Source organism: Sporosarcina quadrami, assembly GCF_014836615.1.
Classification (GTDB): Bacteria; Bacillota; Bacilli; order Bacillales_A; family Planococcaceae; genus Sporosarcina; species Sporosarcina quadrami.
Genome location: NZ_JACSQN010000004.1, coordinates 1 through 115,343 on the forward strand (window position 1 = coordinate 1; position 115,343 = coordinate 115,343).

Here is a 115,343-nt window from a genome sequence, read left to right on the forward strand (position 1 = left end):
TTATCGTGGTTGAAAACATTTTATCATAGGGGATGGAAAATGCCTTTTCCTATTTACACAATTATATGGACTCTATCCGGTTACGGGCGCGGAAGCAACGTTTACGGGCGCGGGCGATATGCCCATACCCGGCGATCTACCACCGACGCGATTGACAAACAGAAAACTGTCTCCTTATCGGATAATCCGACTTGGAGACAGTTGTTTTTTTATCGTCTTCTGCCGCAGCAGCCTCCGCCGCCCATTCCTAGACCCATTCCTGGACCCATTCCTGCAGGTCCCATTCCCATTCCTGGACCCATTCCCGGACCCATTCCAGCTGGCCCCATACCCATACCTGGTCCCATGCCCGGATAGATCGGTGCACCTGCCATATTTTGAGTTGTCTCTGTGTAGTAATGTCTTGGTGTTATAACAGGATGTTGGCGATTTACATTTACAATCGGATGTACGTAAGGTTGTTCGACCGGATAGAATGTATCATTGTACCGGCATTGTGTTGGACAAACGATTGGTCGCATTTGATTGTTTTGCATCATTTGATGGTTTTGTTGCATTTGGTTACCTTGCATCATTGGATTCTTATGTTGCATTTGGTTTCCTGGCATCATTTGATTGCCACCCCATTGTCCTGGTTGCATCATCATCTTCACTCACCCCCTCCCTCTATTAGATGTCATAAAGGGCGGGACAGTCGGGCGAGCGACCAGTGACAACAGAATATCATTGATAATCTTTCCGTGACGATAACTTAGTTAGTAGTGTCTTGTGATTTTCCTTTGATGGTGTCGTAAGCTAAAAGTGCACGTTTTCTTGCGGCGGCATGGTCAATCATTGGTGATGGATACGTTTGGCCGATTGCTATTCCTGCTTCCTCCAGAATATCGGTTGGTGCTTCTGACGGTTTATGAATGAAAGGCGCTGGCAAGGCCGCAAGTTCTGGTACCCATTTGCGGATATAGGCTCCACCCGGATCGAATTTTTCGCTTTGCAAATACGGATTGAATACCCTGAAATAGGGTGCAGAATCGATACCGCAACCTGCTACCCATTGCCAACCAGTTGCGTTATTTGCCATATCAAAATCGACAAGACTTCGCTTGAACCATTCGTATCCGTCCTGCCAAGGGATTAGAAGATGTTTGACAAGAAAAGAAGCCGCGACCATACGCACCCGATTATGAATGATTCCTGTTTCGCGTAATTGACGCATGCCTGCGTCGATTAGTGGAAAGCCTGTGCGACCTTCTTTCCATTTCAAAAAATCGTCATTCGTTCCTTGCCACGGAAATTCAAGGAACTGCTTTCGCAAAGGGAACTTCGCGATTGACGGGTGGTGGATTAATTGATGATAGGCAAATTCCCGCCAGACCAATTGCCGTAGAAATGCTTCGATTGATTGATGAATGGTCGGATCCTCTGTTACTTCGTTAATCCGTTTTGCAGCATGCCACAGGGACTTGACGCTTATATTGCCTGAAGCAAGATAAGGAGATAGCGTCGAAGTACCTTCTTTCACCATCAAATCCCGTTCTTTTTTATAATAATATAACCCATCATCCGAAAACTCATTCCATCTCTCGATTCCAGCCCGCTCACCAGCTATCCAATGCTTTTTCAAAGAGGGAGAGTGTTTAGGCAGATTCAAGTCGCTTGGAGTCAAAGAACGACTGTCATTACGGAATTGTTCCATCTCAACTGGCACTGGATAAGGCTGATTCACATATTCTTGCAAAGCCCTCTTCCAAAAAGATGTGAAAATCTTATACGGTTCTCCTTTGACATTCAAGATATCCGGGGGGAACAATAGATTCCCGTCAAAACGAGCGACTTCTACACCAACCGATTCAAGCTGTGCTGCAATCGTATTTTGGCGAATCACTTCTTCTAGCTCATATCGGTCATTGAAGTAAAAAGCATCTGCTTTCGTTTCTCTAATAACATCCATCAGGACTTCGAAGTCATCTCCGGATTTAATAAGCAGATCGATATGCTGCTCATGAAAGGTGGACTTTAATTCCTCAAGCGAATGATAGAGCCACCATGAAGTTGCTTCGTTGCCCCCGTACTCAGCACGATCTTGTTCAGACCAGATGAATAAAGGGATGACGATACCTTGCTGTGAAGCTTCCCATAATGCTGCATGATCGTGTATTCTTAAATCTTTTCTGAACCATACAATCGTACGCTTCATGATTCTGTCCCTCCAAGGATGTCAGGCATTTTCTTCGTATAGTTTGAGGACGCCATCCGTCATGTTATACACTTTGTCGCAATAACTGATGAGACGCGTATCATGTGTAACAACGATACTTGTCGTGTTCTTGCTTTTCGTTTCGCGTTGCAACAATTCCATCACCTCATAGGCACGGTCCGAATCGAGTGATGCTGTCGGTTCATCAGCGAGCAAGATTGATGGATTGCTATACAGTGATTTTGCTATCGCCACTCGTTGGCGTTCCCCGCCTGATAGATCAGAAGGATATTTGCCGCGCAATTCTCCAATACCAAGATCTTCGTACAGCTGTTCAATCTCGTCACCTGTCATATTGTTCTTTTTCACTTTATCGAGCAACTTCATTTGTTTTGCGACAGTGAGGAAAGGAATTAGGTTTGAAGCTTGAAGGATGAACCCGATTTCTTGCAACCGGATATGTGAACGTTGCTTTTCACTCATCTCGGTTACGTTTTGTCCATTTAAGATAACCTCGCCAGAAGTCGGAGATAATAATCCACCTACAATGGTCAAGAATGTACTTTTACCTGATCCCGAAGGACCGATGATGGCAATCAATTCCCCGCGCTTCGCTTCGAAATCCGTCTCTTTCAATGCTTCAACTTTCTTATGGCCACTGCCAAACGTCTTCGTCACTTGTTTTAATTCGAGTACAGTCGTCATCATTTACCCTCCAATCGCTTTCAATGGATCAATTCGTACAATCGTCAACACAGAGAACACTGCACCGATAATTGCGACTAAAATAAGTACTGAGCCGTAGATCAGCATCGTTGGTATATCAAACGAAACTGGAACTGCTGCAGGTAGGAACGCACCTGTTACAAGCGTCAATCCCAATCCGACAAGCACACCAATCGCTGCCAATATGAATGTTTGGGCGATAACCGATTTCGATAAATAGAGATTCGAAATCCCTTGTGCTTTCATAACACCAAACATGCTAATTTTTTGCACCGTCAAGACGTAGAGGAAAATGGCAACGATGATCGCGGAAATCGCGAATAAGAAATAAATCATGAATGTCAGTGTCAAGTTCTGCTCCGTATAGCCAGGCAAGTTCTCGATGAACGTTTCAATCTCGACGACTTCGAGTTTCTCGTCATTAATTAGGTCGTCAAGCATGTCGCCTTTAATGACGATCGCGTTAATACGGTCTGCATTCGTTTGTGCACCCTCTCCAAATTTCACGCGTTGTAACGTATCGAGATCCGTGTAAAGAACCGGTGAAGCGTTGAATCGCCCTTTATCAGTAAATCCTACAATCTTTAGCTTTTCTTCAGATGAAGATAATTGGAGCTCATCTCCAACGATGAACCCTGATTCTTTCAACGAGCTGTCCGCAATTACTTCATTGTCACCCGTAAATGCATCCCCTTCGGTCACTTCCGGCATGATGAATTCATCTTCCCGGATACCAAAAATGGAGACGTTCGCTTTTTCTTCCCCATTACCAGCTATCGCACTCAGTTGCCCAAGTATGGCGGTCTCATCTGCTTGTACATCATCCAGTTGTTCAATGGACATTGATGATTGATACAGACTTTTATCCGATTCTTCGGTAAGCACGATGCCTGACGCTTTCCATTTATCAACAGATTCACGATTTAAGTCTTTCAACCCAGTTGCAAGACCTGAAAGAAAGAATACGAGATACGCGACGAGCATGAGCACACCCGTTATAAGGACGAAACGCAATTTATTTTTTTGGATTTCATTCCATGCTAAAAACATTCACTCAACTCCTATACATTATAATTGGGTTGCGGTTTGGTGGAGATTATCAGCCGTCACTGCGACTTTCTTCGTGTCTTCTCCGATTTCCTTAATGACTTCGACGAGTCCATCTACATCATCTTCAATTGAATGTATATGGCGATCATTATCTTCAATCGCTTTTAAGATCTTTTGGAATTTCAGTTGTGATTCTTTAGAACCTAGCATGCCGAGCGACACACTTTCACGAACTTCGCCGATTGTTCCTACAGCTTGGTCAGTCAAACTTGTCGACGTGCGAACAAGTTCCGTAATCTGTTCGACGGATGCCTTCGACTGTTCCGCTAAATTGCGGACTTCCTGAGCAACGACCGCAAAACCTAAACCCGCTTCTCCTGCACGGGCCGCCTCGATAGAAGCATTCAATGCCAACAAATTCGTCTGTTCTGCAATCTGCTTAACCATAGAGATAATATCAATAATTTCATTGGATGATACTTTCAAGTTACCAATGAGGTCTTCCATCTTTTCAGTACTACCATTAATGAAATCCATTTGTTTCTCAAGCGCCAAAACTTTATCATTGCCTAGAACTGCAAATGATTTAATATTGCTGACACTCTCTACATTGGAATGGATACTTGAGCGGATACTTTCCGCATTCGTATTTACTTGTTCAACAGAAGTACTCGTTTCTTCTGTCAAAGAAGCCAAGTCTTCGCTAATAGCAGAAATCTTACTCTTCAATTCATATTTCACTTCGTCATTCTGCTTCGCACGTAACTCTTCGTTTTTCTTATAGTACTCTTCCAATACAATCTGCATTTCAAAGTTGATGAGTTTGGCAAGCGCAGCACCCACTCGTTCTTTCTGTTCCCATTCCCTCATATTTTCGGTTACTAACCGGAGGATAACGGATTGAATCTGTAAAAATGTCCCCATATACCATTTTGGTTCGACACCCATGCTGAAATGGATACTAGCAATCTTCACTTTCTTATTAATGGATGTCGCATCGATTCTGCCGGCAAACATTTCCACAATATACTCTGCCAATACGTTCTTTAAATACTCAACATTTGTTCTGCCCTCGATTATTTTTCGTAAGCTAGGGACAGCGAGAACATTGTCGTAAAACACTGTTACAATTTCATCAATTCTCTCTTTTACAATAGACTGGTATGTATGTAGCAGCGCTACATCTCCTATTGAAAAATCAATGAGTTTCATCTGTTTTTCAAGTTCAGGATAACTATGTAAATCAATGACTGCCTGAATGGAAGTCTTTTGCAATGTAGGCTGTTTAGTCGAAGCTTTTCTTCTCCAGTTAAAGTTCATACTTTTATCCCCCTAATTTAGTACTATATATACCTCATTATGAAGATATTCAAACCGTTTGTCAAATGATTGTATAACCATATCGGCATAATGGTTATACAAGATGAACTTCTTACTTTTTTAAAGACCTATGAAGCATCAATCCTAAGGCAATTCCATACACGATATGCGCGAATATCCAATGGGCTAACGCTATATAATCCGTGATTTCAGGGGTCTTTTCCGATAAGGTCGTCATAGGGAAATACGCGATAGCAATTAGAATGTTAACGACAACAGTAAAGCTCAACACTTTGCTCATTGATGTAATCTTTATCCTGAACATGATATAAAAGAGTAAAATGCTTAAGAAAACAGATACAAGTAAATGGAACAGCACTTCTACAGGTTCTACAAACTGTACAGTGTTGGCAATAGGTAAATAATCAACATTTAAAAGCAAAGTATAGACTTTTTCTCCTGTGACAGCTTCAACAATTTTTAAATGGATCGCCAAAATTAAACCTGCGTATAAACCCCATAGGCCTGTACTATACAACTTTTTCTCTATCATATTAATTGCTCCTTTCAAACAGATTGAATATGTAGCTAGTATAAGGATTAACAGTATAATAGGCTAGTAAGTTGTACAACGTTTTTTAGTAAACATTGTACATATATCCGAAATTCGCTATACTTTATAAACAGAGCACAAGCACGAGGAGGAATCGGTTTGACTTCATCCAACACAAATGGTCGATATTATATACAGCAAGTGTCGGATATGACCGGTCTTTCAAAACAGGTCATTCGCAAATGGGAGGAGCGTTACGCCCTCGTTCAACCAGAGCGGTTAGACAATGGCTATCGAATTTATAGTGAAAAGGATATTAATCAATTATTGCATGTCAAAATATTGTCCGAGCAAGGGATGCCAATTCGCCAAGCCGTTCGCATAGTGGATGAATCGGACGAAAACATCAAGCCATTGCAAAAAAAATCACCTATGACACAAGTAAAGCTTAATGAATTCGTTCTTCAATTGTTGGAAAAAGGCAGCCGTTGTGAGGAAATGGAACTGATGATTACACTCCAGCAAGCTTACCATCAAGTCGGCTTAGCCACATTCCTGAAAGATATCGTCATTCCGTTTTTACATGAAGTAGGAACTCGCTGGGAAAGGAAGCAGTGGGATGAATACCAGGAATCGGTGTCTAGTTTAATCGTACGAGACTTCCTTGTTCAAATCCGTCGTAATTATCAATACCGGGCAGACGCGCCACTCGTTTTAGCAGCGTGCTTGCCTCATGAATTGCATGAAGTGCCGTTACATATTCTACTGTTGCAATTCATGCTAAAAGGTTGGCGGACGTTTCTTATCGGAGCATATCCAGCACCAGGTTCCATTGAAGCACTTATTAGCAAGATGGAGCCTCAAGTGGTTGTTCTTTCTGCAACGACTACATTGCCATTTGAAAAAGACCCCACAATGCTTTCATCATTAGATGCGTTCGCGAGCATGCACCCTGAAATAACGTTTTACTTAGGTGGTAAAGGTGCCATGAGTCATGCTTCTACAGAAACATTGAAAAGTATTCACTTAACAGATGATATCCATGAAATTATGAACAGTAATAGCATATCTACGCAATAATGAACAAGGCTGTCCCCGATTACTGGTGGACAGCCTTATCAATTGTGTCATTTTTCATGATAATCAAGCCTTTGGTAATTGTTGTTCACTACAATCGGTCGATTCTCTCCATTTCACAATACGATCCTCCATCGGATAATGAACAGGTGCGCCTTCGTCAATCATATCAAGCGAGGCCATGAAATCCTTATCCTTTCTGCGATTCATTTCGACCGGGTCAATGAGTGGACGTTCCATTCAAATCACTCTCCTTTTATTGATACCCATGACAATTGCAACGGGAACCGGAGTTACTCGGCCTTTTCTGCAAAACAGAGTGAAGGCATAGTGAAGCTGGACTTCTATACTATCAATAGTATACTAATTTTTCTGTTTTTTAAAAGCAAAGCACTTTACGTTTTGTTTTATCTGAACAGGTTATACTAGATATAAAGCCATTGATAGGAGGTCCCATTATGAAACGCATTGTTTTATTTGATGGAGAGTGCAATTTCTGTAACTCCAGCGTCCAATTCATTATTAAGCGCGATCCTGCCGCTCACTTCATGTTTACTTCTCTACAAAGCGAGGCTGGACAAAAATATGCGAAGCAATATCATATACCAGATGACGTCGATAGTATTGTTTTGATTGAAAAAGGAAAAGCCTACACAAAATCATCTGCAGCACTACATATCGCAAAGAAACTGGACGGTCTGTGGCACCTTCTCTTTCTATTCATACTCGTTCCAAAGCCAATACGTGACGGCGCCTATGATTATTTCGCCCGTAACCGTTATCGCTGGTTCGGAAAGACGGAAGGCGCTTGTATGTTGCCTACTCCTGAAGAGCGAAAAAGATTTTTATGATATCGCTTTTGTGCTCCCGGAAATCGGGATGCGCTTTTTCTTTTGTTCGCAAACTTCTTCAAATCTTAGAAGCTTGATTGAGCCATTCATTCTCTTCAGCTGTGAATGTCCGTGACCGTGTGAGAAAACGCTTACCCTCTACACCTTCAAGAGAAAACATCCCTCCTCTGCCGTCTACAACGTCGATGATCAGCTGAGTATGCTTCCAGTAATCATATTGGTTTTTATGCATATAAAATGGAACGTCCCCGATATGGCCGAGCAGAACATCCTGATCGCCGATGATCAGGTCTCCGTCAGGGTAGCACATCGGGGAAGAGCCGTCACAGCAGCCTCCTGATTGATGAAACATCAGAGGACCGTGCTTTCCTTTCAGCAATTCAATCAATTCTAGTGCGGCTTCTGTAGCAAGAACGCGTTCAAGCATAGACAAAACTCCTTTCAGTTGTTGTTCATACGAAAATAATCCCGCCACTATATGAGCAGCGGCGGGATTGTTTGGGTTTTATTAAAAGAAACCAAGCTTCTCTTCAGCATAACTTACAAGCATGTTCTTCGTCTGTTGGTAATGATTTAGCATTTGCAGGTGGTTTTCGCGGCCTATTCCTGAAGCTTTATAGCCGCCGAAAGCAGCATGCGCCGGATACGCATGATAACAGTTCGTCCAGACACGTCCTGCTTCGATGCCGCGTCCGAAACGGTACGCCGTATTCATATCTCGTGTCCAAACGCCTGAACCGAGTCCGTATAAAGTATCATTCGCAATTTCCAGTGCTTCTTCCTTTGTCTTAAATGTCGTAACGGAAACGACAGGTCCGAAAATCTCTTCCTGGAAGATGCGCATCTTATTATGCCCTTTAAACACTGTCGGCTGGATATAATACCCTCCTGCAAGATCTCCCTCAAGCTTATTCTGCTCTCCACCCGTCAGACATTCAGCACCTTCCTGTTTGCCGATATCTAAATAGGAAAGAATCTTTTCCATCTGTTCCGTTGATGCTTGCGCGCCCATCATCACTGTCGGGTCAAGCGGGTTGCCGATTTTAATCGCCTTGACACGTTCAAGCGCACGCTCCATGAATTTGTCGTAAATGGATTCCTGAATTAATGCGCGTGATGGGCATGTACATACTTCACCTTGGTTCAGTGCGAACATGACAAATCCTTCGATTGCTTTATCGAGGAATGCATCATCTTCTGCCATGACGTCTTCAAAGAAGATGTTCGGCGACTTGCCACCAAGCTCCAGAGTCGCTGGAATCAAGTTCTGTGACGCATATTGCATAATGAGACGCCCTGTCGTCGTTTCTCCTGTGAATGCAATTTTTCCGATACGCGGATTAGAGGCAAGCGGCTTCCCTGCTTCAAGACCGAAACCGTTCACAACGTTCAACACGCCCGCCGGCAATAAATCCTCAATCAATTCCACTAGTACCATGATGGAAGCCGGCGTCTGTTCAGCCGGTTTCAAGATGACACAGTTTCCTGCAGCAAGCGCCGGTGCCAACTTCCAGACAGCCATTAACAACGGGAAATTCCACGGTATAATTTGACCGACTACCCCAATTGGCTCATGGAAATGATAAGCCACTGTATCATTATCAATTTGACTTACGCCACCTTCTTGCGCACGAATTGCCGATGCAAAATAACGGAAGTGGTCAATCGCAAGTGGTAAATCGGCATTCAACGTTTCACGAACTGCCTTGCCGTTTTCCCACGTTTCCGCAACCGCAAGCATCTCAAGATTCTGCTCCATTCGGTCTGCAATTTTCAGCAATATGTTCGCACGCTCCGTCACCGAAGTCTTTCCCCAAGCATCTTTCGCCGCATGCGCTGCATCTAACGCAAGCTCGATGTCTTCCGCTGTTGACCGTGCAACTTGCGTGAATACTTTACCCGTCACAGGTGTCGGATTGTCAAAGTATTGGCCATTTGTCGGCGCCGTCCACTTTCCTCCGATGAAATTATCGTAGCGTTCCTTAAAGTTCACCTTCGCCCCTTCTGTGTTCGGAAATGCATAAACATGATTCTCCACTGCTTGTACCATCATCCATTCCTCCTTGTTCTTTATAGATTGCTATAGATAAGTGCAAAATGCACACAAAGCCAACATATGTTGTGCGTGTTAACTCTATTCCAGATGTATGCGCTTTCATTTTATTCTCAATAAAAACTTCCGATTCGCTAACGGAAGACTGTAAATTCATTCTATCCGACTATATCGACAATTGCAAGAGTAGTAGAGGGGAGCAAATTACGACAAAATTTGCGGTAAGGAAGAGGTCCAGAACCTAGTATCACCGACTCTCAGGCACTTATCACCGACTCTGACGCTTTTACCACCCGCTCGTCATAAATTCGGATATTTCATGTGAATTAAGCATCGTCCTAGTCATCGAAATTTTCTTATCACCGCTTATTCACATTCTATCACCGCTTAACCCTGTTCTATCACCGCTCAACCGCACTCTATCACAACTCACCCATTTTCTAGGCGACTAAAACTCAAATGTTTATCATTCATTCATACCTCCGTAATAATTTGTTCATAATCTCCCAGTACACTAAACATACCAACTACACGAGAGGGGTTTTATTCATGGCAAACTTAGCAACACGGATCGTATCCATGGTCGGCGCAGGAGCACTCGGTTCGGCGTTAACATTAGGCGTTGTGACAAATACGGATTTATTGCAACCAACAGCTGCACCACAGGAGACTCCTACAAACGTCACTTCCCAAAACATTGTACAGACGTCAGCTACAAAGCAACCACAAACACTTTCAGACATGGTCGCACACGCGTCAAAAGCTATCGTAGGTGTGTCCAATTTAAAAGACACCGGCAATCGATTTGCAGGTAATTCTTCATTGCAGGAGTACGGGACAGGTTCTGGTGTCATCTATAAAATTGATGGTGATCATGCGTATATCGTGACAAATAACCACGTCATCGAAGGCTCACAAAAAGTCGAAGTGACACTTCATGACGGGGAAAAAGCGGAAGCGGAACTCATTGGTAGCGATGCGCTCACGGACTTGGCGGTGTTGAAAGTCTCAAGCAAAGGCATCGATACAGCACTCGAATTCGGAGATTCAGACAAATTACGCGCCGGGGATTCAGTCGTAGCTATCGGAAATCCGCTTAGTCTCGATTTCTCCGGAACGGTTACACAAGGCATCATTAGTGCGCCGTCGCGTTCCATCGATGTGCAAACGACAGCGGGCAACTGGCAGATGAACGTTATCCAGACCGACGCAGCTATAAACCCCGGTAACAGTGGCGGAGCACTCATAAACTTGGACGGCGAACTGATCGGAATTAACAGTTTGAAGATTAAAGAAAGTGGCGTGGAAGGACTTGGGTTTGCGATTCCGAGCAATGATGTCGTTCCATTAGTCGATCAGATTACTGAAAAAGGCAAAATTGAACGACCTTACATTGGTATTGGACTCGCGGATCTAGCGGACGTACCTTATATGTACGTCCAACACTTGCCGCAAGAAGTAAAAGGCGGCGTCATCGTCACTAGTATTGATCCATTATCTGCCGCAGCCAAAGCCGGTTTGAAAGAACAGGACGTCATTACAGCCATTAACGATACTGAAATAAAGGACTCCATGGAACTTCGCCAATTCCTTTATTCCAAACTGAAAATCGGCGATAAGGCAAAATTCACAGTGTATACAGGGTCAGAAAAACGGTCTGTTGAATTGACACTAACAAGTAATTCTCCAGCGAAATAAATCATAAGAGCCCCTCTACCTCATCTAAGCGGTGGAGGGGTTTTAAATGGTATAATCGATAGACAAACGACCTCGAAAAGGAGGGCACACCAATGAAAATCCTAGTAATTGAAGATAACGAAAGTGTTGCATCCATGATTGATATGTTTTTTGAAAAAGAGCAGATTCAAGGCGAATTCGCGAAAGACGGAATCACCGGATATGAACGCGCCCTGTCCGAGCAATGGGATTGCCTCATCATCGATTGGATGTTGCCAGGGATGGATGGTGTCACGATTTGCCGAAAACTTCGGAAGGCTGATGTTGCCGTGCCCATTATTATGTTAACAGCGAAGGACAGCGAGTCCGATCAGGTGCTTGGACTAGAAATGGGGGCAGATGATTATGTTACGAAGCCGTTCAGTCCGCTTGCTTTGATGGCACGGATTCGCGCAGTGACTCGCAGATATGCGAATCATAAAGATGAAGAACAAGATGAAAATTTATTAAAAACAGCTCATTTCACATTGAACACGAGTACGCGGGAAGTCTTGCTTGACGGTAATTCCGTGCCTAACCTGACACCAAAGGAATTCGATTTACTTCATTTTTTCATTCAACATCCAAAACAAGTTTTCTCACGTGAACAGTTATTGGACCGCGTATGGGGTTTTGACTTCTATGGGGATGACCGAACAGTTGATGTGCACATTAAACGGTTGCGGTCGAAAGTATCGACAGACAATCAACCGTTTTTTCATACGGTTTGGGGTGTCGGTTACCGTTTCGATGAGTCGGTGGTGACTTAACATGAAGATCAAGTATTTCTACCAACAGCTCGCCAGTCATCTGAGCGTCATTATTATCGCCTTCCTCATCCTCAGTCTCGTGTTCTCCCATTTCGTCGAGCAGTTCGTCTATGACAATAAAACCGAGGAACTCGCTTCGTACGGGCAGTCAATTCTGCAAGATATCGGCCAAATACGTGGAGATTCACGACAGACACTGCAATCGTATGGACATGTGCTCAAAGGACAGGATATCCAGTATAGCTTGTTCGATGAGAAGTCTAAAATCATTTATTCAACTGGATTGAAAACGCCTTTAATCGAACTTAATCAGGACGAATGGAAAGCATTGCAAAGTGGAAAAACGATTACCGTTAAACAGGAATTCAAGCGTTTCGAACAGGCGGTGACATTTGTATTGCTGCCTTATTTCCATCACAATCAGTTCGTGGGCGGGGTTTTATTAACATCCCCTATAAAAGGATCGCGTGACATCATCTCACAAATGAACAGTTATATACTGTACACAACTTTCATCGCACTTGCAATCGCACTTGTTTTGAGCGGGCTACTGTCCACCTTCCACGGCAGGCGTATCAAGCATCTACGCGCCGCAACCGCAAATGTCGCGCAAGGTGATTATTCCGTGCGCATCCCGACAGCTAAGATTGATGAAATCGGAGATCTTGCAGGTGATTTTAACGCCATGGTCGAAAAGCTTGAAGCATCCATGAATGAAATCGAAAGTCTAGAAAACAGACGACGACAGTTCATGGCAGATGTATCGCATGAACTTAGGACGCCGCTCACAACAATTCGTGGCATCATTGAAGGACTGCGCAACGACATGATTTCAGAATCAGAAAAAGAACGCGGATTGCAATTAGCAAGCAGTGAAGCAATGCGACTCATGCGACTTGTGAATGAAAACTTGGACTACGAAAAGATCCGTTCCAATCAAGTGACGCTTGTTAAACAAGACATCCAACTGAAGGAATTGCTCGAAATCATCCAAGAGCAACTGGAAGATGCAGCAGCAGAAAAAGGGAATCACATTATCGTGGAAGTGGATGAAGGCGTTATTGTTCACGCTGATTATGATAGGCTCACACAAGTGTTAATTAACATTACGAAAAACAGTATTCAATTCACGAAAGGCGGGATAATTCAGTTGCGCGGATACATACAAAACGATGCGACAACCATTGAGATTGAAGACACAGGAATCGGTATGGATTCCGAGGAAGTCGAGCATATTTGGAACAGATTTTACAAAGCGGTCGACTCGCGTACGACAAATCCGTACGGAGAATTCGGTCTTGGCTTATCCATAGTCAAACAGCTTGTCACGTTGCATGGCGGAAAGATTCACGTTGAAAGTTTGAAAGGGCAAGGAACGAAATTCCGAATCGAATTGCCGATTGAATAGTAAAAAGGAAGCCGTCATGCATTCGTCCTGACGGCTTCCTTCTATTCATTTACCTGCGTCAATATGACGCCATCTTCACTCACTTCTCGGGTAAACAATACATCATCCTTCGCGTACAGTTTCGTGTATGTCGCTTCCCGCTCCGGTTGAACCATATTGATTGCAAAACCGTTGCTATACACATGGCCATATACATAACAGACGACCTGATCATCTTTCATGAAAACAAGCTGGTTCATACCTTCGCTCGTCGTCTCCTGAATGGCATCCCATTTATAGCCGACTGTCTCGTACACTACATCTTTTGACACATAAGGCGTAAATGAATAGACGTAATCCCATTCGAACGGTGTAATGTCGGATAGCTTCACAGGCTCCGTTTCTTTCAAATTCAGAATTTCCTCTTTCAACAATTCTCGATTATCGTCCGCTATATTTTTATGCAACAGTTGATAGATTACTAATCCTGCAATTACGACGAGTAAGCAGACCGTTAATATCTTTTTCATAGCTCCGTCTCCCCTTTTGTAATAGGACGATACCGCAGAAGGGGAGGTTCACTGTTTTCAGTCCACACAGATTGAATTGATATGATAACGAAGTGTCTTCTTCACACGCTCAGGCTGTAAGCGTTCTGAATCAAAAAGAGCGTGCATCGCAATCCCGTCAATTATTGCATAGAGCCGCTCAGCTTCCATATCTAGATCCAGTCCCTCTTTTAGTAAACCGCTGGCATTCAAATAGGCAATCAATTTATGAGCCCCTACAAAAATACCGTCATCAGGTACATCCAATTCATGTTTTCGGTGTTTTACATGCGCCATAAACGCGAACCACACTTCCATTTCAGCGAGTGATTCTTCATTTATCGGTACAATTTCCAATATGACCGCCATGATCATGTCTTTCGGCAACATATTTTGTTGAGCAACCGCTTCAATCCGCTCCGTCGCCCTTTCCCTAACAAGCGTCATCGCATAGACTAGCAAATCATCTTGGTTTTTAAAATAATGACGTAGCGCCCCTAACGATAGCCCCGCCTCTTCCGCAATATTCCGCACTGTCGCCCCTTCCATCCCTTTATCCAAAATGACCCGCCACATAGCTTCTGCAATCTGTTTCATACGCTCATCATGATTTACGATTTTCGGCATACTATTATTGTAGAATAAATTCACAAGTTTAACAATACACTTGTATTAAATAAACAGAATATGCTATTATTTAATTTAACAATACAACTGTGCTAAATAAAAGGAGTGCTCGTTTTGAATTTCATTGCTTGGACAATTGTTGCTTGTGAAATCGGTTTCTGGGTTGTCATACTTGCCGGCCTCGTTACTCGCTATGTATTTAACCGAAAACGACTCGGCTTATTTCTTCTTGCCCTCACACCTGCAGTAGACCTACTTCTTTTAATCGTAACTTCTGCGGACCTTTATAACGGAGCAACCGCAACGCAAGTGCATGCCATCGCCGCCATATACCTCGGTGTTTCCGTGGCATTCGGGAAAAGCATGATCCGGTGGGCGGATGAACGATTTGTTTTCTATGTAAAAAAGCAAGGACCGAAACCAGTTCGCAGAACAGGTTGGGATCATGCCAAGCATTCGTTGAAAGGATCGCTTCAACATGTGCTCGCATTCATTATCGGTGGCGCCTTCCTTGCCACAATGATTTACCTAATTGACGATCCCACAAAAACAGAGGCGCTATGGGGCATGCTGAAACTATGGACACTCGCGCTCGGCATTGATTTCGTCATATCGATTTCGTATTTCATTTGGCCTAGACCAGCAAAAGCATAATCATGGAATAGAAGTCGCCCGATTTTCATAAAAACGCATAAGTCGCTTCAAAAAGTCTCCGTAGGGTACTATACAGATGCTTGGAATTGGATGCCTTCCATTGTATTCCCGTTCATCTTCCCATTTGCCACATTAATTGTCGGGCTCATTTTAATGAATTGTTATTTCCCGTTTAGAAAACGGATATCAACGTAAAGAGCCGACCTACAACGGATCGGCTTTTCTTGTACTGAAATACCTGCTCAGCTTATCTTCAAAAACTCCTTATACCACTTAGCCGCTTCACTTGCTTCCGTCTGGGATAACTGATGGCCATTGCTTTCCCAATACACTTCCGTTCTTGCGCCTGCCTTCGTTAACATATGCAGCAAATCCAATGTTTCCTTCGACGGTATTAAGGGATCATTTTTGCCTGCGCCTATAAAAATCGGCACACTACTCAAATCAGGCAGCTCAACGCCGCGGATTGGTACCATCGGGTGGAACAAGATGGCTCCCTTTAATGTATTTACATGATGAAACAGCAAGCTCCCCGCAATATTCGCGCCGTTTGAATAACCTACAGCTACGATTTCCGAACGGCTAAATCCGTATTTATCGGAAGCTTCGTCTAAAAACGCATGCAGTTCATTTGTTCTGAACACTAGATCCTCTTCGTCAAATACGTTTTGCGCTAACCTCTTAAAAAAACGCGGCATGCCGTTCTCCAGCACATTTCCGCGAACACCGAGTACTGAGGCTTCCGGATCGATGAACTCTGCAAGTGGCAGTAAATCCTCTTCGTTCCCACCTGTACCATGCAACAGTAGAAGTGTCCTTGAATTCGTCCCTTGCTTGAATATATGTTTCATAATATGCCCCCTAACTATAATCTCGAATTAAAAGCAATAATAACAAAGCAAACTCCCTTTATCAAAAAGGAAGTTTGCATGGATGTTTGGCATTCATTCAAAGTTCGAACAGCGCCAATAATGATAGGCGATCGCATCGGACATGAAGGCAAGCCCTTTACTCTCGGCTTGCAAAACCCGTTGCCACTCTGTTCCCCGACCTTTCATTAAGTAAATTTCGTGATTCGGCGATGGATCGAAATAGCCGCACATATCGAATGTGCCATGCTTCTTGAAAACGGCAGTTACCTCATAGTCAATCATAGGCGCTGTCGTTAATGGATTTCCGACGGAATGCTCCAGTACAAAGCCGGATTCTTCTTTTTTGTGGTCGGTGCGTTCCAATGTGATACCGTCTGCAGAAGCTTTCCCTTCTTCGCGGAAGTTCTTCTTATAGTCATACGCCACGGATTTTCCCACCTCTTTTGTAAACGTCAGAGGCTCGCCAATCTCATCGTAAGCAAGTTCTACGTCAACACGCGTACGGAAGCTTTCGCCATTCGGGTCAAAACTTCTACCATCGCCCTTGAAAAAATGATTAGGTGATAAGATATTCGGATTTCTTAAATACTGTTGTTCCAAAAACGTTGTATATCTGAATTTCCAACGATCTACCGATTTGATTTCTTTCTCTCTTTCATTGACAGGAAGAAGCAATTCACTTGGCTTGCCAATCCACTTCATCGTCGTGAACGTCTCTACGGACGCTTCTTCTTGAGAGGATCCTGGATTTACAGCGCCAAAAACATTTGACAAAACCGACTTCACTTTCGTCAACGGTTCTTCCGACTTTTCCAATGGACGCTTGGATTGTATTGTATAATGATACGTCTCGTTCATGTTTATCTCACGGTCGATGTAGCGGTTTGACGTCACACGACCACGATATTCGCCATTTCGAAAAATACTATATTCCTCAACGTCCTTAATCTCTTCCCACGACAAAGCTATCTGCGTCTTCGCCACAATCGTTGTCATCACAAGTGATTCAAGCGGATTCTCCATATTCTTCTTTTGTGCAAACGCAGATGTCTGTAAAGCGATAACATCAGCGACCTGATTGTTCTCCACCCGCTCAATCATATAATGATAGAGCTTGCCATGCATGAAGTCTCTGTCCTTAAATTCCGGTACAGACCCTTCGTACATATGCTCACCGTCTTTGTACACATTGTAAAAACCCCCAACGTCATTCCATGTGAATGAAATTAAGTCGGACTCATGCTTCACTGACTGGATTTCAAATAACATCATGTCTGCCTCCTCATTTCTATAGAATGGGGCATTTTCAACGTCCCTAAACATTGTCGACCCGTTACTATTCCATGCCCCACTTAGTAATTGCTGAAACTATTTTGGAAGACATTCGGCCTAGCTTTATTGGACAGACACAGAAAACACTCCAGCTTTAATTGACTGGAGTGTTTTCTCACGAAGAGACGATTTCACCTATGCCAAAAGTCCTTATTTGGTGATATATTTTCTTATTCGATCGATATACACAATTATTCGATCGATATATCTAGCTATTCAATCGATATATACAATTATTCAATCGATATCTGTCGCAATTATGATAAATGCGAGCTCATCAGCCGCAAGCGGATGTGATTTCTTACATCAGCTCTCTCATTTTCCGACTCAACGCATTGAATTCCTGATCTAATTTTGAATAGGAAGGATCACCAGATTTCAGCATGCTTAGCTTCCCTAGCACCGCTTGTAATTCCGTCTCAATGCGCAAACGTTCTTCAGCAATGCTTGAAGATGATTGTGCAGTAGCTGCTTTCCGTCCTTCCCACTCGTTCAATGTCAACGGCAATTTCCGTATGTTTTCATTCTCAAATACGAGCAGGCCCGTTGCCATACGTTCCGTGAAATAGCGGTCATGTGATGCGAACAATAATGTTCCCGGGAAAGTCGCAAGTGTTTTCTCCATTTCTTCCCTTGACGGCAAATCGAGATGATTTGTCGGCTCATCCAGCAACAACACATCCGTTCCTTCGAGGATGAATTGCATTAATTTCACTTTCACACGTTCCCCTTGGCTTAGTTCCCCGAGCCGCAGTTGCCAATGCTTTTCTTCAAAACCGAGATTCGTCAATTGGATGCGAATCATCCCTTGGTCTTCAAACGTTGCTGTATGGAAATAATCAGATAGTGTCACGTCATCCGGCAAATCGAGCACCGTCTGGCTCATATACCCAATCGTCATGCCATTTGTCAGCCATAGCTCGCCGTTATACTTTTCCTCACCCATCAGCATCTTAAACAGCGTCGATTTTCCACTCCCATTCGGTCCGATAAGCGCAATTCGCTCACCCGCCTGGACAGTAAAGGATACGTTTTTGAACAGTTCATTCCCATTGAAAGCCTTTCGGACGTCCTTAAGTTCCAACACACGATGTCCTTTCTTCCGCTTTCCTTTCACATCGAACTCGACACCGATTTCTTCCTCTGGCTTGTCAATCCGGTCTTTCGCAAGCTCCGCCTCTAAACGAGTTCGCTTTGAACGGATTTGAATATCTTTTTTCTTCGCCTTCATTCGCCAATATTCTTTTGCTCCTCCTTTTTTCGTTGAGTTTGCATGCGCTTTTGCAGACCACTCACCAAGTTGCGCCATCTGTCCTTCAATCCTTGCAATGTTCCGCTGTTGCTGTTCGTAATGTGCGACTTGGATTTCACGATCCATACTCTTTTTATTACGATAAACCGAGTAGTTGCCGGCATATACCGTCAACTTTCCATGTTCAATTTCAAACACGAAATCCGCAGTCTTGTCGATAAAATGCCGATCATGCGACACAATCATATACGTTGCTTTTCCTTCATTAATGACATTAATCAATTCTTCCAGACTTTCACGATCCAAATGATTTGTCGGTTCATCCAATAAAACCAAATCACTGCCTTCGGATAGTGCAGCTGCAAGTCGCATCTTCATTCGCTCGCCGCCACTCGCAAAAGTATATTCAGCTTGCTTAGGAACATGCCATTTTGAGCGATACATTGCCGTATCAGTGCCGTTCCAATCGACATTCCCTAGCACTCTTTGTTCTTGTTTAAAATACGTGATGGACGGTTTCTTTCCTATCCAATCTACGGAACCGGATACGGGCATAATTTCCTCTGCGAGTAATGAAAGCAATGTCGACTTCCCCGCTCCATTCGCCCCGACAACGGCGATACACGAACCTTCTGGTAGTTCCGCTGATAGTTTATTCAAAATGACTGTATCCCCTATCGAATACGTCAAGTGCTTAATAGTGCCTAGTAACATATAATTTCCTCCCCTTAATGGGGGCACAAAAAAATCCCCCCGTCGTAACGGAAGGACCAATCCATCGCTATCCAATTATCCCTTGAAATAAATGCGCTTCACTGACTTTGAGTGAAGTAGGCACATCTGAAAAAGACCTGTGGAGGCCTATAAACCGTTCATAAGGGAATGGACTCTTTAAAAATGGACAGACTAATCCTGTTTTCCGTTCGAATCAAATCATTACATTCTCGGAATTACAAGATTAGTTATTCATCGTCCACCCGTCAGTCCTTTCCCTCTTAAATTAATACTAGTGTATAGTTATTGTTCTAAAATTGCAAATAAAAATTACATTGATGTTTTTCTACACGTGCTAAAAGTCCCGTTTTGGTGATAAATTCTCTTATTCGATCGATATACACAATTATCCGATCGATATATCTACCTATTCAATCGATATACACAACTATTCAATCGATATCCGTTATTTGTCGAGTGACAGTTCCTCTTCGCGCCATATGCGCTCGACTTGTGCACCCGAATCGGTGACGTTTACACGATAAACATCCGGATTCGTCAATGCTTGCCATTCCGAAAAACCGATATGCTCGTCATAGCACCTTAACAATAACGTCATTAAGTTTCCATGCGTCACAAGTACAGTCGTCGAGCCGGCAGGCAATTCTTCAACAACATTGCAGACGCGTTCCATCGCTTCATGAGACGATTCGCCGCCTTCGTATTTCAAATGGACATCTAAAAATGAATCCTCAAGTTTCAACAACCAATCCTCAAAATCATACGAACTCAACGTACGCTCCGCCAATCTGCTATCCTCTTCAAAATATTGTCCTTTACGATCCGCGAGCGGTTCTGCTGACATGCGCGCCCGTACGAACGGACTTGTAATGATCCGATCCACTTCAATCCCGTCAAAGAACTCGGCTAATTTTTCAGCTTGTATAATCCCTTTTGCTGTCAAATCCGCATGCGGAGATTGTCCTTCCGCTTCACAATGTCGAACGATATACACCACTTTTTCCATCGCCGAACACCTCCTGTTATTCTTAATTTCCCTCGCAGGAATAAAAGAAACATTTCACTTAAGAAAACTATAAAAAACCGGTTCTCCAAGGAAAATCCCCATAGAGAACCGATTATTCATTGGACATGATGTTCAAGAAAATTGCGCAACTTCACACGATATGCATCGCCTGCCAATGCGTAGGCTTCTCCGTGATTCGCATTCGGAACGAGGAATATCTCTTTATCGCCCGGCGTTGCGTTGTATAGCTCCTCCGCATTGCCCACAGGAACAAACGTATCAGTCATGCCATGGATATAAAAAATCGGGATTTTCGCTTTCCGCACTTGATTCAACGCGCTAGCTTCTTTGAATGAATAACCGGCACGCACTTTGGTCAGCGCACTCGTACTATCCAACAGAGGAAAGGCAGGTAAATGAAACATCCGATTCATCTGGTACGTAAATAGTTGATAGACCGATTGGTACGGGCTGTCCGCAATAATCGCTTTCACTTGCGCAGGCAAACTTTCTTCACCACTCGCCATCAAAACTGTCGCCGCCCCCATCGATAAGCCATGGTAAGCAATTTCCGACTGTGGCCCAAGTTTTTGTATAAGCTTATTCGTCCAGTCAATCAGATCCAGCCGATCAGGCCAGCCGAAACCGTAATAATCGCCTTCACTCTTTCCGTGTCCGCGCGCATTTGGCATAAATATATTGTAGTTCAATTCGTCATGATAATATTGTCCAAACAGCCCCATTTGCTTGGCATGGCCTAAATAACCATGTGTCAAAATGACAAGCTTATCCGTTGGCTTGGCAGCAGGTAAGTAATAACCGGATAATTTTATTCCGTCCCGTGACATGATGCTGAGCGACTCGAATTCCTGGTCAGCAACCCATTGTTTCCAATGACCATTCGTGTACAGTTCCAATGTCTTCTCCGAAACTTCCAAGTCTGCGTTCCCTTGCAAAAACTCTTTCGGACCGCGCTTTACTGCAAGTTCATAGAAAAAGAAACTTCCTGCCACCTGGATCACTAGAAAAATAGTTGAAAAAAGCACCAACAACTTCTTCCAATGAATCTTGATAATACTCATTCCCCTTTTACTATCTGTCTTAGGTACACATAGTACCTACTCTGAGTATACGGGAAATCTTAATTGAATAGTATAGATTTTTTAGGGAAAAATGTATTAAATTTGATAGATTTCACTTAACATTTCACAACACAAACCGACGTGCAGAAACCTTATATTTTATTCAAATAAAAATCCGGCACCTACTTCAAATAGGCAACCGGAGTGTTTACTTATTCCATATCATTTTGTTGCTTTTTCACTTCGTCATGCGCCTCTGCTTTAATGTCTTCAACTTGTTGTTCCGCACGCTTCGCAGCATCATTAGCTACTTTTGCATCTTCATTTCCGCTAAGTTTCTGATTGTCGTCTTTACCGCCGGCATAACTTTTTGTCATACGGACCACTCCTTTTCTTTTACTGTTATTATTCCCGCCTGCCACTATTCCAAACAGGTACTTCATTTATGACGAAGTTGTTTAGCTAGTTGAGACGTTCGGGTACGTCATAAATAAGGAAGGTGAATCGAATGGAAATTTACACAGTCGGGCATTCCACCCATACGAAAGAAGAGTTTTTGAAATTGCTGCATGACGCCGATATTGAACTTCTTGCGGACGTGCGCGCGTTCCCTGGAAGTCGTAAGTTCCCGCATTTTCATGAAGACCGCATGAAGGAATGGCTACCTGAGGATGGCATTCAGTACAAGCATTTCAAAAAGCTAGGCGGCAGGCGCAATAAATCCAAAGTCGTCGACGATGAAGTGAATGACGCATGGAATAACCGGTCATTTCATAATTATGCCGACTATACGTTGCAGCCTGAATTTCAAGAAGGGCTTGAGGAGTTAAAGAAGTTGGCTTTATCCAAAAAAGTTGCAATTTGCTGTTCTGAACGTCATCCTGCGAGATGCCATCGGTTATTAATTAGCAATTGGTTGTCGTTGAATGGATGGACAGTTCGGCACATTATCGATGGGCCAAAAGAGGAGACAATCATCGAGAAGCACGAACCCGGAAAATGGGGTGCGCCACCACACTTGAATGAAGATGGAACGGTTGTCTATCACGACTCAGAAGAATGAAAAAAGCCGCACACGGTTGCAGGGGGAATTGAAAGCGAGTGCGGCTCTTACTGATTATGGACGGTTTTTATCGGTTTTATTCCACGAGAATGTTTTTCTTTGTCCTATACAGGCAGGGAAAACTTAACGTATAGTAAGAACAGGTGATGATATGAAAACAAAAGTATACATGGAGAAAGAAAATCTCATAGCAGGTATGACACTCAAGGACAGTGCGGCACCAGAAGAAAATAATATGGCGTTGCACGCATGTATCGATCCACAAGCGATTCTTGAAAATCGTGGGAATTTAGCTGCGTATTTGAGATGTGAATTGACAGATTTTGTGTGCGCCAACCAAACGCATAGCGCGAACTTCCATAAAGTGACACGATCCGATAAAGGCCGGGGTTCGCTCGAAAATGAAACAGCTATTCCGAGCGTCGATGCGCTGTACACCGATGAGCCTGGTATTTTGTTAGGTAGCTTTACGGCTGACTGCGTTCCGGTCATTTTTTATAATGAAGTGAATGGCATCATTGGTGTCATCCATTCGGGCTGGCAAGGCACCGTTAAGGAGATTACACCAAGAGTATTCGAACATTTAGCGCAAATTGAACAGAGCAATCCTACTGACTGGCATGTCCAAATTGGTATGGCACTTAGCCAGGAAAAGTTCGAAGTGGACGAAGATGTCTATGTACAATTCCAAGCGCTCGGTTACGCGGATGATTTTATGTATTTCCATGAAGCGACGGACAAATATCATATCAACAATCAGCTCACGGTCAAAAGACAATGTGAACGTGCCGGTATTCCAGCAAATCAGATTAGCATTGATTCGACATGCACATTTTTAAGCACAGAAGGTTTTTCGTACAGGCAAGATCGACAAGCCGGTCGTCATCTTAGCTTTATCATGAAGCGCTGAAATTAGTAAAAGGACTCCTCGGTGAGTCCTTTTTCGTGATGGATGACAAGCATTTATCCTCTTTTATACTCAATTCCATCATCATTGAATTTCTTCTCTAGCACCTTCCGATAAGGCTTCAAATAACGATCATTCGCCACTGTCATGACGTTACCGTCCGTAAAATGGAAATCAAATTTAGCAAATCCGCCTTCTTTCGGTAATTCACGGAAGACAACTTTCTCGACCTCTTCCCATTTATACTCGGATGGCTCCGATAGTAATGAGTGCTTGAACGCAACTGAGTCTGAAGCTATCCGAACGTATCGTTGTGATGCGTCCACAAAACAGAAAAGGACGACGAGCCCGATGACAACACCGATTATCTTTGCTTTCGCGTTCACTTTTAGAGCATAGAATAGGAAAAACATAATCGTTAAAAGTCCAAAACCAACACTATATAAAATGTATGCATCTTTCGGTACTTGCACGAGTAAAGTGCTGGTCGTTTCATGTAAAGTCTTTGCCAATGTCGATGGAATGATTGCGACCAGAAGAGGAAATAATCCGATAGACCCCATTCCAAACGACAAAAACGTATGACTTGCATCCAGTTGGTGCAACCCCTTTTTCATCTGCATTTCCCATACCTCCCTGCTTTTTCCTCTTTATACGGATTTAGCAGGGTGGAAGTTTCATATAATTCGAATAAAATATCAATTCTTTTTTAATTCTTTAAATAAAAGCATTTCAGCGTGCATTTACAGACCTCCTAATTGACCGTTCTCCTCATTTTCGCGCTCCGACGGGCATTTACAGGTCTCCTTATTAACTGTTCTCCTCGTTTTCACGCTTCAACGGGCATTTACAGACCTCCTAATTGACCGTTCTCTTCGTTTTCGCGCTCCGACTGGCATTTACAGACCTCCTTATTGACCGTTCTCCGCGTTTTCGCGCTCCGACGGGCATTTACAGACCTCCTAATTGACCGTTCTTCGCGTTTTCACGCTCCAACGGGCATTTACAGACTCCTTATTTGACCGCACGCCGCATTTCTACAAGCCTACGCTCAAAAAAACAGCACACTTCTGCCAAACTGGCAGATGTATGCTGAACTGATGACATATTTAATTTTTAATAACCCATGTGCCTGCAATGTAATCATGCAAGCCTCGCTTCTCAGGCGTTATGCCGACCATGATATAGCCAATGTAAAAGATCCCTGACAGCATGTAGCTCAGAAAACGTCCGAACGATCTGCCTGCTGAGATTCTGTTTCCTTCTGCATCGACTACTCGCAAATTGAGAAGTCTCTTTCCAACGGTCCCTTGCATTCTGGAACTTGTTGTCAGCGTGTAATATAGTGCAACAAGAACAATATTAGTAAGAATGAGTACGATAAGCACGCCAACAATTACACCTTCTGAATCCGTTACGAGCAGCATCATCTGAAGCACAAAGTTGATAATGAATAATGGAATGAACAACACGATACTATCGATGATATTCGCAAGAACACGAATCCAAAAACCTGCATAAAGCATATAACTTCCTCCTTCCCCTCTATAAATCTATGCGTTTCACAGACTTCTATATGTTGATGAAACACCAACGTCTTCCATCATATCGCAACAGATTCACTTTGTAAAAAGGAGACATCCACGTACCCCTATCCTCTCTTATACTCAATCCCATCATCCTCAAACTTCTGCTCAATCTTTTTTCGCCATGCTTTCATTTCCTCGTTATTCGAAAGCGTCATACGATTACCATCCTGGAAATGAAAATCGAATTTTGACGTACCCTCTTTAATAGGAACTTCGCGGAAGACGACTTTGTCGATATCATCCCACGTATATTCATACGTTTCCGACCAGATAGATTTCTTGAACGCAAGCGTATCCCAACCCAATCGTGCGAACCTTTGAGACGCATCCACAAAGCAAAAAACAGCCAACAAAACAATGACTGCACTAATCAGTTTAGCTTTTTTACTCACCCTTAAGAAACTCAACAAGAAAAATGTGACGGTAAGTAGCAACAAGCCGATTCCATACGTCACATAGGCTGATTGTGGTATTTGCAGCAATATAGTGGATGGCGTCTCATGCAACGTCTTCGCCACCATCATTGGCGTCACAATCAGAAGTATAGGAAACAATGCGAATGATCCCATTCCCATGGCTAAAAATGTATGACTCGAATCTAACTGGTGTAACCCTTGCTTCATTGCCATTCTCTTGCCTCCCACACACAGGTATCCTAATAAAACCAACAATCCGCGGAACTACTTTCATAATTAAGAATTTGATAAACCATTAAATGCAGGAGTTATCCCTTTCCGATATGCCACGCCGTTTTCATCCATTTTCCGTTGAATGATATTTCTCCAACCTTGCACAATGACGCTATCTGCAACAGTTGCAACGTTACCATCTCTAAAACGAAATTCGTAATTTGAGTAGCTGCGATCCTTATCTGTATGATGATAGACAACTTCCTCGAGATCTTTCCAGTCGTATACGTGTTTTTGCGACCAGAGTGAATCTCTCACAATAATCGAATCCAATCCCACCCTTGAATACCGTTGCGTACCGTCAGCAATGCATAAAATGGACACTACTAATATCGCACAACCAACAAGCTTCCCTTTAGTACTCCCTCTGAATAAAAATTGCGATATACATGCACAAGCAAATAGCAAATAACCTATTGTATATAGGACATATGCTATTTTTGGTAACTGCACAAACAGTGTGAAAGGGACTTCATGTAATGTCATCGTAGTCATCGGGACGAGTAAAAATAACCAAATGGGAGAAAGGAACAGTAACATCATTCCCCATCCTAATGACGTGTGATACCATTCAAGTTTATGTAACCCTTTTTGCATCTGCATTTCCTTACCTCCTCGAGCTCTATTATTAATATGATAGATTAAGATTTCATTATAGTCAATTAATTTTAAACAATAGAAAAAAAGACCTTACCAGTAGGCAAAGTCCATTATCTTTCACGTTCCACAATACGTATTATAAGGAATTTCAGGATCGGCAGGTGCTATAAAGGATTTCTGCTCAAGCGTATAGGCATATGGGTCTTTTAATACGTCCAGCAACTTTTCCATCACCGTCATATCCCCTTTGACAGCAGCATCCAACGCCTCTTCCACTCGGTGATTACGCGGGATGATGTTCGGGTTGTTTTTTTTCATGAATGCTAGAACGTCATCCATGGACTTGCCTTGTCTCGTAAGCCGCGCATCCCAACGTGATTTCCATTCCATGAATTCCGGTGTGTTGCTCATCGGTAACTCGTCCAACTGACCGAGCGTCAATGCACGGAATGTATTCGTATAATCCGATTCGTTCACTTTCATCAGCTGCAATAAATCTTTCACAAGTTTTACATCTAACTCCTCTGCATCAAAGAGACCGAGTTTCCCACGCATACCGGCCAACCAATGATCATGGAACAGCTTGCCGAATTTAGCGAGCGACTGTTGCGCAATGTCTACAGCTTTTTCTTTATCATCGTTAAATAATGGCAACAGTGTTTCAGCAAATCGCGCAAGATTCCATTCGGCGATGCCGGGTTGATTGCCGTAGGCGTAGCGGGCTTGACGGTCTATTGAACTGAAAACGGTGGCGGGATCGTACGTATCCATGAACGCGCACGGCCCGTAATCGATTGTTTCACCGCTGATTGCCATATTATCCGTATTCATGACGCCGTGGATGAAACCGTTCAACTGCCACTTCGCGATTAAATACGCCTGGCGCTCCATGACACTTTCGAGCAACGCTACGTATTTATCAGTAACGAGCGCAAGATCCGGGTAATGCCGCTCAATCGTATAATCCGCAAGCGTGCACAAATCTTCTACGACTTGCCGTGCCGCCGCGTATTGGAATGTACCAACTCGGATATGACTCGATGCGACTCTCGTCAGCACTGCCCCTTCAAGTGTCTCTTCACGAAACACAGGCGAGCCTGTCGTGACGACAGCTAAACTGCGTGTCGTCGGAATGCCAAGACCGTGCATCGCTTCACTCATGATGAACTCTCGCAACATCGGCCCAAGCCCTGCGCGTCCATCGCCACCACGTGAAAAGGGTGTGGGTCCGGACCCTTTCAACTGGATGTCAACACGTCTGCCGTCGGGCGTCAGGTGTTCACCGAGCAGTATCGCGCGGCCGTCCCCAAGCATCGTGAAGTTGCCGAACTGATGACCCGTATAGGCCTGGGCAATCGGTTCAGCCCCTTCCGGCATGCGGTTGCCCGCGAGCATTTCAAGTCCTTCAACATTTTCAAGCGCTTGCACATCGAGTCCAAGTGATTGTGCAAGCTCATGATTGAATGCAATCAGTTCCGGTTCAGGTGCTTCTTCCGGCAAGGCGTTCGCAAAGAACACTTCCGGTAAACGTACATAGCTGTTGTCGAATTGCCATCCAAATTGATCCTTCATCATCGTAACCGCTCCTTTATACACGCTATTGCAACCAAGTGTACACTACATGCACGATGTATTCACGTCTCACAATCCCTTCGCGTATTCCCCACCAATTCTACATTGATGAGCCGTTCAAGGCGCGGCCTGTTGAACCGTTGAATGATAATGAGTGGGATATTGAAAAGGACTGCATATCCGACATTAATCCATGCCGCCCAAATTGGGTTCCAAAGGAAAAATAGCACACTCGGCACGATGGTCAGCCAATGGACGAATTCTGCCCGGCGAGATTCTAGCAGGAATAAACTCAGGGATGTCCGATCCCGTCCATGCAGCATCCTTTTGTCGTATCCGCTGCGGATGAACAGCGTTCCATCTGGGATGTAACCTTTCCACTTCTTCACTTTGAACAGTCGTTGCCATATACGGCCTTCCTGCTCCCAATCAAACTGTCTGAACAGCCAATCATTGCGGACGAACCAATACACCGGAATGCGCTGGATGACAATGGAAATAACCAGATGCAATAATAGCCACACCACCGCATCCAGTAAGGCTATCCATAATAGAGGCAATTCAACAAACGGCATGCCGGCACCTCCAATCTTTCCTAGGAATTCCATATAGCCTAGGCAACTGACTTTCTAAGTTCCTAAAATATGATCACACCTCAATATCCCGACCCCGCCACGTCACGCGTTTACGCCGTTTGGACAAATAAATGGAATATAAAAAGACGAGTATGAAGAAGATGAACAATAGCGGAAAGAGCGGAATCGTCCACATCGCAAAATCACCTGTTTTCCGCACTGAACGCGCTACGCCGAACATATAGGCAGCATATACAACTACGGCAACCGCAAGTTGGATCCATGATTCAGTCATCACTGGAAACAGGAACAATAGCGGACTCAACGTGCCACCGACAATCCACAAATTTATAAGCAGCATGACGAATGGATGCGTAGAGACCGATCCTGATGCCATACTTTTCGAGTAGCCCTGTACCAATTGTTTGAACCCTTCCGGATACATGCGCAACCATGCCGTTCCGCGACCGCTAATACATCTGACGGGCAAGGCTTTAGCCTGGAATTCATGGCCGAGCGCCAGGTCGTCCATGACAGCACCTCTTACAGCAGCATGTCCACCGACTTTCATATATTCGTCCTTCGCGCATAGCATGCACGGACCGAATGATCCTGCACTTTTGAGCAAATCCCCTTTAATCGTAAAAACATTCATCCCCGCCATCACAACAACAGGAAATATGGAGGCCATTTGTTCATACCAATGCTCAGGCCTGTGATCGGGCTGCAGCGACAAGATTCCCGTTCCTCCGGCCGCTTCGAAATTTGTGATGTACGAAACTAAACTGTCCCGGTCTTCAAACACTGTATCGGCATCCATGAATAACAACAAATCCCCAGTCGCCGCTACTGCACCGGTCCAACAAGCTGACGACTTGCCGATCCAGCCTTTATTAAACTGTTCATTGGGTAATACGCGCGCACCATATGAATAGGCGATTTCCGCTGTTCGATCGGTAGAATCATCGTCTACGACAATCGTTTCCACCTCGATATCCTTCTGCATGACAATCGATTCAAGCAACGGTGCAAGCCGCTTTTCTTCGTTACGCGCTGGAATGATGATCGTTATAGAAGAACGGACAGCATCCGTCCTCCGAACTTCGCTGTCTAAGACGGGCACTCTCCATAGGACAATAATTCCGCATGCCAATCCAATGATCGTAAGGACTATACCTATTGCAAACAGGATGAACATGGATGACACCCCTTCTGATTTCAGTCCTGATTATTTCCTTTTCAATAACCCGTCCCGTTTCAAAATTGCTTTGCAAACCTGTTGACCGCTTAACGTCACCATGGGCATGCCTCCGCCCGGATTCACAGTTCCTCCGACGAAATACAGATTATCAAATCGGTCGCTATGCTTTTTATGCTTAAAGCCTTTGTTTTTCTTCTTATCGGATAACGTCCCGTAAATGGACCCACGATGTGAGCCATACGTCCGCTCGATATCATGGGGCGTCCACACATCTCTTGTGACGATATTGGCACGCAAATCGGTTAATCCCATCCGTTCAAGCTTATCAAGAACACGCTCTTCCAGCTGCGCATAATCCGCTGCGGTAAATGGCTGATCTTGGATATGCGGGATATGAGGAAGGATCTTCAGGTTCTCATGTCCAGCAGGTGCTTGGGATGGATCGGTTTTGTTCGCATTGACTAGATAGATTGTCGGGTCATCAGGCAATGTATGCTGTTGGAATACTTTGTCCATCTGTGCTTTCAAATCTTCCGAGAAGAAGAAGTTATGGTGATTAAGTTGCGGATACAGCTTCTTCACCCCCACGTGCAGAACAAGTCCCGAACTTGACGGTTCGAATTTCTTTTCGAGCTTGTCAATTTCCGATTGATCGGTATCGACCATTTTATCGTAGAACGGAATGACTTCCATATTGGAAATGTAATAATCAGCCCTCACAACAGAACCGTCCGATAGCTCAACGCCCGTCAATTGCCCCTTACGGCTTAGCGCTCTCGTCACTTCTACACCCGTATGCAAAGAGACGCCGGACTCTTTCGCAAGTGTATGCAGTGCATCCGCAAGCCGGTGCATCCCACCCGGCACATACCAGCAACCTTGTGCGTGTTGCATATAGATCATCATATTAAGGACGGCAGGCGCATCATATGGCGATGAACCGACGTACTTAATAAAATAGGAGAGCATCGTGCGCAAATGTGGATTGCTGATTCGTTTGCTGATCGCTTCAAACATCGTCGAATTCAAATCGAAACCTTTAAGGGACGCAAAGACGCCATGATGCTTGATCACTTGTGATGTCGTATCGAGACCCTCTTTGAAATAGCCTTCATCAGTCATTTCATATAGCTCTTGTGCGTAGCGCAAAAAAGCGGCATATTCTTTCATATCCCGTTTGGACAGATGGGGGTTCTCCGTTGCCATCTTGTCGAGATCGCCATACAAATCAAGCACTGCACCGTCAGGAAAAAAGGAACGCCATTCCCGGTCCAGCCGAACAATCTGCACATAATCCTGCATCCGTTTGCCACTTCCCGCAAAAAGCCGTTCGAATATATGGGGCATCGTCAAAATAGACGGCCCTAAGTCGAACCCGAAGCCATCCTGTTCTAGGCGATTTAACTTACCGCCGAGATGTCCATTCTTTTCATACAATGAAACTGCATAACCTCGTTGCGCCAGCGAGATCGCAGCAGAAAGTCCACCCAATCCGCCGCCGATAACAATAGTCGTTCTCTTATTCCGTGACATGCTTGCACCTCTTTCCGTCATTCAAGGACTCTATCAAAATGAAGCTTCTGCGGCGATTTTCACCATTTCCAGCTTCGATACATAATTCTTTTTACGGAAGCAGTCGTAATTATTTTTACGCACACTGTTCAAAATACCCCGGTATACACGAGCTGAAGCAATGACAGCAAATTTACTGTCTTCATCGAAGCCAGCACTGCTGTCTATAAAATCGGCATATAACTCTTCTGCACGCATAGCGAGTGACTCCCACAAGGCGATGAAATTATCTGAAATGATGCCTTTTGACAGCTCGTGTTTTGTATAGCGGAAAGCCGCCATCTCCTGGGTTGGTAGATAAATCCTGTCCTTCTCCAAATGGTCTTCTCCGATATCACGGAGAATATTCGTAATCTGCATCGCGATGCCCAAGTTCACGGCACTTTGCGTTAAATCCCTATTCGTGCCCGAAGCAATGATCGGCAACAGCATCTTGCCGACCGAACCCGCGACATACGCACTGTATTCCTCGAGATCGGTAAGTGTATCCGGTGAGGTGAAATGGATGTCCATGCGCTGTCCTTTCAACTGATCAAAGAACGGTTGGATATCCATTTCAAAACGATTGAACACATCACGCAGCGCGCGCCATAACGGCAGGTCCTTTTCCTGTCGCTGTTGAAAACGATTTAACTCATCCGTCAAATGATCGAGCGCAACGAGTTGGGAAGCGGATGTCGGATTTTCATCCACACTGTTATCCGCTTGGCGGCAAAATGCATAAATGGCATAGACCGCGTTCGCTTTTTCTTGCGGTAATGTAGAAAAAGCGTAATAGAAACTCTTGGAATAGTGTTTAATGATGCCTTCACAATACTTATAATCTTCGACGAGAGAGGGATTTCCATGGATTTGCATAAACGGGCTCCTTTCATCTTGTGTGGAATAGAATTCCTTTATCATCATGAAGCAGTTCTTCTGTCGCGATGCGTGCGGACAGCAAAACAATCGGAACGCCTGCACCCGGATGTGTGCTGCTGCCTGTGAAATACAAGTTTTCGCAATGTGTTGCCTTGCTTTGCGGACGCATATGATTACTTTGACTTAATGTAGGCTGAAGACCGAATGTAGCGCCATTGTAAGCATTGAAACGTTCTTCGAAATCTTTGGGCGTCATGAATGTCTCGCTGACGATTTCATTCTCCACATTTTCAAAGCCTTTGATCTCTTTAAGGGCGTCGAGCACATAACCTCTGTAATGAGCGATCGTCTCGTCATCCCACTCGTACTGAGAACATGACTTATCCGATACCGGCACAAGTATGTACAGGCCATCTTTTGCTTCCGGTGCCAATGAAGGATCCAGTTTCGACCCCATATAGACGTAGAAAGATGCATTCTCAAGTTTCTCTCCGGCAAATATGCCATCCAGGTTTTCACGCAGATGCTCATTGAAGATGAAGTTGTGTGCAGTTGGTATTTCGTCGTATTTCCGGTCCATCCCAAGATACATCAAGAAGCATGAACATGAGTATTTCATCTTGTCGATTTTTTTATCTGTATACTTCCCTTTCGCCGACGGCTCTTTCACAAGGTTTTTCATCGCATATGGGAAGTCGGCATTACACATGACAAAGTCGGATGCTTTGAATTCCCCTTCGATACGGATCCCTTTTGCCTGCCCGTTTTCAATGACAATTTCGTCTACAGGCGAGTTGTAATGTACTGTACCACCAAGTTCCAGGAACAGCCGTTCAAGCGATTTTGCCATTGTATACATGCCGCCCTTGATGAACCACACGCCATAGATGAATTCGATCATCGGAATCATCGAATACAGCGAAGGACCACTGTACGGGGACACACCTATGTAGAGCGTTTGGAAACTGATCATCTGCTTCAAGCGTTCATTTTTAATATATTTGCTCAGGAACTTGTCTGCATTGTCAAACGTTTTCAATTTCAGACCCTGGCGCAGCATCGACGGATTATAGAAATCGGATGCTTTGCGGAATGGCCTTTGTAGAAAATGTTCTTTTGCAACTAGGAATCGCTTATAGATCTCCTGTAAATAGTCCAGGAAGCCTTGTGCGTCCTCTTCACTGATATCCTCGAACACTTCTATGAGCTTCGTCATTTCGGATGAGATTTCATAATGATCTTCCGGCTTATTGCCAAAGAATACGCTATACATCGGATCTAAGCGTTCCATCGGGATATAGTCATCGGGATCACGGCCGCATAATTGGAAGATTTCCCGATATAACTCCGGCATCATGACGATTGTCGGTCCGAGATCGAATGTATACCCATCTTTTTCAATACGATTCATCTTGCCGCCCGCCAATGGTTCCTTTTCATAAAGCTCCACTTCATAACCCGCATGTTGCAGACGAATGGCGCTTGCAAGACCTGCGACACCCGCTCCGATCACCGTCACTTTTTTCTTCATCATTTTACCGCCCCTAATCTCTATCATTATACAAAACATTGTACAAGTTTACTTTTATTTTGTAATTACCCGTATTAAGAAGAAATAACCTTATACAATGGTTATACATGATTTTTATTTTTCTGACAAGCCTTAAAGCGAAAATAACGTGAAATAAATATGAAAAGCACCCCTATTTTTACATTGGGGTGCCCGTAATCCTGAATTCAGTTGTCGATGCAGTTTCATTCAAATAGGTCGATAGCTTGTCCAACATATGTATAGGGGCTTCTGAATCCGCCCCCGGATTTGTTCCGTCATCATGCAACAGGATAATCGAGCCGTCCGCGGGTACATTTTGAAGCCCTTCAAGCAATCCGCTCTCACAATGAGTTACTTTCCAGTCTTTGAACACATGAGACCATAAAACGATTTCATACGGTTTGGACAGATGCAACGAAGCCGCGTTAAGGAAACCCCATGGCGGACGGTAGACAGTCGGGCTTTTGCCGGTCACATCCCGGATGGCACGATCCGTATCTTCAATCTGCTGTTTCAGACGTGCGGGAGTCAGGAGCCAGCTGGATGTATGTTGGTCATGATGTATGCCGATCTGATGGCCTTCCTCATACATACGCTTCACAATATCTGGATTGGCACGCACTTTTTCACCCACAACAAAAAAGGTTGCAGGAATCTCATATTTTTTCAGGAGGTCAAGCAATTGTAGAGTGTATACAGGATGCGGACCGTCGTCGAACGTCAGGGCTATCCCACTTCCTGAAGGCAACTTCTTCGTAATCCGATGACCTAATGTACGGATTATCGCCGTAGCACCCATTCCATATGCCAAGGGAAGAACTGCAACAACTGCTGCAATTTGAAATGCCTTTCGTTTTCTCATTAAATCACCTTCCCTTTCCGTCATTAATCCGTTCACTTTCTGTTAGTGTATCGGAATCTATGAAATAGCGGTACTATTTATAGTTATTTTCTATATGTTTTTCCATTTACGTTTATTCGCTAGCAACAAAGGAATAGTTGATAATAAGGATGAATATCGTAGAACAGGAAAGGAGAGATACAATTGAACAATTCCCGTAAACTCTATATCAATATTCTGATGGTTGTTACCTATTTACTGATGATCACGATGAACGCGCTCGCGAATCTGTTGCCGCTCAATGGTCAGAACACGGGTGAAATATCCGACAAATACGCTAATCTATTTGCTCCTGCAGGCTTCACATTCTCCATCTGGAGCGTAATCTATGTACTGCTAGCCTTACATATCCTCTATCAGCTCGGGCTATTTCGCAACAATAATTCGAATACACACCTGCTCACACAAATCAGCATTTACTTCTCCTTGTCATCCGTACTTAACACACTTTGGATTATCGCATGGCATTACGACCAACTGCTCCTATCCGTCTTCATCATGATTGGGATGCTACTAACGTTAATTCACATTAACAAATTGACTGCCGCCTCAACATTATCGCTGAAAGAAAACTTCTTCATCAAACTCCCTTTCAGCATCTACTTCGGCTGGATCACAGTCGCAACGATCGCTAATATTACCGCCTTACTCGTATCGATCGGCTGGAACGGTTTCGGACTCTCAGAAGCAACGTGGACAATAATCATCCTCATCATCGGTACAGTAATCGGCGTACTGACAATGCTTCGACTCAATAATGCAGCGTACGGTCTAGCAATACTTTGGGCTTATTTCGGCATCTATTCCAAACACACTTCCGTTAGCGGCTTCAACTACGAATACCCAGCCATCATTCAAACAGTTATTATCTGCATGGCTGTCATTGCTAGTACAATGATTTTTGTATTGCTGCGCAAATCGCGGAAATAGAAAGCCTAGGTATTAACAGCAGTCCGCGTACTCGTCACAGAAATTTTGTCAATACTCAGTCCCAGGCCCTATAACATATCATCCTAACGACGAATTGGCATCGTCGTTTTTTCCTGTATGATGATAGTAATAGAGGAAATCCAAACCAATACAGAGGAGAATGACAGATGAAAAAATTTTTATGGGCAGGGCTAATCGGAGGGTTGATCGTTATCCTTGGCATCTATGGATACGAGCGTTATATTGTATCAATGACAGGGAACGAAGCGATCGTCAAGAAGGACAATGCCAAGTCACTTGCCGTGAAAGCGCGTTTTGGAGCAGGTGATTTGACTATACGTGGCGGCGCGGACGAGTGGATGGAGGCAGATTTTGATTACAAACACAAAAAGAACGCCCCTAAAGTGACGAGTAGTGTCAAAAAAGGAACGAACTTCATCACTGTCGAGCAGAAACCGCAAATCCTAAGCTTTAATAGAAGCAAACTTGAAAGCAAGTGGGATATGCGGCTAAACAACGACATTCCGATAGATCTCGATGTCGACATGGGTGTTTCCGATGCGACACTGGATTTAAAAGGGCTTCAGCTGAACAAACTGAAGATTGACAGCGGTGTCAGTGATTCAACGATTGACCTTAGTGGTGACTGGAAGAACAGTTTTTCAGCCAACATCAATTTGGGCGTTGGCAACATGACCATCCTTCTGCCGAAACAGACTGGTGTCAAATTGAAAGTCTCCACAGGTATCGGTCAAGTAGATATGAAAGATTTTACGTCCATTGATAAAGGCATCTATACAAATGAAGCCTATGAAAATTCAGATGTTAAAATCGAGATAATAGCGGATCTTGGAATCGGAAACCTAACAGTAAAACTTGTGGATTAAAGAGTTTCACTAGAATTTTCGATTTGGAATCACCTAGACAGTAAGCCACTAACTTCACGAATCATATAAGTTGCCCGTTAATCCATCAACTGATTAGCGGACTTTTTTATGTCTTATCTGATTCGAACATGCTTCGGTGTCTTACGCACCCAGAAATAAGTCAAAACCGAGCCGAGTACGAGCACGATCGCTGCGAAATAAAACGGAAAGTCGACATCCACATCAAAAAGCTTACCGCCGATAATCGGTCCGAATACTGTACCTAGACTCGTGAACATTGAGTTCATCCCACCGACAAATCCCTGCTCATTACCGGCAATTTTCGATAAATGTGATGTTGCTGCAGGACGGATAAGGTCAAATCCGACAAAGACAATTATCGTTACGAATAACACACTTGCGTATGAGTTCATAACCGTCATCATTCCTACCATTATGGCAGAAAAAATCAAGCTCCAAAGTATTAACCGCTTCTCACCCATCCACTTTGTCAGCCGGTCGAAAAGCACCACTTGTGCCACTGCTCCTACAATTCCACTTCCTGTTATGATAATCGCAATATCAGTCGGAGTGAATCCGAATTTATGGTCGACGAACAAGCTGAAAACCCCTTCAAACGATGCCAAGCCGAATGACAGCACAAAGATGATAACAAAGACGATGAAGTACATTGGCGCAAAGATTCGCATGAATCCAGGTTTCTTGGCGTTTGGATCTGCATCCATATCTACTTGACGAGCAGGTTCTTTCAACATAATCCATGAGAAAATCGCTGCGAATAAGGCGAGACCTGCTGCAAAGAAAAACGGTACCCTCGTTCCATAACTCGCAAGAAAACCACCGATGCCAGGTCCGATGATAAACCCAGTCGAAATCGCAGCTGACATATAGCCAAGCGCTTTTGCACGGGTTTCATTCGTCGTAATATCCGCAATGAACGCCGTAACAGCAGGCATAATGAAAGCTGCGCTGACACCGCCAAGAATCCGTGAAGCGAATAGTTCAGGCAACCCTTCTCCTACTGCAAACAGCAATTCCGACGCGCTGAAGATGAATAACCCGATGACAATCATAATTTTTCTGCCAATTCTATCGATTAGCCAACCTGTAATCGGAGACACAACAAGCTGTGCCACAGCGAAAAATGCCACCATATAACCGACGACTTCACCTGTAATCTGTAGCTCGTTCATCAACGTTGGCAAGACAGGAATGACGAGACCGATTCCTAAAAACGCAATAAATAAATTGGTGAGCAATAGCACCAATGTAAGTGTTTGTTTACCCATAATATTCTCCTACTGAAGTAGTTACCTTCGTTTTACTATTGGCTAATCATAGCAAGGCATACTACAACTTACAAGGCAGGAGAACTCATGCAAACTCTACTTATTAAAAGTGTCAATCAGTTGTATATGGTATGAAAACTGATTCTTAGTCTGCAACCTCTTACATCATGTAAAGGTTTTGTAAATTAGCACAAAGTCTATGTAATATATAGTATCTTTAGAGTATCTATACATACTTTTCTATTTTAAGGAGGTACTCATGAAGCAACCAACTAAACGCAACACGTTTTCAGCCCTTTTAGAAATTCTACTCGTGTCGACTCGCTTAGGATTAACCTCATTCGGTGGACCGATTGCACATCTTGGCTATTTTCATGATGAATATGTACGAAGACGAAAGTGGATGACAGAGAAGAATTATGCAGACCTAGTCGCGTTATCCCAATTTTTGCCCGGTCCCGCAAGTAGTCAGGTCGGAATCGGGGTCGGAGTCATGCGGGCGGGAGTACTTGGTGGGATCGTTTCGTTCATCGGCTTCACGTTACCATCAGTCATCGCTCTTATTCTTTTCGCATTAATCGTAACTAATTTTGATGTTAGCGATGCTGGTTGGATTCACGGACTGAAACTTGTCGCCGTCGCAGTCGTCGCACACGCTATCATCGGAATGGCTAAAAACCTCACGCCTGATAACAAACGAAAAGCGATTGCGTTATTCGCGCTACTCGGCACGTTGCTGTGGCAAACCGCATTCACACAAGTTGGCGTCATTCTAATCGCTGCGGTTATTGGCTTTCTCCTATTCAGTCAACAGAAAATAGATGATACAGAACGCTCACATTTTCCGATTTCAAAGAGAGTAGCCGCATTCTGTCTGTTCCTATTTTTTACTTTGCTGTTCGCTTTACCTGTCCTTCGCGAACTAACTGGCTCTTACTGGATCGCCATGTTCGATAGCTTTTACAGATCAGGCTCTCTCGTATTCGGTGGTGGCCACGTCGTTTTGCCATTACTTGAACAGGAATTAGTGCCTTCTGGATTCATTGACAAAGAAGCATTTTTGGCTGGATACGGGGCGACACAAGCGGTGCCCGGTCCTTTATTCACATTTGCAGCGTACCTCGGGACAGTGATGAAAGGTTGGACAGGTGGATTATTCGCCACGTTCGCGATTTTTTTACCCGCTTTCTTGCTCATTCTAGGTGCATTGCCGTTTTGGGATAGCTTACGGACGAATAAGAATGTTAAAGGTGCTATTCTCGGCGTCAATGCTGCTGTCGTCGGCATTCTAATTTCTGCCTTCTATTTGCCTATTTGGACAAGCGCCATTTTGGTTCCGGCTGATTTTGCCGTCGCCGCTGTTCTATTCAGCATGCTCGCCTATTGGAAACTGCCGCCTTGGATTGTCGTTTTAACGGGCGCGTTGGCTGGGTTGGTACTAGGAATGATGTAAATGAAAAAAGCAGAGTCGCTTGTATGGACTCTGCTTTTTAACTTATAAAATTTCCATTAAGACTGTCACAAGAATACCCAAAATCATCCCTACGACAAACGTCGCTGTGAATAAAAGACTTCGCTTCAACACCTCATCCTTTCAATACTTTCATAGTTCAATGTATTACGTTGACGGACAAGATATGTCGGTAGACCACCAGACACTAGTTCCTGTTAGTCATTTTCCAACCATCAAACTCTGAATCCAACTAGACAAAGTTTCCTTATCAACAAATGGGGCCAATTGGGAGATGATTTTTGGATCTAGCTTACCGATCTCGTTGTCACTCACCAATCGCTTAAGGTTATCCCTACCGATAAAAGGAGCGAGCGAAACAAGATACTTTGAATCCAATTCGCCATCCACCACTTGTTCCACCAAACGATTCAGCATGCCTCTACTACAAAAAGGCGCCAAGCTTACAACGATATCCCACTGCAGATCATCATGAATAACTTTCTCAATCAATAGATCAACACGTTCCTTTCCGATAAAAGGAGCCAGTGAACGCACAGCTTTTATATCCACTTCACCCTCAGATATGTTGTCTATTAACCGGTTTAGTACTTCTTTTCCTAAAAAAGGGGCTAATCGACGAATCGTTTTTAAATCAAATCCATCTCCCATTGCTTGCAGAACCAATACGTCCAATAGCTCAGTATCTAAAAAGGGGGCTAGCCTGACAAGTAAATCAGAGTTAAACAAATGTTGATTAATACGACCTGTCACTTCAGACAATTCACTTGCCTTCAGTAAAGGCGCAACATCGACCAGTCCATCAAGATCGGCTTCACCGCTATTAATCATTTCGGCAACTGCTCCTCGACGTTCCTGCGTAAAACTTGTCATCATCCCTCCAAGATTGCGCTTGTATGCCGGACTTTCTTTTGTATTCCCTGCATTCATCAACTCATCCACGGAAACACCAAATAACTGTCCCACGTTCACCAATGTACCGATATCCGGAAGCGACTCTCCCCGCTCCCACTTAGAAACCGCTTGATGACTAACATTTAATCTGTCGGCAATCTCCATCTGTGTCAAATCTTGCTCTTTCCGTAACTTTGAAATATAACTTCCGATCCTTGGCATATCCAACATCCTTAAAACCTCCCAATAAGTTTCAGCGCGCACTGTTAACTTTAGCCTAGCATATTGTTACCAGTAGGAGTATCAACTGTTGGTTGAATCAAGGATTCTACTGGTGATAGAATTAACACACTTGCTTTCCCGGCCCCCATAACTTATTTCCTCACAATCCCAAGACCCAGTTCAGTCGGCATGGTGCCCTTCTTGCTCTTTAAATAGACAGCATAAATTGTATACGCAGGTAACTCACAGTCGAGGTCATGATCTAATTCAAATAGATCCCCTTTTTGCAAATATGAATCCACAAAAGACTTTGGAACAAAACCGAAAAAGTCTCCATTCATCAAATAATTGACGACTAGTGCTGTTTGATTGATCTTGAACCCCGGAACATAACGTGCTCCTACCAATTCTTCAAACCAAGTCGCGAAAGGATGACCCCAGTCAACAAACAAGAATCCCCCACTCTTCAATGACTGGATATCAATCAATTTCGATGGATCTCTTCCCACCAGAATAAAATAATCTTCCTGGATTAATTCATGATTGACCATTGGATGACGAGGCCTAGAATAGACAATACCTATGTCAATCGTTCCGTCTATTACTTTTTGTATTGTTTTTTCATTTGTATGAGCCATTAAGTCTAAAGCTATTTCCGGGTGACTCATTTTGAAATTCACAATCGCTTCGTTAAGATTATAATTCCATATCGACGAAGGACCGCCGATTACCAATTTATCGCTAAAGCGATCTTCAAGCCGAATTGTCTCGATACCTGTTTCAGCCAATGAATTTATACGTTCAGCATACGTGTAAAACAACTCGCCCGCTCTCGATAGAGTTACCCTTTTATTCGTACGTGTAAATAACGGTTTACCTACAATTTGTTCAAGCACTCTTATTCTTGTGGTGATTGATGATTGGGCTATATGCAGTATTTCTGCCGCTTTGGTAAAATTTCTCGTCTCTGCAATTGTTAAAAACGCTTTGATTTGATCCAAATCCATTTCTCCCACCCCTCCCCATAATCTATTTTTCCGATTGTACCTATCCAATAAATCAATTTTACAGCTTGTATACCATTCCGTAAAATGAGAATTATAAAAACTTGGAGGTAGATAGAATTATGGGTTCAAGAATCATGCATATAATCATTGCCAATAAAATCGCCGACAGCCTAGCCATAAATGATAAAACACCATTCTTACTTGGAAGTATCGCTCCGGATGCTGTTTCATCCAAAGACTCTTCACATTTCTTTGCGGGTGACCTGCAAGACTATTCGAGATGTGTGGACTACCAAGCATTTATTCATATGTATCATACACAGAAAGAAAATCATTATTTACTCGGATACTATACACATTTAATAGCAGACGATATTTGGCTGAAAGGTTTTTATCTGCCTTGGCTGAAAAATCGAATGGCTGCTAATCATGAGATGTTCAATCTATACCATAACGATTTCAAATTATTAAATGGAAAGTTACTAGAACACTACGGCTTCAAAGAAGAATTGTGCAAAGCACTTAGGCAATCTCAAGCGCTTATTGACCTTGATGAAGTTAAGACGAAGGACGTTAACGAATTCATTCCATATGTAATTGGGGATATGGACTATGACATAAATGCTGTTATGAGTGAGAAACTACATGTATTTACACTCGAACAGATTATTGGTTACATAGAAACTTGCGTTGATATAGGGCTGTTAAAAATTAAAGCTTTAGAATTACAGATTCACAATCAATTAAATTAATTTCATTCCCGAGTATCCTTTTTGACCCCTCCTCTTGCTTTGATGAAGGTTAATAACAATAATGCTTCGTCATTCTACACAAAAATTACAACAACTCTGACATGAAAACTCACATGTTATGCACATCCTATTGAATTTCAGTTCAAAAGAACGTATGTTACAAGTGGAGATAACGGTGAAAAACGGTAGTAAGAGGAGAGCATATCATGCAAAACAGCACGAAGAAGACACAAACAAACGAAGAAATCGATATCATCATTCATTTAGCCGAAGAGCCCGTTGCCGTGCAGAAACGAATGGCACAAATGAACGGAATCCCCTTTACAGAAATAGACGAAGAGAACATAGAAGCAGCCATAAATGCACAACAACAATCGGTCCTCGAAGAAATGGCTGCACAGCATATCTATTTTAAAAAGCCACACCTCTATAAAACGGTGCTCAATGCCATTTCCACGGTCATCCGCAAAAAAGACCTGGATAAGCTCAGCTCCATCAGAGATGTCATGTTAGTTGAACCCAATGCGGCAATGGAAGCGATGAGTTTGCCTTCAGCAGATTACAGAGCGCCTCAAGTAAATGAATTCGATCCTGTCCACGCCGAAGTACAAGCTCTATGGGCGGAAGGCATTCAGGGACAAGGCGTCAAGGTTGCTGTGCTGGATTCGGGAATCGACCCTGATCATCCTGATATTAGACACGCTTACCGGGGCGGGATAAACTTTGTCGATCAATCGGACACAGAGAAATACTCACGGCTCAGAGCTGGCAATGATCCATCAGAAACGTCACCTGACGAACGTTCGAACGTCGCTCCCGAAAAAGGGGTGACTTCCGGTAGACCCTTTGAAACTCATCACGGCACCCATATTGCAGGCATTATTGCAGGCAAAAATGAAAACGGTGTCAAAGGCGTTGCACCTGGAGTTGATTTGTATGCGTATCGTATTTTCGGGGGCTATATGGGAGGAAGTTTAACGACAATCCTTGAAGCGATTGAGAAAGCAGTCGTAGAAAAGATGGATATCCTGAATCTTTCTTTGAGTGATAACAGTGACTTGGAAAACCACGCCTTATCCATTGCTGTAAATAACGCAATTCTGGCAGGGGTCGTCGTCGTCAGTACGGCCGGCAATACCGGATCGGTACGGGGTTCAATCCGGACGCCAGGTACGTCCAGAATGGGAATCGCTGTCGGCAACTCGACGATTGACGATGAGTTGGACAGTTCCAGTTCACGCGGACCTTCAAGACCGAATTTTGATATCAAACCTGATATCGTGGCACCCGGAACGGAAATCTACTCCACAATGCCGGGATACGGCGTAAAAGCCGCTTATAAAAACGCCTATGCACGTGAAACAGGCACTTCCCAAGCTGCTCCCTACATTACAGGCGTAGCAGCACTTATGAAGCAGGCTCATCCCGAATGGTCACCGCTGGATATTAAAGTGGCCATGACCAACACAGCGAAAGTGCTCGATACAACTTCGTATAATGTCTTTGATCAGGGTTCGGGGCGAATCCGGCCTTATGCAGCGGTACATCCATCCATTGTTGCCTACTGCACGGAAGAAATAGATGCGGATGGGAAAGGCCATATCGTTGAAAACCGGAGAGGAGCCATTACATTCGGCTCTGTGAAGCTGGCTGAGGATGTAACGATTACAAAGCTGGTACTTGTAAAAGATATCAAAGGAGACGGCGGCGTTTATGACGTCAACATTCAAATCACGGAGCCTTTTGAAGGAGCTACGATAACGGTCGATCAGCCTTCTTTCACTTTGGATGGTGAATGCTTGCTGGACATCACACTGACTGCCCCTAAAAGCGAAAACACGAAATACCGTGATGAAATTCTAGGCTATGTTCATATTACGAGTGCGGATCGATCGGTCGAAGTATCGTTGCCATTCGCAGCAGATTTCAGTGATGGAGCGACCGTCATTCCTGCGATTGAGGAATTCAGCATCACAAAGAAAGATATTTCCTTTGGAATAGAAGAAGCCAACGACGAAACCGAAGTGACACTCTCCATTAACAGCGACTTATCCTATCCATCCTTGGAAATTACGGACTACCTATCGAAAGCGCCGCTGGACAGCCTATTCTATAGTAACGGCATGAGCTTGGGCACATGGAAGTACCCAATCCTTCATCGATTCACATCGAGCTGGACAAACGAAGATACGACACTTGAAGACGGCATATATTCCATCGATTTCACAGGAATGGCAAACGGAGAACCACTTACAGACACGATCGGACCCATTTTTGTCAAATCGACAAAGCCTGTCATAACAGGTTCAGTCAATGGCTCAACTGTTTCTGGACAAGTGACAGATCAATACATCGACTTTAGCACGACATTAACTGAACTTGGTGAAGGATTCGATGTGAATGAAAAGCTGGCGGCCTCATATAGTGTCACAAGTGATGGAAATCTCGTTACAACTGATTCATTCATCCTTAATCAAGACGGTACATTTTCAGTTGAACTTGATTCACTTCATCCAGAACACGATCGAATTACCATAACTATTACAGACGCTGCCGGAAATAACGGAGAACTTTCCCTCTAATACAGAAAAGAAAAATGCCCCATCAGAGTTGTAGTACAAACTTTGTGATGGGGTATTTTTATAGTAGCTATCGTTTGCTGCCTTTCATATCTATCGCACGCCATTCAACGTCAAATAGACAATAACCGGCAATGCGCTCACGATGCCAAGTACGACAACCAACTTCCCTTTTGCAAAATGTCTGGCACCGTTGAATAGATTTACTCCCATGAGTAAAAGCACAACTGGTATGAACGCTTTATTCATCCCCGCTGGAATAGCTAGTGCAAGTATACCGATGAGCGTGCCATAATGAACGATCCGTTGCGTACGCGTCCGTTTCTCCTTTTTCATTTTCGATTACCCCCATTATTAACCTTCATACATTCCTAAATATCGAATCTCCTTGCCATCGACGATTGCGATGTAAACTGGCGTATCTGTTCTGTAAACTTTCGTCCCTATAGGCAACTTATTCGATGTGCCGTTTTCAAATTCCTGCGGCTTATCGGATTGCTTTGTAATTTCCACAATCTCTTCACCTATCGTATACTCCAATTCTAGAACCCACTCTACGTTTTCCACATTTGAATACACAATGCCGTCAAGTAGAAAGATGTCAGCGTTTCCATCTTTCAAATAGTCTTTCGGTGTAGGATTGCCGTTTGATGCCGGTTGGGATGGATTCATCGAATCCACACAACCTGTTAACAACATAAGCATGGTCAGAACGGAAATCATGAGGATGTTTTTCTTCATTGTATGGTCCCCCAGGTTGAATGTCTTTACGTGAAAATCGAACCGTTCATTTCATATATTTCGCAACCAGCTCATAGCTTCTGTCCCTTGTCAGACTTGCTTGTGTTGCTACATATTCTAACGGCTCCATTGAACCGCCTTCATATTTTAATGAAGCTTCTTTAGCTGCTTTGTCCCTGTGCTCGATCCAGTCCCGTTGTTCCATTCGTAATCTATCCATCTCTTCTGTACTAAGCTGTTGTTTTAATACCTCATAAATCTCATTCAATGCCTCATCCCACTTCTTAAATCGCGCCTCTTCCTGTTCGATCATACCTATCGTCGTCGTTTCAGCTACTTCGTTCTTATCCGCTTCTTCCATTGCATTCAGCAGGTTAAGGTACTCATCTTTGCTCTTTACCTCACTGCTTTCTTGATCTTCTACCTCACCAGCACCTTCAGTTACGTTTGCGGTTCCCTGTGAGTCTTCTTTTTCATGTTCTTCAGCATTGCTAGCTGAAGTGCTTCCACAAGCAGCTAACATCATTAATGAAAGAGTCAACACGAACAGTAAAAACTTACGATTATTTTTCATAATATACTACCTTTCTTATGAAGATTGGATTGGATAAACAATTGTTCCGCTTTGCACCTGTGAACCTAATTTTTTCTTATTTTATTGAACAGTTTTTTTAGCTTCTTTTTCCATTCTAGCAGGCATCTTTTCATGCAAACGCCAGACAAAACTAATTGGACTATTCCCTTCATGACTTACATAATCAGCAGTGCCTAAGAACATAAACGGAGCAGTATAGCCGTCCTTCTTTTTAGTATCTCTAACAAACAAAGCTATTTTGTTACCATTCTGTCGCTGATTAATATACCGCTTTCCCGTAGGACTACTATCTGATGTTCGATTTTGAGATTGCCAATGAAAGAGCCGGTCACTTATCGCATAGTCTTCGTATTGGGTAGATGGAGAAAAGTCTTTGTCAGACTTATTAAGTGTAATGAAAAAGATATCTGTTTCCTTTTCTTCAAAATATTTTACACCTTCGCGGAAGGCTGGTTTGGCGTCTTCATTAAAATAGCTAAATGCTGCTAGAACTTGATCTGAAGTGTATTGTGCATGTACACGTAAAGGATTTGTATATTCGAAAGTCGATGATTTTTCGACAGACTTGATATTTTCCATACATACATTTAGCACTTCTAGGATTTCAGATCTCAGAAATATATCTTTAACGATATCTTGTACACCATCGTGCATGGATTCAAAATTAAAATATCTTGGCGGTGCACTGAAGAACGAATAATATAGCATTCCTACCATCAAACCCTGTTCTTCATCTTCAATTAATCCATCTTCCAAATACTTTTGATAAAACTTTACCAACTCAACAGAATCTAAATGAAATAACGTATGAATTCGCTTTGCCACTAACTCTTCATGGGTACTTTGACAATCTTCACTGATTCCTGCTTCCACTTTTAGTCTCTCAAATACTCTGCTTTTTCCTGTTCCATAAAACTCGGCAAGTGTTAAATGGTGATAATCTAAGAAATTTGATAATGTAAGTTTCTCATTTGTATCTTCCTCAAAGTATTTAATTTTTGTAATGAGGTTTTGTTTAGTGTTTTTTACCTCTTTTACATTACGCAATATATATTCTTTCGCCTGTTTTTCCATTTGAATAACAGAGCCTTTTGGTAAATTAAAAAATCCATTTTCTATATAATGACGAATAGAATGCTTTGTCCCGCCTACTAAAGCGCGGAATTTCTCTTCAAATGGATAATCTGTATGTGCTTGTCCTACAAAGTCTAAAACAGTTAAGCATTCTTTGTTTTCAGCTAGACGTAAACCACGCCCCAGCTGTTGTAAAAACACGGTGAGACTCTCCGTTGGACGTAAAAATAAAACGGTATTTACTTCTGGAATATCAATACCTTCATTGTACAAGTCGACAACAAAGATGAACTTGATTTCTCCACTCTCTAATTTTCTCTTAGCGGTGTTTCGTTCTTCATCAGAAGAATCTCTATGTAATGCAATAGAAGGAATTTGCTTCTGATTAAAGTATGCAGCCATGTACTTTGCATGTTCCACTGACACACAGAAACCAAGTGCCTTTACCTGATCTAGGGTCGTGACATATTTACGAATGCTTTGGATGACCAGATCAGTTCGACGATCGTTTGATGTGTATATAGTTGAGAGCTCATTAGTATCATATCCTTTTCGAGACCATTTAATAGCGGACAAATCCACATTATCCGTTACACAAAAATAGTGGAACGGGCTAAGCAATTTACGATCAATTGCTTCTGTTAACCTCATTTCTGAGGCAATTCGATCGTCAAAATATGAGAGTACATTTTCATTATCCATTCGCTCAGGCGTTGCTGTTAGTCCTAATAAAATTGTCGGATTATAGTAATCTAAAAGCGCTCGGTACGTAGGTGCCGTAGCATGGTGGAATTCATCCACAATAATAAAATCATAGAAATCATCCATCGTTTTCTCGATCATCTTACGGCTATTCCAGCTTTGAATGCTCATGAACAGATGATCTAAAGAAGAAGGTACATGCTTACCAACGAACATTTCACCAAAATTAGCATCTTTTAAAACAGCTCTAAATGTATACATACTTTGACGAAGAATTTCCTCTCGATGGGCTATAAATAAAAGCTTCGCATTCGGTTTTTGCAAAAGAAAACGTTTAAAATCGAACGCTGAAATAACCGTTTTCCCTACACCAGTTGCTGCTACAACTAAGTTCTTCATATGACCATGAATTGTTCGTTCAACTTCAAGCTCATCTAAAATTTCTTGCTGATAGTAATAAGGACGAATATCTAAAAAGTATTGCTCTCTTGACTCAGCCACTTGCTCTTTCAGTAAGGATTGGCGTACTAATAACCAACTCTGTTTATTTTCCGGCAACAAACTTTTAAATTCTTCATCATTCCAATAACTTTCAAATGTAGCTTCAAATTTACGTATAATATCAAACGAATCTTTCTCAGTCACTTTTAAGTTCCATTCCAAACCTGAAGTTAATGCTGGATTAGATAGATTAGATGAACCGATATAAGCGGTACTGAATCCAGTTTTTCTTTTAAACAAATAGGCTTTGGCATGCAACCGTGTTCTTTCTTTATCTAAGGACACACGAACTTCTGTATTCGGAAGTTCACTTAATTCTTGGAGAGCCTTAAAGTCTGTCGCTTCCATATATGATGTAGTAATTATTTTAAGCTTGCCGCCCTTTTCAGTGAAACCACGAAGCTCTTCTAAAATAATTCGCAACCCAGACCATTTTATAAAAGATACAAGCCATTCTATCTCATCCGACGTAGAAATTTCCTTCTTTAATTCTTCCAACATATTCGGTTCTGCATGAGATCCTGTGAATAAGGAGCTTTGCGATATGGGAGTCATAGGTCGTTGGATCTTTTTCTTTTTAATAGCTTTTGACGTATTAATGGTTTTATAAATAGATGTTAAGATTTCTGCATGTTCATCCAGTTTTAGTTTAGCAAACTCCTTATCATTTAGTTTTTGATGGAGTACATCAATAATTTCATTACACGCTTGAATCTGTTTTAGAAGCGCCTCGTTTTTGTCACTACCTTCTCTTATATGGGCAAGAGCCGTGCGGGTTATGGAAGATATATAGCTCGACAACAAAACTCTAGCTTCTGCTTCGTCTATTTTTTCAGTCTCAACTGCAAATAGATCAGGAGATAACGCTAATAGTTCCGTTTTCACTTTTTCATTAATTAATTGTTCGTATATACCTTCTTGCATTGTTTCATCACCCTTTCAACAGCCGGTATGTCTGCCGGTGCCCAGTTTAGTTCATGTAGTTTATTATAGGAAATCCATTTTATCTCTTTATGTTCTTGAGCAGATGGTGTTCCATTCTCTATTGAAGCAAAATAGGTTTCTAAACGAATTGTGAATGATTCGTATTTGCATGTCGTATCTTCAATGAACTCGCCAACTTTTATTTCACATTGAAGTTCTTCATAAATTTCACGAATCAATGCACTTTTTGGGGTTTCACCTTTTTCAATTTTCCCACCTGGAAACTCCCAATACCCAGGAAGTGTCATGTTTTCAGACCTAAGTGCACAAAGTATATAACCTTCGTTATTATGTATAACTGCACCTACGACGTGAATGGGCTTGTTCATAAATACACCTCTTGTAATTGATAGTTTTCTATGAAGAAAGTAATTCTCTAAGCCTCTTCTTTGTATCCTCTGTCACTCTAGATTGTCGAGAGTTTATAACCTCAATGCTTCATTCTCCCAACCATATTCAATCTCGCAACAATTCGTTTCATCCACATGGATTTCCTGACATTCATTGCACACATATAGTACTTCCTCATTGTTCTTCATATTCGCACTCCAATAATTCATTAAAGTTTCAGACAAAATCCTCATTTCCATTATATCACTCCAAAAAATCCCTGCAGTAAAAGACTACAAACCCCATCCTACGATTCGCCAACTTTCTTGTTATAACGCATACTATTCGACCTTTCTTTCGCTCTATATCCGTTTAATCGAAGTAGGTATTCTATATCATTTAGACATTATGGAAAATTCATATCAGTTTGACATATCACTATTATATTGATAATATGAAAGCGCATTCAAAACTAGGGAATGGGGGATTTATAATGGCAAAAACGATGTATGCGTTGGATTTGAGTAAGCCGATGGAGGAGCAGGCACATCCAGGACACAATCGGTGGCATCCGGATATACCCGCAGCTTTTTCTGTAGACCCTGGAACGTCTTTTAGGATGGATTGCAAGGAATGGACGGATGGACAGATACATAACAATGATAGTGCGGAGGATGTTCGTAAGGTCAATCTTTCGCGTGTTCATGTGTTGAGTGGTCCGGTATATGTAAATGGTGCAGAGCCTGGTGATTTGCTTGTTGTCGATATTTTGGATATTGGGGCGCATCAGGGGTATGAGTGGGGTTTTAATGGGATTTTTGCGAAGGAGAATGGTGGTAGTTTCTTAGTCGATAAGTATCCTGAAGCTGCGAAGTCGATTTGGGATTTTGAAGGGATTTATACGACATCCCGACATGTGCCAGGTGTTAAATTTGCAGGGCTTATTCACCCTGGACTCATTGGGGTTGCGCCTTCTATGGAGCTTTTACAAAAGTGGAATGATCGTGAACAGAAGTTGATTGATACTGACCCAAATCGTGTTCCGGCTCTTGCTAATGCGCCTACTTCGGAGAGCGTTGTGCTTGGAACGGTGAAAGGTGCCGAATTCGATCGGATTGCGAAAGAAGGCGCTCGGACTGTGCCACCACGTGAAAATGGCGGGAACTGTGATATTAAGAATCTATCTAAGGGTTCGAGAATTTATTTCCCGACATTTGTCGACGGGGCCAAGCTATCTGTAGGAGATCTTCATTTCTCTCAAGGGGATGGAGAGATTACATTCTGCGGTGGAATCGAGATGTCCGGCTGGATTGAGTTGAAGGTGGATATTATTAAGGGCGGCATGGAGAAGTACAAGATTGAAGAGAATCCAGTATTCCAGCCTGGTCCTGTTGAACCGAATTATAATGATTACCTTGTATTCCAAGGGATTTCTGTAGATGACCGTGATGGTAGTCAGCATTATTTAGATGCGAATATTGCATTCCGCAATGCTTGTTTGAATGCAATTGAGTATTTAAAAACGCTTGGATATACGGGAGAGCAGGCGTATATGTTGTTGAGTACTGCACCTGTTGAAGGGCGTATTAATGGAATTGTCGACATTCCAAATGCTTGTTGTACGATTGCGATTCCGACACAGATTTTTGATAAAGATATTCGACCAAAGTGATTGGATAAGGAGGGCTAGTCATGCCTAGTTATACATTCCGATGTGAGGACTGTGGAAACTTTACGTTGTTCTTCAAATCCATGTCTGGCAATAAATCAACCGCTGAATGTCCAGATTGTCATTCACTATCATCTAGAGTCTACTTTGCACCTAATCTCCATAAACTCTCTAGAGCGGTCAGCTCGCGTATTGAAAAAGGAATGGAGCCCCAGCGAATGACACATGCTGAGTTAGGTGCTAAGCCTGCTAAAAAGAAAAAGGTTAATCGGCCGTGGCAGGTTGGTTAATGGACAAATTCGATGAAATCCACGGAGCACTACTGTGCTTCCGTGGATTTTTTGTTTACTTCAGAAAGATGTAGATGATTAGAATACTTTTAAACGTATGGAGTTGAACGGAATGGCGGAGACGGATTCTAATCGTAAACTTATGATAAGAAATGCAGATACGTTGGGCTCTATCATTTTCCCTGAGTTGCAGTTTGAGTTGAAGGGTATTTTGTTTGAATGATGTTGTATACTCTACCCCGACCTGGATACGCTAATCGTAAATAGGAATGGAGTGTTGGATAATGATGCCTGAACGTGTGCCGATCGCGGCATTGGATGATAAGCAGTTGAAGATGTTGAGTGAGCTTGAAGACGAGCTCGGGGTGACGTTGGTCGCTTATGAGAGTCAGATGCATGATACGAATCTTATTGTAGAGTCGGATGTGTGAGAGCTCGGGGCTATCTTTGGGATAGTCCTTTTTTGATGGATTTATTATGAATAAAACCAAGTGCTATAAACAACGCATTTGGTTTTATTCGTTATCTTCTACATACTTTTTAAGCGTAGCTAATTTATCATCCCAATACTGTTCAAAAAATTGTAGCCAGCTTTGTATTTCGACGAGTGGTTCTGGTGTGAGTATATAACGCGTTTCACGTCCTACCTTCCGACTTTTTACAACACCGGCATTGGAAAGAATATGGAGATGCTTATTGACTCCGGTACGGCTAATCGGGAAATGTTCCGCAATTTCTGCGATCGACATTTCTTTTTCCGCAAGTATTTTTAACAAAGTGCGTCGAGTAGGGTCGGATATTGCTTGAAAAACGTCGTGCTTGGATTGGGCGGATATATTATGCACCAATATATACCGGGAGCCTTTCTTTAATGATGTTCTCCCAACCGCCGTCCATCGTTTCTCGGAATTTCAACTTATCTGCGGTCCAACCCGAGTGGATAAGAGTAAATTCTGTTTTACAATCTTCTAATTCCGTCAATTCCATCGTTAAATGCCAATCCTTGTCCCAGTCGAATCCTATTCGGTTCGGGGCATCCAGCTCAGTAACTGTACAAGGTGAGTCGCCATACGGTTCTGCGCGAAGAACAAAGTCCTTTCCCAAAGTAGGTTCAAATGTATTTGCCATCCACCATGCAGCAATGCCTTCTGATGTCGAGATCGCTTTCCACACTTTTTCAATTGGAGCATTGAGTATAATGGTTTTCCGGATTTCCGGTATGTTTTCTTGTTTGTCCATGTTTTGTACCTCCTTTATTCAAATAACTTCTTTTAGTGTCATGTTTTATTGTAACACTAAAAGGTGTTACAATAAAATCCTTTTCTATGTGAATTTCTCAAGAGAAGCCAAATTAAAAACCCCACATTTCCGTAGGGTTTCCCATCTAGCTCATTCCCGTTCCAGTGGCATGGAGCAGCATCTGAATGATCCGCCGGATTTGATGATTTCGGAGAAGTCGATTTCGATGACTTCAAATCCGTGTGCACGCATTGCTGCGTTTACTTGTTTGTTTTGAGGTTGGCTGAACACTTTGCCGTCACCGATTGAAAGGACGTTTGTGCCTAAGGTGAACTGTTCTTCTGCTGACACTTCGATTAATGTATATGTTTCAGATAAGGTCGCGACCATTTCATGTGACAGCGCTTCTGAAAAAATGAGACCTACTGTTGGTGATAGTATGTTGAACACGCAATCGAGGTGCAAGTATTTTTCATTGAATGGTACGCGGATGATGTTGTGATTGGGCAAATCGCGTTGTAAATTGCGGACAGCTAGGTCAGAGGTTCGACTGCTGATGCCTACGTATACATTGTCGCGATCGACGATAACGTCCCCGCCCTCCACACGGTCCACTGTGTTCTGGTAGTCGATATTTTCTTCTTCAAGAAAATCCTCTAGCGCTTCTTCTTCACCTTTACGGATGTCGCTCGCCATCTCAGCGACGAATACTTCGTCTCCAACGGTGAATCCTATATCGCGTGTGAAGACTTGTTCCGGGAACTTCTCGGATGAAGGCAGTTTGATCACTTCCACGCCATGTTCACGTAACAGCCTTTCAAATTCTGTATGTTGTTTCATCGCTATGTCTACATCAATGTTTTCATCTTTGTATTTTTTCTGGACATCATTAATAACGTCTTCGATTGCCATGAATTTTGGTTGGCATAGAATGACTCTCTTCAATGAATCATACTCTGTATTGCAGGTTGTTGTTGGTTTGTCTTCCACAGGGGAACTCATGCATTCATCCTCCACATCTATTTTCTCTCCATACTTTTATTCCCTATTCACTTTTTACTAAACAATCTATTTGTTTTAGGGTTCCCACCGTTAGGGAATTGATGCGTATTGTTTGAATTGGAGGGAATGGATTTGAGAACTTTATTGACGAAAGAGGATTTTGCAGAAAGGAAGGATTTGCCCAATTGGTTGTTGAACAGTTATGCAACTTTCCGTGAGACGGTGACAGAGAAGACGTTTCCCTGTTATTTTGGAATGGGCGGTGAGTTGAAGGGAGAGTTACGCTATGCATATGTGACGCAAGAGGATTGGACGAATTTGCCTTCAGCTCTTCATGCTTTTTTGGCGTTATTTGAAAATCCTAAGCATAAGCGGCATGGCCTGTTCGTTTTCGTAGAACCTTTTGAGAATGAGAGAGATTTAGAAGCTTATCGTCAACAGTTTTGGGACATTCTACAGTATTTGCATGAAGTGGATGAAACAGAGTGGCCTGCAGACAGTCCAAGAGATCCTGATCATCATTTGTGGGATTTCTATTTTGGCGGTGAGCCTATTTTCGTTTTTGGCAATGCACCTGCGTATAAGCAGCGGAAGACTAGGGATCTTGGTCAATCGATGGTGTTAGGCTTCCAACCTAGACGTATTTTCGAAGGATTGTTAGGCACTGAGAAGGGTGGCATCATGTCACGCGAAAAGGTGCGTGAACGTGTAGAGGTATGGGATCAATTGCCGAAGCACCCCGACATAAGCCATTATGGCGACCCGACACATAATGAATGGAAACAATTTTTCATCGGCGATGATGTGGAGCCGATTGTCGGGAAATGTCCGTTTTCGCATAAAGAAACTTTAGGGTAATATAATCAAATGAAAAGGACCCCACTAGTGAGGTCCTTTTTGTAATTGACAACAGTGTCGATTCAAAGTTACTATCAATCAGATTTTATTTCTCTTCAATCTCCAATTGTTTGTAGTAGTTGTCTACGATTGGTGCTTTTCCATTCGAGCAAGCAGACATTATAAGTATACATACCATTAAAATGAGGATTGCAGACTTTTTTATGAGGATACCTCCAATAACAGTCCTACCTTTTCCAATTACAGACATGAATTCTTTTTATTCCGCAAATTATTTCCCACTAGTTGTCGATTTCCCGGGAAATAACGATTATTTCCTGCCGATTCCATAATAGATATCCATTTCAGTTTCAGGCACCATTCCGCCACCTGTCGCCCATACGAGATGGGTAACTGAAGATGAATTTGCCATCGGAACTTCATTGCGAATTGTTTGAACGGGTCCTGTCATACCGGCAAGTGCAGATGGTTCAAGACGAATGTCCTCCGTATCTGCAATCATTGTCAGTAACTCGAACATTGTGTCGTCGGATATGGTGTGGCAGCCTGCAAGTAGTGGTTCCATCTTCTTGCCAACGAAGGCTGACGGTGTACCGACTGCGAGACCATCTGCAGCAGTATGATTATCAAGACCGAAGTCCGTCACAGAAACTTTATCATGTAGTCCTGTCATCATACCGATTGTCATGCATGGTGCTTTTGTCGGTTCCGCGAAGAAGCAATGGACGTTATCGCCAAATTGTAGCTTGAGTCCGAATGCGACACCACCTGGTCCACCGCCGACGCCGCATGGCAAGTAGACGAATAACGGATGGTCGTTGTCAACTGCCCTTCCTTGTTGTTTTAGTTGCGCAGCCAGTCTTTCTCCTGCAACAGCGTAGCCAAGGAACAGGTCGAGGGAGTTTTCATCATCGACAAAATGACAAAGGGGATCTGCTTCCGCTTGGCGTCTTCCTTCTTCGACTGCTTTGCTATAGTCGTCTGCGTATTCGACGACGGTTACCCCTTTTTCTCGCAATAGATCCTTCTTCCATTGCTTTGCATCCGCGGACATATGGACGGTGACGTTGAATCCGAGTTTTGCGCTCATGATGCCGATGCTCAGGCCTAGATTCCCCGTAGATCCGACAGCGATTTTATGCTTCGCGAATAAATTTCGGAATTCCGGATCTGCAAATCGGGCATAGTCGTCTTCCGGTGTAATCAGTCCGTGCTGCACTGCGAGTGTCTCTGCGTGTTTGAGCACTTCATAAATGCCGCCACGTGCTTTGATGGAGCCTGAAATCGGAAGGGCATTGTCCTGTTTGAGCAATAGCGTTCCGGGTATATCCGTAGCGTATTTATTAGCAAGCGCTGTTTTCATTTCAGGAATTTCTGTCAACGGCGATTCGATGATACCGTCCGCTTGCTTCGTTTCAGGGAAAACGGTCTGGATGTACGACGCAAACCGTTTCAACCGATCGCTCGCGTCTTTAACGTCTGCAACGGAAATGCCCGATTGCTCGATGCCTCGTGCACTGTGGCCGTTTAAAGGATTGACCCATAGGATTTCGTCTTTCTCTATGATCTGTTGAAGGAGTGGCAATTTATTGATCCACTCGGAGATTTCATTTTGATTCATCATGTTTCGACCCCTTTGCTATTTAAGTAAGATTTGCATTTAGTATAGCATGTCCGGGATTCATTATTGTTGATTCAACACATAGCTGTCAATTAATTCACGCGTCAGGTCAAAGCGTGGTTTTATGGTATCGTTCCCTTCTGCCGCGACACCGATGACGACAGTGATAATCCGGTCGCCGTCGTAAATACCTGTGCTCGCAAAGCACGATTCAGCAAGTTCCGTGTAACCGGTCTTTAGGCCATCCATGCCTGTCAGTGCTTCAGGCATTCCGGGTAACATAAGGTTTGTGGACCACCTTTTGACGCCTGAACTCGTTGTGAAGTCAGTCATGCTCGTAAACTGCAATACTTCAGAGTGTTCGTCGATTAGTACGTTAGCGATCGCAGCAATATCGCGTGCTGTCGCAAGATTCGTTTCATCGCCATCCAGCCCTGTGGCATTGATGAAGTGTGTTTTTGAAAGTCCTATTTTTTTCGCATAGTTGTTCATCTTAGCGGCGAACTTTTCTTCGGAACCGCTAACCATCTCTGCAAGTGCGACAGTTGCATCGTTTGCAGAAATGACGGTCATGGCAGTAAATAATTCTTTCACTGTGTATGTCTTATCTGATTGCATGTCCAGTTTCACTGCACGGGACGGTTGGTTCAATACTTCTGTGGAAGGTTTGTAGAGGCTGTCCCAGGAAATGCTACCGGCCGCTATTGCATCTAGGACAATATATTGCGTCATTAACTTTGATAAACTTGCGATTGGCAACGCTTCATTGGCATTACTTTCATAGATGATCTTGTCAGTACTTGCATTGAGAATAATTGCTGCTTTGGCATTTTGCGCCGTGGAAACTGCTTCATTTTCCGGTATTAGTAATATAATAGCAATGCCTGCAAGGAGTAGAATTGTAAGTAGTTTCTTCATAAACTCACACCTTTTTATGTAATGACTCTATTATCCGCTAGGAGAATGAAGATTTATGCAGGCAATTTCTTAAGATTTACTGAAGTTTTCAGCCTATGCCCGCACACACCTTAAAGCGTCATTCAGAATATTCTAAGGATAGAACGTCAGTGATGGTGGTGATTTCATTTTTCCAGTCATCAGTTGGACTGCTGGATACTATATTGGAGATAAGGCCGATTCAAGAATTGCTGAACGCTTGCGTAAGCAAGCTGATGTACATGAAAGGCAGGAAGAATCCGCATAATGGCGCAGTTAGTTGTTCGCATCACCTCTAGGTTGAACAGGTCAGTACGGACGGGTTATGTGTATCCGTGGGCAATCCAAGGTTGGGGCAATGGGTCACAACGGTTCAGGGAGGGGTTCCTAAGTCGAAGAGTATTTATTTCGACGGGTTCATTGCTAGTTCAACTGGTTTGGAGATTTTGACCGATCTACAGCTGTTTAAGTCGGGTTGGTTATTCGTAGCGCCCACGCAACGCACTGCGTTATCTGAAGTTGAATGTGATTGAATTTGAGATGGAGGCTTCGCCAAGGGGATTTCGTTGGCGGAGTTTTTTATGGGGTTTAATGGACTTTTGCGGGGCGTTATGGATTTCTATGTGAAGTTATGGACTTTTATGTAGAGTTATGGACTTTTTAAAGCAGTTATGGACTTCTGGGAGGAATTATGGACTTTTGGATATTGGGACGCGGGGAGCTCCTGGTTGGGACAATATTTGTCGCGCTGAATGGTTTTGACCAATTAAAAGCATTTAAAAAGACTGCCGGCGAGCGGCAGTCTTTGCTTTTTATAGTTTTGTGCGGACGTCCCATAGTTCAGGGAAGAACTGATGATCGAGGACGGATTTTAAATAGTTCACACCTGACGAACCGCCAGTACCTGTTTTGAAGCCGATGATTCGTTCGACGGTTTTCATGTGACGGAAACGCCATTGTTGGTGGCTGTCTTCAATGTCGACGAGTTTTTCTGCGAGCTGATAGAGATCCCAGTACTTATCAGTATTACGATATACTTCAAGCCAAGCGTCCGCGACGGTTGGATCCCCTTGATAGGTGACAGAGAAATCACGTGTCAGCAAATCAGGATTAATGGCAAATCCAGCTCTTGACAGTGCGCGGATAGCTACATCGTATATACCAGGAGCATTGTATGCCGCGGTTAAGCTACTGGCAAGTTCGGGGTCTTTCTCGTAAATTTTCAATATATGGGGTTGCTTGTAGCCGAGCGCAAATTCGATCAGGCGGTTCTGGTAGGACTGGAAGCCTGATGAGCGCCCTAAGCTATCGCGGAACTCCATGTATTCAGCTGGCGTCAACGTAGCAAGGACGTCCCATGCCTGGATGATTTGTGTCTGGACGCGTGATACCCGCGCGAGCATTTTGAATGCTTCTGGCAGTTCGTCTTTTTCGATCGCGTCAATCGCTGTATTCAATTCATGCAAAATCAGTTTCATCCATAATTCGCTCACTTGGTGGATGACGATGAAGAGCATTTCGTCATGGTGGCCGGATAGCCGTTCTTGGCTGGATAACACTTTATCCAATTGTAAATATTCCCCGTAAGTCATATTGTCTTTAAAATCTGTATGGATGCCTTTTTCACTCATTTTCCTAGTCTCCTCACTACTGCGCGGACAGGACTTCCATCCGCCCCCGCGATTGGCAATGGCAATGCAATCAGTTCGTACTCGCCAGGTTCCACTTCATCTAACACGATGTTCTCCAAAATGAGGACGTCATTCGCGTATAGCGCATGATGCGCATCGAGCGACTTGCTATGTTCGGAATCGACTGACGGCGTGTCGACACCGATCAGCTTCACACCACGCTCTTTCAGCAATGGTCCGATATCCGGTCGCAAAACGGTATACGTATCAGGAAATACATCAGGATCAGGTCTGCTAGCAGTTTTCAATAAAATCCGTACCGCTCCACAAAAGTCATGTGCTTCCAAGTCTGATCGACCGATAGAATCGCGACCTGATACGTCAATAATAATCGCTTTACCGATATAGACATCAATCGGCAGCTCATGCACTTTCAGCCCTGCGTCGTCATAATGGAAAGGCGCATCGATATGCGTGCCCATATGCGTACTCGTCGTCATTTTGCCGATATTGACGGAGCCGGTGTCCGCCTTAGCGAACGCAACTTCATATGAAAAGGGCGTGTCACCAGGCCATTCGGCAATATGGTTATGCAGCGTCTGTGAAATATCAATCCATTTCCCGGTCATGCGACGACACCTCTTTTATTCTCAAACTGTTCATAGCGTTTTTCATCCATAATTGTTTTCAGTTTCTGAACGGTGTGCCAGATGTCTTCATATGTGTTATATAATGCGACAGGCGCTAGCCGTATGCCGTTCGGTGCACGGAAATCCGGGATGACCCCATCTTGCTTGAGCGCTTTACAAATCCGTGCCGCTTCAGTGTGTTCCAACAATAAATGCCCCCCGCGCGTTTCATCAATAGGACTACCGATTGTAAATTCTGCTTCGGACAGTTCTTGTTCAATCAATTCCAACATGTAACCTGTCAGTTTCAAAGACCGTTCGCGGATTGCCGCCATACCGAGTTCATCGAACATTTCAAGTGAGCCGATAACAGGCGCAAGACTTAGCACGTGAGGTGTGCCTATCTGGTAAGCACCTGAATCCAGCGCTGGATCCATTGTATGATCCATATCAAATTGGGATTCCTTTTTCGATCCGAACCAACCTGCCAGCCCTGGTGCTATACTGAAGTTCTTTTCGTGAATGAATAACCCACCGACAGAACCTGGTCCACCATTCAAATGCTTGTATGTGCACCAGAACGCGAAATCTGCCCCCCACTCATGAAGTGAATGTTCAACGGAGCCAACTGAATGGCATAAATCAAAGCCAATCGGAATATTGCGTTCGTTTGCCGCTTTTGACAGTTTCTCCATATCGAGCACTTGGCCGCTGCGATATAAAACTGCTGGCAACACAATTAGTGCCACATCGTCCGTCATCGCTTCAATAATTATATCTTCATCTAAATATCTGCCGTCCGTACTTGCGACTTGAAGGAGATGCGTATCAGGATCGTATCCTTTTAATCGCAGCTGGCTTTTAAGTGCGTATATATCAGAGGGAAAGTTCAATTCGTCTGCGAGAATCTTTGTTTTATTGCCGTCAGGCTTATAGAACGTCGAGACGAGCTGATGCAAGTTGGTCGTTGTGGAGCCTGTTGCAATCACTTCAGCATCAGAGCCGCCTACAAGTGGTGCCATCTTCTCTCCGACTGTTTCAGACAAGTAGAACCATGGGTGTTCACCTTCCGTCCAACCATCGATGCCAAGAGTCTTCCAGGAATTTAGTAGTTCGTGTAATGTACGTTCCGCTCGTTTGGATAAAAGTCCAAGAGAGTTTCCGTCCATATAGATTGTATTTTCGGGTATGTAAAATTCCTGTCTGTACATTGCAAAGCTATCGTTTGTATCGAGTTGTTGAGCTGCTGAAAGTGTATGTTGTGTCATCGTCATTCCCCTTTCGATTCCTCTTGAAATCATAGCATAATTCACCCATCTATCGGTATGGAAAAAGACTAGCGCGCGGCCAGTCTTTTGTGTATGGAACTTATTTGAACCAGCCTTTTTCCTTGAAGTGCGAAATTGCTTCGATACGGTTGCCGACGTCTAGTTTCTCAAGAATTGTCGATATATAATTGCGCACCGTACCTTGCGTCAAATACAGTTCGCCCGCAATTTCTTTTGTTGTTTTGCCTTCAGCGACGAGCTCGAGCACTTGGCTTTCGCGGTCGGTCAGTGGGTTTACAGAATCATCTTCATACGCGATATCGACAAGCTCGGGTGCATAGATGCGTCGCCCTCCGTCAATCGCATGGATGGAATCGACAAGTTCCTCAATAGGACTGTCTTTTAGTAAATATCCGCGCACACCGGCTTTCCGTGCACGCTCGAAATAGCCGGCACGAGCAAAAGTTGTTAGGATGATGATTTTGCAGTTCATCCCTTTAAGTTCTTCTGCAGCATCTAGCCCCGTTTTCACAGGCATTTCAATATCCATGACACAAATGTCCGGTTCATGCGTTTTGACGAGGTTCACCGCCTCCTCACCGTTACGAGCCATCCCGACGACTTCCATATCATCTTCCATGTTCAAAAGGGAGCCTAGTGCGCCTAACATCATTCCCTGGTCTTCTGCAATGACAATTCGAATCACGACTTCCCCTCCTCTACTTGATGTGTTATGACAATCGGCATTGTGATTGTCAGTTTCGTTCCACGATTCACTTCAGTGCGCAAGGAACCGTTAACAAATTCTAATCGTTCACGCATACCTTTCAATCCAGAGCTCTCTAGCTGTTGCTCTTTCATTCCAACACCGTTGTCAGAAACAATGATGGACACTTCCTTATCTGTCTGCGAAAACGTCACGTCACATACCGTTGCTTCGCTATGTTTGACGACATTCGTTACCGCTTCTTTCAAACACATACTCAAGACATTTTCCATATTTGACGGAAGTGTGCTTGCAACAGGCGGTGCTCCGATGATGTTCAGTTCAATTTCCGCTGCAGACAGAATCTGTCCAACTCGAATCAGTTCATCCGTCAGTTTCGTCGACCTCATATCTGCAACAAGTTCACGGACTTCCTTCAGTGCGGTGCTTGCCGTCTGACGTATATCAGCGAGCTCTCTCTCCGCATCAGCAGGACTCTTCACGATTAATCTGCGGGCCAAGTCGCTTTTAAGTCCGATCATCGATAATTTTTGTCCAAGCGTATCATGTAAATCGCGGGCAATCCGCTCACGTTCTTCGAGCAGAATGAGTTCGGAAATCCGGTCTTTTGCGTCCTCCAGTTGATCTTCGAGATTTTCGCGTCGGTTTTTGTTGTATAAGTTGAAAGGCAAAAGAATGACACCGATAATCGTAATGATAATAAAATGGATTTGCGGTAGAAATAAATTGAGTTCGATGAAAAAACCTGCCACGACAGCTCCTATAGTAAAGGCGATATGCAGACCATACATAATGAAGAAACCGACGTTATTACGGATATTGCCGATGAATATCGCTGTGAAAATCGAGAAGTATACGTAACCGAACAGTAAAGTCATGATGACGCTAATGACAATTTCGAAGCTGAGCCACATATAGACAAGACCGCTCTTCGATCTGAATGAAAAGAAATATGAAATGAAGAAGAGAACGAGCAAGCCGATTCCTACTGATATACCGACAGCTGACCATGACTTGAAAATGAAGAAGAACGGAAGCAGACAGAAGATAATCCATGCATAAATGCTGAGCCATGGACTTTTTGGAATGATACTATACCATTTTCGCATCAGCTTCACCGCCCTTGTTCTTTCCATTGTATCAAAGACACGAATCATGAAACAACCACCCCACGAATGAGGTGGCTGCATAATTTTATTTTGTGTCAAAACTTGTGCGTTTCGCTTTTAGATTGATTGTAGGCATTGGCTTTTTCAAAATGCTCTTCACTTCTTTGAAAGTGATGAAACGTTTGTTAGCTGGATCATATACTTTGTACTTAAGTGACTCCAGACTCGTTTTGATATTAATAGTTGTCGCCATATGAAGAGGCGGTGTTGACTCATGCGCAAGTTCCAAGTTGTAGTTTGGAACACGAGGCGCCAAGTGATGAACGTGATGGAAACCGATATTGCCTGTCGCCCATTGAAGGACTTTCGGCAATTTGTAATACGAGCTTCCTTCTACTGCCGCTTTCACATAATCCCACTCAGATTCTTCTTCGAAATACGAATCCTCGAATGTATGTTGGATGTAGAACAACCAAATGCCGAGTGCTGCCGCAACAAACATGATGGAACCTTGAACGATCAGGAACGCCTGCCAGCCAACAAGCCAAACCATCAACGCATAAATTACCACAAGCAATACATTCGTCAAATACGTGTTGTTACGTTCTTTACTACGTGCGTCTTTGCGGTTGACGCGTCCTGTGATGAGGACGAGATACAACGGACCAAATCCGAACATGACGAGCGGATTACGATAAGCACGGTATTTAAACCGTTCCCATTTAGAGGCTTCAACATATTCATCGACTGTCATGACCCAAATGTCACCAATGCCCCGCTTATCGAGATTTGAACTTGAGGCATGGTGAATGGCGTGCTCACGCTTCCACTTTTCATACGGGAACAATGTCAGAACGCCAGTAATCGTACCGACGATATCATTCGCTTTTTTGTTTTTAAAGAATGAACCGTGCGTGCAGTCATGGAAAATGATGAATGTCCTAACGACAAACCCTGCAGTAATGACTGCTATCCCAATAGTCAACCAGATGGATACTGACAAGCTTTGATAGGCCAGAAACCATAAGACAAAAATAGGTGGAACTGTATTAATCAGTTGGATAATACTCTTTTTCAGATCCGATTTGGCATAAGGTGCAACTTCTTTGTGTAATTGCTTCGTTTTTTCCTTACTCATTTTCAAAAAGCCTCCTCGACGTTTTTCGTTATCTATCATACTAAAGGGAATTTGGGATTTGCAGAATAGATGAACGTCATGACTTTTCATATGACAACCGTCATTTATTGTGAATTTTTTCACATACTTTAATGTTTGGTCAATGAAAAGCGACTTTTTTTGCGCCTAAAAAACAGGCATCCTGTATGACCGGATGCCTGCTTACAGTTCTATTAGCTATTCTCTTCAATCGCCTTTTCAATGGTCGTTTGTGCAATGTCATAATGACTTGCATCCCAAACCGCTTTCCCTTCTTTCACTAAGAACAGTTGTGGACTTTCGTGCCGAATACCGAGTCCTTCTTCGATTGCACGTGAAATGTCCTTATTGTCTTGAACAATCATAAAGTTTTTCGGAATGTCCGTTTCATACGCTTCAAATGCACGATACGCTGCTGCGCTCACCGGGCACGTCGAGCTGTGTTTCATCATGAACACCGGACCATTATTTGATTCACCAAGTACGGTTTCCCATTCTTCAACTGATTGAATTTGTTTCATTAAAATCGCTCCTTCGTATTTCTATCCTATAGTAATGAAATACCCTCTTAGGAGGTTCTTGAATCTTTATTCATAAAACGGTCTTGAAAATCCTCTCTATGCGCGAACAGGAGAAGTGCAATGACGAGTACACAAGTTGCAGTTTGTCGCTGATCATATGTCACGACGTATAAGAACACGGGTGACAGGGACATTGCGGTTAACCCTGTTGCAGAAAAGCTTTTCAAAAATGGTTGCAAGACGAGGAAAGCGACGACGAACTGGCCGACAACGAACGGATTGAACGCAAGCATCCCACCGATGAATGTCGACACGCCTTGTCCTCCTTTGAATCTATGGGCGGCAGGAAAGATATGTCCAAGCATGACTGCAAACAGCGCAAGAAGTTGGACAATATCGTTGTAACCAAGCCATCTAGTAACGAGCACTACAACTACTCCTTTGAGCGCGTCACACACAAATGTCAGGACGAACGCTTTTTTCCCGAATACCCTTCCCATATTGCGCGCACCTGGATTTCTGCTTCCTTCTGACCGCACATCACTCGCAAATAAGTGTCTGCCGATCAGCGTCGCCGTCAACAGATTGCCTACACCGTAAGCGGCAAGCAACAAAATGGCTATGCCCACATTCATTCCCCTATTCTCTGTAAAATTCTTGAAGCGGATGCATTATCCAGTCTTTTACTGTACAATAGTGCGCAGTAGAAAGGATGACTTTGCATGAAATTACTTTCCGCACGCCTACTTTTGGCGTTAACGCTATGTATTCTTTTTGGCGGTATGTTTGCCTATATCGCTAGAGGCATCCGTCGTGAAACGATTACAGATTTCGACAGTGCCATCATTACCATCGTGCAAGGATGGGAAGCTGATTGGCTGACGCCGATTATGAAAGCATTCACATTCATCGGCTCGACAACGGTTGTGCTGTTCCTCATTGTTGCCGGTTTCGCCATCCTCCTGTTCGTTGTACGCAATCGCGCCGAAGCGTTTTTCTTCTTTTTTGCACTCGGTGGGACGGGCGTGTTAAATCAAATCTTGAAGTTCATATTCAAAAGAGAGAGACCGGACCTTCACCGTCTTATCGACATAACCGGTTTCAGTTTCCCAAGTGGCCATACGATGATGGCATTCAGCTTATATGCAGTAATTTCTTACATATTATGGCGTCATATCCGCACATATACAAGTAAGATTTTGCTGATTTTGTTCGCTGCACTCATGTTTGGAATGATCGGTCTTAGCCGCATCTACCTCGGCGTCCACTATCCGAGTGATGTGATCGGCGGCACAATGGCGAGCGCTTTCTGGATGATTATCGCAACATCCGTTTACGGCTATGTCATGGATAGAAGAAAGCGTATGACAGGTGTGTAAGGGAATGAATTGATTGATGGATAAAACGGCTCCTGCGCATATGTAGGAGCCGTTTTCATCTTATTTGTTATACTTTTCCGCTTCCTCTTCAGAGAGTATGCGTGGTTTGAAGTTACCGACTTCAACATACTCAACTCGCCCGTCGACCGTCACTTTAAAAATATATGCGTCAGACGTATGCTCGATAGAATCGAATGTCGTTTGTTGCTCATCGTAATACCTTTTCAATTCAGTCTCCACCCAAAACGGGACTTCTGTTTTCATTTTGACTAACTCTGCTTTTTCTTTTTCTGCTAGTTCCGCCTTCCATTCCTGTTCTGCTTGGGGATCTAATTTAAAGTAGATCCGTTGTAGCAGATCGATAATCTCACCGAATCCGACGAGTAAAAGACCGATAAGAAGATGTGTCGCAAGTATACCGATGAAACCGAATAGAGCCATACCACTTAATCCGCCTGTGTACTCAACATTGCCGAACTGATCGTAGTATTCTCCGCCCATTTGGGACATGCCGACAAGATAGATGATGCCTTGAAGAACACCCCATGCAACGACGATTATACCTGCAACTTTTATGAGATAGCCAATGAGGCTATGTTTAATGTATAACTTTTGCATGGAATTATCCCTCCTATTGTAAGTTTCTGCATATCTATTGTACGATAGATTAATTGAAATAGTTTCATTTGGAGGGAAATTTCATGATTCCATTTACAGAACGTGTCGTCCGCATGATTCAGCAGATTCCACCGGGCCGTGTCATGACGTACGGACAAGTAGCAGCTGCCGCGGGAAATCCACATGGAGCAAGACAAATTGCACGTGTCCTTCATTCAATGAGCGCGAAGCATGGCTTACCTTGGCATCGCATCATCAATGCGCAAGGCGGGATTTCTACGCCGACGGACCGTGAAGACAAAGGCAGTTTGCAACAGGAGCTGCTTGAAGCGGAAGGTGTCGTGTTTTCTAGTGACGGGAAAGTGGATTTGAATAAGTATCGGTGGTTTCCTGAAGGGGAATACTGTTAAATTGCCTGTGGTTCACGGTGTACCACTTGTTGCACGGATAACACACGTTCCACTTTAAAAGTTCTTCTTGACCGGCGCAGAAGACAAAACGCTATAAATGAGTCGCTTCCTATTGAAATGATTTGAACTCGTCTTTTTGTTAATGAACCATCCGCACCCATGTATATCATCTCAGCCAATTCATGTCGTTCACACATTTTCATAAGTTTCTCTCTCATGAGATCATCTCCGTTCGGAACATTTGTTCTCATTATATGCGAACGCATGTGTGTTAACAACTAAAAAGTCATCAATTAGGCGTTTTTATTAAGCTATATTTTAAAACTGTCAATAATGGTAAAATAAATATTCATTCATCTGTTTATGGAAAGGAGCGATATTATGTGGAAAGACTTCAAAGAATTTGCGTTCAAAGGGAATGTACTTGATTTAGCAGTGGCAGTCGTCATTGGGGCTGCATTTGGTAAGATTGTTTCATCGCTTGTTGATAATATCATTACACCTCTCATTGTCATGCTAACTGGTAAAGTTGATATTTCCGAACTTTATCTGACGATAAATGGAACGAAGTTTACGTATGGACTATTCTTGCAATCCATCATCGATTTCTTTATTATCGCTTTCGCAATTTTCATCTTCGTCCGCATCTTGATGAAGTTCAAACGTAAAGAAGAACCTACGAAAGTCGAGACAGCAGCGATTGATGCAAAAGAGGAATTGTTGAAAGAGATACGTGATTTATTAAAAGAAGGCAAGTGAATGCAAAAAGGAAATCGGTTGCCCGATTTCCTTTTTTTGCGCATTACCAGTTCAACCCCTCATCTAGTCAAAACCTTTCCTGCGCGCATCACATTTTCGCTGTTACTCCACAAGTTCCGCGGGATCACGACCGTGAACGAACAACTCTCGTTCGCGCTAAGTGGTTTTGACAAATTAAAAGGGGTTTCACTGCAACTGGGGGGTTTTATCGATCGAATAATTGTATATATCGATTGAATAAAACATTTTATCGATCGGATAATTGTATATATCGATTGAATAGCAATATTTATCACCATTTCATGACCTTCTTACTAGTCAAATCCACTAGTTCAATCCCTTATCTTGTCAAAACCTTTCCTGCACGAACCACATTTCCGCTGCTACTCCGCAAGTTCCGCGGGATCACGACCGTGAACGAACAGCACTCGCTCGCGCCAAGTGCCTTTGACAAATCAAAAGGGGTTTCACTCCAACTGAGGGTTTTATCGATTGGATAATTGTATATATCGATTGAATAGCACATTTTATCGATCGAATAATTGTATATATCGATTGAATAGTAGAATTTATCACCATTTGATGACCTTCGAACTAGTCATCCCTTCTTACTTTATTTTCCAAGAGCTCAATATCGCTGAGATCCACAGCATAATGTCTACCTTTTCTATCGCCAAACGACGGTACTTGTAGTCTTTTCAGAATTCGATTCGCTTTCTGCGGACTATCTAAACGTAAAAATAATCTACAATCTCTATTTGTTATAACGTTGTCAACAAGCATGAAATAATCCAGCACGGATTGCAAATGAGCATCCGCACTTACATACTTACACCGATGACAACCCCATCCTTTATGAATAGACTCCATGCCAAAAAGACCGCACTTTTCACATTGGACGCCAGTTTTCAATTCTGAAGATGAAATGTTAAATGATGAGATAAGGGGAAAAGGATTGTAATCGCGATGGCTTTCCATCAATGCAGCTGATATTTCTCGCAGCTGACCATCATCGAGAGTTGGGGATAGGTCTCCGATGTTGCGTAGATAAGTTAGAACTTCAAGAGGAAAAAGGATTTTCAAATTGCTACGTTCGCTTTCGAAATGTTGCTGAGTTCTAGGAAAAACTACCGCTTTGTAAATTGGGACAGACATATTTCTCGCATAGAACCAATCTTCAAGAAGCATCTCATTCCGCTCAAGTTGTATGGATGGACATTCAAATGAATCAACCTGTCCATTTTTCAGAGTACGTGTAATCTGATTTTGCCCGGTGGGAAAACTGATGCTACCCGCTATGTTTTTCATTTCTAAGATGACTGCTCCTTGCCTGCATAAAAAAAGAGTGTCGATTTGGAACTTGCCGGTTGAAGATAAATTCAAATCATGAAATACATAATGTTGGAAAGGAATTTGAAACCTTGAAAATACGCCAGCTAATATTTTCTCACCATTATCGCCTGCACGCGTTGTTCTTAAGGCGTTTTCAATGGATGAATATCTTGAATGATGAGACGGTAACCTCTGCACAAACCTTTCGAGGCCAATTTGTTTAATGGATCTAGTTTTCTTCTTTACAATCAACACAAAACACCTCCTCCATTGAGTTTATCATCGTTCTCAAAATATTTCCACATCAAACATATAGTCTATCTGAGGAGATTGATAATTATATCTATCGAATAATTGTATATATCGATTAAATAGCACATTATATCGATCGGATAATTGTGTATATCTATTGAATAGCATAATATATCACCATTTCATGACCTTCGAATTAGTGAAATCTACCAGTTCAACCCCTCATCTTGTCAAAACCTTTCTTGCGCGAGCCACATTTCCGCTGCTACTCTGCAAGTTCCGCGGGATCACGACCGTGAACGAACAACTCTCGTTCGCGCTAAGTGGTTTTGACAAATTAAAAGGGGTTTCACTGCAACTGGGGGTTTTATCGATTGAATAAAACATTTTATCTATCGAATAATTGTATATATCGATTGAATAGCAATATATATCACCATTTCATGACCTTCGCACTAGTCAAATCCACCAGTTCAACCCCTTATCTTGTCAAAACCTTTCCTGCGCGAACCACATTTCCGCTGCTACTCTGCAAGTTCCGCGGGATCACGGCCGTAAACGCACGGCACTTGCTCGCGCTAAGTGCCTTTGACAAATCACCAATCTGTGTCAGCTTGGTGTCTTCCATTGCTCCATCCCACAACTGGTGATATAATGGAGCATAGCATTATCCATAAAAGGAGTGAATTCTTCATGTGGTTCGTTTATATTATGTATGCGCTGTTCGCATTTATCCTTATCGGTACAATCGGTGGTCTAGTAAGCACATTCAGCAATCATAAATGATTGTTGAAGTGCTTTTTTTTCGCATAAAAAAAGGGTGTCTCGCAGCCGACAAATGGCTTAGAGACACCTGATTTATGGTTAACACTGTGGGGGCAGAATTGTAGGTGGTGCAAAGTTTTCTCTTCCTTTTGCGAAAGTGTCGACACTGTCATTCGGTTCCAATGCCATTGCACTTCCCGTTCCAATAAATGAGGCGAACATTGCAGCCAATAGTAGAACTGACATTTTCTTTTTCAAGGTTCCTCGTCTCCTTTAATATAATAATACAAACTATATCTCTCCTCTTTTTCTTTATCTCCAAGAGAACGATAATAGTCCGCCAACTTCCATGCAGTACTTCTTGCTTCCTTTATATAACCATGTTTTGAGAGAAAAGGGAATGCAATATCTTCACAATAGTCTAAAAGCTCTTGTTGGGAAATTTGTGTCTTTCTAAAGTAGGTAGTTAAAACATCTAAATAAGCATCGTTCTTCCTATTCGCAATTAATTCCAATTTCCTAAGCGGCTCTTCAATACTGATTTTCGCCTCTGTCGCTGTATGCAACAAGTGAATCATTATCGCCTGATAATAATCCGTCCCCGGCTCAATTAACTGTTTTAACTCCATCAATAATTCATATGCAGACTGATGCAATCCTCTGCGATTTTGCAACTCCGAATAATTATATAGAGCACCTTGATATAACTCGTCCAATTCCATCATTTTGGCGTTGCGCAAAACAGTTTTGAACAATCCATCCGCCTGTAAAATCAGATCTCGATTCGTATAGTTAATGGCGAGGAGCAATTGAGCATGTAACAGCCGAATGTAATTGCAGTCTTTCAAGTAGTGATCCACGGCAAGCTCTGCATAATACGAAGAGCGGCCATATTGTGTTTTTGTATGAAGGAGATATGCTTTCTGATAGTACAACTCGCCTTCGAACATATGAGGGATACGCTCGCGGTATTGTTCAATTCCTATTAGGCGATCCTCTGCTTTTTCGAAGTCTTGCTTGAAAATGTCATACATCAAATAAATGACTTTAGAAACACCTTTTTCGTAATCGTCAAATGTGGATTGGAGTTTTTTGAGGATTGTCACTTGCTGTGTTGCTCGGGGAATTTCCTTTTTGAATAAATAATAGCGCAACTTGTACAGCTCGTATTTGTTCACTAAATCCGTCGACTGTATATACGCTTCATGCTCGGAAAGTTCCCGATATAGCAACTCCATTGATTTTAAGTCATAGTAGACTGAATATATAATGAAACTCTCTAATTTTTGTTTCCAATTTCTATAGATCTTCATTTCTTTTTCCCAATTGACATTCATCCGCCCGAACAAGGCATCTACCGTTTCCTCATGCGGTGTATATCGGTTCGACTCAATCTTACTTAAATGTGAAATCGAACAGATTCCTTCGCACAATTCACCTTGCGTGAGATTGTTCTTCATCCGGTAATACTTCACAATTGACCCGACGCTCATCTCTATCGCCCCCTATTATCCCATTATTCAAACTTTAACATGTACACTTCTTGTATACATGAGAAAACAGTCCCAGGGGAGTGAAGGACTGTTTTCTTGAGCAGATATTTTTTAGAGGAGACTGCAAAAGTTGCAGTTTCAATGCTTGCATCTTTACTATATCAAATTTCCTGTACAGATGTTATTGGGAAATTCTTTTCGTCTGCATGTACTAGATACCTTTAGACCTATGCTTGAGCTAAAAGTAAAACACCGACCTTATGGAGGCCGGTGTCAATCTGCACTTCATTCACATTAAGCAGTAATATCCCTTTTCACGAAAGTCGTATAGCTGATGATCAAGAATATGACCATATAGACAGCCAAAACAGCGAGCGAGAATGGCATTGTAATGTCTTCAACCAATTTCATGCCTGTTTCAAATTGCGTCAAATCCATATGAGTGAACAGCAAGTACTTGGCAATTTCGTATCTCGCCAGCAATGCCGATACCATCGATCCTGAGAAGTATATGAATAACGACAGACCGATTGCAAGAGAGCTGGAACGGAATACACTACCAATTGTAAATGCAAACGTAGTTATAACGAATACATTACCAAATGACAATAACAGCATGTAAAGGCTCTTACTCCAGATGGAAACTTCAACGACTTCTTTACCATTCCACGTAAGTTCCTGACCCGCCCCTGATTTAAATAGAATCATAGACAAGACAATATAGACGATGAACCCGATGACCATCAATAAAATCCCAAACAAATTAACCGTCAAAAACTTTGATGTAAGGATTTTCCATCTTTTCACAGGACGCGTAAGCAACATCTTAATCGTTCCTTGCGAAAACTCGGAAGCGACAATTCCTGCCGCAACGATGACCGTCAATAACAATACCGTACCACCAAGACTTGATGGATTCATGATCATCCCTTCTTTGCTAAAGGGAGAAATCGGTTCCACATCGTTTGCAAGTCGATATTCCAGCACTTTTGCTTGACCCTCCAAATCCAGGCGTTCTGATTTAGATAAGGAATCGTGCGCTAATTGGGCCTCGACAAAGCCCAGTTCTTCTTGTAATGAACCTTTCCAGTCTGGCTTTCCAGAAACTTCGATTGCGCCATTTCCGAAAGCCGTCGACTTACCATTCTGCACATCGATAAACTTCATGATTCCCATCATGCCGCCAGTCAAAAGAATTAGAATCCCGACCATGATCCACGTACTTTTCTTATTCCATAGTTTCATCCATTCATTTCGTATAAGATTCAGCAATTTGGCCACCTCCTGTCATTTCAAGGAACTCATCTTCTAACGTTTTGCGATGTGGCTGCACCGCAAACACTTGCAAGCCTTTGGCAATGAACGTCTCAACGATGCCCGGGATCTGGTGCTGTTCTGCATTGATCAGCAGTCCGTTTTTCAACGGTTCAGCAGTGAATCCTTCATTGACAAGCAACTGTTTTGCCGTATCCTCCGGTGTTGCTTCTATATAGTAGAATGAATCTTTTGTGTCGGACATTTCTCGGATATCAATCAGTTTCCCATTTTGAATGACCGCAATCCGGTCGCACATCAGCTCGATTTCAGACAGCATATGGCTTGAGACGAAGACGGATACCCCTTCCGTTTCCGCGATTTGGCGTAAATAGTGACGGAATTCACGAATACCAGCAGGATCCAGTCCATTCGTCGGTTCGTCCAAGATGAGGAATTTAGGTCTGTGCAATAAAGCCTGGGCAAGCCCTAGTCGTTGGCGCATTCCTAACGAATAGGTGCTTACTTTTTCGTGAATACGATTTTGCATGCCTACCTGGTTCACTACTTCGGTAATGCGCTCTTTCGTCACGCCTTTATGCATGCGTGCAAAGTGAACGAGATTTTTGTATCCCGACATGAACTTATACATCTCCGGATTTTCAACAATTACTCCTACTTTTGAAAGACTCTCTTCAAAGTTATCATTAAGCGACACACCGTCTATGATGACATCTCCACTGGTCCGCTTCATTAGTCCAACCATCATCCGAATTGTCGTCGTCTTCCCTGCACCATTTGGGCCGAGGAAGCCTGTGATCGTACCAGGGTAGGCAACTAAGTTCACGTTGTCGATAATTTTTTTCTTTCCAATTGTTTTTGATAGATTTTTTAGCTCAACTACTGGTTTCATACATTTATCTCCTTTCCTTGTTGTGGTTCTTTGAACAATGACACCATCCAACTTGTTGCGTCAACGCCATAGAAATCGCGTATCTCATCTATCGTTTCATGCGCAATAATTTGACCGCCACGCATGACGATGATTTCATCCAACAGTGGTTCAACTTCACGTATTTCATGCGTCGACATAATAATTGTTTGCTCTTCTGGATTTGTAAAACGAATTAGCCCTTTCGCAATATCATCTCTTACCATCGGATCGAGTCCTGAAAAAGGTTCATCAAGCAAATAGATTTTCGCTTCCCTTGCAAGTGTTACGGCGATTTTCACGCGACCTCGATTCCCTTTAGAAAGACTTTTCATCTTTGCTTCATGTGGCACTTTCAAAAAGTCCGCAAGCTCTTTCGCTTTGATCAAATCAAAATCTGCGAACTGCGAATCGTAAAATTCCATTAGCTCTCTCACTGTGAAATAGGGGTAAAACAAATCCGTATCGGACATGTAAGCCAAATCCGTCGCAATTGTACGTGTAATGGATGTACCTCTATACGTCACAGACCCTGTGCTGATGGATGATAAACCGGCAAGCACTTTCAGCAATGTCGATTTCCCACTCCCGTTCTCCCCAACAAGTCCGATTACTTTCCCTTTTGGAATAGACAACGTCACGCCGTTTAGCGCACGCTTCGCTCCATATTTCTTTACAACCTGATTCAACTCAATCATTACTTTCACCCCAATCTTTCAAACACTCTACAATTTCATCTTTTGTAAACCCAAATGCCGCGACACTTTGCAGAAACGTCCTCACAAGTTGCTCCTTCATATCATTACGAAGTGCTGCAATTTTTTGCTCATCCTCAGTCACGAATGATCCCTGCCCCCTTCTCGTTTCGGTGATTTCCATCTGCTCTAACTCCTTGTAAACACGCTGCATCGTATTCGCGTTAACACCCGCTTCTACTGCATATTCACGAACAGACGGCAACTTTTCCCCAACCGTCAATGTGCCGTTTAGTATATCCCCCAAGATACGGTCGATGAGCTGCTGGTAAATCGGTTTGTCCGGTAGAAAATCAATGCCCATCGTCATACCCTCACTTTCTTATCAAGCAGAACAGTGCCTGCTGAGAAAAATACAATTGAAAACAGTGCATATGTGATAAAACCTACTACACTTAACGGTGCATTTTCAGGGAATACACTTGTCAAAACAGCCCAAAGAGTCGACATCATAAGCACTGGAATGAGAATGATAAACGCTGCAAAGTTCCCAATTCTCAGTTGAATAACCCCTAACAAAATCCATACAAATAGGACTGCCACCGTATTGAACACCGCATTGACAACTGCCGTTGCACCAAGTTTCGCCGCTAGCCAAACCGCTTCGGACAACGGAAGTGCATTTTCCGGGGCACTATAGTAATAGGTGATTCCAGCAAGGACACTAGTAAGCAACATTGCCACTACAACTGCTATTATCGCAACAAACACCTTCACTCCAAGCACCTGGAACATCGAAGCTGGTGAATGAAGCCATACGTCTAGCTGTTTCCGTTCATACTCGATACTAATGACAATTAGTATCGGACCAATAATTAGTAAAATTCTTAACATCATGTCATACAGACCTTGCGGATCAATATGCTCAAAAGTTTTGAGACCTGCCAATACTGGCGTCAAGTTGGCAAAACAAATCAGCAAAGTTACAACGATAAAAGCAATCATCTGCCAACGCATCAGTATCCATTCTTTTTTCAGTAAACCGCGCCATCTCCACGTCATCGTCATATCCTCACTTTCTTCTCAAAGAGCTTAATTGCAAGGAAGAATAAAATGACCGCCAATGCTGTATCAAATAGAATATCCCCGATATAGATATCAAAATTCATAAAAAGAGACGAACCCTCTCCTATTTCCAGCTTCGCGTTTTTCATCTCCAACAAGTTGAGTTTACCTGTGTGAAACAACCGATCATATAAACGCGATGCAGTCACCTCTCCGTATAAACGTGCAGAAAGGACGAACAGAAGTACAGTCACGACAATGGAAAACCCTTTTAAAAAAGGTTTGATCAGCCGGTCGATAACGATGAAGAAAAATCCGACAATCATCAACATCAAAGATACAGAGAAAAAGAATATGAGTGCCGATGTGCCAAAAAACGCCAACTCATCAAACGTTATTTCACGCGCATCTGTAATAGCAAAACGCACTGCAACAACCGCAGCTGGTACAAGCAAAGAAACTGCCCCGATGAATGCCGCCATCAATAACTTAACGCCAATTAACTTATAAATGCTCGCGGTCGAATGCAACCACAAATCCTGCAACTTCATATCCCGGTTGAACATTGTCGCAAAACATATGACGGGAACAATCATCCCAACCATCATCACCATGAAGCTGATCATCAATGTCATTTCGAAAACTATCTCAAAATCCTCGGTGATTTTACCGACAACTGTCGGCATAAACAATAACGCAATAATCGCAAGTCCGATCGCAAAAATGAGCTGCCATCTCCACTGCACCCACTCTTTGCGCATCAGTCCATTCCATTGTTTCATCCGTCTGCCTCCTTCTGTACTGGTGTATTAGTTACATAGTACACTACTATATGCAGACGTGTAAAGGAAATTTAATAATACGAGCGAAATACATCAAAGGTCCTAAAATGGTGATAAGTTTAGTTATTCGATTGATAAAAGTTGCTATTCCATCGATAAACGTCCGTATTCAATCGATAAAGTCCACTATTCAATCGATAAACACGCGTATTCGATCGATACCCAGTGCTCGTCTTGCATTTGATTGCACACCAAGCAGGCGAATCAAGATTCAATGATCGCCTGCTCCTGTTCATCCAAACGCCTCGACTCTTCAATCGCCTCATCGCGTTTGCGCTTCAAATGATCTTGCACCCGGCGTACTTCCCGAAGCACAACATTCAACTTGCTTTTCCCCTCCGTAATGCGCGAATGCACCATCCAATCCGAAAATATGTTATCAAAAAACAAATCCGTGAACGTGAAAATATCATTCTGGTTCACTTTGAATGAATCGGACGCCACATCATGCACATCCATCAATTCTGTCTCGTAGTGTCGTAGAGCGCGTTGTGCACGATGAACAAGATCATCCGAGCCTTCCATTTCCGAATACTTCATCGCGGACACAATCATGCCCCCTCCTAAAAACGTATCCCAAATCGACAATCCTTCCGCACTACCAAGCTTATCAAGCGCAGCATCTAGTGCCCGTATCGCCTTATCACCAGCTTCAAGCGCTTCGTCAATTTCACGTTTCAATGAACCAATGCGCACCCGATCATCGGCAATCTGCTGTAAGGTTGCGTTTGCAACCGTATCATTTTGCCTGATCCACATCTCTTTCTCTCGAAGAAAATCCGACCAATCTTCATCGACATATTGGAAGTCCGGATTTCTCATCTGCTCACACAAGCGTCCAACCTCCGCTTCGAGATCAATGACAGTCTTTTCCGCTTCATTATATTTCAGCTCAACTTCTGCCACTTCATTAATCTCTTTCTCCATTTGCGCATCCCATTTGCCCGTCCATTCTTTCAGCTTATTCGCAAATGAAAACTTCCCGAGTTTAATAACATCCTGCTGCTCTTTTGACAACTGCCACTCCAACTTGCCCCGTGTCTCAAGCGCAGCCTTATACTGAACTTCCGCACCTTCCAATCTACGCCTCACCCGATCGCGCTCATTTCGCAACGTCGTCAATGCTATTTGTCGTTCGTGAATAGCTGCCCGCATCATAATCACTCCTTTAAGAATTCCCTAACTATTCATACGGATAGATTACTAGTTTAGTTTCAACTAGACGCTCATAAAAAAGGTAGCTTTATAGAAATTGTTGTCCCAACTGTAGATGTTGTCACTTCAATTTCTCCACAATGCGCTCTGACTAGCTGTTGCGCAATCGTCAAACCAAGACCAGTTCCGGAATCATCTGTCGTTGTATTTGTTCCCCTGTAATAACGATTAAAAAGGTTCTCCAACATATGCGTTGGAATACCTTCACCCTCATCTCGTACATCCAACACGACAAAGTCGCCATCCGTTCTAATCTCAGTGTGGACAGGCGTCCCAGCGGAGGTGTGCTTAATTGCATTTCCAACAATATTATCCAATACACGTTCAAACCGTTTTTGATCAATTTCCACGTAAACTTCTTTGTCACCAATTGGATTACGCAACTCTTTCCAACCACCTCTCTCAACATAGTCACTCACGTATGTGAAGAAGTTTACTTTCATTTTGTCAAAGATAACTCCGTCACTCTTTAACTGATAGGTATACGTCAATTCATTGATGAGTGTATCCATATAGCTAGATTTCTCGACCATCGTTTTTGAAAATCCCCTCACTTCTTCAGATGTCCAGTCATGCTCAGATGATAACATATTGGCATATCCGTAAATTGAGCTTAAAGGCGTTTTCAAATCGTGTGACAATCCTGTAATCCAGTCTTCCCGTAACCTCTCTGTTTGAAGTATTATTCGTTCATTCGTTTCCAGTTTCTTCGATAAACGCATTAATGACCGGTCAATATCCTCATACATCCTGTATTTCCTCTTAAAACGATTCTTCTTTGTTCTCATCGCTCGATCAGTCGGCCGCTCATAATGTTTATTGGATAACTGTTCAATCCATCTCAAGAAATAGAAAACCGGCTTCACATAATTCCTGCCTATCATCAATGAAAAACCTAGTGTAAATAGCATTAAAAAGACATGAAACCCTATGAACCACTTCACCATTCTTTTCAAAAACAAAATATCATTTGGTGCAAGTGCTTGAAAATACGGATTTTCCATACGAACGAAAACTATTTCACCAGAAGAAAGTTTTGTAAAACTAACTACCTCTTCTCGTTCATTCATCGAAGCATTACTCGCTAAAATGTCAACTGGAGTTATTTCCCCCTGCTGTTTAGCTGAGTTTGAGTAAAGTAAAATTCCATTTGCATCAAACAATTCAAATGAGGCATGCCGTTCTTTTAAAAGCTGTTCATCCTCTTGTGATAAGGATGGAAACGAAGGGCTAGCCTCTAATATCCGCAATACTTCGTCACTACTAGTATAAGGAATAAACACTAACATCTCCTCATTATCCATCTTCCATGCATGTACCCCTTTACGTCCTGAAACTTCAGTTAACTCATCATTCGTATATGATTCAGGGAGCACACCCTCTCTCGTGGAATGAACAACTCGTCCTCCCTCATCAATCAGTTGAACTACTCCTCCACTTCGATTAGCTATGTTTATAAAAGGATCGGAAAAGGATTGAGTACCATTTTCATGTAAAATCCCACGTTCAACATCGGTTTTTTCAAGTGCACGTATGTCATGAAAATAAAAATCCGATAAGAAATTCGAAAAGAATACAACTATAAGGATTGTTGTTCCAATAAATAAGATTCCGTAAAAAGTAAGAAAATAAAGAATGAAACGGATTGTCATTTTACTTGATAGCTTCATATTCATGCCCTCCTAGACATTAAACTTATAACCCATCCCCCGCACGGTCACGATATACTCGGGCTGACTAGGATTACGTTCCAACTTTTCACGCAACTTCCGAATATGCACCATGATAGTATTGTCATCAATGATTTCGTCATACCCCCAAACAGATTCAAACAATTGCTCCTTGGAAAGTACTTGATTGGGATGTGAGCAGAACAGCTCTAGTAGCTGAAATTGCTTTTGGGTCAATCCAACTTCCACTCCCTGAATCGTTAACACCGCCGCATCCACATCCAAATGAATAGATCCATATGTATACTCATGCTTTTTCTTTTCATTACTAGCTAAATAGCGCGTAATTTGCACCTTTACTCTAGCCGCTAATTCCATTGGGTTGAAAGGTTTTGTAATATAGTCATCCGCTCCGTGCATGAATCCCCGCAAAATATCTGCATCAGACGATTTCGCAGTTAAAAAGAAAATGGGTGCATCAGAACGTTTCCGTATCTTATTAGCTAGCTCTAATCCCGTTCCATCTGGCAACATAATATCGAGGATAAACAAATCATATTCCTTGTTTCTCATAAAATTCCCTGCTTCTTCACAAGATGCTCCTACATCGATTTGTGAAAATCCTTCTTTTCGCAAAATAATATCGACCATATCTCCAATGGCTTGCTCATCATCCACAACTAATATTTTTGCATAATCCATTAAACGTTCCTCCAAATTTAAGATTCTGTTAAGGTACATTTCACTTGTACATAAGCTTTATCTCTCATACTAACAATAGTTCGTGATAATATGGATAGTTTTTCTATTAATTGCTTGAAAAAAAGTAATTATTTCGCTTCTATATCAGTATCACAAACACAATTCCAGGAAAATAAATCCTTGGAAACTACTAGTTTGGAGGAATTTAATTTGAAACAACAACGCGTACACTTGATCGATGGGATGCGAGGGTTAAGCTTATTTGGGATACTATTAGCTAATCTATTGATTTTTCAATATGGAATTTGGGGGAAAGATGATTTGAGTTTGGCACCGATTGATAATGGTGCGTATACTTTCGTTAAAGTTTTTATTGAAGGAAGCTTCATGCCTATCTTTACGTTCTTATTCGGGTATTCCATTGTAAAGATGACTGAGAGTTTACAACATAAAGGCTTGAAGGTGAAGCGTTATTTCGTTCGAAGATTCGTCTTTTTAATTTTGTTAGGGATTTTGCACGGCACCTTTTTATGGGAAGGAGATATTCTAACATTTTACGGGGTGTTTGGGTTTTTCTTATTGTTTTTTATAAGAAGGAAAAAAAGAACAATTTTAATATGGGGTTTAATACTGTTTGTCTTGATGAACGCTATCATGCTAATAGGAGCCAGTTTCGGAGGGGAGCTAGATTCAACAGAAGAATTTGTGGCATCTGACAGCTATCTTGAAAAGATGAACGAAATTTATGCAACAGGGACATATGCAGAAATCTATCATTTTAGAAATAATGAAGATCCAATGTCTGATTTGCCAGGTGCGCTAGTTTTTGTTGTTTTCATCCTATCGCCAGTTATAATGGCTCCTCTATTCTTGTTCGGCATGTACGCAGCACGAATCCAACTGTTCAAATCCCCACTTCAAGAAGGTGCTTGGTACTTAAAAGCAACGCTATTATTAGTCCCACTTGGGATACTCATGAAAGGAGCGGGCGAACTAGTCCCATTAAGCGGATGGACTGATTTTCTCATTGGCAGCGGTGCACCTATCTTGGCACTTGGCTATATATTCGCTTTTGCTTATCTGTATACCAAAATGGACGGCTCGATTATCATGCGCGCATTTGAAAGTGTTGGCAAACTCTCACTGACAAACTACATTATGCAAACCGTCATTTGCACAACTATCTTTTACGGGTATGGTCTCGGTTTATTCGGAAAGCTAGGAGTCTTAAACGGGATTTTACTCGGAATCCTGATCTTCGTCATCCAATGCATTTCTAGCACCTTCTATTTGCGATTTGTCCCACGAGGTCCTTTGGAATTTATTTTGCGTATATGGACAAATTTATCTTGGAACGGTCGTGCAAAAACGAATATTTCCAATCCTAGTATCGCTTCAAAATCAGAGGTATAAATCCAAAATAATTACTGTATCACGTACGAATATACAACTAAAAGTTAAAAAAACGGCTAGCCAAAAGCCATTCAGCGCGACAAAATCTCCACAAACAAAAAACTCCCGCGAGTATCCATACACTCGCGGGGAAACTAAACTCCATATTCTTCTGTACAACTCCATAACTTTAACTAAAACTCCATAATCGACTGTAAAACTCCATAACTCACGCTAAAACTCCATAAAAGCTAATCAATGCATAATAGCTCTACGCATCTTCCGGTGTTCGCGCCGCGCAGGTCCCGTCTCAAACAACCGTTTCTCCATCTCCGTTTCAGGAAACACGCCCGGAACCGGAATCGGCTTCTTGTCCTCATCCATCGCAACGAACGTCAAAAATGATTCCGTCGTCAGTCGTTTTGCGCCAGTTTCTAAATCCATCGAATGTACAGAAACGAATATTTCCATCGATGTCCGTCCCGTCGAACTAACTACGGACTCCAGTTCCAGCACGTCTCCGACTGTTGCAGATGACAGGAAATCCACCGAATCGATGGACGCTGTAACAACTGCCGTCTGCGCGTGCTTCATCGCTGTGATTGCAGCAATCTCATCTATGTAAGCGAGGACTTTCCCTCCAAAAATCGTTTGCATATGATTCGTGTCAGGCGGCAATACAAGCTTCGTGCTAATTGTCCGCGAGTGACTCATTGGTCGTTGTTCCATGTAAATTCATCTTCCTTTCCATATCGATTGCCTCTTAAGTATACACATATCCTACTTATTCACTCAAACAATCGCTGTGCATATGGATGAGAAAATACAAATGTGCCGTCCTGCTTCACACTATCTTCTACAATCCGCCCATCTTTCATCACATACACACGGTCACACAAATAGTTGACCACCTTCAAATCATGTGAGATGAACAAAATCGCCATTCCCATCTCTTCATTCAACCGTTTCAACAACTCAACAATCTCTTTTTGAATTAACCTATCCAAACTCGAAACAATTTCATCGCAAATAAGCAGCTCCGGTTTCACTAAAATAGAACGGAGTAAATTGACACGTTGCCGCTCACCGCCACTCAGTTCAGACGGCAAACGATCCAAATGCACATCACTTAAACTAACAAGCGATAACATTTCCTTAATATATCCCTCACGATCCCCTTTCATTAACCGTAACGGTTCCAATAAACTTGCACGTACAGTCCAAGTGGGATTTAACGCAGCGGTAGCATTTTGAAAGACAATCTGGCAGGAGTCATAGAAGTTTCCCGATCTTGAAAACGAGATCTCTCCTTCATCCATTGTCTCCAATCGCATAATCAGACGTGCCAACGTACTCTTTCCGCTTCCACTTTCGCCGACAAGTCCGACAAGATCACCTTTGCCAATCGACAAGTTAATATCTTCAAGCACACCTTTTCGCTGTCTGCCACGTCCATACCGCTTTGCAACATGTTCAATTTTTAGCAATGCAATCCCCTCCTTACAATCGACTGTCCTTCAACATTTCTCCTATAAAATTAATGGAGAGCACTGTAAAAAAAATGAGCAAGCCAGGGAAAAGGCCAATCCACCATGCTCCAATCAATAAATCATTCTGCGCATTGTACAACATATTGCCCCAAGACGGAATGGAAGGAGGTATGCCGATTCCAAGGAAACTCAGCGACACTTCGATGAATACAGCACCGGCCAAATTGAAAATCGTTACGACAAATAATGGCGTTACACTATTACGCAACAAATGCCCAGTAATAATCCGCCATATAGGCGTTCCGAACATCCTCGCCATCTTCACATAATCCGCTTCTTTTAAGCGGATGAATTCAGATCGGACAATGCGAGCTGTCGTAAACCAGCCGGTCACGCCGATGATAAACGTCATTCCCCACATTCCGCCCTGCATAACCGCTTGGAACGCCAGAACAAAAATGAGTGAAGGAATAGAGATCAAAGCTTCCAATAGGCGCATCATTGCAGAATCTACCCATCCGCCTACATAACCGCTAACGCTACCGTACATGACGCCAATAACGAGAGACAGCAAAACGGAACCAAAAGCGACAGTCAATGTTACTTTGCCTCCATGCAACAATCGGGTAAATACATCACGACCAAGATGATCCGTCCCGAGAATATGCCCATCTCCCGGAGCCATATACACTTTATCCATATTCATTTCATTCACAGGATAGGTCGAAAACAAATTAGCAAACACCGTTATGAGTACAATCAAACCAAAGAGTGCGCACCAGAAAATGAATATTTTGTTAGACTTCATACACCCAACTCCCTTTTCCGCAACTTCGGATCGAGGATAAACATGAGCACATCAATGACAAACAAACTAACTACTACAATTATACCCGTCAACATAATACCGCCCATGAGCAACGGATAATCCTTCACCATGACAGACTTCGCCATCAGTTGACCGAGGCCTGCCCACGAAAACAACGTTTCTACGATAACCGAGCCTCCGAAAAACGACGGAATTGTCATACCAAGATAATTCAAATAAGGAATAAGTGCATTGCGTAACACGCCGCTTCTTATTTCACGTTCTTCCACACCATTTGCCCGTGCTGTTTTCACATAATAGCTTCTCATTTCCATCTTTACACTATCTTGAAGAAAACGTGCATACACACCGACGTGTGTCAGTACAATCACAGCTGCCGGCATGATGAGATGCCTTACTTTATCAAAAAAATCGTCATTGCCCCCAATACTTTGCATACCGGAAGAAGGGAGTAATCCCAGTTTCAAGCTGAAGAGATAAATGAAAAGAATGCCGAGCCAAAAAGCTGGAATAGACGAGGAGGCGATGCTGAAAGAGGATAGTCCCCTGTCCAAGAGTGAATTCGGCTTCATCCCAGCTTCCATACCGAGCAAAATGGAACCAGTCACAATGAAAAACAGCGAAACACCTACGAGCAACAACGTATTTGTCACCCGTTCAGCAAGAATTGCTGACACAGGGCGACCTTCTTTTGCAGACATGCCAAGATTACCTTGCACTGTCTCCATCAGCCACGCCCCGTACTGGACGACTAACGGCCGATCAAGCGCAAAGGTGCGGCTAATACGCTCTTTCTCGGCAGCACTCAACATCTGTGCATTGCCTCCGTAATAAGCGGTCGCTGAACTTCCGGGACTTGCATGCATAATGAAAAAAGAGAGGAAGCTCAAGATGAAGAGGACGAGTATCCCCAACATCATGCGCTTCCCAATCCATTTAACGGTCATTCCATTTCCACTCCTCGACATTCCATAGGAAACCTGAACCGTGGTGACCGAGTGTTCGCTCTTTCACACCTTCAATATTCCCATGAATGCCATATACAGCATCTACATAGGCAACAAACGCAAATGCGGGATCTTCCGCAAGTGCTTCTTGGAATACCAAGTAACTTGCTTTTCGTTCTTCCACATCAGTCGATAAACGGCCTTGCTCTAGTAACTCATCCACTTTTGCATTTGCGTAGCTTCCATAATTATACCCCGAACTCGTCAAACTCGATTCACTTGAGTGAAATAAGCTGTACGTATGGTGATCGGCGTCATACGGGCTGCCCCATCCAATCATGAATGCGTCCGTATCATCAATCGTGATGGCTGACCAATCAAGCGCCGCCACTTCTACTTGCGCACCTATTGACTTATATCCTTCTGCAAGATAGTTGGCCATATTCACACGTACCGCGTCAGATGCAGGAGCTGTAATTGTGAATGAAAGTTTTTGATCGTCTTTATAACGGAAACCGTCTTCTGCCTTCAACCAACCCGCAGCATCTAGCAGCTTTTCGGCTTTTTCAATGTCATAACTGTAGTTCTCAATGCTATCATTATGAAAAGCATGTTTTTGAAGCGGTGAATAGGCTTCTTCTCCATACCCTTTCAAAATACCTTTGACAACTTGTGCTCGATCGATTGCAAAACTGAATGCCTGTCTAACGCGCACATCTTGCCATAACTCGTTTTGCATATTAAATAACATACCACGATAATCCGCCGTATCAATATCATAAATTTTCAAGTGATCCTTTTTTTCCATTTCAGCAACTTGGTTTGGATCGAGCAATGCAATGTCCACTTCCCCCGATGCCAGTTGAATTGCGCGGACGTTACTGTCTGGAATGAACTTGAATATGACCTGCCCAATGGATGGCTGCAATCCATAAAATTGGTCAAAAGCTTTCAACGTTAAATTTGTGCCGCGATTCCACTCACCGAACTGATAAGGCCCTGCTCCAATCGGATGGCTATTGAAAGAAGCTGTTCGCATGTCTTCTTCAATGAAGGCGTGCTTCGGCAGGATTGGAACAGTCAGTTTGTCGAGGATAGGTGTAAAGGGACGTTTTAGTTTCAATTCAAATTGATAGTCGTCAATTTTTTTCAATGCATCCACTTCCGTAAAATCAGACTTCAGGTAAGATGCATTGTTGTCGTCCAATATGCTTTCAATTGTGAAGATAGCGTCTTCCGCAGTAAGTGGTTTACCGTCATGGAATGTAATATCGTCTCGCAACTTGAAAGTGTACGTCAGTTTGTCATCGGACATGTCATAGGACTGAGCAATATCCGTAGTAGCTTCGTTGTCTTCATTGAAGCGGAACAACCCGCGGAATAGTAAAGCATCTACATTCGTCTCTTCTAAAATTGGATTCAACCCGTCAAATTCCGATTCTGAAGCATAAATTAGTTGGTTTTTACTAGCATCAGTAGAATTTTCTTTCTTTTGCCCGCAACCCGCAAGAACGACTAGTAACAACAATACGGCGATGATGACTACTTGTCTTTTTCTCATACGTTCCTCCACTTCTTACATACGTACTGCGAGTTCAGTAAATACCCGCTTCATTTCCTGTTGCAACTGCCATTGATCGACGCCAAGAAAGCGGCAATGGACCGCATGACTCGATAACCTTGTGATGCCAGCGCGCAAGCCATTTCCGACTTGCATCGATTCTTGAATGTTGCGAAGGTCGATTTCGCTCGAAGTTTCCGACACGAGCCAGATTGAACCAATATACAATGCTTCTTCAAGCATGCCTAGCTGCGCATAATGCATCGTATCTGGTGTGAAATGGATCGCGTCAAACGCGACCAGCTCACCATCAACAGCTATTTTCATCGTCGATTTCAAAGAAGTGAAGTCGAATACTTCGCCCCGCTTTTCCCTGCCTGGAGCCAGTATTTCACCCCAAAGCAGTTTTGAACCCTTTGCAACGCGAATTGTTGTATCCATTTGAAACTTGGCGTCCGCAAACGGAATGATCACTTCAGGCATCCACTCTAAACGTGAATCTTCTTCAACTTGAACGTCGATTGATTGCACACACGTTTCACCTGTATGCGACCGATAGATTTTCAACGCTGATTGCTGGATCATGCGCACGTCACTTCCCGGTTTTAACCGAATTGAAATATCGTTTCGGTCACCTGCGACCATGCCTCCTGAAGATTCCATCACATAGACCGTCGCCATCGGGTTCTTTCCTTCATACAATTCTCGACTTGCTTTAAGAGGAGGTTGCTGGAACACATTCGGCATTCGCGTAAAACCTCTTCTTGGCTCAAATACCAAGTCCAGCTTCCCGTGATGATTAATGCGTGCCACCTTACTTACTGTCACTTGTAACCCCTGCACCTTCAAGCAACATGCTATGTTTGATCCACTGGATGATTTGTTCCACATTTTTCTGCGTGCGGACATCTGCAAACACGTAAGGACGACCGTTACGCATGTTCAAAACGTCACTTTCCATAACCTCTAAATCGACACCGACATGTGGGGCAAGTTCCGTTTTATTAATTAATAAAAGATCCGATCGCGTTAACGCAGGACCACCTTTACGCGGTATATCTTGTCCTTCCGCCACGTCGATTACGTAAATATAACCATCGACCAGTTCCGGACTGAATGTTGCGGACAAATTATCGCCGCCACTTTCCACAAAGATAATATCCAAGTCATCAAAGCGCTCTTTCAATTCATCAATCGCCGCAAAGTTCATGGAGGCATCTTCACGTATTGCTGTATGTGGACAACCGCCTGTTTCCACGCCGATAATCCGATTTTCCTCTAATACTCCGTTGCGTATTAAAAACTGCGCATCTTCTCGTGTGTAAATATCATTCGTAATTACAGCAATGTTATAGTCTGCATGCATAGCGCGAGTCAACTGGTCGACGAGCGATGTTTTGCCCGATCCGACTGGACCCCCGATGCCGATTCGTACTGGTTTCATAGACAATCCCTCACATTCATGAAATAAATAACCTGGAGAATAAATACTCGTGTTTCATAGACGCCAACTCGATACCGAGTGCGTTATTACATAGATCTGCTTCTGTTAACGTGGTTACAAGTTCCGTTGCATGTACAACTTCTTCGGATAATTCATGCATGGCTTGTACACCTGTATTTTGACCGAACGGCACAGCACGTACCGCATTTTGGATAAGACCGTTGATAGAGGCAAATAAATACGCGAGCACCGCATGATGGACAGCCACTTCACTGACAGCACAGTATATGCCGTATGAAATGGCATAATGACCTTTTACTTCATTTAATTTAATGCGGTTTTGCCATTCGTCGAAAAACGGGTCTTCTACAAGAGGGGCAATGGTGCGAATGAACTGTCGGCCTAAGTTGACACTTGCGTCGCGTGATTCTTTTGCTAGTTTAATAGCCCCGCAAAGCTGTTCCAACTCAAGTAGACGGACGCTATCCTTATTGCGTGCGGCTGCATGCGCGTCCTGTATGAGAATCGCATCGCCGTAGACGAGGTTCTGATGGAGAAAGCTTGAACAAAATTCGATCAAGTGCTCTTTGCTCCGGATGATGTCTTCCTGAATATACGTCTCCATTCCATATGATTGTGTGTAGGAGCCGATCGGAAATGCGGAGTCATGAATTTGAAGCAGCCGCAAAAATTGCAGATCAGTGGGAGTGGCCCCGGTATTTGAACGGTTGTTTGAAACGGCGCTCGGTTGTTTCATAGTCGACACCTACTTCATCCAGTAATGGCGCTAATGTGTGATCTGCACGGACGATGATTTCATCTTTTTCGATTAATGATGGTGTGTGGCGGTTGCCAAGTTCAAATGCCGCTTTGCCCATTTCGACCATGTCTTTTGGGCGGATGACGATGACGCTTTCCGTTTTTGTACGGACGGCAATGCAGCGTTCTGCGTCTTCGAATAGGATGTCACCGTATTGGAGCGGTTCTTCTTGGTCGATGCGTAGGGCGATGTCTGTACCCGCTGTTGTTTCGGTGCGGATGATGCGTTTGCTCAGTTCTTCCCATTCGAGTTCGACCCATTCGAGTTGTTTACCGGAGATTTCTTCTGTATCTCCGATGTTGCCGATGATTTTTTCGATTAACATGTTGTTTCCTCTTTTCTTGGAGAGTATATAAATGTTGATTTACGCTGCAGGTGGACGCTTTCTGCGGGCACGGCTTCAGCCGATCGAACTGCGAAGGGTTCGATTTGCCGTATTTCTGCGAACTCCAGAAATTAAGGCAGCAATGCTCAAAAAGCTACGCTTTTATTCGCAAAAGCCGTTCTAAGTGACGGCTTTCGCTCAGTCCAGGGTCTTCAGCTCGCGCTTTTCCCGCTAGAGTCGCCACCTTCCGCTTCAATCAACGGAGCCACTTAGTAATAAGTAATTTAAGACCGAACAAAACCAAACAAAATCAAATAAAACAATTCAAAAACCAATCAGAACAAGAAATATCTCTGCGCCATTGGTAAGACACTTACGGGTTCGCATGTGGCTAGTTCTCCGTCGATTTTCACTTCGTATGTCTCGGGATCGACGTCGATGACGGGCATTTCGCTGTTGTGTTTCATGTCGGCTTTGGAGATGGTACGGCAGTTTTTGACCGTGCCGATCATTTTCTTTAGGCCGAGTTGTTCAGGAAGACCTTCTTCGACTGCGATTTTAGGCAGGAATGTCATGCCGACGTTTTGTGGTCCTTGTCCGTGGAAACCGAACATTCTGCGTCCCATCATTGGTTGAGGGGTCGGAATGGATGCGTTCGGGTCTCCTGTTATGGCGTACACTGCGACGCCTGCTTTGATGACGACTTCTGATTTCACACCGAAGAATGCCGGGTCCCAAAGGATGATATCTGCGAGTTTTCCTTCTTCAAGGGAACCGATTTCGTGTGAGATCCCTTGTGCTATGGCTGGATTGATTGTGTATTTGGCGATATACCGTTTGACGCGGTAATTATCGTTGTCATTGCCCTCATCTTGCGCCAGTGGACCGCGTTGCATTTTCATCTTGTTCGCGGTTTGCCATGTACGGATCGCAACTTCACCGACACGACCCATCGCTTGCGAATCGGATGACATGATGCTCAATATGCCAGCATCTTGCATAATGTCTTCTGCAGCTATTGTTTCCGGACGAATCCGTGAATCTGCAAATGCGACGTCTTCTGCTACGTCATGCTTCAAGTGATGGCAAACCATGAGCATGTCCAAATGTTCGTCGATTGTGTTTGTCGTGAACGGCTTTGTCGGATTTGTCGAGGCAGGTAAAATATTTGGCAATGAAGCCATTTTCAATTGGTCAGGCGCATGGCCTCCGCCCGCGCCTTCTGTATGAAAGACGTGAATGACACGACCTGCAATTGCTTCAATTGTCTCCTCTACGAATCCCGCTTCGTTCAATGTATCTGAGTGTAATGCGATTTGAATGTCATATTCATCTGCCACATTGAGACTTTGATCAAGTGCAGATGGTGTTGCGCCCCAGTCTTCATGGATTTTCATCCCGATTGCCCCAGCGCGTACTTGTTCCACTAGCGGCTCAGGAAAAGCCGCACTCCCTTTACCGAATAAACCGATATTCATCGGAATGTCCTCGATAGCTTGCAACATCCGGTGCAAATGCCATTTCCCAGGTGTCACCGTCGTTGCACGAGACCCCGCTGCAGGACCCGTTCCACCGCCGATGAATGTCGTCGTTCCGGCAAACAATGCTGTATCCACTTGTTGCGGACTGATGAAGTGAATATGCGTGTCAATTGCCCCTGCAGTTGCTATGAGCCCTTCTCCCGCATACACTTCTGTACCGACACCGATAATCATGCCTTGATCGACACCATCCATCGTATTCGGATTTCCAGCCTTACCAATCCCAGCGATACGGCCATTTTTAATGCCGATATCCGCCTTTACGATTCCTGTATAGTCAATGATCATCACATTCGTAATGACCGTATCAAGCACACCTTCTTCAGACGTCTTCTGGCCGTTCTGTCCCATCGAAACGCGCAAAGACTTCCCGCCACCGAAAATGCCTTCATCCCCATAAGTCGTATAATCCTTTTCAATCTCTATCCATAAATCCGTATCGGCCAGACGCACTTTATCTCCCACAGTCGGACCGAACATCTTTGCATACTGCTCATGTGTAACCTTCACTTAACTGTCAGCTCCTTTGAACCCACCGTCAGATGCTTTTTCAATAATCTCGGCTTTTTTATGTGTCGAACCTTCCGTCAATTGATTCAGACCGAACACATGACGCTTGCCACCAAACTCGACAAGTTCCACTTCCTTCTCTTCGCCTGGCTCAAAACGGACAGCCGTACCGGAAGGAATATTCAAATGCATCCCAACAGCTTGCTCACGATCAAATTCAAGAAACCTATTCACCTCAATGAAATGAAAATGCGAACCGACCTGAATCGGACGATCTCCTGTATTCGCAACCCGCACCGTCTTCACATCACGACCAACGTTAATATCAATAATCCTATCGGCCGTCCTGATCTCTCCTGGAATCATCAATAAAACCTCCTTCACTGAATCGGATTATGTACCGTCACAAGCTTCGTACCATCAGGGAACGTACACTCAATCTGCACATCACTGATCATATCAGCGACACCTTCCATCACATCATCCACCGACAATACATGCTTCCCTTCACTCATTAGTTGCGCAACCGACATCCCGTCACGCGCACCCTCCATGATGAAATGACAAAGAAGCGCCATCGCCTCGGGATAATTCAACTTCACACCTCGCGCCTTCCGCTTTAACGCAAGCTCACCCGCCACATGCAATAATAATTTCTCCTGTTCAACTGGTGACAATTTCAACAACAAACACCTCCGCTAGTTAAATTTGGACATTTCAAAAAACTTAAGACAAAAATCTGCCTTATGCTACGTACTATTCTTTTTTTTTCACACCATTTTTGTGTTTTGCATGAATATGCAATAGTGGACAGACGTCCAATTGATTGGGACCTGGCATCATGCAGGTCGATAGAGGGAAGAGAGGAAAACTATAACAATACTAGTATAGGACATAGTCATTTAGTTGGCAACATTAATAGTATTAGGGGGCTTTTCACACTAACGAAAGACCTTTTTTTGAATCGCATCATGGGTGCATTTACATGCATACAGAACGTCTGCGTAACCGTACAAGAAAAGCCGCCCTGACAATCAGGACGACTCGACTGGAACTTTAACTGCATCATTCCGCTTCATCACTTCTTCATCGTGCAAGTGACAAGCGACAAAATGTCCTTCTTCTTTTTGCAACCACTTCGGCTTGAGCTCCGCGCACACCGGCATTGCATACGGACAACGCGTCCTGAATACACAACCTGACGGCGGATTAATCGGACTTGGCAACTCCCCTTCAAGCAAGATCCGTTCGCGTGATTCTTCGATATCCGGATCGGGAATCGGAATGGCTGACAGCAAAGCTTCCGTATACGGGTGCAACGGTTTGTCGTACAACTGTGCACTTGTCGTAAGCTCGACCATATGCCCTAAGTACATAACTGCAATCCGGCTCGATATATATTTCACCATCGACAAATCATGTGCGATGAACAAATATGTCAACCCTTTTTCACGTTGCAGACGTTGCAGCAATTTTACAACTTGTGCTTGTACCGAAACGTCCAAAGCTGAAATCGGTTCATCTGCAATGATGAATTCAGGATCGAGCGCAAGCGAACGTGCAATACCGATACGTTGACGTTGACCTCCTGAGAATTCATGAGGGTAACGATTGGCGTGGTCACTATTCAGTCCTACGTCCGTAAGCAATTCATTGACACGATTGCGCATCTCTTGTTGTGTCTTATACATGCCGTGAATTTGTATCGGTTCCGCAATAATTTCATACACTGTCGATCTCGGATTCAAGGAGGCATAAGGATCTTGGAAGATCATCTGCATTTTCTTCAGGAATCGTTCTCTTTCCTTGTCCGTCATATCATGGACGCTTTGTCCTTCATACAACACATCACCGTCTGTTTTATTGTACAGGCCAAGAATTGTCCGACCCGCTGTTGATTTCCCGCAACCTGACTCTCCAACAAGACCGAATGTCTCGCCTCTCAGTATGTCAAAACTAATTCCGTCGACCGCTTTCAACGTCATTCCTTTACCTACGTCAAAATGCCGTTTCAGATCTTTGACGGATAAAATCACATCTTCTGTCATTCGTCTGCCCCCTCTCCATGACCGTACCTTCGTACTGCGCACAGTTCTTTTTCTAATTTTGAACCCGCAAGTTTCATTATTTCAATCGCTTGCCCTGTTGAAGGAGAATGGAGCATCAGACCGTTTCCGTAGTAAAATCCGACATGACGGACATTGCCCTTTCCTTCATCATTCGCAAAGAACAATAAATCACCTTTTAGCCAATGTGTCGTATCATCCATCGGTACTTCTTCTCCGCTTTTTGCCTGATCACTTGCATCCCGCGGAATGAAGTAACCGCACGCTTTTAACATATTGTACGTAAATCCTGAACAGTCATAACCATACGACGACATGCCGCCCCAGAAGTACGGAAGGTCCAAATACGCAAGCCCTTCATCGACTGCCGCTGCAGCCGACCGCTTATGGAATTGATGAACGGAACTCGCCCTCACGATATCCATCTTCAAAATGAGTGCTTCGCCGTCTGGTGTCAGCACTGTAAAATAATCATCACTTTCGTCCACTAACGGCAACATCGTATTGAACGGGACAATCAGTTTAGGTGTTCCATCCATGTTCCATAATTGTGATTTCGCTACAGCTACACGGATAAAACCGCCCGCCGATTCAACCTGTTCCGCTTCTTTTAGTTGCGCAACAGGGACCCATCCCGGATAACCCCGTTCATCCTTTTTGCACGGTTGCCAAACAGCAATCACTTTTGCCCATTCTCCAACGATTTCATCGACGATGACAGGTTCGCCGTACAACAATTGTGTCTGTACCCGGTTTCCTTCACAAAGATCCAGTCGCTGTTCATACGCAAGTTTTTCAAGCCATTTATTCAGATGGACCGGATTTGACGTTCCCTCTCCATCGAGATCACGCGCAGAATCCGGTGATGTCCAAATCGTGGCAACAGGGACATTGCATGTAAACATATTCACAGTCATCTTGATTCCTCCTTTCCAATTCGGGACATCCCGTCATGATCTAGACCCAGTCCGGAACTTACAGGCATCCGGATTTTCCTGCCTTCATAGACAATTCCACCCGGTACGATATCTTTCGCAAGCATCAGAGGCGCATCGAAATCGAACCGCGTAATATTCGGCTGGCTCGCCGCCAGATGAGCCGCAGCTGTAATACCAAGCTTCGTCTCAATCATGCTGCCGACCATACATTCGACGCCGAATGTTTGCGCCAACGCATTGATTTTAAGCGCTTCATGAATACCGCCTGATTTCATCAGCTTAATGTTGATCAAGTCAGCAGCGCGATTTTCCAATACGCGTAGCGCGTCTTTTGCTGAGAAGACGCTTTCATCCGCCATAATCGGTGTCAACGTATGGTTTGTCACGTATGTAAGGCCTTTTATATCATCCGCAGGGACAGGTTGTTCAATCAATTCGATGTTCAGACCTGCGTCCTCCATCTTGCCGATTGCAAATACTGCGTCTTTCGGCAACCAACCTTGATTGGCGTCCAGTCGGATTTTCACACTCTTACCGACACGTTCCCGGATAGCCTTGATCCGTTCAATATCTTCACTAATTTCACCGATACCGACTTTCACTTTCAGCACATTGAAGCCATCTGCAATATAACGTGCTGCATCATCCGCCATTTCAGCAGCGTCATTGACACTAACCGTGAAATCCGTTTCGATTTCGTTGCGGAAGCCCCCTAGCAATTGATAGAGTGGTAAACCTGCCAGCTGTCCAAGTAGGTCATGAATGGCCATGTCGACTGCTGCTTTCGCACTTGTATTGCGGACGATCGACCGGTTCAACAGATGGAACACTTCCTCGCGATTGGCGATAGCCTTACCGATCAATTGAGGTGCAATCACTTCTTCGATTGCATACTTGATGCTACCGAGCGAGTCACCGGTGATGACATGTGTCGGTGGTGCTTCTCCCCAACCGGTGCGGCCGTCGTCACATACCACTTTGACGTAAATTGCGTTGGCTGTCGTCACTGTGCGCAATGCTGTTTTAAACGGCTTCGTCAATGGGACGGCGACTGAAATTGTTTCGATGGATTGGATATGCATTCATTCCACCCCCGGTAAAATCGTCAATGTCTTGTTGTCCGCATCTAACTTCGCTTGGACACCTAGCGGAATTGCAAAATGTGGTTCGCAATGTCCGATTTTAAAACCGCTAACAACAGGGATGCCTAGATTGCCCAAATAGTGGTTGAAGACGGTATCGAGTGAAGCAGCTTGCGGCTCTTTCTTCGGTTGTGCATCCGCAAAATCCCCGATGATGACGCCTGCTACATCTGCCAATTTCCCCGCCATGCGTAACTGGTTCAACAAACCGTCCACTCGATAGGGCTCTTCTCCGATATCTTCGATCAGCAGTAACTTTCCTTTCGTATCCACTTCGAATTTCGTTCCGATTGAACTGACGAGCAAACTAAGATTGCCTCCTACCAGTTCCCCTTCAGTAATCCCTCCGCTTACTGTCGTCAACGGTGAAATGTCTTCTGTGTAATGCAGTTCCATCGGTTCGAACAGTTGTTGGAACATTTTCGCGGATAGTTCATGGAATTCTTCTTTTCCGATACATGACGCAAGCATCGGTCCATGGAACGTAACTAGATTCGAATACACGCCGATTGCTGTGTGCAGGAACGTAATATCGCTGAAACCCCAGAAGATTTTCGGGTTTTCTGCAATCAATTGCAAATCCAGCTTGTCAGTAAAGCGAGCTGATCCATATCCACCACGTGCACAAATAATGCCTGCTATTTCAGAGTCCGCAAACATGTCTTCAAGATCCTGACGACGGTCGTCATCTGTTCCCGCCAAGTAACTGTCTTTGTCATAGACGTGTTTTCCGAACTTCCACTTCAAGCCGAGCTGTTCTAAAAACGGTAGTGCACGTTGTAGGCTTTCCTCTTCAGAAGGACTCGCGGGTGACACGATCCCGATTGTATCTCCCTTTTGTAGCCGTTTTGGACGAATTTTCATACTATCCCTACTCTCTTGTATTGCTCCTAGTTTACCAATTAAAAAATCGCGGCGCCATGACGGACACCGCGACTGATGATTAGTTCTTATCTGCGTACTTCAAGTCGATATAGCCAACAGGGTGACGCAAGATTCCTGAAACGCCTGGCTTTTCAAGTGTTGTCGAGTTGTAGAAGTATAGTGGGAACACAGGCATTTCTTCCATAAGAAGTTTGTCTGCTTGTTGTAGAAGATCCCAGCGTTTGTTTTCATCTGTTTCATTCTTAATGTCTTCAATCAGCTTATCATAGTCTGCGTTTGACCAAGTCGTGCGGTTCATAGAAGAACCCGTGATGAAGCTCTCAAGCGCATTCAACGGATCCGCATAGTCATGCAAGAAAGAAGAACGGGACATCTGATATTTGAATTCTTTCTGGTCGGATAAGAAGACGCCGCTTTCAACATTCTGAAGTTTAGCATCTACACCAAGTACTTCTTTGAACTTCGATTGTAGAGCTATTGCGATATTCTGGTGTGATTCACTCGTGTTGTAAGAAAGTGTGATTTCAGGAAGTGTATCATACCCTTCTTCTTTCATACCTTCTTCCAATAGTTTCTTTGCCTCGTCCGGATCATACGTGACGAGATCGCCTACTGTATCGCGGAACTCCTTGCCATCCGGACCGATGAATCCGTAAGTGACAAATCCGCGTGCCGGTTTTTCACCATTTTTTGTGACGAATTCAACAATCTCTTCACGATCTACCGCCATACCGAATGCGCGGCGGATTTTGGAGTTCTGGAATGGTTCCATGGATGTATTGAAACGGTAGAAATATAATCCTGCCTGATCATCAATGCGCAACTCGTCGCTGTCTTTCAACTGATCGGATAGTTCTGCTGGAACGTCCGTCACGTCCAATTCATTGGATTGGTACATTTGATAAGATGTCGTGGATTCATTGACCATTGCCCAGTGGATCGTATCCAGCTTGACGGAACCGGCATCCCAATAGTTTTCATTCTTTTCCATTTCAAAGCTTACATCATGATCCCATTTCGTTAGTTTGAATGGACCATTCCCGACGAACGTAGCTGCTTCTGTATGCCACTTCGGATCAGCAGATGCCACTTTTTCGTTGATTGGGAAGAAACTTGGGTTTGTGATGATGTTCGGGAATGCTTCGTTCGGTGACGTCAATTTAACGACAAATGTTTTGTCGTCTTCCGCGCTGATTGCGATGTCTTCAGCTGAACCTTCTCCGTTATTATAAGCTTCTGCACCTTCGATGAAGTAGGCAAGGAATGCTGCCGGTGAAGCTGTTTCAGGGTTTAGCATATGCTTCCAAGCGAAGACGAAGTCACCTGCTGTGACAGGATCGCCGTTTGACCATTTAGCATTTTCTCGAATTGTGAATGTGTACGTTAGGCCGTCATCGGAGATGTCGATTTTTTCAGCTGTCGCTTCGACGGCTTTATGATCTTCATCCATACGTGTAAGCCCTTCCATGATGTTGTTCAGTGCGCTCCATGAGACGGCGTTGAAGCCGATGGATGGGTCGAATGATGTTGGTTCTTCTCCGTTGTTCATGTAGAGGATTTTATCGCCTGCTGCTTCCTCTGTGCCTTCTTCTGTACCTTCTTCAGTTTCAGGTTTTGGATCGTCTTTTTTATCCGGTTCTTTGCCGGCGTCTTTGGTTGCTGTACATGCTGCTAGTACGAGTGCCAGCATGGCCACGAGTAGAAATGTTAACCACTTTTTCAATTGAAAAGCCCCCTTTGTTTTCTGTGAATAGTTAAGCACTGATGTGCGTGATACCAATGTAGTGAACTAAGCCGTTGATTTGCGTTCCAGGCAATCGAACAACGAAGAGTTCGATTTGCCGTATTTCTGCGCTCTTCAGAAATTAAGGCAGGGGCGCTCAAAAAGTTATGCTTTTATTCGCAAAAGCCATTTTACGTAACGGCTTTCGCCGCCTTCCACTCCAACCAACTGTGTGCCTACTTACCTATTAAATAAAATAACTAAATTCATCAACCAAACACATTTTTCGCTCGATCATCTTGCAGCCAGCAGTCGACTGCGTGGGTGATGGTCAGTTCGGTTGTTGGCGGATGCACTTTGTCGCATACTTCCATGGCGAATGGGCATCTGGCGGTGAATGGGCAGCCTATTGGTGGTGCGAATAGGTCTGGTGGTGTGCCTTCGATCGGTTTGAGTTCTTCCTCTTTTAGATCGAGCCTCGGCACGGATGCGAGAAGGCCTTGTGTGTAAGGGTGTTGCGGGTCGTAGAACACTTCCCGCTTCTCACCGATTTCGATAACTTTCCCTGCGTACATGACCGCGATTCGGTCTGCGATTTTGGCCACGACGCCGAGATCGTGGGTGATGAGAATGATGGAGACGCCTGTGCGCTCCTGTATCTCTTCGAACAGTTCAAGAATTTGGGCTTGGATTGTTACGTCCAAAGCGGTTGTCGGTTCGTCGGCAATGAGTAGTTCGGGTTCGCATATGAGCGCGATGGCGATGACGATCCGTTGTCGCATTCCACCGGAAAATTGGTGAGGATATTGTTTCAATCGTTCTTCCGGGTTCGGGATGCCGACTACATTCAACAATTCGATCGCTTTTTTCTTTGCGTCTGCTTTGCTCACTTTTTGGTGCGTGCGTAGTCCTTCCGTCAATTGTTCGCCAACTTGGAGTGTTGGATTGAGTGCGGTCATGGGATCCTGGAAGATCATCGATATGTCGACGCCTTGCACTTTCCGCATGCCGGCTTTATCGAGTTTGGTTAAGTCGCGCCCTTTGAAGATGACGCTACCATTTTTCACTTTGCCTGCGGGATGTGGGAGAAGCCCCATAATTGTATTGGCTGTGACGCTTTTCCCGCATCCTGATTCTCCGACGATCGCCAGCGTCTCCCCTTTGTATAAATCGAAGGAAACACCTCGTAATGCCTGTACTTCACCGCCGAATGTCTTGAACGACACATGCAGGTCCCGTACGGAAAGCATCGTTTCTGTAAATACTTTTTTACGCTTGAGCGGCTTTGCTGCGACAGCCGTTCCACCTTGCCTAGTAGTTGTATGTCTGTTGCCATGTTCATTCAATTCATTCACCCCCTCAGTTTCGGATCGAGTGCATCTTGCATACCGTCTCCGAGGACGTTAAATGCAAACATTGTCATGGATATGAAGAACGCAGGGAAGAATAATCTCCACCAATGTCCTGATAAGATGACCGGTAGTGCGTCGTTTGCCATTACACCCCAACTGGCGAACGGTGCGGCGATACCGAGGCCGAGGAAGCTTAAGAATGCTTCAGCAAAGATGGCACTCGGTACTGTCAACGTCATCTGTACAATAATCGGCCCCATCGTATTCGGTAATAGATTCTTCCGTATAATTCTTGGTGTTTTTGCCCCGAATGACTTTGAAGCGGTGACAAATTCATAGTTTTTAATTTGCAATACCTGTCCTCTTACGATTCGCGCCATACCGACCCAGCCGGTTATCGTAAGTGCGATGATGATTGTTGTCAGACTCGCCCCCATGATGACCATTAAGAGGATGACGACTAAGAGATGCGGCAGTCCGTAAAGGATTTCAATGACTCTCATCATCAATGAATCAGTACGTCCACCTTTATATCCGCTAATCCCACCGTAGATGATGCCGATGAAGAAATCGATCAATGCAGCGGCAACTCCGACAAATAGGGAAACACGCGCACCATACCACGTTCTTGTAAAGACGTCCCACCCTTTTTCATCCGTCCCGAACCAATGTGTCGCTGACGGCGGTTGGTTTTGATTGGCATATTGCGTCGTTTCGATATTATGTGGCGATAGGATCGGTGCAAACACTGCAAACAATGTCAGTAAGACTAAAAAGATCAATCCGCCCATCGCCAGTTTATTCTTTCGTAATCTACGCCATGCATCCTTCCAATAAGAAAGCGATGGACGTACAACCGATTCAGCCTGATCCAGATCGGCTCCCTTCGGTTTGAACCATTCATCAGGTACATTGACATTTTGCTGATGATTGACCATTACGCATCCCCCTCCTTCTTATGAAGTTTAATGCGGGGATCCAGGAAACCATAAACGATATCAACGAGAAATAACATGAATACTAGAAATGCACTGTAAAATACAGTCGTGCCCATAATGACGGGATAATCCCGGTTATTGATGCTGTCCACGAAATATTTTCCCATTCCTGGTATTGCAAAGATCTTTTCGATAACGAACGTCCCGGTCAAAATACCCGCTAGCATTGTTCCCATAATTGTCACGACGGGCATTAAAGCATTTCGTAAAGCGTGTCGCAAGACGATACGCGCGGGAGATAAGCCTTTTGCTCTTGCCATCTTCATATAATCCTGAGTGAGCACTTCCAGCATGCTCGACCGCGTCAGACGGGCAATGATCGCTGTCGGTCCGGTTGCAAGCGCCAACGTCGGCAAAATCATATGCATTGGACTGCTCCACGTGGCGGGAGGCAGTATTTGCCAGTTAACCGCGAGTTGCTGGATAAGTAGTGTCGCCAAGACGAAGTTCGGGACCGAAATCCCTACGACGGCAAAGGCCATGGCCATATAATCGATGATGCCGTTATGCCTGAGGGCGGCAAATGTCCCTAATGTAATACCCGATAGGACAGCTACAAGAATTGTAATTAATCCTAGTTCAGCTGAAATCGGGAACCCTCGTTTGAGGAGCGAGTTCACCGTCTCATTCGGTTTTTTGATAGACGGTCCAAAATCGAATGTTGCGACTGATTTTAAGTAATGTCCATATTGGACGATGACCGGCTGATCCAACTTATAGAACTTTTCCAAGTTCGCTTGGATTGTCGGATTCGACGTCCGTTCTTCATCGAATGGCGACCCGGGGATCGCGTGCATGAGGAAGAACGTAAGCGTCGCGATGATGAAGATCGTCGCAATCATCATTGCAAATCTCTTTACTATGTATACCGCCATTCACCTTTCCCCCTTAGCAGAACTTTGTCTGCAATGCCAACTCGATCATGACAAGCATGGCTCGGTAGGCTTCTAGTATATCTTTTGCTTCAAACTTTACGATTGTCGTACCCGGTTCAATTTCACAGCCTGGCATGAGTGCGGCCCATTCTGCTTGTCCGTAATTTGTAAATTCAATGCGTAATGTAGGATTTGCCGGCGGGACAAGTGGTTGAATGTCCGATCGCTTCTCGATCGCTTCTTTTGTCTTCTCTTCAATTAATTGACGAGCCTTTTGTGGATGAAGTGTTTTAACTGCAGACCGTGTAATGGACTCTTTGACAGCTGCCGTTACAACTCCAGGGATCAATGCTTCCGCCTCCTTGCATGCACAATCATCTCCAGCAACCATGATGACCGGTACACCAAAGTGGCCTGCTACGTAAGCATTGAATCCGAGTTCCCCAATTTCCACATCATCAATATACATGTTGCGTACACCAAAAATCATAGAGTGACTCATCACACCAGGCTGTCCTGCTCTAGCGTGGTAGCCTGCAAAGATTGCCCCCGCAAACGACTCATCCAGCGACTGGACCATCGAAAGCGCTTTCAAGTCCCCCGTGATCAAATCCGCTTCAGGATGCAATTCTTCTACTAACAGATTGTTCATCTTTGAATGACTATCATTGACAAGAACTTGTGTTGCTCCCTTTTCAACCGCGCCGCGTACAATCGCATTCGCTTCCTCAGTCATAATACGCCGTGCCCGTTCATAATTATGTTTGCTCGAATCCACAAACGTATAATCCGGCAAACCTGTAATTCCTTCCATATCGACAGATACGTAAATCTTCATTGTGTATTCCCCCAAGCTGTTCACTCACAAACTAGTTTTCATAAATAGATTAATCGTTAAAGTCAATCCTATCAAATTTTTACGAATATTACAATACAGTTTCACAAAAATAAAACCGCCAACCGGTTTCCCGGATGACGGTTTCAAGAAGATTCTCAAGGATTCTTGTGAATCAAATTATTATTCGCTAACGCCCATCTCATACAACCAAAGATCAGTGTTAGGGTCGATTGAATAGTTAACTACGCGTTTGCTTGCAGCTGTAAGTGCATAACGATATACAGTTGGAGCAACCGGTACTTCGTCAGCCATCAATTCTTGCCACTGGTTATAGATATCTTTACGGTATTCAGTATCGAATGCCTTTTCAGATGTACCAGCTGCAAGGAGCTCGTCGTTCTTTTCGCTAGTGTAGCGAGTGTAGTTGAATGCTGCTGTTCTACCATATAGACCGGATGGATCTGGATCAGAACCAGTTCCCCAAGCGCCTTGGTAGATGTCGATATCAGGATCGTCAGCTTCTACGCGGTCGTAGAATGAGTTGAACTCATGTAGACGGCCGTCAGTAAGTTGTACTTTAATACCTACGTCAGCCCAGTTTTGGATATAGAACTGTGCGATTGGCTCAGCAGTTTCTCCACCTGACATTGAAGCGAAGTTCAATACGAACTCGTTACCTTCAGCGTCTTCACGGATACCGTCGCCATTTGTATCTACGAAACCAGCTTCGTCAAGAAGTGCTTTCGCTTTTTCAGGGTCATAAGATGGTGTTTCGATATCTGCATTGTGGAAACCAGCAAATACAGGAATGATTAGAGAAGTTGCAGGGAAACGAAGACCGTGGTAAAGTTCTTTACCGATTGTTTCGTTGTCCATTGCATACCACATAGCTTGACGTACACGCTTGTCAGCCAATTTAGCATTTGGATCTGTTACACTTTCTTTCTTTTCATCATCCCACTTACCAAGTTTGAAACCGATGTACGTGTAAGCAAGGTCAACTTTAGCTAATAGCTCAACATTGTCGATGTCTTTCGCTTTTAGATATTGGTCAGCAGGTACGCTCGCCAAGTCAATATCGCCTTTCTTAAGTGCTTCAAGAATTGAAGCGGAGCTTACTACTTTCAACACTAGCTCTTTAAGAGCCGGCTTGCCTCTCCAGTAGCCATCGAAACGCTCATAAAGAACGGATTCGCCTGGTACGATTTTAGCCACTTTATAAGGACCGAAACCGATTGGAGTTGCACGAATTTTATCTGACTCTACAAGTTGTTCCATTGTAACTTCACCCGTCATGATATCACCGTAGTGATGTCTTGGAGATGGAACTGTCCAGATACCTGACAATAGTGAAGGAGTTGCTTCAGTGTACGTGATAGAAATCTCTTTGTCGTCTTCAGAAACTGTAATACCGGAAATGTCTTTTGCTTCGCCGTTATGATATGCAGGCATACCTTCAACGTTTTCGATCATGTACGTGTAACGTGTACCCGTATAATCAGGGTGTCCAAGAATTTGGTAAGAGTAAAGAAGGTCGCTTGCTTTCACAGGCTCTCCATCTTGCCAGTTAACGCCATCCTTGATTTTGATAGTAATTGTTTTGTTATCTTCAGAGATTTCGTATTCAGCAGCACCATCATTAGTGATCAAATAGTCACCATCAGTTGCTAGTAGACCTTCATCGAAATAGCTCATGATTTCCGCGTCAAATGTGCCTTTGTAGAATACGCGACTCAGTGTACCTTCAAACGGAGTATCTGTAACCATAGCGATTGTCATTTCTCCGTCTTCCATTGGATCAGCAGTATTTGAAACTTCTAGAGGGAAATCAAGTCCTGCATTTGGATCCTCAGCAGGCTCTTCTTCTTCGCCTTCTACTTCTTCTGTTTTACCTGGATCTTTGGATGGTTCTTTTTCAGTTGCGCCATCCTTGTCGTCTTTACCTGTACATGCAGCTAGGAATACGCTGAGTACTAGCATCAGACTTGCAAGTAGCATAAGTTGCTTCTTTGCCAATTGTATTACCTCCCCTTATTTTTTAGGCTAATCTTTGCCTTGCATCTGACGCACGTTTAACCGCTTGTCCGATGTAATTTATACACAGCATCATTACTAGGATCAGTAATGCTGCAGGTAACCATACCCACCACTTATTCTGAACAACATCCGGAGTTCTCGCAAAGGAAATTAGTGTTCCAAGCGAAGGCGTCCCAGTCGGTAGACCAAAACCTAAGAATGTAAGGCCTGTCTCCAACCCGATGTTTCCTGCCAGCGTAAGTGTCATATTAACAATGACGAGTGAACTCAAGTTTGGAAACATTTCAAAGAACATGATTTTCCAGCTTGGTGTTCCTAGCGTCTTGGAAGCATTGATATAATCTAGCTCCCTCTCTTGAAGTGCTCTGGAACGGATCAGCCTTGCTTTACCGAACCAAGCGAAAGTACTCATAATGAGAATGAATGTGAAAACAGTATAATTTGGAACGATAACAACGAATACGATGATGAACATCAATGATGGTAGAACCATCAGGAATTCAAGAACACGCATCATTGCGTTATCCACTTTACCACCATAGAACCCTGCAACAAGACCGTACGTCAAGCCGATGATTCCAGCTAATAACGTTACACAAATCCCGATTGTGAAGGAGTTCCGTGTACCAAGCAATAATTGTCCGAAGACATCACGTCCACCATCATCCGTACCGAGCCAGTGCTCAGCGGAAGGCGGCTTCCAAGTTGCTAGGAAATTTACGCGTTTCAATGCTACGGCATCAACGAAAAGCGGAGATGCATAAGCTGTGATAAGAATTATAGCTAACAATATCAATGAACCCATAGCCATTTTATCGTGTTTGATTTCACGCCAAATCGTTCTCATTAATGATGGGTTATTTAATTTTTCTTGGGCAATCAATCGTTTTTCATCTAGAACGACTGTATCTTTCATGTTATTTCCCTCCTCTTCCTTCTTTTCTATTATTCAATACGAATTCGCGGATCGACAATACTTAGGATAATATCCGAAAGCATTGTACCGACGATGACAGCAGTTCCAGAAATCATGACGAGTGCTGTAACGACGGTAAAGTCACGCGTTGAAATCGACTGAATGAAAAGATATCCGAGACCAGGGTAACTAAAGATTGATTCGATAAATACTGAACCACCGATTAGACCAGTGATTTCAAATCCTAGGAATGCAGCAATCGGTAAAAGTGAGTTTCGTAAAATATGACGCGTATATACTTTTGCTTCAGGTACACCTTTTGCACGTGCCGTTTTAACATAATCTCTCAATTTCTGATCGATGATGTCATTACGCAAGTACTGGATTGTGCTGAATGTCGCAAGTAATGAACCTGATAATACCGGTAACACTAAGTGCTTCGCTCTACTTACAAAGTAATCCCATGTGCCTGATTCCAGTTTGATGTCAACACTGCTTCCATACGGCAACCAGCCTAGGACGAAAGCGAAGAACCACATCATGAGTAAAGCAAAAACGAATAACGGTGTCGCGAATGCAAAATAGTTATACGTAACGATTGCTTTATCCGCCCAACTGTCCGTGAAACGACCAGCAATTATACCAAGCGGTAACGCGATCAGATAGGTGACGATTAATGTGAATAGCGATAATATAACCGTATTCTCAACCTTACCTGCTAAAAGTGATGTCACTTTCTGTTGGTGAACATATGACTTTCCGAAGTCACCTTGTACAGCATTTCCGAGCCATCTGCCATATTGCTGATACCAAGGATCATTCAATCCCGCTTTTTCCCGCAGTTTCTCCAATTGTTCTAGCGAAACATCCGGATTTCCTTGGAAAGCTCCTGTAAGTGCATCACCTGGCATCATTTTCGCAAGCATGAAAATGATAATACTGAGTAGGATAAGCTGCGGGATCATAAGCAATGTTCTTCGTAAAATGAACTTTAACATTATCTATTATCCCCCTTACTGCATGGCGACCGAATGTGTATCTGAAAGCTTCTTCAAATCGTACATCCGTCCATCATTATCAAAGTAGTTATTGTATTCTGTCTGGTATTCCTGATTGATTGCTTGACGCAAGTGCATTTTTTCAAAACGCTTTTCAGGGTTCATTTCTGGAATAGCAGCGATTAAGCGCTTCGTATATACGTGTTGCGCATTTTTATAAATCTCGTCCGCAGTACCTTCTTCTACAAAACGTCCGCGATACATAATCCCGATACGATCACACATATGTTGGATAATACCCAAATCATGAGAGATGAATAAGTACGTCAAGTCGAAATCTTCTTGGATTTCCTGCATGAAGTTCAACACTTGAGCTTGTACAGATACATCCAGTGCTGAAACCGGCTCATCCGCAATGATCAATTTCGGTTTTAATGCAAGTGCGCGCGCGATTCCAATCCGCTGGCGTTGTCCACCGGAGAATTGGTGAGGGTATTTGTAGATCGACTCTGGTGTTAGGCCAACACGTTCGACAAGTTCCTGCACACGAACTAATTCTTCTTTTGCGGAAAGTCTTTCAAAGTTACGTAACGGTTCAGCAATTGTATTTAAGATATTCTTACGACCATTCAATGAAGAATACGGATCTTGGAAGATCATTTGGATATCTTTCGTATATTTACGACGTTCTATCCTGCCCATCTGAGCTAAGTCTTTTCCTTCAAACATCATCTGGCCAGCAGTAACATCATTCAAACCAATGATTGCTCTGCCCGATGTTGTTTTCCCGCAACCAGATTCACCAACGAGCCCGTACGTCTCACCTGGTTGAAGTTCAAAACTGATTCCATCTACCGCTCTTACATGGTCAACCACTTTGCGGAAAAATCCGCCTCTGATTGGATAATGTACTTTTAAATCATTCACTTTCAGTAGCGACATATTCTCTCTCTCCTACTCTGTCCTCCGGAAAGTAGAACGTTTTATAGCATGAGCATCTTACAAAGTGATTCGGTTCAGCTTCATGCATTTCCGGTCTTTCCTCATGATCTTCTGCCGGAATCCATTCGATTCGTGGCGCGAACCTGCAACCGGTCCGATCAAGATTTTGAAGTGATGGTACAATTCCATCGATAACATGAAGTTTCTCTTTCCCTTCCATGTTGGCAGGAATTGAATTCAGTAGCGATCGTGTATAAGGATGCAATGGATTCGCAAACAATTCTTTGACATCTGCAATTTCTACTACTTGTCCAGCATACATAACGACTACGCGGTCAGCCATTTCAGCAACGACGCCTAAGTCATGTGTAATTAGGATGATGCCTGTTTTCATCTGGTTCTGCAATTCTTTCATCAAGTCCATGATCTGGGCTTGAATCGTAACGTCCAAGGCAGTCGTAGGCTCATCCGCCAGAAGCAGTACAGGGTCGCAAGATAGTGCGATAGCGATGACGACACGCTGTCTCATCCCTCCTGATAGTTCATGCGGGTATTGCTCATAGACACGTTGTTCGTTTTTGATGCCGACTCGGCGAAGGAGTTCAAGGACACGTTTCTTCTTATCTGAAGCAGATAGTTTCATATGATAATCCATAGGCTCTTCTATCTGTCTACCGATTGTTGCAAGCGGGTTAAGTGCTGTCATCGGATCTTGGAAAATCATGCCGATGTCTTTCCCTCTCACTTTGTTTAACGCGTTCCGGGATAGTGACAAAAGATTCTGACCACCGAAATTGACTTGTCCCTCAAGTTTTGTGTTTTTGAGGTTATGTAATCCCATGACCGATAATGCCAAAGCACTTTTCCCACAACCCGATTCTCCAACGATTGCAACGACTTCATTTTCGTGAACTGTGATGGAAACGTCGTCAACCGCCGCGTAATAGTCCCCTTTAATATTAAAAGAGGTGCTGAGGTTCTTAATTTCCAATACCGGGTTTTTCAATTGAACTTCCTCCTTACAATTAAGCACAAGTGCAAATAACCAATTTTCAGATTTAAGCAACAGTTATTGAACTCAATATACTACACAACGATAGCGATGACAATACTGTTTTTTTAGAATATCAAAATACTAGTTTATTTCGAATGTGACAAATAGATTACAAACACTGATATGTAAGCGTTTTCGACATATTATTTATCCAAATAATTTTTTTCACTTATTTACCGTATTTCCAAAAACAAACATGCAAAAAAAACCGTTTATACTCAAAAACGGCTTTTTTCGTCGTGCATATGTACATAATTTACATTCATCTTGTCAATTCGAAGAGCTCGTAGCAGAAGATGCTACAACCGCTGCTACCGTCGCAGCCATGACGGCTTGTTGCGCTTGAAGAATCATTTCAACCGATGCCGCCATACTGACACTCATCTGTTGACCATTTTCCGTCAAATGGTGCGTAATATGACCAATCGCTACCGATAACGCCATTTCCCTGTTCCATTTGAATCGTTTAGAGCGTTCCAATTGTTCCGTCAGTATAATAATTTCCTCGATCTTTTCGTCTTGAACTTCAAAAACCGCTAAAAAACCGATCATCGGATAATGGACAGGCTTCGCTTTCAAATCCCGCCGGAACACATCAAACAACTCCGCCGCACGGTCAACCCGCTTCTGCTTGAACTCAATGTCCATATACGTCATCACTTGAGACATCCACTGCAATTCATTCCCGGACTTAAAACCTTTCGCACGCAATGCATCGTAATACGTGCGCATCGCCTCTGCATGCGCATCTGCATTCTCGTCACTCTTCCCAAGCAACATCGCATACGCATAATCATCATCGGAAGTAAGGAAAAAGTGCTTTTTCTTCATCGCATCATACAATCTCTTCGCACGATCTGCCTCTTCTGCGTACCGGGATGGCTCATTATCCATAAGAAGTGCAGCAAGATACGAGTGGATTGTATTACGAAAGCCCGCTTGCTTCAATACACGCTGCTTTTCCATCAGCCGATCCACTTCATCGTCAATCGAAGGACCGGCTTGTGTCAAAAACGCCGCCATCATCGGCAACAAGTTTCCGCGCAACGGGGAAAACCAACCTGCTTTCGATTTCAATGCTTCCATTGCACAATTAAAATCGATCGAATTGAACTCTCTCCCAGCAGTCACATAGAACGACGTAATCGTTAACACGACGTTCTTATCCACACTCCATCCTGCCAAAGATTTCACTTTGTCATATGTCGTCTCCACTTCTTGCCTGATCATGTCCATACCGCACAACTCCTTTGCTATATGTACGTCATAAGCACATGAAAAGTTTCAACACTTCAGTTTGTTCACAAAATAATGTGCGATGTAGCTTGTTGGACAAGTTCTGCGATCAGATCCAAATCATCCCGATGAAATGCATCCACAATTGCACTGCCGACAATAACACCGTCCGTGTGTGCGCCGAGTTCAACAACTTGCGTTGACGTCGAAATTCCGAAACCCGCAAGTACCGGCACAGGACTCAACTTTTTCAACCGCTCCAAATGCGCTTCCAACGTCTCACTATAACTATTTCTCACGCCTGTAATCCCATTCACCGTCACTGCATACACAAATCCTTGTGCGCGAGAAACGATTTCAGCAATGCGGTCTTCGGGGCTTGTCAATGAAACAAGAGGAATCAGCGCAACATCCACATCAACTAATGCTTCGCCCAACATCCCACTCTCTTCCATCGGCAAATCAGGAATGATCAAACCCCGCACGCCTACTCCCACGCAACGCTCCACAAATTCCTTGATGCCAAAAGCCAAAACCGGGTTCAAATATGTCATGATGACAAGTGGCACGGTCACTTTATCCGACCTATCCGCCAATGTATCCAACACTTTGCGCAACGTCGTCCCATTCGCAAGTGCCCGCTCGCCAGCCTGTTGGATTGTCTCGCCATCCGCAACAGGATCTGAAAAAGGAATACCGATTTCAATCGCAGTCACACCAAGTTCCTGTAGAAACAACAATCGCTCATTCAACACATTCAATCCGCCGTCACCCGCCATTATATACGGCACAAATGCTTTTTCGCCATTTGAAATACAACTCTGGATCACTTTCTCCAATGTCTTCATCGCGTTCCACCTCCTAATGCTTCCCGAACCGTCTGCATATCTTTGTCGCCGCGACCTGACAGACAAACGACAACTATTTTGTCAGAAGACATAGTACTTGCTAAATCCACTGCAAACTTCACCGCATGCGCACTTTCCAATGCCGGAATGATTCCTTCTGTCTTCGCCAATACTTGCAACCCTTCCAACGCTTCTGCATCCGTCACAGCGGTATACGTCACCCGACCAATGTCATGCAAATGACAATGTTCTGGTCCGACCGCGGGATAATCGAGCCCAGCTGAAATCGAATGCGCTTCCTGGATAAAACCGTCCGCGTCTTGCAACACATACATATAAGCGCCATGTAGCACGCCTTCTTTTCCGTCCGCAATCGCAGCCGCGTGCTTGCCCGTCGCAACGCCACTCCCCGCCGCTTCCACTCCGTATAATGCAACATCTGCATCATCGACGAACGGATGGAACATACCAATCGCATTGCTTCCGCCTCCAATGCACGCAACAACTGCGTCTGGCAACCGGCCTTCCTTCTCAACAATCTGTCTCCGTGTTTCAACTCCGATCACCCGCTGGAAATCCCTAACAATTTCCGGAAACGGATGCGGGCCAAGCGCAGAACCTAATATATAATGCGTATCTTCCACATTCGCAACCCAATACCGAAGCGCTTCATTCACCGCATCCTTAAGTGTCCCTGCTCCTTTATCGACCGACACAACCTTCGTCCCGAGCAACTCCATCCGGAACACATTCAACTCCTGCCGGCGAATATCTTCCTTCCCCATGAATACGACACATTCCAAACCGAACAAAGCACACGCTGTCGCAGTTGCCACACCATGCTGTCCTGCCCCCGTCTCAGCGACAATCTTCCGTTTTCCCATGCGCATCGCAAGAAGAGCCTGACCAAGCGAATTATTGATTTTATGAGCACCTGTATGATTCAAATCTTCCCGCTTCAAGAAAATTTTTGCACCCCCAGCCAATTTCGTCAGCCGCTCTGCAAAATACAACGGATTTTCGCGCCCGACAAAGTCGCGCAAATAATGATCTAGCTCCTCTTGAAATGACGGATCCGCTTTCGCTTCTTCATACGCCTGTTCAAGCTCAGTCAATGCCGTCATCAATGTCTCCGGAACATACTGCCCACCAAACTTGCCATATCTGCCTTTTCTCATCTCTATTACCATACTCAACTCTCCTCCTCTTTCACGATCCGCACAAATTCGCGAATCAGTTGCTCATCTTTTCGCCCTTCAACCTCAACACCACTCGACACATCCACCATGAACGGACGCACTTGCCGTATAGCCTCGCGTACATTCAGCGCATGAAGTCCCCCCGCTAAAATCATCCGATTCCGAGGCAACTCACCCGCTAGGTACCCCCACTCAAACACCTTTCCGCTACCACCGTTAAACTCAACACCAGGCGCATCGAACAACACATAATCCGACTGTAAGCCACTAACCCCCATTACGTCTTCAGCACTATGCACCGATAATACTTTAATAGAAGGAAGTCCTATTTTTTGAATGAAATCAGTAGACTCTCCTCCGTGATATTGAATGTAATCCAATGGCACTTCCTTATAGGCTCGCTCAATCTCCTCACGTGTCGCATTCACAAAAACGCCAATCTTCATTACATCTTCCGGCACATGGCGAGCCAATTCCTTCGCTTGCGCAATCGCGACACGACGTCTGCTTGGAGCAAATACAAATCCGACCGCATCCACACCCGCATCCACCGCAGCTTGCACATGAACCGGTTCCATCAATCCGCAAATCTTCACTTTCGTCATGATGTTGCACCTGCTTTCACGATTTGCAAAGAGGTAATCGCCGCTTCTGCATTCATACTTCTCATTAGCGTCTCTCCAACCAGAACAGCCGCTGCACCCGTTGCCGCAACCCTTTTTGCGTCTACTGAGTCCCGTATACCACTTTCACTTATAAACACCCTGTCCTCATGAAACGGAAAACGCTTCGCCACTTCCTCCGTTTTCGCTAAATCTACAGTGAATGTCCGCAAATCCCGGTTATTAACGCCAATAATTCTTGCATCTATTACGAGTGCCCGTTCCAGCTCGTTCACGTCATGCACTTCCACTAAAACTTCCAATCCAATACTTGCCGCATAACGATGGAGCCGCAACAATTGATCATCCTCTAGTGCCGCCACAATAAGCAAAATGACAGAAGCCCCTGCCCGTTTCGCTCGATCGATTTGCACTTCATGGATGATGAAATCCTTACAAAGCACAGGGGTTTTCACAACATTCGTTACTGCTTCCAAATCAGTCATTGACCCTTTGAAAAAGGTTTCATCTGTCAACACGGATATACAAGCCACTCCAGCTTTTTCATAGATTTTCGCCTGTTCAACTGGATCTGTTTCACTCGCAATCATGCCTTTTGAAGGAGAAGCCCGTTTCATTTCCGCAATCACTTCGAGCTTACTTGACGCCCTCAACAGGTGAAATAAGGAAGGGCGACTACTAATTGTTTCACGGGAAACAATGTGCTCTTCCATAAGCAGTTGCTTCACTTCAAGCCGTTTCACACACAAAATGTCGTCCAAGATTGTCATATAAAGGACACCTCCTGCCCAACTTGCTCACTGAATGCAATCACCGCATCTAATTTCCGCATGGCGTTTCCACTGACTATACTTTCCGTGGCAAGTTCAATCCCTTCATGAATGGAATCCGCTAAACCGTTCGCAAAAATGCCAATTCCTGCATTGAAGACAACCGTATCAAACCGGGCACCACGTTCACCTTTTAACACTGTGCGGATAATCGCCGCATTGTCTTCTGCAGTCCCTCCACGAATTTCAGAAGGATGGGCATAACGCAATCCTACATCTTCCGCAGTAAGCGAAAATGGGATCAGATCACCTTTATCCATTAGCACAAACGAATTCTGACCCGATAGCGACGCTTCATCCATACCACCAGCTCCGGACACAACAATCGCCCGCTCCCTACCGAGCATCCGTAATACAGCTGCATATTCCATAAGAAAGTCAGGACGGTTAATGCCTGTGAATTGCGTTACTAGCTGTACTGGATTCGTCAATGGACCAACTAGGTTGAAAATGGTCGGTTTCGCAATCTGTCTTCGCACTTCACCAATCCGCTTCATCTTAGGATGGACAACTGGTGCAAATAAGAATGCCATCCCTTCCCGCTCAAGCATTGCACCCATGTCTTCAGGCGTAAATCGCGTATGGATTCCAAGTGCATCCAACACGTCATGACTTCCCGCAGCACTGGAAATTTTACGGTTACCATGCTTCGCCACTTTTACACCGGCACCCGCTAATACAAATGCCGCAGCCGTGCTAATATTGAACGAGTTCGATCCATCTCCTCCTGTCCCGCAATTGTCCAAATAACGTGCAACTGGTACGTTTATCGGCAATGCATGTGCCTTCATGACGGAAGCGAGTGCCGCCACTTCAGATGCCGTCTCCCCTTTAGTCGCCATCGCAATAAGGAACTCCGTCATTTCGACAGCAGGCGTCTCCTCCGAAAATAATCGCTCCGATGCCTCCAACATCTCTTCATATAGAAGATGCTTTCCTTCACTCACACTTTTTATATACTGCTTCATCTCTCATCTCTCCTCTTCTCGTCTCTTCTTAGCTCATCACTTCATCGCCTCTAGCAACGAACGTGCTTTGTTCACTGTTTCCTTATACTCCAATGCAGGAATGGATTCCTTGACGATTCCTGCTCCCGCTTGCACGTATGCTTTCCCATCCTTCACAAGCATCGTACGAATGGCTAACGCAAAATCGATATTGCCGTTAAAGCCGATATAGCCAATTGCACCGCCATATATTCCGCGACGTTCATCTTCGAGCTGTGCGATAATGTCCATCGCAAGCTTTTTTGGAGAACCGGTTACCGTTCCAGCCGGCAATGTCGCTTTCAATGCATCGAGCGCATGGAGTCCAGGAGCTAAACTCCCTTCCACTTCTGAAACGAGATGCATGACGTGTTCATACCGAACTGTCTCCATATAGCTTTGCACGTTCACAGATGCCGGATCACAAATCATCTCCATTTCCTTTTGGCTGACGGCGACCAACATATCATGTTCTGCCAATTCTTTCGGATCGCGTCTCAACTCCGTTTCAAGTGCGACATCTTCCTCAGCAGTCCGCCCTCGTCTACGCGTTCCCGCAATCGGATTCGTCACTACTTTCCCATTCGTTACTTTCACAAGACTTTCTGGCGAAGCCCCGACGATAATGTGATCGTCGAATTCCATGTAGTACATATACGGCGATGGATTTTGCTTGCGCAGTTTCCGATAGAGCGTAAACGGATCACCCTCCATATCCGCTTCCAGCTTGCGGGACAACACGACTTGTTCAACCGTCCCTTTGTCAATGAATTCCTGCGCTTTGCGAACCCGTTCTTCAAATTGCAGTTGCGATAGTGCACATCTGTAATCCGAAACGGAAACCGCTCTTTCCTCTTCAACGATTCCAGTCGTAATCAATTCTACTAGCGCATCTAAATCCGGCTTTGCAAGCTCGGGATGAATTTCCGTATGCAACAATGTCACTTCATTTTGCAGATGATCAAAAATAATGACTGTATCGTAAATATTAAAATACACATCCGGCAATTCACCCCGTGGCGGCCCATCCACTTGCGCAGCTCCATAACCGACATATCCAACCGCTCCGCCCATAAACGGAAACTCTCCCTCTTCCACAATCCGAGGCATCAACCGCTTCAGCAACGTATACAAATCTCCTTCATGCGTATACGTCTTCCCCGTCGCATGAATAACCTCTTCAAGCTTCACCGCCGAGCCACGGTACGTCTTCACCGGGTTTACACCGATGAAAGAATAACGGCCTGACCCTTCATGTTGCGACGAACTCTCGAGCAAATAACGATGCCGTCCCTTCAACCGCCTGAATATCAACACAGGCGTCAACGAATCCCCCTCAATTTTCCGTTTCGTCACCCTCAAACTCGTCTGTTCCATCTCATCTCTCCTCATCTCATCAAATTTCCATCAAACCAAACCCCTAATTTGTCAAAACCACTCCTCGCGTCATCATTCCACCCAACCACAAACTCCCCGCGCCCAAAAAGCTCATATATCCATGTAAAAACTCATAACTCCTAAAATAAGCTCATAACTACCAAAGAAAACTCATAACTCCTGATAAAAGCTCATAACTCTCAAAAAAACCTCATAACCTCTAAAGAAATTCATAATCTCTTTCAAAACTCCATAACCCCCAGCAAAAGTCCATAATCTCTCTCAAAACTCCATAACTTCTTCCAAAACTCCATAACTGCAAAAACAAACACAAAAAAGTCCCCTGCAATTGGACAGAAAAGTCCAGTTGCAGAGGACGGGTTACCCGCGTTGCCACCTCAAATTGAAGCCACTAAAGAAGCTTCCACTCGGCGTGCCAAAAATCAGCACTTCCCGTAACGTGGGAAAAACGTCTGTCCGGAAAACTCCGAACAGCTCTCATAAGTCCATTCACAACGGCCGCGAATCAGTTTCCACCACCCACTGACTCTCTATACTCGCCATTCCGTCGCTACTCTTCTTATTCAACAATTTCTCAGCTATGCTCTTCTCATCTCATCTGTTCTCAGGCGGCACCGCTCTCGGCACCTCTACCTATCCCGAACAAAAAAGTTGTTCTAACCTTACTATGCATTCTTTCAATTGTCAACCTTCAAATAACATATGCAATCCTCCGAC

119 protein-coding genes and 1 other annotated feature are annotated in these 115,343 nt (G+C 43.7%); of the genes, 22 read left to right on the forward strand and 97 right to left on the reverse strand.

What is annotated here, in order from left to right; genetic code table 11:
- Positions 1-209: 209 nt before the first annotated feature.
- From H9649_RS05125 to H9649_RS05150, 6 genes are all read right to left on the reverse strand, one after another.
- Positions 210-653 (reverse strand): hypothetical protein, encoded by a 444-nt coding sequence (locus H9649_RS05125; RefSeq protein ID WP_191693656.1) that lies wholly within the window; start codon positions 651-653, stop codon positions 210-212.
- 98 nt (positions 654-751) lie between these two features.
- Complete coding sequence (locus tag H9649_RS05130; RefSeq protein WP_191693657.1) at positions 752-2,194, reverse strand: cryptochrome/photolyase family protein; 1,443 nt, start codon at positions 2,192-2,194, stop codon at positions 752-754.
- Positions 2,195-2,215: 21 nt separating this feature from the next.
- Positions 2,216-2,902 (reverse strand): ABC transporter ATP-binding protein, encoded by a 687-nt coding sequence (locus tag H9649_RS05135; protein WP_191693658.1) that lies wholly within the window; start codon positions 2,900-2,902, stop codon positions 2,216-2,218.
- Positions 2,903-3,970 carry an ABC transporter permease gene (locus H9649_RS05140; RefSeq protein WP_191693659.1) on the reverse strand — a complete coding sequence of 356 codons (1,068 nt, stop codon included), beginning with the start codon at positions 3,968-3,970 and terminating at the stop codon, positions 2,903-2,905.
- A gap of 18 nt (positions 3,971-3,988) precedes the next feature.
- A complete protein-coding gene (locus H9649_RS05145) occupies positions 3,989-5,290 on the reverse strand; it encodes a globin-coupled sensor protein (protein ID WP_191693660.1) in 1,302 nt (433 codons plus the stop codon).
- A 112-nt stretch (positions 5,291-5,402) separates the two neighbouring features.
- Positions 5,403-5,843: a hypothetical protein gene (locus H9649_RS05150; protein WP_191693661.1), complete on the reverse strand. Its 441-nt coding sequence runs from the start codon at positions 5,841-5,843 to the stop codon at positions 5,403-5,405.
- A gap of 159 nt (positions 5,844-6,002) precedes the next feature.
- Between H9649_RS05150 and H9649_RS05155 the strand changes: the two genes are divergently transcribed.
- Positions 6,003-6,923 carry a MerR family transcriptional regulator gene (locus tag H9649_RS05155; protein WP_225229689.1) on the forward strand — a complete coding sequence of 307 codons (921 nt, stop codon included), beginning with the start codon at positions 6,003-6,005 and terminating at the stop codon, positions 6,921-6,923.
- 63 nt (positions 6,924-6,986) lie between these two features.
- On the opposite strand, the gene H9649_RS05160 is transcribed toward H9649_RS05155, so the two are convergent.
- Positions 6,987-7,160: a hypothetical protein gene (locus H9649_RS05160; protein ID WP_191693662.1), complete on the reverse strand. Its 174-nt coding sequence runs from the start codon at positions 7,158-7,160 to the stop codon at positions 6,987-6,989.
- Between the two features lie 218 nt (positions 7,161-7,378).
- Between H9649_RS05160 and H9649_RS05165 the strand changes: the two genes are divergently transcribed.
- On the forward strand, positions 7,379-7,771 hold the full coding sequence (locus H9649_RS05165; protein WP_191693663.1) for a thiol-disulfide oxidoreductase DCC family protein: 393 nt from the start codon (positions 7,379-7,381) through the stop codon (positions 7,769-7,771).
- Positions 7,772-7,829: 58 nt separating this feature from the next.
- Here H9649_RS05165 and H9649_RS05170 read toward each other — a convergent pair whose 3' ends face one another.
- A complete protein-coding gene (locus H9649_RS05170) occupies positions 7,830-8,198 on the reverse strand; it encodes a DUF779 domain-containing protein (protein ID WP_191693664.1) in 369 nt (122 codons plus the stop codon).
- 81 nt (positions 8,199-8,279) lie between these two features.
- Positions 8,280-9,821: an aldehyde dehydrogenase gene (gene adh, locus H9649_RS05175; RefSeq protein ID WP_191693665.1), complete on the reverse strand. Its 1,542-nt coding sequence runs from the start codon at positions 9,819-9,821 to the stop codon at positions 8,280-8,282.
- A 552-nt stretch (positions 9,822-10,373) separates the two neighbouring features.
- Here adh and H9649_RS05180 point away from each other — a divergent pair.
- The 3 genes from H9649_RS05180 (at position 10,374) to H9649_RS05190 (ending at position 13,718) form a co-directional block, all read left to right on the forward strand.
- Entirely contained in the window at positions 10,374-11,522 is a 1,149-nt protein-coding gene (locus tag H9649_RS05180; protein ID WP_225229690.1) for a S1C family serine protease, read from the forward strand.
- Between the two features lie 92 nt (positions 11,523-11,614).
- Positions 11,615-12,310 carry a response regulator transcription factor gene (locus H9649_RS05185; RefSeq protein WP_191693667.1) on the forward strand — a complete coding sequence of 232 codons (696 nt, stop codon included), beginning with the start codon at positions 11,615-11,617 and terminating at the stop codon, positions 12,308-12,310.
- A 1-nt stretch (position 12,311) separates the two neighbouring features.
- Positions 12,312-13,718, forward strand: a complete 1,407-nt coding sequence (locus H9649_RS05190; protein WP_191693668.1) for a sensor histidine kinase — start codon at positions 12,312-12,314, stop codon at positions 13,716-13,718.
- Positions 13,719-13,759: 41 nt separating this feature from the next.
- Here the strand turns inward: H9649_RS05190 and H9649_RS05195 are convergent, their stop codons facing one another.
- Both H9649_RS05195 and H9649_RS05200 read right to left on the reverse strand, forming a co-directional pair.
- Positions 13,760-14,227, reverse strand: coding sequence for a hypothetical protein (locus tag H9649_RS05195; protein ID WP_191693669.1), 468 nt, complete (start codon positions 14,225-14,227; stop codon positions 13,760-13,762).
- Positions 14,228-14,284: 57 nt separating this feature from the next.
- On the reverse strand, positions 14,285-14,872 hold the full coding sequence (locus H9649_RS05200; RefSeq protein WP_191693670.1) for a TetR/AcrR family transcriptional regulator: 588 nt from the start codon (positions 14,870-14,872) through the stop codon (positions 14,285-14,287).
- Positions 14,873-14,986: 114 nt separating this feature from the next.
- On the opposite strand from H9649_RS05200, the gene H9649_RS05205 reads away from it, so the two are divergent.
- Entirely contained in the window at positions 14,987-15,526 is a 540-nt protein-coding gene (locus H9649_RS05205; protein WP_191693671.1) for a hypothetical protein, read from the forward strand.
- 242 nt (positions 15,527-15,768) lie between these two features.
- On the opposite strand, the gene H9649_RS05210 is transcribed toward H9649_RS05205, so the two are convergent.
- The 6 genes from H9649_RS05210 to H9649_RS05235 all read right to left on the reverse strand — a co-directional run bounded on the left by H9649_RS05210 (position 15,769) and on the right by H9649_RS05235 (position 22,182).
- The gene (locus H9649_RS05210) at positions 15,769-16,377 is read right to left on the reverse strand and encodes an alpha/beta hydrolase (protein WP_191693672.1); all 609 of its coding nucleotides are present in this window, start codon (positions 16,375-16,377) and stop codon (positions 15,769-15,771) included.
- A gap of 93 nt (positions 16,378-16,470) precedes the next feature.
- Positions 16,471-17,670, reverse strand: coding sequence for a DUF3238 domain-containing protein (locus H9649_RS05215; RefSeq protein ID WP_191693673.1), 1,200 nt, complete (start codon positions 17,668-17,670; stop codon positions 16,471-16,473).
- A 361-nt stretch (positions 17,671-18,031) separates the two neighbouring features.
- Positions 18,032-19,696, reverse strand: a complete 1,665-nt coding sequence (abc-f, locus tag H9649_RS05220) for a ribosomal protection-like ABC-F family protein (RefSeq protein ID WP_191693674.1) — start codon at positions 19,694-19,696, stop codon at positions 18,032-18,034.
- Between the two features lie 466 nt (positions 19,697-20,162).
- Positions 20,163-20,723 (reverse strand): histidine phosphatase family protein, encoded by a 561-nt coding sequence (locus H9649_RS05225; RefSeq protein WP_191693675.1) that lies wholly within the window; start codon positions 20,721-20,723, stop codon positions 20,163-20,165.
- A 116-nt stretch (positions 20,724-20,839) separates the two neighbouring features.
- Positions 20,840-21,805, reverse strand: a complete 966-nt coding sequence (locus tag H9649_RS05230; protein WP_191693676.1) for an alpha/beta hydrolase — start codon at positions 21,803-21,805, stop codon at positions 20,840-20,842.
- Positions 21,806-22,017: 212 nt separating this feature from the next.
- Positions 22,018-22,182, reverse strand: coding sequence for a hypothetical protein (locus H9649_RS05235; RefSeq protein ID WP_191693677.1), 165 nt, complete (start codon positions 22,180-22,182; stop codon positions 22,018-22,020).
- 131 nt (positions 22,183-22,313) lie between these two features.
- On the opposite strand from H9649_RS05235, the gene H9649_RS05240 reads away from it, so the two are divergent.
- Both H9649_RS05240 and pgeF read left to right on the forward strand, forming a co-directional pair.
- A complete protein-coding gene (locus H9649_RS05240; RefSeq protein ID WP_191693678.1) occupies positions 22,314-22,868 on the forward strand; it encodes a DUF488 domain-containing protein in 555 nt (184 codons plus the stop codon).
- A gap of 151 nt (positions 22,869-23,019) precedes the next feature.
- Positions 23,020-23,778, forward strand: a complete 759-nt coding sequence (gene pgeF, locus H9649_RS05245) for a peptidoglycan editing factor PgeF (RefSeq protein WP_191693679.1) — start codon at positions 23,020-23,022, stop codon at positions 23,776-23,778.
- Between the two features lie 53 nt (positions 23,779-23,831).
- Here the strand turns inward: pgeF and H9649_RS05250 are convergent, their stop codons facing one another.
- The 11 genes from H9649_RS05250 to H9649_RS05300 form a co-directional block, all read right to left on the reverse strand.
- A complete protein-coding gene (locus H9649_RS05250; RefSeq protein WP_191693680.1) occupies positions 23,832-24,398 on the reverse strand; it encodes a hypothetical protein in 567 nt (188 codons plus the stop codon).
- A gap of 486 nt (positions 24,399-24,884) precedes the next feature.
- Positions 24,885-25,301: an RDD family protein gene (locus H9649_RS05255; protein WP_191693681.1), complete on the reverse strand. Its 417-nt coding sequence runs from the start codon at positions 25,299-25,301 to the stop codon at positions 24,885-24,887.
- Between the two features lie 125 nt (positions 25,302-25,426).
- Positions 25,427-25,993 carry a hypothetical protein gene (locus H9649_RS05260; protein WP_191693682.1) on the reverse strand — a complete coding sequence of 189 codons (567 nt, stop codon included), beginning with the start codon at positions 25,991-25,993 and terminating at the stop codon, positions 25,427-25,429.
- A 63-nt stretch (positions 25,994-26,056) separates the two neighbouring features.
- Positions 26,057-26,656: a hypothetical protein gene (locus H9649_RS05265; protein ID WP_191693683.1), complete on the reverse strand. Its 600-nt coding sequence runs from the start codon at positions 26,654-26,656 to the stop codon at positions 26,057-26,059.
- A gap of 114 nt (positions 26,657-26,770) precedes the next feature.
- Positions 26,771-28,225: a protein adenylyltransferase SelO gene (locus H9649_RS05270; RefSeq protein ID WP_404828710.1), complete on the reverse strand. Its 1,455-nt coding sequence runs from the start codon at positions 28,223-28,225 to the stop codon at positions 26,771-26,773.
- Between the two features lie 62 nt (positions 28,226-28,287).
- Positions 28,288-28,800: a glycosyl-4,4'-diaponeurosporenoate acyltransferase CrtO family protein gene (locus H9649_RS05275; protein ID WP_191693685.1), complete on the reverse strand. Its 513-nt coding sequence runs from the start codon at positions 28,798-28,800 to the stop codon at positions 28,288-28,290.
- A gap of 73 nt (positions 28,801-28,873) precedes the next feature.
- Complete coding sequence (locus H9649_RS05280) at positions 28,874-29,998, reverse strand: glycosyltransferase (protein ID WP_191693686.1); 1,125 nt, start codon at positions 29,996-29,998, stop codon at positions 28,874-28,876.
- Between the two features lie 30 nt (positions 29,999-30,028).
- Positions 30,029-31,534 (reverse strand): phytoene desaturase family protein, encoded by a 1,506-nt coding sequence (locus H9649_RS05285; protein ID WP_191693687.1) that lies wholly within the window; start codon positions 31,532-31,534, stop codon positions 30,029-30,031.
- 33 nt (positions 31,535-31,567) lie between these two features.
- The gene (locus H9649_RS05290; protein WP_191693688.1) at positions 31,568-32,431 is read right to left on the reverse strand and encodes a phytoene/squalene synthase family protein; all 864 of its coding nucleotides are present in this window, start codon (positions 32,429-32,431) and stop codon (positions 31,568-31,570) included.
- A 13-nt stretch (positions 32,432-32,444) separates the two neighbouring features.
- Positions 32,445-33,965 carry a phytoene desaturase family protein gene (locus H9649_RS05295; protein WP_191693891.1) on the reverse strand — a complete coding sequence of 507 codons (1,521 nt, stop codon included), beginning with the start codon at positions 33,963-33,965 and terminating at the stop codon, positions 32,445-32,447.
- A 178-nt stretch (positions 33,966-34,143) separates the two neighbouring features.
- Positions 34,144-34,848 (reverse strand): polysaccharide deacetylase family protein, encoded by a 705-nt coding sequence (locus H9649_RS05300; RefSeq protein WP_191693689.1) that lies wholly within the window; start codon positions 34,846-34,848, stop codon positions 34,144-34,146.
- A 183-nt stretch (positions 34,849-35,031) separates the two neighbouring features.
- Between H9649_RS05300 and H9649_RS05305 the strand changes: the two genes are divergently transcribed.
- Positions 35,032-35,817 (forward strand): tryptophan-rich sensory protein, encoded by a 786-nt coding sequence (locus H9649_RS05305; protein ID WP_225229691.1) that lies wholly within the window; start codon positions 35,032-35,034, stop codon positions 35,815-35,817.
- A 167-nt stretch (positions 35,818-35,984) separates the two neighbouring features.
- Positions 35,985-36,704: a toast rack family protein gene (locus tag H9649_RS05310; RefSeq protein ID WP_191693690.1), complete on the forward strand. Its 720-nt coding sequence runs from the start codon at positions 35,985-35,987 to the stop codon at positions 36,702-36,704.
- 113 nt (positions 36,705-36,817) lie between these two features.
- On the opposite strand, the gene H9649_RS05315 is transcribed toward H9649_RS05310, so the two are convergent.
- Positions 36,818-37,993, reverse strand: coding sequence for an MFS transporter (locus tag H9649_RS05315; RefSeq protein ID WP_191693691.1), 1,176 nt, complete (start codon positions 37,991-37,993; stop codon positions 36,818-36,820).
- Between the two features lie 259 nt (positions 37,994-38,252).
- Between H9649_RS05315 and chrA the strand changes: the two genes are divergently transcribed.
- Positions 38,253-39,446, forward strand: coding sequence for a chromate efflux transporter (gene chrA, locus H9649_RS05320; RefSeq protein ID WP_191693692.1), 1,194 nt, complete (start codon positions 38,253-38,255; stop codon positions 39,444-39,446).
- 219 nt (positions 39,447-39,665) lie between these two features.
- Here the strand turns inward: chrA and H9649_RS05325 are convergent, their stop codons facing one another.
- Positions 39,666-40,589 (reverse strand): helix-turn-helix domain-containing protein, encoded by a 924-nt coding sequence (locus H9649_RS05325; protein WP_191693693.1) that lies wholly within the window; start codon positions 40,587-40,589, stop codon positions 39,666-39,668.
- Between the two features lie 143 nt (positions 40,590-40,732).
- The gene (locus tag H9649_RS05330) at positions 40,733-41,587 is read right to left on the reverse strand and encodes a LysR family transcriptional regulator (RefSeq protein WP_191693694.1); all 855 of its coding nucleotides are present in this window, start codon (positions 41,585-41,587) and stop codon (positions 40,733-40,735) included.
- A gap of 119 nt (positions 41,588-41,706) precedes the next feature.
- Between H9649_RS05330 and H9649_RS05335 the strand changes: the two genes are divergently transcribed.
- Positions 41,707-42,339: a zinc dependent phospholipase C family protein gene (locus H9649_RS05335; RefSeq protein WP_191693695.1), complete on the forward strand. Its 633-nt coding sequence runs from the start codon at positions 41,707-41,709 to the stop codon at positions 42,337-42,339.
- Positions 42,340-42,545: 206 nt separating this feature from the next.
- On the forward strand, positions 42,546-44,921 hold the full coding sequence (locus H9649_RS05340; RefSeq protein ID WP_191693696.1) for a S8 family peptidase: 2,376 nt from the start codon (positions 42,546-42,548) through the stop codon (positions 44,919-44,921).
- Between the two features lie 90 nt (positions 44,922-45,011).
- Here H9649_RS05340 and H9649_RS05345 read toward each other — a convergent pair whose 3' ends face one another.
- The 6 genes from H9649_RS05345 to H9649_RS05370 all read right to left on the reverse strand — a co-directional run bounded on the left by H9649_RS05345 (position 45,012) and on the right by H9649_RS05370 (position 50,105).
- Entirely contained in the window at positions 45,012-45,254 is a 243-nt protein-coding gene (locus tag H9649_RS05345; protein ID WP_191693697.1) for a hypothetical protein, read from the reverse strand.
- An 18-nt stretch (positions 45,255-45,272) separates the two neighbouring features.
- Positions 45,273-45,659, reverse strand: coding sequence for a hypothetical protein (locus H9649_RS05350; protein WP_191693698.1), 387 nt, complete (start codon positions 45,657-45,659; stop codon positions 45,273-45,275).
- A 46-nt stretch (positions 45,660-45,705) separates the two neighbouring features.
- The gene (locus H9649_RS05355; RefSeq protein WP_191693699.1) at positions 45,706-46,233 is read right to left on the reverse strand and encodes a lysozyme inhibitor LprI family protein; all 528 of its coding nucleotides are present in this window, start codon (positions 46,231-46,233) and stop codon (positions 45,706-45,708) included.
- 81 nt (positions 46,234-46,314) lie between these two features.
- Entirely contained in the window at positions 46,315-49,455 is a 3,141-nt protein-coding gene (locus tag H9649_RS05360; protein WP_191693700.1) for a DUF3427 domain-containing protein, read from the reverse strand.
- Positions 49,428-49,844, reverse strand: a complete 417-nt coding sequence (locus H9649_RS05365) for a (deoxy)nucleoside triphosphate pyrophosphohydrolase (RefSeq protein ID WP_191693701.1) — start codon at positions 49,842-49,844, stop codon at positions 49,428-49,430. The genes H9649_RS05360 and H9649_RS05365 overlap by 28 nt, the downstream gene beginning before the upstream one ends.
- A 93-nt stretch (positions 49,845-49,937) precedes the next feature.
- Positions 49,938-50,105 carry a hypothetical protein gene (locus tag H9649_RS05370; protein ID WP_191693702.1) on the reverse strand — a complete coding sequence of 56 codons (168 nt, stop codon included), beginning with the start codon at positions 50,103-50,105 and terminating at the stop codon, positions 49,938-49,940.
- Positions 50,106-50,338: 233 nt separating this feature from the next.
- Here H9649_RS05370 and fmdA point away from each other — a divergent pair, with 233 nt between their 5' ends.
- From fmdA to H9649_RS05385, 3 genes are all read left to right on the forward strand, one after another.
- Entirely contained in the window at positions 50,339-51,517 is a 1,179-nt protein-coding gene (gene fmdA / locus H9649_RS05375) for a formamidase (protein WP_191693703.1), read from the forward strand.
- A 20-nt stretch (positions 51,518-51,537) separates the two neighbouring features.
- Positions 51,538-51,804: a zinc ribbon domain-containing protein gene (locus H9649_RS05380; protein WP_191693704.1), complete on the forward strand. Its 267-nt coding sequence runs from the start codon at positions 51,538-51,540 to the stop codon at positions 51,802-51,804.
- Positions 51,805-52,088: 284 nt separating this feature from the next.
- Positions 52,089-52,235, forward strand: coding sequence for a hypothetical protein (locus H9649_RS05385; RefSeq protein WP_191693705.1), 147 nt, complete (start codon positions 52,089-52,091; stop codon positions 52,233-52,235).
- A gap of 84 nt (positions 52,236-52,319) precedes the next feature.
- On the opposite strand, the gene H9649_RS05390 is transcribed toward H9649_RS05385, so the two are convergent.
- The 3 genes from H9649_RS05390 to H9649_RS05400 all read right to left on the reverse strand — a co-directional run bounded on the left by H9649_RS05390 (position 52,320) and on the right by H9649_RS05400 (position 54,045).
- The gene (locus H9649_RS05390; protein WP_191693893.1) at positions 52,320-52,640 is read right to left on the reverse strand and encodes an ArsR/SmtB family transcription factor; all 321 of its coding nucleotides are present in this window, start codon (positions 52,638-52,640) and stop codon (positions 52,320-52,322) included.
- A gap of 1 nt (position 52,641) precedes the next feature.
- The gene (locus H9649_RS05395) at positions 52,642-53,043 is read right to left on the reverse strand and encodes an SRPBCC family protein (RefSeq protein WP_191693706.1); all 402 of its coding nucleotides are present in this window, start codon (positions 53,041-53,043) and stop codon (positions 52,642-52,644) included.
- Positions 53,044-53,193: 150 nt separating this feature from the next.
- Positions 53,194-54,045, reverse strand: a complete 852-nt coding sequence (locus tag H9649_RS05400; RefSeq protein ID WP_191693707.1) for a dimethylarginine dimethylaminohydrolase family protein — start codon at positions 54,043-54,045, stop codon at positions 53,194-53,196.
- A 132-nt stretch (positions 54,046-54,177) separates the two neighbouring features.
- Here H9649_RS05400 and H9649_RS05405 point away from each other — a divergent pair, with 132 nt between their 5' ends.
- Positions 54,178-54,903, forward strand: a complete 726-nt coding sequence (locus tag H9649_RS05405) for a YqcI/YcgG family protein (protein WP_404828705.1) — start codon at positions 54,178-54,180, stop codon at positions 54,901-54,903.
- A gap of 310 nt (positions 54,904-55,213) precedes the next feature.
- Here H9649_RS05405 and H9649_RS05410 read toward each other — a convergent pair whose 3' ends face one another.
- The 10 genes from H9649_RS05410 to H9649_RS05455 all read right to left on the reverse strand — a co-directional run bounded on the left by H9649_RS05410 (position 55,214) and on the right by H9649_RS05455 (position 65,130).
- Complete coding sequence (locus H9649_RS05410; RefSeq protein ID WP_318241652.1) at positions 55,214-56,527, reverse strand: D-serine ammonia-lyase; 1,314 nt, start codon at positions 56,525-56,527, stop codon at positions 55,214-55,216.
- Positions 56,528-56,587: 60 nt separating this feature from the next.
- Entirely contained in the window at positions 56,588-57,442 is an 855-nt protein-coding gene (locus H9649_RS05415; protein WP_191693709.1) for a D-alanyl-D-alanine carboxypeptidase family protein, read from the reverse strand.
- A gap of 830 nt (positions 57,443-58,272) precedes the next feature.
- Complete coding sequence (gene kynA, locus H9649_RS05420) at positions 58,273-59,091, reverse strand: tryptophan 2,3-dioxygenase (protein ID WP_191693710.1); 819 nt, start codon at positions 59,089-59,091, stop codon at positions 58,273-58,275.
- Positions 59,088-59,720 (reverse strand): arylformamidase, encoded by a 633-nt coding sequence (kynB, locus tag H9649_RS05425; RefSeq protein ID WP_191693711.1) that lies wholly within the window; start codon positions 59,718-59,720, stop codon positions 59,088-59,090. The genes kynA and kynB overlap by 4 nt, the downstream gene beginning before the upstream one ends.
- Positions 59,717-60,988, reverse strand: a complete 1,272-nt coding sequence (gene kynU / locus H9649_RS05430; protein WP_191693712.1) for a kynureninase — start codon at positions 60,986-60,988, stop codon at positions 59,717-59,719. Before kynU ends, kynB begins: the two co-directional genes overlap by 4 nt.
- A 100-nt stretch (positions 60,989-61,088) precedes the next feature.
- Entirely contained in the window at positions 61,089-61,694 is a 606-nt protein-coding gene (locus H9649_RS05435) for a response regulator transcription factor (protein ID WP_191693713.1), read from the reverse strand.
- Complete coding sequence (locus H9649_RS05440) at positions 61,691-62,872, reverse strand: sensor histidine kinase (RefSeq protein ID WP_318241653.1); 1,182 nt, start codon at positions 62,870-62,872, stop codon at positions 61,691-61,693. Before H9649_RS05440 ends, H9649_RS05435 begins: the two co-directional genes overlap by 4 nt.
- A 37-nt stretch (positions 62,873-62,909) precedes the next feature.
- Positions 62,910-63,962 (reverse strand): fatty acid desaturase, encoded by a 1,053-nt coding sequence (locus tag H9649_RS05445; protein ID WP_191693714.1) that lies wholly within the window; start codon positions 63,960-63,962, stop codon positions 62,910-62,912.
- Between the two features lie 212 nt (positions 63,963-64,174).
- Complete coding sequence (ytxJ, locus tag H9649_RS05450; RefSeq protein WP_191693715.1) at positions 64,175-64,501, reverse strand: bacillithiol system redox-active protein YtxJ; 327 nt, start codon at positions 64,499-64,501, stop codon at positions 64,175-64,177.
- A 47-nt stretch (positions 64,502-64,548) separates the two neighbouring features.
- A complete protein-coding gene (locus H9649_RS05455) occupies positions 64,549-65,130 on the reverse strand; it encodes a glycerol-3-phosphate acyltransferase (protein ID WP_191693716.1) in 582 nt (193 codons plus the stop codon).
- Positions 65,131-65,223: 93 nt separating this feature from the next.
- Between H9649_RS05455 and H9649_RS05460 the strand changes: the two genes are divergently transcribed.
- Positions 65,224-65,880, forward strand: coding sequence for a phosphatase PAP2 family protein (locus H9649_RS05460; protein ID WP_191693717.1), 657 nt, complete (start codon positions 65,224-65,226; stop codon positions 65,878-65,880).
- 60 nt (positions 65,881-65,940) lie between these two features.
- On the opposite strand, the gene H9649_RS05465 is transcribed toward H9649_RS05460, so the two are convergent.
- Positions 65,941-66,498: a hypothetical protein gene (locus H9649_RS05465; protein ID WP_191693718.1), complete on the reverse strand. Its 558-nt coding sequence runs from the start codon at positions 66,496-66,498 to the stop codon at positions 65,941-65,943.
- An 86-nt stretch (positions 66,499-66,584) separates the two neighbouring features.
- Between H9649_RS05465 and H9649_RS05470 the strand changes: the two genes are divergently transcribed.
- The gene (locus tag H9649_RS05470) at positions 66,585-66,908 is read left to right on the forward strand and encodes an MGMT family protein (protein WP_191693896.1); all 324 of its coding nucleotides are present in this window, start codon (positions 66,585-66,587) and stop codon (positions 66,906-66,908) included.
- On the opposite strand, the gene H9649_RS05475 is transcribed toward H9649_RS05470, so the two are convergent.
- On the reverse strand, positions 66,905-67,126 hold the full coding sequence (locus H9649_RS05475; RefSeq protein WP_191693719.1) for a WYL domain-containing protein: 222 nt from the start codon (positions 67,124-67,126) through the stop codon (positions 66,905-66,907). The genes H9649_RS05470 and H9649_RS05475 overlap by 4 nt on opposite strands.
- Positions 67,127-67,289: 163 nt before the next feature.
- Between H9649_RS05475 and mscL the strand changes: the two genes are divergently transcribed.
- On the forward strand, positions 67,290-67,667 hold the full coding sequence (gene mscL / locus H9649_RS05480) for a large conductance mechanosensitive channel protein MscL (protein ID WP_191693720.1): 378 nt from the start codon (positions 67,290-67,292) through the stop codon (positions 67,665-67,667).
- Entirely contained in the window at positions 67,668-67,904 is a 237-nt protein-coding gene (locus H9649_RS05485) for a hypothetical protein (protein WP_191693721.1), read from the forward strand.
- A gap of 357 nt (positions 67,905-68,261) precedes the next feature.
- On the opposite strand, the gene H9649_RS05490 is transcribed toward H9649_RS05485, so the two are convergent.
- The 12 genes from H9649_RS05490 to H9649_RS05545 all read right to left on the reverse strand — a co-directional run bounded on the left by H9649_RS05490 (position 68,262) and on the right by H9649_RS05545 (position 79,883).
- A complete protein-coding gene (locus tag H9649_RS05490) occupies positions 68,262-69,254 on the reverse strand; it encodes a nuclease-related domain-containing protein (protein WP_191693722.1) in 993 nt (330 codons plus the stop codon).
- An 861-nt stretch (positions 69,255-70,115) separates the two neighbouring features.
- Positions 70,116-70,274 carry a hypothetical protein gene (locus H9649_RS05495; RefSeq protein WP_191693723.1) on the reverse strand — a complete coding sequence of 53 codons (159 nt, stop codon included), beginning with the start codon at positions 70,272-70,274 and terminating at the stop codon, positions 70,116-70,118.
- A complete protein-coding gene (locus tag H9649_RS05500) occupies positions 70,271-71,509 on the reverse strand; it encodes a helix-turn-helix domain-containing protein (RefSeq protein WP_191693724.1) in 1,239 nt (412 codons plus the stop codon). The genes H9649_RS05495 and H9649_RS05500 overlap by 4 nt, the downstream gene beginning before the upstream one ends.
- Positions 71,510-71,803: 294 nt before the next feature.
- Positions 71,804-72,781: an ABC transporter permease gene (locus tag H9649_RS05505; protein ID WP_191693725.1), complete on the reverse strand. Its 978-nt coding sequence runs from the start codon at positions 72,779-72,781 to the stop codon at positions 71,804-71,806.
- Entirely contained in the window at positions 72,759-73,676 is a 918-nt protein-coding gene (locus H9649_RS05510) for an ABC transporter ATP-binding protein (protein WP_191693726.1), read from the reverse strand. The genes H9649_RS05505 and H9649_RS05510 overlap by 23 nt, the downstream gene beginning before the upstream one ends.
- Complete coding sequence (locus H9649_RS05515; protein WP_191693727.1) at positions 73,673-74,392, reverse strand: ABC transporter ATP-binding protein; 720 nt, start codon at positions 74,390-74,392, stop codon at positions 73,673-73,675. The genes H9649_RS05510 and H9649_RS05515 overlap by 4 nt, the downstream gene beginning before the upstream one ends.
- Positions 74,385-74,753 (reverse strand): GntR family transcriptional regulator, encoded by a 369-nt coding sequence (locus H9649_RS05520; RefSeq protein ID WP_191693728.1) that lies wholly within the window; start codon positions 74,751-74,753, stop codon positions 74,385-74,387. Before H9649_RS05520 ends, H9649_RS05515 begins: the two co-directional genes overlap by 8 nt.
- Positions 74,754-74,755: 2 nt before the next feature.
- A complete protein-coding gene (locus tag H9649_RS05525; RefSeq protein WP_191693729.1) occupies positions 74,756-75,451 on the reverse strand; it encodes a hypothetical protein in 696 nt (231 codons plus the stop codon).
- Positions 75,452-75,453: 2 nt separating this feature from the next.
- On the reverse strand, positions 75,454-76,236 hold the full coding sequence (locus tag H9649_RS05530) for a hypothetical protein (RefSeq protein ID WP_191693730.1): 783 nt from the start codon (positions 76,234-76,236) through the stop codon (positions 75,454-75,456).
- Between the two features lie 264 nt (positions 76,237-76,500).
- Positions 76,501-77,451, reverse strand: a complete 951-nt coding sequence (locus H9649_RS05535) for a hypothetical protein (protein WP_191693731.1) — start codon at positions 77,449-77,451, stop codon at positions 76,501-76,503.
- Positions 77,452-77,522: 71 nt separating this feature from the next.
- Positions 77,523-79,181, reverse strand: coding sequence for a sensor histidine kinase (locus tag H9649_RS05540; protein ID WP_191693732.1), 1,659 nt, complete (start codon positions 79,179-79,181; stop codon positions 77,523-77,525).
- 12 nt (positions 79,182-79,193) lie between these two features.
- Entirely contained in the window at positions 79,194-79,883 is a 690-nt protein-coding gene (locus H9649_RS05545; protein WP_191693733.1) for a response regulator transcription factor, read from the reverse strand.
- 210 nt (positions 79,884-80,093) lie between these two features.
- Here H9649_RS05545 and H9649_RS05550 point away from each other — a divergent pair, with 210 nt between their 5' ends.
- The gene (locus H9649_RS05550) at positions 80,094-81,296 is read left to right on the forward strand and encodes a DUF418 domain-containing protein (protein WP_225229695.1); all 1,203 of its coding nucleotides are present in this window, start codon (positions 80,094-80,096) and stop codon (positions 81,294-81,296) included.
- Between the two features lie 234 nt (positions 81,297-81,530).
- Here H9649_RS05550 and H9649_RS05555 read toward each other — a convergent pair whose 3' ends face one another.
- The 33 genes from H9649_RS05555 to H9649_RS05715 all read right to left on the reverse strand — a co-directional run bounded on the left by H9649_RS05555 (position 81,531) and on the right by H9649_RS05715 (position 114,605).
- Entirely contained in the window at positions 81,531-82,004 is a 474-nt protein-coding gene (locus tag H9649_RS05555; RefSeq protein ID WP_191693735.1) for an acyl-CoA thioesterase, read from the reverse strand.
- A 59-nt stretch (positions 82,005-82,063) separates the two neighbouring features.
- The gene (locus H9649_RS05560; RefSeq protein ID WP_225229696.1) at positions 82,064-82,762 is read right to left on the reverse strand and encodes an ABC transporter ATP-binding protein; all 699 of its coding nucleotides are present in this window, start codon (positions 82,760-82,762) and stop codon (positions 82,064-82,066) included.
- Positions 82,763-82,775: 13 nt separating this feature from the next.
- Positions 82,776-83,573 carry an ABC transporter permease gene (locus H9649_RS05565; RefSeq protein WP_191693736.1) on the reverse strand — a complete coding sequence of 266 codons (798 nt, stop codon included), beginning with the start codon at positions 83,571-83,573 and terminating at the stop codon, positions 82,776-82,778.
- Positions 83,570-84,541 (reverse strand): ABC transporter permease, encoded by a 972-nt coding sequence (locus H9649_RS05570; protein WP_191693737.1) that lies wholly within the window; start codon positions 84,539-84,541, stop codon positions 83,570-83,572. Before H9649_RS05570 ends, H9649_RS05565 begins: the two co-directional genes overlap by 4 nt.
- Positions 84,531-86,102 (reverse strand): ABC transporter substrate-binding protein, encoded by a 1,572-nt coding sequence (locus H9649_RS05575; protein WP_191693738.1) that lies wholly within the window; start codon positions 86,100-86,102, stop codon positions 84,531-84,533. Before H9649_RS05575 ends, H9649_RS05570 begins: the two co-directional genes overlap by 11 nt.
- 15 nt (positions 86,103-86,117) lie before the next feature.
- Positions 86,118-86,930, reverse strand: coding sequence for an urease accessory protein UreD (locus H9649_RS05580; protein WP_318241654.1), 813 nt, complete (start codon positions 86,928-86,930; stop codon positions 86,118-86,120).
- Positions 86,917-87,546 (reverse strand): urease accessory protein UreG, encoded by a 630-nt coding sequence (gene ureG, locus H9649_RS05585; protein WP_191693740.1) that lies wholly within the window; start codon positions 87,544-87,546, stop codon positions 86,917-86,919. Before ureG ends, H9649_RS05580 begins: the two co-directional genes overlap by 14 nt.
- A gap of 16 nt (positions 87,547-87,562) precedes the next feature.
- The gene (locus H9649_RS05590) at positions 87,563-88,303 is read right to left on the reverse strand and encodes an urease accessory protein UreF (protein WP_225229697.1); all 741 of its coding nucleotides are present in this window, start codon (positions 88,301-88,303) and stop codon (positions 87,563-87,565) included.
- Entirely contained in the window at positions 88,245-88,691 is a 447-nt protein-coding gene (locus H9649_RS05595; RefSeq protein WP_191693741.1) for an urease accessory protein UreE, read from the reverse strand. The genes H9649_RS05590 and H9649_RS05595 overlap by 59 nt, the downstream gene beginning before the upstream one ends.
- A 335-nt stretch (positions 88,692-89,026) precedes the next feature.
- On the reverse strand, positions 89,027-90,742 hold the full coding sequence (gene ureC, locus H9649_RS05600) for an urease subunit alpha (protein WP_191693742.1): 1,716 nt from the start codon (positions 90,740-90,742) through the stop codon (positions 89,027-89,029).
- Positions 90,743-91,108, reverse strand: coding sequence for an urease subunit beta (gene ureB / locus H9649_RS05605; RefSeq protein WP_191693743.1), 366 nt, complete (start codon positions 91,106-91,108; stop codon positions 90,743-90,745).
- A 14-nt stretch (positions 91,109-91,122) separates the two neighbouring features.
- Entirely contained in the window at positions 91,123-91,425 is a 303-nt protein-coding gene (gene ureA / locus H9649_RS05610) for an urease subunit gamma (protein ID WP_191693899.1), read from the reverse strand.
- Positions 91,426-91,776: 351 nt separating this feature from the next.
- A complete protein-coding gene (locus tag H9649_RS05615; RefSeq protein WP_191693744.1) occupies positions 91,777-92,790 on the reverse strand; it encodes an ABC transporter ATP-binding protein in 1,014 nt (337 codons plus the stop codon).
- Entirely contained in the window at positions 92,787-93,725 is a 939-nt protein-coding gene (locus H9649_RS05620; RefSeq protein WP_191693745.1) for a C40 family peptidase, read from the reverse strand. The genes H9649_RS05615 and H9649_RS05620 overlap by 4 nt, the downstream gene beginning before the upstream one ends.
- A complete protein-coding gene (locus tag H9649_RS05625) occupies positions 93,722-94,828 on the reverse strand; it encodes a mandelate racemase/muconate lactonizing enzyme family protein (RefSeq protein WP_191693746.1) in 1,107 nt (368 codons plus the stop codon). The genes H9649_RS05620 and H9649_RS05625 overlap by 4 nt, the downstream gene beginning before the upstream one ends.
- Positions 94,829-95,752 carry a S66 peptidase family protein gene (locus tag H9649_RS05630; protein ID WP_191693747.1) on the reverse strand — a complete coding sequence of 308 codons (924 nt, stop codon included), beginning with the start codon at positions 95,750-95,752 and terminating at the stop codon, positions 94,829-94,831. It abuts the gene before it with no gap.
- Between the two features lie 79 nt (positions 95,753-95,831).
- Complete coding sequence (locus tag H9649_RS05635) at positions 95,832-97,496, reverse strand: peptide ABC transporter substrate-binding protein (RefSeq protein WP_404828706.1); 1,665 nt, start codon at positions 97,494-97,496, stop codon at positions 95,832-95,834.
- A 269-nt stretch (positions 97,497-97,765) separates the two neighbouring features.
- Positions 97,766-98,746, reverse strand: coding sequence for an ABC transporter ATP-binding protein (locus tag H9649_RS05640; RefSeq protein ID WP_191693901.1), 981 nt, complete (start codon positions 98,744-98,746; stop codon positions 97,766-97,768).
- A gap of 101 nt (positions 98,747-98,847) precedes the next feature.
- Positions 98,848-99,786, reverse strand: a complete 939-nt coding sequence (locus tag H9649_RS05645) for an ABC transporter permease (RefSeq protein ID WP_191693748.1) — start codon at positions 99,784-99,786, stop codon at positions 98,848-98,850.
- On the reverse strand, positions 99,786-100,721 hold the full coding sequence (locus H9649_RS05650) for an ABC transporter permease (protein WP_191693749.1): 936 nt from the start codon (positions 100,719-100,721) through the stop codon (positions 99,786-99,788). The genes H9649_RS05645 and H9649_RS05650 overlap by 1 nt, the downstream gene beginning before the upstream one ends.
- 13 nt (positions 100,722-100,734) lie before the next feature.
- Complete coding sequence (locus tag H9649_RS05655; protein WP_191693750.1) at positions 100,735-101,559, reverse strand: M55 family metallopeptidase; 825 nt, start codon at positions 101,557-101,559, stop codon at positions 100,735-100,737.
- A gap of 180 nt (positions 101,560-101,739) precedes the next feature.
- Positions 101,740-103,575 carry an oligopeptide ABC transporter substrate-binding protein gene (gene opp4A, locus H9649_RS05660; protein WP_225229698.1) on the reverse strand — a complete coding sequence of 612 codons (1,836 nt, stop codon included), beginning with the start codon at positions 103,573-103,575 and terminating at the stop codon, positions 101,740-101,742.
- A gap of 22 nt (positions 103,576-103,597) precedes the next feature.
- Positions 103,598-104,512: an ABC transporter permease gene (locus H9649_RS05665; RefSeq protein ID WP_404828708.1), complete on the reverse strand. Its 915-nt coding sequence runs from the start codon at positions 104,510-104,512 to the stop codon at positions 103,598-103,600.
- A gap of 29 nt (positions 104,513-104,541) precedes the next feature.
- A complete protein-coding gene (gene opp4B, locus H9649_RS05670; protein WP_191693751.1) occupies positions 104,542-105,510 on the reverse strand; it encodes an oligopeptide ABC transporter permease in 969 nt (322 codons plus the stop codon).
- A gap of 15 nt (positions 105,511-105,525) precedes the next feature.
- The gene (locus H9649_RS05675; RefSeq protein ID WP_191693752.1) at positions 105,526-106,452 is read right to left on the reverse strand and encodes an ABC transporter ATP-binding protein; all 927 of its coding nucleotides are present in this window, start codon (positions 106,450-106,452) and stop codon (positions 105,526-105,528) included.
- On the reverse strand, positions 106,430-107,458 hold the full coding sequence (locus H9649_RS05680; protein WP_191693753.1) for an ABC transporter ATP-binding protein: 1,029 nt from the start codon (positions 107,456-107,458) through the stop codon (positions 106,430-106,432). Before H9649_RS05680 ends, H9649_RS05675 begins: the two co-directional genes overlap by 23 nt.
- Positions 107,459-107,776: 318 nt before the next feature.
- Positions 107,777-108,742 carry a DUF4003 family protein gene (locus H9649_RS05685; protein WP_191693754.1) on the reverse strand — a complete coding sequence of 322 codons (966 nt, stop codon included), beginning with the start codon at positions 108,740-108,742 and terminating at the stop codon, positions 107,777-107,779.
- 65 nt (positions 108,743-108,807) lie between these two features.
- Positions 108,808-109,590, reverse strand: coding sequence for a tryptophan synthase subunit alpha (trpA, locus tag H9649_RS05690; protein WP_191693755.1), 783 nt, complete (start codon positions 109,588-109,590; stop codon positions 108,808-108,810).
- Entirely contained in the window at positions 109,587-110,780 is a 1,194-nt protein-coding gene (trpB, locus tag H9649_RS05695; protein ID WP_191693756.1) for a tryptophan synthase subunit beta, read from the reverse strand. The genes trpA and trpB overlap by 4 nt, the downstream gene beginning before the upstream one ends.
- A gap of 2 nt (positions 110,781-110,782) precedes the next feature.
- Positions 110,783-111,394, reverse strand: a complete 612-nt coding sequence (locus H9649_RS05700) for a phosphoribosylanthranilate isomerase (protein WP_191693757.1) — start codon at positions 111,392-111,394, stop codon at positions 110,783-110,785.
- Positions 111,391-112,182 (reverse strand): indole-3-glycerol phosphate synthase TrpC, encoded by a 792-nt coding sequence (trpC, locus tag H9649_RS05705; protein WP_191693758.1) that lies wholly within the window; start codon positions 112,180-112,182, stop codon positions 111,391-111,393. The genes H9649_RS05700 and trpC overlap by 4 nt, the downstream gene beginning before the upstream one ends.
- A complete protein-coding gene (gene trpD, locus H9649_RS05710; protein WP_191693759.1) occupies positions 112,179-113,210 on the reverse strand; it encodes an anthranilate phosphoribosyltransferase in 1,032 nt (343 codons plus the stop codon). Before trpD ends, trpC begins: the two co-directional genes overlap by 4 nt.
- Positions 113,211-113,246: 36 nt before the next feature.
- Complete coding sequence (locus H9649_RS05715) at positions 113,247-114,605, reverse strand: anthranilate synthase component I family protein (RefSeq protein ID WP_191693760.1); 1,359 nt, start codon at positions 114,603-114,605, stop codon at positions 113,247-113,249.
- Between the two features lie 369 nt (positions 114,606-114,974).
- Positions 114,975-115,202, reverse strand: a binding site (T-box leader).
- Positions 115,203-115,343: the final 141 nt, after the last annotated feature.

What these genes read in the sequence shown, in the direction of transcription:
- H9649_RS05130 (WP_191693657.1), bottom strand. Translation starts at nt 2,194, where the DNA reads ATGAAGCGTACGATTGTATGGTTCAGAAAAGATTTAAGAATACACGAT.
- H9649_RS05135 (WP_191693658.1), bottom strand. Translation starts at nt 2,902, where the DNA reads ATGATGACGACTGTACTCGAATTAAAACAAGTGACGAAGACGTTTGGC.
- H9649_RS05140 (WP_191693659.1), bottom strand. Translation starts at nt 3,970, where the DNA reads ATGTTTTTAGCATGGAATGAAATCCAAAAAAATAAATTGCGTTTCGTC.
- H9649_RS05145 (WP_191693660.1), bottom strand. Translation starts at nt 5,290, where the DNA reads ATGAACTTTAACTGGAGAAGAAAAGCTTCGACTAAACAGCCTACATTG.
- H9649_RS05150 (WP_191693661.1), bottom strand. Translation starts at nt 5,843, where the DNA reads ATGATAGAGAAAAAGTTGTATAGTACAGGCCTATGGGGTTTATACGCA.
- H9649_RS05160 (WP_191693662.1), bottom strand. Translation starts at nt 7,160, where the DNA reads ATGGAACGTCCACTCATTGACCCGGTCGAAATGAATCGCAGAAAGGAT.
- H9649_RS05165 (WP_191693663.1), top strand. Translation starts at nt 7,379, where the DNA reads ATGAAACGCATTGTTTTATTTGATGGAGAGTGCAATTTCTGTAACTCC.
- H9649_RS05170 (WP_191693664.1), bottom strand. Translation starts at nt 8,198, where the DNA reads ATGCTTGAACGCGTTCTTGCTACAGAAGCCGCACTAGAATTGATTGAA.
- adh (WP_191693665.1), bottom strand. Translation starts at nt 9,821, where the DNA reads ATGGTACAAGCAGTGGAGAATCATGTTTATGCATTTCCGAACACAGAA.
- H9649_RS05180 (WP_225229690.1), top strand. Translation starts at nt 10,374, where the DNA reads ATGGCAAACTTAGCAACACGGATCGTATCCATGGTCGGCGCAGGAGCA.
- H9649_RS05185 (WP_191693667.1), top strand. Translation starts at nt 11,615, where the DNA reads ATGAAAATCCTAGTAATTGAAGATAACGAAAGTGTTGCATCCATGATT.
- H9649_RS05190 (WP_191693668.1), top strand. Translation starts at nt 12,312, where the DNA reads ATGAAGATCAAGTATTTCTACCAACAGCTCGCCAGTCATCTGAGCGTC.
- H9649_RS05195 (WP_191693669.1), bottom strand. Translation starts at nt 14,227, where the DNA reads ATGAAAAAGATATTAACGGTCTGCTTACTCGTCGTAATTGCAGGATTA.
- H9649_RS05200 (WP_191693670.1), bottom strand. Translation starts at nt 14,872, where the DNA reads ATGCCGAAAATCGTAAATCATGATGAGCGTATGAAACAGATTGCAGAA.
- H9649_RS05210 (WP_191693672.1), bottom strand. Translation starts at nt 16,377, where the DNA reads ATGAAACATATATTCAAGCAAGGGACGAATTCAAGGACACTTCTACTG.
- H9649_RS05215 (WP_191693673.1), bottom strand. Translation starts at nt 17,670, where the DNA reads ATGATGTTATTTGAAATCCAGTCAGTGAAGCATGAGTCCGACTTAATT.
- abc-f (WP_191693674.1), bottom strand. Translation starts at nt 19,696, where the DNA reads ATGTTACTAGGCACTATTAAGCACTTGACGTATTCGATAGGGGATACA.
- H9649_RS05225 (WP_191693675.1), bottom strand. Translation starts at nt 20,723, where the DNA reads ATGGAAAAAGTGGTGTATATCGTTCGACATTGTGAAGCGGAAGGACAA.
- H9649_RS05230 (WP_191693676.1), bottom strand. Translation starts at nt 21,805, where the DNA reads ATGAGTATTATCAAGATTCATTGGAAGAAGTTGTTGGTGCTTTTTTCA.
- H9649_RS05235 (WP_191693677.1), bottom strand. Translation starts at nt 22,182, where the DNA reads ATGACAAAAAGTTATGCCGGCGGTAAAGACGACAATCAGAAACTTAGC.
- H9649_RS05240 (WP_191693678.1), top strand. Translation starts at nt 22,314, where the DNA reads ATGGAAATTTACACAGTCGGGCATTCCACCCATACGAAAGAAGAGTTT.
- pgeF (WP_191693679.1), top strand. Translation starts at nt 23,020, where the DNA reads ATGAAAACAAAAGTATACATGGAGAAAGAAAATCTCATAGCAGGTATG.
- H9649_RS05250 (WP_191693680.1), bottom strand. Translation starts at nt 24,398, where the DNA reads ATGCAGATGAAAAAGGGGTTGCACCAACTGGATGCAAGTCATACGTTT.
- H9649_RS05255 (WP_191693681.1), bottom strand. Translation starts at nt 25,301, where the DNA reads ATGCTTTATGCAGGTTTTTGGATTCGTGTTCTTGCGAATATCATCGAT.
- H9649_RS05260 (WP_191693682.1), bottom strand. Translation starts at nt 25,993, where the DNA reads ATGGCAATGAAGCAAGGGTTACACCAGTTAGATTCGAGTCATACATTT.
- H9649_RS05265 (WP_191693683.1), bottom strand. Translation starts at nt 26,656, where the DNA reads ATGCAGATGCAAAAAGGGTTACATAAACTTGAATGGTATCACACGTCA.
- H9649_RS05270 (WP_404828710.1), bottom strand. Translation starts at nt 28,225, where the DNA reads ATGAAGGATCAATTTGGATGGCAATTCGACAACAGCTATGTACGTTTA.
- H9649_RS05275 (WP_191693685.1), bottom strand. Translation starts at nt 28,800, where the DNA reads ATGCCGTTTGTTGAATTGCCTCTATTATGGATAGCCTTACTGGATGCG.
- H9649_RS05280 (WP_191693686.1), bottom strand. Translation starts at nt 29,998, where the DNA reads ATGTTCATCCTGTTTGCAATAGGTATAGTCCTTACGATCATTGGATTG.
- H9649_RS05285 (WP_191693687.1), bottom strand. Translation starts at nt 31,534, where the DNA reads ATGTCACGGAATAAGAGAACGACTATTGTTATCGGCGGCGGATTGGGT.
- H9649_RS05290 (WP_191693688.1), bottom strand. Translation starts at nt 32,431, where the DNA reads ATGCAAATCCATGGAAATCCCTCTCTCGTCGAAGATTATAAGTATTGT.
- H9649_RS05295 (WP_191693891.1), bottom strand. Translation starts at nt 33,965, where the DNA reads ATGAAGAAAAAAGTGACGGTGATCGGAGCGGGTGTCGCAGGTCTTGCA.
- H9649_RS05300 (WP_191693689.1), bottom strand. Translation starts at nt 34,848, where the DNA reads ATGAGAAAACGAAAGGCATTTCAAATTGCAGCAGTTGTTGCAGTTCTT.
- H9649_RS05310 (WP_191693690.1), top strand. Translation starts at nt 35,985, where the DNA reads ATGAAAAAATTTTTATGGGCAGGGCTAATCGGAGGGTTGATCGTTATC.
- H9649_RS05315 (WP_191693691.1), bottom strand. Translation starts at nt 37,993, where the DNA reads ATGGGTAAACAAACACTTACATTGGTGCTATTGCTCACCAATTTATTT.
- chrA (WP_191693692.1), top strand. Translation starts at nt 38,253, where the DNA reads ATGAAGCAACCAACTAAACGCAACACGTTTTCAGCCCTTTTAGAAATT.
- H9649_RS05325 (WP_191693693.1), bottom strand. Translation starts at nt 40,589, where the DNA reads ATGTTGGATATGCCAAGGATCGGAAGTTATATTTCAAAGTTACGGAAA.
- H9649_RS05330 (WP_191693694.1), bottom strand. Translation starts at nt 41,587, where the DNA reads ATGGATTTGGATCAAATCAAAGCGTTTTTAACAATTGCAGAGACGAGA.
- H9649_RS05335 (WP_191693695.1), top strand. Translation starts at nt 41,707, where the DNA reads ATGGGTTCAAGAATCATGCATATAATCATTGCCAATAAAATCGCCGAC.
- H9649_RS05340 (WP_191693696.1), top strand. Translation starts at nt 42,546, where the DNA reads ATGCAAAACAGCACGAAGAAGACACAAACAAACGAAGAAATCGATATC.
- H9649_RS05345 (WP_191693697.1), bottom strand. Translation starts at nt 45,254, where the DNA reads ATGAAAAAGGAGAAACGGACGCGTACGCAACGGATCGTTCATTATGGC.
- H9649_RS05350 (WP_191693698.1), bottom strand. Translation starts at nt 45,659, where the DNA reads ATGAAGAAAAACATCCTCATGATTTCCGTTCTGACCATGCTTATGTTG.
- H9649_RS05355 (WP_191693699.1), bottom strand. Translation starts at nt 46,233, where the DNA reads ATGAAAAATAATCGTAAGTTTTTACTGTTCGTGTTGACTCTTTCATTA.
- H9649_RS05360 (WP_191693700.1), bottom strand. Translation starts at nt 49,455, where the DNA reads ATGCAAGAAGGTATATACGAACAATTAATTAATGAAAAAGTGAAAACG.
- H9649_RS05365 (WP_191693701.1), bottom strand. Translation starts at nt 49,844, where the DNA reads ATGAACAAGCCCATTCACGTCGTAGGTGCAGTTATACATAATAACGAA.
- H9649_RS05370 (WP_191693702.1), bottom strand. Translation starts at nt 50,105, where the DNA reads ATGGAAATGAGGATTTTGTCTGAAACTTTAATGAATTATTGGAGTGCG.
- fmdA (WP_191693703.1), top strand. Translation starts at nt 50,339, where the DNA reads ATGGCAAAAACGATGTATGCGTTGGATTTGAGTAAGCCGATGGAGGAG.
- H9649_RS05380 (WP_191693704.1), top strand. Translation starts at nt 51,538, where the DNA reads ATGCCTAGTTATACATTCCGATGTGAGGACTGTGGAAACTTTACGTTG.
- H9649_RS05385 (WP_191693705.1), top strand. Translation starts at nt 52,089, where the DNA reads ATGATGCCTGAACGTGTGCCGATCGCGGCATTGGATGATAAGCAGTTG.
- H9649_RS05395 (WP_191693706.1), bottom strand. Translation starts at nt 53,043, where the DNA reads ATGGACAAACAAGAAAACATACCGGAAATCCGGAAAACCATTATACTC.
- H9649_RS05400 (WP_191693707.1), bottom strand. Translation starts at nt 54,045, where the DNA reads ATGAGTTCCCCTGTGGAAGACAAACCAACAACAACCTGCAATACAGAG.
- H9649_RS05410 (WP_318241652.1), bottom strand. Translation starts at nt 56,527, where the DNA reads ATGATGAATCAAAATGAAATCTCCGAGTGGATCAATAAATTGCCACTC.
- H9649_RS05415 (WP_191693709.1), bottom strand. Translation starts at nt 57,442, where the DNA reads ATGAAGAAACTACTTACAATTCTACTCCTTGCAGGCATTGCTATTATA.
- kynA (WP_191693710.1), bottom strand. Translation starts at nt 59,091, where the DNA reads ATGAGTGAAAAAGGCATCCATACAGATTTTAAAGACAATATGACTTAC.
- kynB (WP_191693711.1), bottom strand. Translation starts at nt 59,720, where the DNA reads ATGACCGGGAAATGGATTGATATTTCACAGACGCTGCATAACCATATT.
- kynU (WP_191693712.1), bottom strand. Translation starts at nt 60,988, where the DNA reads ATGACACAACATACACTTTCAGCAGCTCAACAACTCGATACAAACGAT.
- H9649_RS05440 (WP_318241653.1), bottom strand. Translation starts at nt 62,872, where the DNA reads ATGATTCGTGTCTTTGATACAATGGAAAGAACAAGGGCGGTGAAGCTG.
- H9649_RS05445 (WP_191693714.1), bottom strand. Translation starts at nt 63,962, where the DNA reads ATGAGTAAGGAAAAAACGAAGCAATTACACAAAGAAGTTGCACCTTAT.
- ytxJ (WP_191693715.1), bottom strand. Translation starts at nt 64,501, where the DNA reads ATGAAACAAATTCAATCAGTTGAAGAATGGGAAACCGTACTTGGTGAA.
- H9649_RS05460 (WP_191693717.1), top strand. Translation starts at nt 65,224, where the DNA reads ATGAAATTACTTTCCGCACGCCTACTTTTGGCGTTAACGCTATGTATT.
- H9649_RS05465 (WP_191693718.1), bottom strand. Translation starts at nt 66,498, where the DNA reads ATGCAAAAGTTATACATTAAACATAGCCTCATTGGCTATCTCATAAAA.
- H9649_RS05475 (WP_191693719.1), bottom strand. Translation starts at nt 67,126, where the DNA reads ATGAGAGAGAAACTTATGAAAATGTGTGAACGACATGAATTGGCTGAG.
- mscL (WP_191693720.1), top strand. Translation starts at nt 67,290, where the DNA reads ATGTGGAAAGACTTCAAAGAATTTGCGTTCAAAGGGAATGTACTTGAT.
- H9649_RS05485 (WP_191693721.1), top strand. Translation starts at nt 67,668, where the DNA reads ATGCAAAAAGGAAATCGGTTGCCCGATTTCCTTTTTTTGCGCATTACC.
- H9649_RS05500 (WP_191693724.1), bottom strand. Translation starts at nt 71,509, where the DNA reads ATGAGCGTCGGGTCAATTGTGAAGTATTACCGGATGAAGAACAATCTC.
- H9649_RS05510 (WP_191693726.1), bottom strand. Translation starts at nt 73,676, where the DNA reads ATGAAACCAGTAGTTGAGCTAAAAAATCTATCAAAAACAATTGGAAAG.
- H9649_RS05515 (WP_191693727.1), bottom strand. Translation starts at nt 74,392, where the DNA reads ATGATTGAGTTGAATCAGGTTGTAAAGAAATATGGAGCGAAGCGTGCG.
- H9649_RS05520 (WP_191693728.1), bottom strand. Translation starts at nt 74,753, where the DNA reads ATGGGCATTGATTTTCTACCGGACAAACCGATTTACCAGCAGCTCATC.
- H9649_RS05525 (WP_191693729.1), bottom strand. Translation starts at nt 75,451, where the DNA reads ATGACGTGGAGATGGCGCGGTTTACTGAAAAAAGAATGGATACTGATG.
- H9649_RS05530 (WP_191693730.1), bottom strand. Translation starts at nt 76,236, where the DNA reads ATGAAACAATGGAATGGACTGATGCGCAAAGAGTGGGTGCAGTGGAGA.
- H9649_RS05535 (WP_191693731.1), bottom strand. Translation starts at nt 77,451, where the DNA reads ATGCGGGCAGCTATTCACGAACGACAAATAGCATTGACGACGTTGCGA.
- H9649_RS05540 (WP_191693732.1), bottom strand. Translation starts at nt 79,181, where the DNA reads ATGAAGCTATCAAGTAAAATGACAATCCGTTTCATTCTTTATTTTCTT.
- H9649_RS05545 (WP_191693733.1), bottom strand. Translation starts at nt 79,883, where the DNA reads ATGGATTATGCAAAAATATTAGTTGTGGATGATGAGCAAGCCATTGGA.
- H9649_RS05555 (WP_191693735.1), bottom strand. Translation starts at nt 82,004, where the DNA reads ATGGAACAACGACCAATGAGTCACTCGCGGACAATTAGCACGAAGCTT.
- H9649_RS05565 (WP_191693736.1), bottom strand. Translation starts at nt 83,573, where the DNA reads ATGAAGTCTAACAAAATATTCATTTTCTGGTGCGCACTCTTTGGTTTG.
- H9649_RS05570 (WP_191693737.1), bottom strand. Translation starts at nt 84,541, where the DNA reads ATGACCGTTAAATGGATTGGGAAGCGCATGATGTTGGGGATACTCGTC.
- H9649_RS05575 (WP_191693738.1), bottom strand. Translation starts at nt 86,102, where the DNA reads ATGAGAAAAAGACAAGTAGTCATCATCGCCGTATTGTTGTTACTAGTC.
- ureG (WP_191693740.1), bottom strand. Translation starts at nt 87,546, where the DNA reads ATGAAACCAGTACGAATCGGCATCGGGGGTCCAGTCGGATCGGGCAAA.
- H9649_RS05590 (WP_225229697.1), bottom strand. Translation starts at nt 88,303, where the DNA reads ATGAAACAACCGAGCGCCGTTTCAAACAACCGTTCAAATACCGGGGCC.
- H9649_RS05595 (WP_191693741.1), bottom strand. Translation starts at nt 88,691, where the DNA reads ATGTTAATCGAAAAAATCATCGGCAACATCGGAGATACAGAAGAAATC.
- ureB (WP_191693743.1), bottom strand. Translation starts at nt 91,108, where the DNA reads ATGATTCCAGGAGAGATCAGGACGGCCGATAGGATTATTGATATTAAC.
- H9649_RS05615 (WP_191693744.1), bottom strand. Translation starts at nt 92,790, where the DNA reads ATGACAGAAGATGTGATTTTATCCGTCAAAGATCTGAAACGGCATTTT.
- H9649_RS05620 (WP_191693745.1), bottom strand. Translation starts at nt 93,725, where the DNA reads ATGACTGTGAATATGTTTACATGCAATGTCCCTGTTGCCACGATTTGG.
- H9649_RS05625 (WP_191693746.1), bottom strand. Translation starts at nt 94,828, where the DNA reads ATGCATATCCAATCCATCGAAACAATTTCAGTCGCCGTCCCATTGACG.
- H9649_RS05630 (WP_191693747.1), bottom strand. Translation starts at nt 95,752, where the DNA reads ATGAAAATTCGTCCAAAACGGCTACAAAAGGGAGATACAATCGGGATC.
- H9649_RS05640 (WP_191693901.1), bottom strand. Translation starts at nt 98,746, where the DNA reads ATGCTTTCCGTACGGGACCTGCATGTGTCGTTCAAGACATTCGGCGGT.
- H9649_RS05645 (WP_191693748.1), bottom strand. Translation starts at nt 99,786, where the DNA reads ATGGTCAATCATCAGCAAAATGTCAATGTACCTGATGAATGGTTCAAA.
- H9649_RS05650 (WP_191693749.1), bottom strand. Translation starts at nt 100,721, where the DNA reads ATGGCGGTATACATAGTAAAGAGATTTGCAATGATGATTGCGACGATC.
- H9649_RS05655 (WP_191693750.1), bottom strand. Translation starts at nt 101,559, where the DNA reads ATGAAGATTTACGTATCTGTCGATATGGAAGGAATTACAGGTTTGCCG.
- H9649_RS05665 (WP_404828708.1), bottom strand. Translation starts at nt 104,512, where the DNA reads ATGAAAGATACAGTCGTTCTAGATGAAAAACGATTGATTGCCCAAGAA.
- opp4B (WP_191693751.1), bottom strand. Translation starts at nt 105,510, where the DNA reads ATGTTAAAGTTCATTTTACGAAGAACATTGCTTATGATCCCGCAGCTT.
- H9649_RS05675 (WP_191693752.1), bottom strand. Translation starts at nt 106,452, where the DNA reads ATGTCGCTACTGAAAGTGAATGATTTAAAAGTACATTATCCAATCAGA.
- H9649_RS05685 (WP_191693754.1), bottom strand. Translation starts at nt 108,742, where the DNA reads ATGGACATGATCAGGCAAGAAGTGGAGACGACATATGACAAAGTGAAA.
- trpA (WP_191693755.1), bottom strand. Translation starts at nt 109,590, where the DNA reads ATGAAGACATTGGAGAAAGTGATCCAGAGTTGTATTTCAAATGGCGAA.
- trpB (WP_191693756.1), bottom strand. Translation starts at nt 110,780, where the DNA reads ATGGTAATAGAGATGAGAAAAGGCAGATATGGCAAGTTTGGTGGGCAG.
- H9649_RS05700 (WP_191693757.1), bottom strand. Translation starts at nt 111,394, where the DNA reads ATGACGAAAGTGAAGATTTGCGGATTGATGGAACCGGTTCATGTGCAA.
- trpC (WP_191693758.1), bottom strand. Translation starts at nt 112,182, where the DNA reads ATGACAATCTTGGACGACATTTTGTGTGTGAAACGGCTTGAAGTGAAG.
- trpD (WP_191693759.1), bottom strand. Translation starts at nt 113,210, where the DNA reads ATGAAGCAGTATATAAAAAGTGTGAGTGAAGGAAAGCATCTTCTATAT.
- H9649_RS05715 (WP_191693760.1), bottom strand. Translation starts at nt 114,605, where the DNA reads ATGGAACAGACGAGTTTGAGGGTGACGAAACGGAAAATTGAGGGGGAT.